We start from the raw sequence: 95,816 nt of genomic DNA on the forward strand, positions 1-95,816 counted from the left end.
AAACGCCCAGTCACGCAGCGCTGCAGCGGCTTCGGTGGCATATCCCTGGCCTTCATGGCCGGCGTACAGCAACCAGCCCAGTTCCTTCTCCGGGAAAGGCGGCCCATGGTTGATCCCCACCTGCCCGATGCACGCGCCGGTCGCGGTCAGATCGATCATCAACGCGCCATGCCCCAACAGCGGCCACTGCGCCAGGTCATGGCAGAAGAGGCCCCAGGCCGAACGTTCGTCCATCGGTCCGCCCACGCCGACCGCGCGGGATGAGGACAGGAAGGCGGCATAGGCCGGAAAATCGGCCATGACCTGTGGGCGCAAGGTCAACCGGGCAGTGGTAAGCGTGATGATGTCGTACGACGGCATGGGACGTTGCTCAGCTCAGTTCCAGCGCTGATCCAGCAGCTCGCGCTTGATGCAGGCGTAGAAGACCGGTGCGGCCACCAGCGCCGACAGCACGATCACCGAGTAGGCGCGTGCGCGCCCCGGCGGCAGCTGGCCTTCCACCGTGCAGGCCAGCAGATGGGTCAGGTGGAACACCAGCAGGCCCGACAGCAAGGTCACGATCAGGCCCGGTTTCAGGGTCAGCCGCATGCCCAACAGGATCAGCACCCAGGCCGCGATGCGGGTGGGTGGCTTGGGCAACGCGGGGATCACTATGGACATGCGGGCGCATCCTGACGGGTGGCCCATGGCAGTGGATGAGGTGCGGGCGAAGCAGTCGAGCCGCGCAACATCAAACTGAAATCCAGCGTCTGCTGAAGCGGCACATCCACCCCTTCGATGATGGCGAGCAGCAGCTTGACCGCGCGGACACCGATCTCCCGCATGGGTTGCCGGATGGTCGTCAACGGGGGCGTGAGGTAACTGGACGAGGCCAGGTCGTCGAAGCCGACGATGGACAGGTCCTCCGGCACGCGGATGCCCAGATCACGACAGGCCGCCAGGACGCCCAGCGCCATCTGGTCGCTGAAGCAGAACACCGCGGTCGGCATCGGCGCGCGGGCCAACAGCGCCATGCCGGCCGCATGGCCGGATTCCACGGAAAAGTCGCCGGGCATCACGCTCAGGTGGCGCAGGCGGCCGCGCGCCCTGCCGGCGGCCCGGGTCCCTTCGAGCCGTTGCCGGTGCAGGGGATTGTCCGGCGGCCCACCCACCACGGCGACCCGTTCGTGGCCCAGTCCATACAGGTGTTCCATCACCGCGCGCGCGGCGGCCGCGTTGTCGATGTGGACACTGGGGATTCCCAGCGCAGGGTCGAATTCGCATCCATTGACCACCGGCGCGGCGGCGCCCAGCTGCTGGACGATCGCGCGCGCGGTCGGCGGCAGGCGATGCCCGAGCACGATCAGGCCGTCGGCCTCGTTGCGCCGGAGCATCTGCGCGTAGCGCTCCTCGCGGTCGGGTTGATGCTGGGTATCACCCAGCAGCACGGCGTAGCCGACGGCCTGCGCGGCTTCCTCCGCACCCTGCAGGATCTGGGCGAAGAACGGATTGGCGATGTCCGGAACGGTGACCAGGATCTTGCCACTGCGCTGGGTCTTGAGGGTCCGCGCAACCGTGTTGGGGACATAGCCCAGCGCGGCGGCGGCCTGCTCGATGCGGGTGCGCGTGGCCGGCAGGACTTTGTCCGGCCGGGAAAGCGCCCGCGACACCGTGCCGGCGGAGACGCCGACCTGCTTTGCGATGTCGTAAATGGTTGCCATGGCGTTAGTTTTTCTTTCCGCTGTGCAGTGCACAACGGGTCCTGCGGAAGCCCCTGCTAGGATAATGCAATCGATTGCATCTAGGGCGAATCACCTTGAAGACGCTCAAGGGTCCAGCGCTGTTCCTGGCGCAGTTCATCGGCGACACCCCTCCTTTCGATCGGCTGGACACGCTGGCCAAGTGGGCCGCGGGCCTGGGGTATTCTGGCTTACAAGTACCGACCAGTGCGCCCCACCTGTTCGATCTGGCCGAGGCGGCCCGGAGCCAGGCCTACTGCGACGACGTGGCCGGCATGCTGGCCGGACATGGCCTGCAGATCACCGAACTGTCCACCCACCTGCAAGGGCAGCTGGTCGCCGTCCACCCCGCCTACGACAGCCTGTTCGACGGGTTCGCGCCACCCGACAAGCGCGGCGATCCCGCCGCCCGCCAGGCCTGGGCGGTGGAGCAGCTGCTGCTGGCCGCCAGGGCCAGCCAGCGTCTGGGGTTGACCGCGCATGCCACGTTCTCCGGCGCGCTGGCCTGGCCCTACTTCTATCCGTGGCCGCAACGCCCGCCCGGGCTGGTGGAAGAAGCCTTCGCCGAACTCGGCCGCCGCTGGCGCCCCATCCTGGATGCCTTCGACGCCTGCGGCGTGGACCTGTGCTTCGAGATCCACCCGGGCGAGGACCTGCACGACGGCGCGACCTTCGAGCGCTTCCTCGACGAAGTGGACCACCACCCCCGGGCCCGGATCCTGTACGACCCCAGCCACCTGCTGCTGCAGCAGATCGACTACCTGGGCTTCATCGACCGCTATCACGACCGCATCGGCATCTTCCACGTCAAGGACGCCGAGTACCGCCCCAGTGCGCGCAGTGGCGTCTATGGCGGCTACCAGGACTGGATCGATCGTCCGGGGCGGTTCCGCTCGCTCGGCGATGGCCAGATCGACTTCAAGGCGATCTTCTCCAAATTCGCGCAATACGACTTCCCCGGCTGGGCGGTGCTGGAATGGGAGTGCTGCCTGAAGCACCCCGAAGACGGCGCGCGGGAGGGGGCCACCTTCATCCGCGACCACATCATCCACGTGACCGAACGCGCCTTCGACGACTTTGCCGACAGCGGCACCGATCCTGGATCGCTGCGCCGCATGCTGGGGATCTGAGCCATCACTGCCTGGGAGGGCAAGCCATGACGCACACCATGTCGCGCTTGGGCGCGATGATGTTTCTGCAGTTCTTCATCTGGGGGGCGTGGTTCGTCACCCTGGGCACGTACCTGGTGCAGGGCCCGCTCCAGGCCAGCGCGAGCCAGGTGGCGACGGCCTTCCTCAGCCAATCCATCGGCGCCATCGTCGCCCCCTTCCTGGTCGGCCTGATCGCCGATCGCTACTTCGCCGCGCAGCGCATCCTGGCGGTACTGCACCTGGCCGGTGCGGCGCTGATGTGGCTGGCGTCCACGGCGACGGATTTCAGCACCTTCTCCGCCTACGTGATGGGATACATGCTGCTGTTCATGCCGACGCTGGCGCTGGCCAACAGCGTGGCGATGCGGCACATGCAATCGCCTGAGAAACAGTTCCCGCTGGTGCGGGTGGCCGGCAGCGTCGGCTGGATCGTGGCGGGCGTGCTGATCGGCTGGCTGGGCTGGGAACAGGCGCATCGGCTGGAGCTGACGTTCCAGATGGCGGCGATGGCATCGCTGGCGCTGGGCCTGTATGCGTTCACGCTGCCGCACACCCCGCCGCTGGCGCGGCAACGCGATGCCGGGCTGGGGCAGATCCTGGGGCTGGATTCGCTGCGGCTGCTGAAGTCGCGCTCGTACCTGGTGTTCTTCCTGGCATCCATCGCCATCTGTATCCCGCTGTCGTTCTACTACAACTTCACCAATCCGTATCTCAACGACCTGGGCGTGCGCGGCGCGGCCGGCCTGCAATCGTTGGGGCAGGTCTCCGAAGTCCTGCTGATGCTGGCCATGCCGTTCCTGTTCGTGCGGCTGGGGGTCAAGACGATGCTGGCGGTGGGCATGGCCGCCTGGGTGGTGCGCTACGCCATGTTCGCCTTTGGCGATGCGGGCGGCGGCTTCTCCCTGCTGGTGATCGGCATCGTGCTGCACGGCATCTGCTACGACTTCTTCTTCGTCACCGGCCAGATCTACACCGATGCGCATGCCGGCCCCGACGCGCGCAGCAGCGCGCAGGGCTTCATCACCCTGGCCACCTACGGCGTGGGCATGTTGATCGGCACGTTCCTGTCCGGCGCGGTGGTGGAGCACTACACCACCGCCGCGGGCCCGGACTGGCAACGGATCTGGCTGTTCCCGGCAGGCGTCGCGCTGGTCGTGCTGATCGCCTTCCTGTTGCTGTTCCGCGACCGGCCGGTGGTCGCGGCCGCGCCTTCCACGCCCTGAGGAACCCATCCGATGCGCAAACCAGGAATCGCCATCGTCGGCACGGGCATGATCGGCGCCGTGCATCGCCGCGCGGCATTGCTCGCCGGTGCCGAGGTGCGCGGCGTGGCCGCCTCTTCCCCGCAACGCGCACGCGAGGTGGCGCAGTCGTGGAATGTCCCGCGCGCCTATCGGGATATCGAGGAAGTGGTCGCCGATCCCCAGGTGCAGGTCGTGCACATCTGTACGCCCAATCACCTGCACCGCCCCATGGCGCAGGCCGCACTGGAAGCCGGCAAACACGTGATCTGCGAGAAACCGCTGGCGACGACCTTGGAAGACGCCGAGGCTTTGGCGGCATTGGCCGCCTCGACCGGGCTGGTCGCCACGGTGCCCTTCGTCTACCGCTACCACCCGGTGGTCCGTGAGGCACGCGCACGCATCGCGCAGGGCGAGCTGGGGCCGCTGCACCTGATCCACGGCAGCTATCTGCAGGACTGGCTGCTCGACCCGGCCAGCAACAACTGGCGCGTGGACCCGGCGCTGGGCGGCGCGTCGCGCGTGTTCGCCGACATCGGCTCGCACTGGTGCGACCTGGTGGAATGGGTCAGCGGCGAGCGTTTCGTCGACGTCAGCGCAGCGTTCGCCACCGTGATCGCCGAGCGCGGCACGCTCACCGGGCAGAGCTTCACCACAGCGGTGGCCGGTGGCGCGATGCAGGCGGTCGCCAGCGAGGACGTGGCGGCGGCGATGTTCAGGACCGGCGCGGGGACGCTGGCGTCGTTGACGGTCAGCCAGGTGTCGGCCGGACGCCACAATCGCCTCTGGTTCGAGATCGATGGCGCCAAATCCAGCGTGGCATTCAACCAGGAGGACGCCGAGCGGCTGTGGATCGGCCTGCCCGACCAGCGCGAGGAGACCTTCGTGCGTGGCCCGGGGGCCGGCAGTGCCGAACAGCGCCGGCTGTCGGTCCTGCCGGCCGGGCACGCGCAGGGCTACGGCCATTGCTTCGAGGCGTTCGTCGCCGACACCTATCGCGCCATCGACGGCGAGCGGCCGCCGGGCCTGCCCACCTTCGAAGACGGCCTGCGCTCGGCGCGGATCGTCGACCGCGTCATCGCATCGGCCAGGACGCGTGCCTGGACCGCCATCGGTTGAACCCCCGGAGGATTTCCTGATGAACACCCCTGCTCGCAGAACGGCAACGCTCGCGCTGCTGCTCCTCGTTGCCCTGCCCGCCTTCGCACGCGAAGCTGCCATCCCGCAACAGCCCATCGCGGTGCAGATGTATACGCTGCGCAACGCGGGATCGCTCGACCAGCAGTTGAAGATCGTCCACGACGCAGGCGTGGGCGCGGTGGAAACGGTCGGCACCCAGAACGTCAGCGCCGTGGAACTGAAGCAGCTGCTGGACAGGTATTCGATCAGGGCGATTTCCTCCCACGTGCAGCTGGCCGAGCTGCGCAGGGACCTGGACGGCGTGGTGGCCTTCAACCGGTCGATCGGCAACACCATGCTGGTGGTGCCTTACCTGGACGCGAAGGATCGGCCCACCGATGCCGCGGGCTGGACCGCACTGGGCCAGGAACTGGGCCGGATCGCGAAACAGGTGCGGGCCAAGGGCATGCACCTGGCCTACCACAACCATGACTTCGAGCTGGTAGCCTTCAATGGCAGGACGGGCCTGGAACTGCTGTTCGCCGCGGCCGGTCCCGATCTGCAGAGCGAGCTGGACCTGGCCTGGGTCGCGCGTGCCGGCCTGGACCCGGCGGTGATGCTGGGTAAATTCCGCGGCCGCCTGTTCGCGGTACACGCCAAGGACAATGCCCCCACCGGCCAGGCCGAAGACGAGGGCGGCTTCGCCGCCGTCGGCCAGGGCGTGCTGGACTGGCGCACGATCCTGCCTGCCGCGGCAGCTGCCGGCGTGCGGTGGTACATCGTCGAGCACGACCAGCCACGCGATCCGGCCAAGGTCATCCAGACCGGCGCGGACTACCTGCGTGAACACCTGTACCCCCATGCGCCCGCCAGTGCACCGCGATGAAGCGTGAAGGAGCCCACATGAAAACGATCCTGGCAATGGCCGTGGTTCTATGCGGCGCCGCGTCTGCGACCACGGCATGGTCCAAGGACGACCCTGCCGCCGGTGCCAAGCTCTATACAACCCACTGCACGGCCTGCCACGGCGCGAACCGCGCGGGCGTTCCACCCACGTTCCCGGCGCTCACCGACGTCGCCAAGCGGCTGCAGCCGGCGCAGATCAAGGAGAAGATCAGCAAGGGCGGCGGTTTGATGCCCCCCTTCTCCCAGCTGTCGCCACAGGAGATCGACAATCTCGCCAGTTACCTGGCGAAATAGCATTCCACTACAGCTCGCGCACCCAGATGTTGCGGTAGCTGACCCTGGAATCATGCTCCTGCAGGTAGATCGGCGCGCACGCATGCGGCGCGTACGAAGGCGCACCGATGTACTCGGTCCTGCCCGCCAGCACCGTGTCGTCCTGCACCAGCACGCCGTTGTGCAGCACGGTGATGCGCGCGGGCGAGATGAGCCCGCCGCCCTGCGAGAAGCGCGGCGCCTTCCAGAGGATGTCGTAGGCCTGCCACTGCCCCGGTGCACGCGAGGCGTTCACCAGCGGCAGGGCCTGCTTGTAGATCGAGCCCGCCTGGCCGTTGGCATAAGTCGGGTTGTTGTAGCTGTCGAGCACCTGCAGCTCATACAGCTCCTGCAGGAAGATGCCGCTGTTGCCACGGTCCTGGCCCTCGAAACCGCGGGTTTCGAGCGGCGTACGCCACTCGACGTGCAGCTGGACGTCGCAGAAGCGCTGCCTGGTGCGGATGCCCTTGCTGCCCGGCACCACAGTGAGCGCGCCATCGGCAATGAGCCAGGGCACGCGTCCGCCCTGCTCCGACTCCCAGGCCGAGACATCCTTGCCATCGAACAGCACGATCGCATCGGAGGGCGCCCTGCCCGGCGGCGTGGCCACGGCTGCAGGCACGGGCACCCACACTTCGGTCTTCGCGGGATCGCGCGCAGGGTCAGCCCCAGCCTGCGCGGACGCAGAGGCCGTGGCCCACAGGCCGGCCGCCAACAGAAGCGGCCTGGTCATCACGTTCCGATCCATCAGCTGGTCCCCCAGGCAGGCGTGCCGGGAACATAGGCCAGGTCGCCGTCGTAGCGCCCCGGCACGGCAACGTACTGCAGCACTTCGGTCGCGCCGACCTTCGAGGTGAAGAAGCCGAAGATGGTCAGCTGCTTGATCATCGTGAAGTAGTGCGGCATCGCTTCTCCTTGCTTGGCGGTGCCGGTCTCGGTCACCTCGACCGCGTGTTTCCTGGCCTGTGCATCCAGCGCGCGCAGCAGTTCGGTGCGGGCCGGCGGCGCGAGTGAAACGAAGCGGCCGCCGGCGCGTTTGTCGATATCGGCCAGGCCGGCGCGGAACGTCGCCTGCTGCCGGGCGGTATAGCAGTCGGTGACGAACTGCGCCATGAAAAGCCCTGCGCCCGCGTCTTTCGCCCCCGGCGTCTTGGTCCGCGGCAGGATGGTCTCGGCGATCTCGTCCAGCGTACCCACCTCGGCGTCGGAGAAGAGGGTCTTCGCCCCGGCGGCCGGCACCTGGCCATGGCCGCGCGCGGGCAGGCCGACCATGGCCGCGCCCGTGGCGGCGACGATCATCTTCAGCAGTTCGCGGCGATCCATCACAGGTTCCCCGCCTTCAGTTCGCGCACGGCGTGGTCGGCGGCCCGCGCGGTCAGCGCCATGTAGGTGAGCGAGGGATTCACGCAGGCGCTGGAGGTCATGCAGGCACCGTCGGTCACATAGACGTTGGGCGCATCCCAGACCTGGTTGTGCTGGTTCAGCACGGAGTTCTTGCGGTCACGCCCCATGCGCGCGGTCCCCATTTCATGGATGCCCTTGCCCGGGGCATAGTCGTTGTCGTGCATCTCCACGTCCTTGACGCCGGCGGCCTCCAGCATCTCGGCGGCATCGGCGGCCATGTCCTTGCGCATGGCCAGTTCGTTGGCGCGCATGGAAACGTCCATCGCCAACACCGGCAACCCCCACTTGTCCCTGCGGTCCGGATCCAGGCGGATCGTATTGTCGTGGTGCGGCAGCATCTCGCCGAAACCGGTCATGCCGATGCGCCAGTCGCCGGGTACGGTCAGCGCCTCCTTCAGGTCGGCACCGATGTTCAGCTCGGCGATCTCACGCGACCACCCGCTGCGGCTGGCGCCGCCCTGGTAACCGAATCCACGCATATAGCCGCGCTTTTCCTCGGCGACGTTGCGGAAACGCGGAACATAGAAGCCGCAGGGACGTCGGCCGAAGTAGTACTTGTCCTCATAGCCCTCGACCCGGCCGGAGGCACCGGCACCGAAATGGTGGTCCATCACGTTGTGCCCCAGCTCGCCGGACGAAGAGCCGAGCCCGCCTTCCCAGACATCGGTGGCCGAGTTCATCAACAGCCAGGTCGAGTTGAAGGACGATGCGTTGAGGAAGATCACCTTGGCCGTGTACTGGTAGGTCTGTCCAGTCTCGGCATCGATGACCTCCACGCCGCGCGCACGTTTGCGGTCCTTGTCGTAGAGCACTTCCTTGACGATCGAGAACGGTCGCAGCGTCAGGTTGCCGGTCTTCATCGCGGCCGGCAGGGTCGCCGACTGGGTCGAGAAATACGCGCCGAAGGGGCAGCCCAGGATGCACTTGTTGCGATACTGGCAGTTGACGCGACCCTGCTCGGGCATCGGTTTGGTGATGTTGGCGGTGCGCGAGTGGATCATGTGCCGCGTTCCACCAAAGGCCTTTTTGATCCGCGCGGCCACGTCCTTCTCGACGATGTTCAATGGGATCGGCGGCAGGAACTGGCCGTCGGGCAGCACGTCCAGCCCTTCGCGCGTGCCGGCGATGCCGGCGAACTTCTCCACGTGGTCGTACCAGGGCGCGATGTCGGCGTAACGGATCGGCCAGTCGGTGGCGATGCCGTCCTTGAGGTTCGCCTGGAAATCCAGGTCCGACAGCCGATAGCTCTGCCGCCCCCACAACAGCGAGCGCCCGCCCACGTGATAGCCGCGGAACCAGTCGAATCGCTTGGTCTCGACGTAGGGCGACTCCTTTTCATCGGCCCACATTCCCTGCAGGTTCTCGACCAGGCCGTAGTCGCGCATCAACACCGGGTAATCGGCCTTCATCGCCTGGGTTGGCCGGTTGCGGTGCGGAAAATCCCACGTCTCCTTCATCGCGTTGACGTAGTCCTTGACGTGCTCGATGTTGCGTCCGCGTTCCAGCATCAGGACCTTGAGGCCCTTCTCGGTCAGTTCCTTTGCCGCCCAACCGCCACTGATTCCCGAGCCGACGACGATGGCGTCGTAATGATTGTCTGCCATGGGTTCTACTTCACCTGGGTGGATATCGTTTCAGACGTCGCAAAGGCGGATCGCCTCGCGCAGCGAGCCGACAGGATCCGGCGCCGCAGGCATGAATTCCTGCGCCAGATAACCATCGAAACCGGTGTCGCCGATCGCGCGACAGATGGCGGGATAGTGGAGTTCCTGCTGGTCTCCGATCTCATGTCGGCCAGGCACGCCCGCGGTGTGGTAATGCTTGAAGCAGGCGTGGTGCTTGCCGATGGTGGCGATGATGTCGCCCTCCATGATCTGCATGTGGTAGATGTCGTACAGCAGGCCGAAATGCGCCGAGCCGATCCGCCGGCACAGCTCCACGCCCCATGCGGAGCGGTCGCACAGGTAGTCGGGATGATCGACCTTGGAGTTCAGCAGCTCCATCACCAGCACGACGCCGCGCTTCTCGGCATGCCCGAGGATGCGCTTGAGTCCTGCTTCGGCATGGGCCATGCCTTCCTGCGGGTCCATGCCGTTGCGGTTGCCGGAAAAACAGATGAGGTTGCGATAGCCGGCATCGGCCACCAGGTCGATATGCCGCGTATAGCGCTGCACCAGCTGATCGTGGAACTGGCGGCCGGCGAAGCCCTTGTCCAGGCCCATCTCCGCGCCGTTGCACATCGAGCTGTATACGCCATGGGCCTTCAGCGTGGGCCAATCGGCCGGGCCGACCAGATCAATGGCGGCAAAGCCAATGCCCTTCACCGTCCGGCAAAGCTGGGCGACCGACAGCTGCGGGAACGTCCAGCGGGCGACCGAGTGCTTCAGCTTGCCCTTGCGCGGCGCGGCGGCGGCAAGCGCCGGCAGCACGCCCGCCGCCCCCAGGCCAAGGCCCCCGGCAACCGCCATGCGCAGCGCGTCGCGCCGCGTGAGCCCCTGGCCCGGGGCCGGTCCGATCGAATGGGTAGGCATCCACTTCCGGCCTCCGACCGGTATCAACGCAACCAATCACCGCAATGCAATCGATTGCACCATAGGGTAGGAAATCGTTTTTTTGCAAGCCGCAGTGCACGAAAACCCATGCTGCAAGGCACAACGCCCGACGCGCCGGTTGCCGCGTGAAGGTGATGGAGGGTCGGGAAGCGGCCGGAGGCGGACTGCTGGATGTGCCGATGGGGTGGGCAATACCCTCGCCTCCGACACGGTGCAGGTCGGCAGCCGATGGCGACCGTGCGATGGAGGCCGCTGTTGCCACGTGCGACGGCGCCTGCGCGGCTACCCGGGCAATGGCGCGTTGAATGGAAGAATCATCGGGACAAAGAAAAGCCCCGTAAAACGGGGCTCTCCTTGAAACGTTCCAGCAGTTGCCGGCAAGCGTTGTTCAGAACGGGATATCGTCGTCGGCGAAATCGTCCATCGGCGGGGCCGACTGCGGGGCCTGCTGCTGCGGGCGCTGCTGGCCGTAGCCGCCGCCCTGGCCGCCCTGGCGCTGACCACCGCCGCCACCGCCACCGCCGTATTCCTGGCGCGGGGCCTGCGGACGCTGTGGGCGTTCGCCACCGCCGCCACCGCCGCCGCCTTCACCACGGCCGCCCAGCATCTGCATTTCATCGGCAATGATGTCGGTGGAGTACTTCTCCACGCCATCCTGGCCGGTGTACTTGTCGTAGCGCAGGCTGCCTTCGACGTAGACCGAGCTGCCCTTGCGCAGGTACTCGCCGGCGATCTCGCCGAGCTTGCCGAAGAACACCACGCGGTGCCATTCGGTGCGCTCCTGCTGGTTGCCGTCCTTGTCCTTGCGGACGCTGGTGGTGGCCAGGCTGATGCGGGTGATCGCCATACCGCCCTGGGTGTACTTCACGTCCGGGTCGTTGCCGAGGTTGCCGACCAGGATGACTTTATTGATGCCGCGCGCCATAGGGTTGCTCTTCCGTTGTCCGAGGGCAGGCCGCAGTGATACCACAGCCCCGGCCGGGGTGCAGGTACGCAGTGCCGCCCCCGGGAAATTGGGGGGTCCAGAATGCCCCATCTTATCATTGCCGCCGCGCTCGGCTGGGTCGGAATTCCGGCCAGAAGCGACCAGAATCGGCCTCATGCCTTGTGCGGCAAGGCCGGCCGGCGGTAGCGGCCGTGCCGCCGCCGCCCCGGTCGGGGTCTGGACGCGGTGGCCACCGCCAGGCCCGGCCAGGGCCGGGCCGCGCATGGCATGATGCGTGTCGCGCCTCCCCGTCGTCCCCAGCAATGACCATCCGCGGCAAAGCCACTTCCCTGGATATCGCGCACCTGGCCGGGGTGTCGCAACCGACCGTGTCGCGCGCCCTGCGCGGCAGCCCGATGGTCAACCCGGAAACCCGCGAGCGCATCCTGCGCATCGCCCGGGAGCTGAACTACAAGGTCGACAAGAACGCCTCCAGCCTGCGCCTGCGCAATGCCGGCACGCTGGCGCTGCTGTTCTTCGAGGACCCCACCAACGACGATTCGCTGATCAACCCGTTCTTCCACGCCATGCTGGGCGCGATCACCCGCGCCTGCGCGCTGCGCGGCTACGACCTGCTGGTGTCCTTCCAGCAGCTGTCCACCGACTGGCAGGCCGACTACGAAGACAGCAACAAGGCCGACGGCATCATCCTGCTCGGCTACGGCGACTACCACGAGTCGCGCCAGCGGCTGCAGCGGCTGGTAGAACAGGGCACCCACTTCGTGCGCTGGGGCGCGGCCCTGCCCGACCAGCCCGGGGTGTCGATCGGCAGCGACAATTTCCAGGGCGGCTTCGACATCACCGCCCACCTGCTTGACCAGGGCTGCCGGCGGATCGCCTTCATCGGCCATGCCTCCAGCCACTACCCCGAGTTCGAGGAACGCTACCGCGGCCACGTAGCGGCGATGGCCGCGCGCGGGATCCGTGCCGACCCCGGCCTGCAGCACGATGCGATCACCACCGAACAGGATGGCTTCGACGCCTGCCAGGCGCTGCTGGCGCGTGGAGAGCAGATGGACGGGGTATTCGCGGCCAGCGACCTGATCGCCATCGGCGCGATGCGCGCCCTGCGCGAGCGCGGGCTGCGCGTTCCGCAGGACGTGGCCCTGGCCGGTTTCGACGACATCCCGCTGGCCGCCTCGGTTTCGCCCACGCTCACCACCGTGCAGCAGGACACCAAGCAGGCCGGCCAGCTGCTGGTGGAAAAGCTGCTGGCGCTGATCAATGGCGAAACGGTGGACAGCCAGACCATCGCGGTGAAGCAGGTGCTGCGCGAGTCGTCACGGCACCGCTGAGCCTTCGTGCGGCGGATCGGCCGTCGGGCCACGCTCAGGCCACGCACGCCTCGTGTCCGTCGGCCAGCGCCTTGCGCACCGCGGCGCTGAACTCGTCGAGCAGGAAGGGTTTGGCAATCATCGCCATGCCCGGCTCCAGGAAGGCCGAGCGCTCCTGCGCCTTTTCGGCGTAGCCGGTCATGAACAGGATCGGCAGCACCGGGCGCGACTGCCGCGCGATCTCGGCCAGCTGGCGGCCGTTGAGCCCGGGCAGGCCGACGTCGGTGATCAACAGGTCGATCACGCGCGGGGAAGCCAGCAGCGGAATGGCCGCGTCGGCATCGCCGACCACCTCGACCTGGTAGCCCAGGTCCTCCAGCACCACGGTGACCAGCATCCGCACCTGCTCGTCGTCTTCGACCACCAGGATGGACTGCCCTGCGCCCAGCGAGACCACGGCGGCCGCGGCCGGTTCGGCCGGGGCGGCCGGTGCCTGCGCCAACGGGATGTACAGCGATACGGTGGTGCCCTGGCCAGGCGCCGAATCGATGGCGATGTGTCCGCCGGACTGCTGCATGAAGCCGTACACCATCGACATGCCCAGGCCGGTGCCCTTGCCGATCGGCTTGGTGGTGAAGAACGGCTCGAACGCGCGCTCCACCACTTCCGGCGGCATGCCGGTGCCGGTATCGGAGACCGCCACCACCGCATAGTGGCCGGCCGGAATGCTGGCGTGCTCGCCCTGCCCCATATGCACCGCGCTGGTCCGCAGCACCAGCGCGCCGCCGTGCGGCATCGCATCGCGCGCATTGATCGCCAGGTTCAACAGGGCGCTTTCGAACTGGTTGGCATCCAGCGTGGCGTGCAGCGGCGTGGGCGCGATCCGGGTATCGAGCCGTACCGTTTCGCCCAGGGTGGTACGCAGCAGGTGCAGCACCGACCCGACCAGGGCATTGAGTTCGAGCGGCTTGGCATCCAGCGATTGCCGCCGGGCGAAGGCCAGCAGGCGCTGGGTCAGGCCGGCGGCGCGCTGGCTGGAGGCGGTGGCGGTGTCCAGGAAGCGGTGCAGGTCGTCGGTGCGGCCCATTTCCAGCCGCATCCGCACGATGTCCAGCGCCGACAGGATGCCGGTGAGCATGTTGTTGAAATCGTGCGCAATGCCGCCGGTCAGTTGGCCGATGGCTTCCATCTTCTGCGCCTGGCGCAGGGCCGATTCGCTGGCTTCGCGCGCGGCCATCTGCGCTTCCAGTTCGCGGGTGCGCTCGGCCACCATCACCTCCAGCTCCTGCGCATGCTGCCGGCTGTCTTCCAGGGCCAGCTTGGACACGGTGATGTCGGTAACGAAGACATGGAAGCCGTCGGCACTGCCATCGGCGAGCAGGCGCGGCGAATAGCGCACCTCCACGTCGCGGCGGCGGCCGTCGCGGTGCGGCCAGGTGGTCTCGAACACGGTTTCGTGCCCGGCCAGCGCGCGGTTCATGGCCGGCATGCGCTGCTCCCACGCGTCGGCGCCGATCACCGCACTGACATGCTGGCCGATCACCTCGCCAACCGGCCGCTCGAACCAGGCTTCGTAGGCCTTGTTGGCGAACCGGTAATGCAGGCTGCGGTCGATGAAGGCGATCAGCACCGGCATCGCGTCGGCGATCAGCCGCAACTCCGACTCGCTGCGCACCAGCGCCACGCGGCTGTCGGCCAGGGCCTGCATCTGGTCGCGCACCAGGTACTGCTTCTGGCGCGCGCGCAACGCGCCCTGCACGGCGCTGAGCAGCGAGATGCTGCCCAGCGGGCGGTCCAGTTCCACTACGTTGAGCGAACGCGGCAGCAACCCGTCGGTCGGTGAACGGCGATGGGCGCGCGGCGAGCGCAGCAGGATGAAGGGCAGATCGGACCAGGCCGGCTGCGTGCTCAGCGCCGCCAGCAGGGCCTCGGTGCCGCCGGCAACGGCCTCTTCGGTGACCAGGACGGCCCCGGCGTGCTCGTCGATGGCCGCAGCCAGTGCCGTCAGCTGCGGCGCGGTCTGGGTGCCCAGCCCGGCGCTGCGCAGCACCGTGGCAATGCTGTCGGCATCGCGCCCGAACGGCGCGACGATATGCACCACCCCTGCCCCGCCGTGATCATCGGGCATGGGCCTGGCCCAACAATGCCGCACTGTCGCCGACGAATTCGGGGGTGCCGGTGAGGATGCCCTTGAACTCCTTCAGCGGGTCGCTGAGCGACAGCCCGCGGCCGTCGATCTTGAGCTCGCGGATGGTGTCTTCGTGCGCGCCGCCGCGGTTCTTGATCACCGAGATCGCCTTGCGGATGCGCCCCTGCGCTTCGAAGAAGCGGAAAAGGATGACCGCATCGGCGATGTAGGACACGTTCAAGTTGCCGGTGGACATGCTGCCCACCAACCCATGCTGCGGGTTGACCAGGAAGGTCACCACGCCGCGCTGGTTGAGGTAGGAAAGCAGCTCATGCAGCTGCAGCATCAGCTGCTTTTCCTGCGGCATGGCGGCGACATAGCCGTTGAGGCTGTCGATCATCAGCACGCTGCAACCGCCCAGCTCGACCGCCTTCTGGATGTTCCAGGAGAACTCGCCGGGCGAGATGTCGGCCGGGTCCATCTGGATGATCTCCAGCAGGCCCGACGCCAAGTGCTGGTGCAGGTCGATGTCCAGCGCCCTGGCGCGCGCCAGCAGCGTGCCTACGCGCTCGTCGAACTCGAAGATGCAGCACTTTTCGCCGCGCTCGCAGGCCGCCCAGATGTATTGCAGGGCCACGTTGGTCTTGCCACTGCCGGCCGGGCCGGTGAGCAGGGTGCAGGTGCCGCGCAGGGGGCCGCCGCCGAGCAGGTTGTCGATCTCGGCCACGCCGCTGCCAACGGGGGTGCCACGGAACTGCTCGTGGTGCTGGTTGGCGATCAGGCGCGGAAATACCTCCAGGCCGCCGGCGCGGATCACCATGTCGTGGTAGCCGGCCACGAAGTCCACGCCGCGCAGCTTCTGCACCTGCAGCCGGCGCCGGGCCGGGCCGAAGTCCAGGGTCAGCCGTTCCAGCGACAGCACCCCGTGGCACAGGCTGTGCAGCTGGCCGTCGCGGTCTTCGCTGGTGGAGGTCAGGTCGTCGACCAGGAACACGGTGGCCGCCTTGGGCGCGAAGAACTGCTTCAACGCCAGGATCTGGCGGCGGTAGCGCAGCGAATCCTGCGCCAGCAGGCGCAGCTCGGACAGCGAGTCGAACACGATCCGCGACGGACCGATCCGGTCCACTTCGCCCAGGATCAGGTTGACCGTTTCATCCAGTTCCACCTCCCACGAATGCAGCACCGACTGCAGGCGGCCGTTGCCCAGCGCGTCCTCGGCCGAGCCCAGCTCGAACAGGTGCAGCCCGTCCAGCGACCAGCCGTGCGCGGTAGCCACCTCGCGCAGTTCCTCGGCGGTCTCCGACAGGGTGATGTAGAGGCAGCGTTCGCCCCGGCGCAGGCCTTCGAGCAGGAACTGCAGCGACAAGGTGGTCTTGCCCGAACCGGGGGGGCCTTCCAGCAGATACAACCGCCCTTGCGGGAAGCCGCCGCGGAGGATCTGATCCAGGCCCTGGATACCGGTGGTGATGCGGGAAGTTTGTGTCTGCATAGGTTCGCCATTTTCGACGCGGCGAGTCTAGCAACGGGTCTTGTGTAGGCCTTGTGTGATCTGCGTTGCTGGCTGAAAGCACATTAAGCAACGTGTGGGCCGCGTAAAACCAGCCGGCAGCGCAGCCTAGGCAAAATCCTTGAGGATCTCGCCGATACCGGCCGGCGAAAGCTCCAACCCCAGCGCGGTGCCCGGGTTGACCACCACGCCATACCCGCCGGGCACGCGCTTGAGCACCTCGAGCATCGGCATGCGCAGCGTGTGCGGGGCCTGCTGGCTGTGGAAGCCGACCCGCGCCATGTCGGTGAACACCGCCACGTGCAGCACGCCCTGCTTGTCGAACAGCAGCGGGTCGAAGCCGCTGCCGTCGGGAGTGACCAGGCTGCCGGTCAGCAGCACCACCTCGGAAGCCACGAAGGCCTTCATGAACAGCGCGATCGGCAGCTGGCCGTCCATCGCGGACTTGAGCAGGGTTTCGATCGGGGTCTGCGGGGCAAGCTCGGTCATGGGGCCATGGGTGCGACGGTTGCGGGGGCGCCATTGTAACGGGGTGCCGTGGCGATACCGGCAACGGTGGCGCAATGCGTACCCACCGACGGTGGCGCGGTGTATCCACCAACGGTGGCGAAGCGTACCCACCAACGGTGGCGCAGTGTACCCACCAACGGTGGGTACCTACCGGGCCAGGCGCCGGGTACGGGCCTGCTGGTCGGCGACGGCGCGCTGCAGCTCGGCCTGCAGCTGCGGCTGGGCCACCGGGGCATCCAGCAGGTATACCTTGACCCCGTGCGCGGGTACGGTCGCCTTGAGGCTGCCCTTCACCTGCTGGCTGCCGCCGTCCAGCGCGTCGCGCCAGCGGCCTGCCTGCAGGTAGCGGCGCACCTGGATCGTGCGCGCAGTGTCGCCCTTGTTGAGCAGCACCAGCGCGGTCTGGGTGGTATCGCCCTGCTGCAGCACACGGAAGAACACCGCTTCGTCCCCGTGCAGGCGCTCGTTGACCTGCAGGCCGCGCTGCAGCGCCGGGGTGGCCTGGCGCAGCCGGGCAATGCGCTGCAGCGGGGCGAAGATCGGGCTCTGCGGCGCTTGGTTGACGCGCTCCTGCCCGAAGTAGGCACGATTGCCGGCATGCTCGGCGCGGCTGCGCATGAAGCCGGTTTCCGAGCCGTAGTAGATCACCGGGATGCCGCGCGCGGTGAACAGCCAGTGGTGGGCGTCGATGAAGCCGTTGTCGCTGGCGTCCAGGCGGGCCATGTCGTGGTTGTCGTAGAAGCTCATCAGCTCATACGGATTGGCGTATGGCCCGTCGAGCAGGTGCAGCGGCTCGGCCAGGGTTTCAAAGCCCTTCTGCGCTTTCCCGAACACGGACGACAACGCGCCACGCAGCGGGAAATCCAGCACGCTGACGTTCGCGTTGGCCGGCCAGGTGTGCTCGGCGATCTTGCCGGCATCGTAGTCGAAGGCCTCGCCGAACATGAACATGCCCGGATGCGCGGCGCGGATGCGGCCGACGAATTCATGCCACCACGGGTGCGGCAACCAACCGATGGTGTCGATGCGCAGCGCATCCACGCCCTGCGCGGTCCACTGCAGGTAGGCGCCGACCAGGTAATCCATCACCGCCGGACTATGCGGATTGAAATCGGACAGCTCGGCCAGGTTGCCGTCGAAGATCGAGCCGTTCTTGCTGTCGACCGGGCCGATGTTGTTATAGAACGCATGCAGCGGGTTGTGCGCCGGGTCCAGCTGCTGCGGCGGCAGGTTCTGGTGGTCGGCGACGAGCGTTCCGTGCTTGTCGAAGAGCTGCCCGAACTGCGGCTGGCGCGTTGGCATGGTCCACGCCGGCGAGCCGTGGTTGCCGACGATGTCCAGTACCACCTTCAGCCTGGCCGCGTGCAGGCCGCGGGTGAGCCCGGCAAAGTCCAGGCCGGCGCTGGGCAGGTGCTCGTCGAGTTTGTAGAAGTTGATGCCCCAGTAGCCGTGGTAGCCGGTCTTGCCGCGGTCGGTCAGGGTGCTGCTGCAGCTGATCGGCTTGCTGCCGGTGAAGGCCTGGTCGGGGTTGTCCACGATCGGAGTGATCCACACCGCGCCGAAACCCAGGTTGGCGATGTAGTCGGCGTTGTCGAGCACACCCTTGAAGTCGCCGCCGAGGTAGCCGATGTTGCCGTCGACCTTGTCCGGGCACGCCACCGGGATGTCGAAGGTGCGGTGCCTGCCGCCCTGGTCGCGGTGGTCGTTGTCCGGGTCACCGTTGACGAAGCGGTCGGTGACCACGAAGTACACCGCCTCGCTGGCGAACGGTTCGCTGGTACCCACATACTCCGGGCGCGGCGCGGCGACGGCCTGGGCCGACAGCAGTGCGAACGACAGGCCCAGCGACAACCGGGAAGAACCACGCATCAGGCAAGCTCCTGTGAGGAAGGCACGTACAGCACGCACAGCCCGGCCAGCACCAGGCTGGCCCCGCCCAGGGCGAGCACGTGCATCGGATCGCCGCCCAGCCAGGTGCGCAGCATGAAGCCCAGCGCGCTGGCGGCGACCAGCTGCGGGATGACGATGAAGAAATTGAACAGGCCCATGTAGATGCCCATCTTGGCCGCCGGCACGCTGTCGGACAGCATCGCGTAGGGCAGCGACAGGATCGAGGCCCAAGCGAAGCCCACCCCGACCATCGACAGCAGCAGCCACCTGGGGTCGTCGATGAACATCAGCGAGACCAGCCCGGCGCCGCCCAGCCACAGGTTGAGCAGGTGGCTCCAGCGCAGGCCGAACCGGCGCACCATCGGCGGGATCAGCAACGCAGCCAGCGCGGCAAAGCCGTTGTAGGCGCCAAACAATACGCCCACCCAGTTGGCGCCCTCGTTGTAGGCGGCCGAGGCGGGGTCGGTGGAGCCGAAGTGGGTGCCGGCCACCGCGGCGGTGGTGTAGATCCACATCGCAAACAACGCGAACCACGAGAAGAACTGCACCCAGGCCAGCCGCCGCATGGTCTGCGGCATGCTGCGCAGGTCATCGACGATCTGCGCCAGCATATGCGTGCCCGGCACTACCCGCGCCAGGCCCAGCAGCACGCCATAGGCCGCACACAGCCCGGCCAGCACATACAGCATCTTGTCGCCGCGCTGCCAGGCGATGGCCGCGGCCAGTACCACCCCGACCAGCAGCCACAGGGCGCCCTGCGCCCACGCCGGCGGGCCGGCCACGCGCGCAGGCAGGTGCGCGGCGGGCGGCTGCGCATCGGCGAACCCGGCCAGTTCGGCCGGCGAATACTCACGCGTACGCAGCACCGTCCAGCAGATCGCGCCCAGCAGCACCACCGCACCGAAGTAGAACGCATAGCGCACGGTATCGGGCACCTGCCCTGCCCCGGCGGTGTTGGCCACGCCGAGGTGGGCCAGGATGAAGGGCAGGAAGCTGGCCACGATCGCGCCGATGCCGATGAAGAAGCTCTGCATCGCATAGCCGGCCGGCCGCTGGCGCGGCGCCAGCTGGTCGCCGACAAAGGCACGGAACGGCTCCATCGATACGTTGATCGAGGCATCCAGCACCCACAGCGTGCCGGCCGCGATCCACAGCGTCGGCGAGTTGGGCATCACCAGCAGCGCCAGGGTGGTGAGCACCGCGCCGGCCATGAAGTACGGACGGCGCCGGCCCCAGCGGGTCCAGGTGCGGTCGGACCAGTAACCGATCACCGGCTGCACCAGCAGGCCGGTCAGCGGCGCGGCGATCCACAGCCCGGGCACCGCGTCCATCGGCGCGCCCAGGGTTTCGAAGATGCGGCTGGCATTGGCGTTCTGCAGGGCGAACCCGAACTGGATGCCGAGGAAGCCGAAGCACATGTTCCAGATCTGCCGGAACGACAGCGTGGGCTTGGCCGGGCGGCTCATCGTGCATCCCCTGCGGCAGGGGCGATCGGCGCAATCAGCAGCGCGCTGACCTGGGCCTGGTTGAGCACGCCGTCGCGGCCGCCCTTGCCGCCGTTGTACTGGGCGAAGTGGGTCAGCGCGCTCATATTGAAGCCTTGTTCCAGGGTGAAGCGGCAGCGCCCCTTGGGCAGCTCGAATTCGGCGGCGGTGGAGTCCCGCGGGCCGACGCTGTGCGGCATCACCACGGTTGCGCGCTGCGCCGGCTGGCCGGGGCACTGCGCGACCAGTTGTTTCACCGCCGCGGTGACGCCGGTGTTGATCGGGCCATTGGGATTGGCATAGCGCAGGCGGATGCGCACCCGGGTGGGGGCCGCGGCCGTCCAGGACCATTGCCTCGCGCCGGCCAGGCGCTGCTGCAGGCCGACGCAGGTCGTCGGGCTGTGCAGCGATTCCAGCGGGCCGTCGCGGCGGGTGAGGCTGAGGCAGTGCTGGTGGCCGTCGTCGCTGAGGGTGAGCGGTGAGGCGGAGGTGACCGCGCGGCCGTCCAGCCACAGCACGTGGTTGGCGGGGAACGGGATCGACCACGCCCTGCCGCGTTTGACGGGGTTGGGCGCGGTGGGCGTGGCGGGGGCGTAGGCAGCTGCAGAAGCAGAGGCAACCGAGCGTGGCTCGGCACTCCCCGGCGCCGGTGCGGCCACCAGCTGCACGGTGACGGTGTTGCCCCTGCGCGTAGTCCTGCCGGCCACCAGCAGCTGCCCGTCGAGCTTGCGCGGGAGCTTGAGCACGTAGCGGGTCTTGCCGTCGTCCAGTTCGATGCTGCTGCGCTTGCCGAACAGCTGCGGCACCAGCGCCGTCGGCAGTTTCGGCGCCACGCTGCCATCGGCTTCCACGCCGAACACGCCTTCCAGCACCATCGACAGGTAACCGGCCACCGACCACAACTGGCGCGGCGAATTGACCACCGGGCCGCTCAAGGCGCCTTCGTCGACATGCACAGCCAAGCGCCGCATCTCGTAGTTCTCCATGTTGGAGCCGGCCAGCGCCGTGCCGCGCATCAGCGACTGGATCTCCAGCTGGATGCGGGCGGCGTCATCGAGCCGGCGCGCGGCGCGCAGCGAATACGCGCTGACGAACGGCCAGACTGCGCGATTGTGGTAGATCGGCTGCTGCGCCTGCTGCGGCCATACCACCGGGCTGCCGCCCTCCACCGCCGGGTAATTGGCCAGCGCGCGGCGGGCGCGGTCGGCCGGGAACACGTCGGCCAGCACGCCCAGCGAGATCGCCAGCAGGTCGTACTTGGCATACGGCACCGGGTGCGCAGCCTCGCCGATGTAGCTCATGTACAGCCCGGCGTCCTCGCGCCAGAAGCGCGCATCGATCTGGACGGCCAGCGCGTCGGCCCAGCCGGCGTAGTCCGCCACGCGGGCATCGCCGCGCTCGCGGGCCAGCCGCTCGGCCAGCCGCAGCGCCTGGTAGTGCAGCACGTTGGTGGACAGCGCGAAGGAATCGCCGATGAAGCGTACGTCCTTGGCCGTCCAGTCCGGGTAGGTCTGCTCACGCCAGTCCAGGAACGAGGTCTCGCCGCGGTACAGGCCGATGCGCGGATCGAATACCGCCGCGCGGTCCTGCGCCAGGGTGGCCTGCAGGGCCTGCCAGGTCTGTCCGGCGAACGCCGGGTCATCGAGCAGCGCGCGCGCGGCCAGGAACCACACCACCCGATCGCTGCTGATCGGCCAGCTGCCGCCCGAGCCGGTGTCCTGGGCGACGAACAGCCCCGGGGTATGCCCGCCGCGGGCGGTGGACAGCTTGAACTGCAGCGATTGGCGGGTGCGTACCGGGTCCAGCCGCGCCAGCGCCAGGTCGGCGGCGAAACTCACGTCGCGGGTCCACACATAGGGCCAGCGTTCGCCGGTCTGGAAGCAGTTGCAGGGCACCGGCCTGCCCTGGTTGAAGGCCGGGTCGCGGATGGCGTCCACGCGGTCGGCGTCCAGCTCCTGCTGGGCCAGCGCGAACAGCGAGTCGAACATCATGCTGCCGGTCTGGCTGCGCATTGGCGCGGCGGCCACGTGCACCTCGCCCTGCGGCGTATGCAGGACGAAGCCGCCGTCGGCAGCCGGTTCGGCGCGCGCGGTGCGGCCGTCGAAGGTCAGGTCCGCCGCAGTCGCGGTCGAACCCAGCGCCAGCCCGAAGGCGGCGGTCAGGCAGATCATCTTCAGCATCGAAGCGGACGACCGGCTTGCGCCCGTCGGCCTCCCTCCCTCGTTGCACGCGTTGTGGTTACCCAGCCCCGCACCGGCCAACGGCCGGTACCTGCCGGCGGATGACTGCAGCGGTGCGGCGCTGCGCTCGCGGCCCCCTCCCAGGGTGCCTTGGCTCCATGGTAGACGGCAGGCCGCAGCGCGCGTCCCTCTGCATACGTATTCATCGCCATGCGGCCGGAGCCCCGGATCTGCGTGGCTATAGTCCAGCCATGTCCGGGCCGCCTTGGGAGGGGAAATGCCGACGACGCCGCAATATCTTCATGCGTGCAGCATGCGCCGTCGCCTGCCCTGGCTGGCGCTGTCGCTGCTGCTCGCCGCCGGCGCCTGGGCCGAACCGCTCACCGTGGCCAGCGTGGAATCGCCCGGCAGGGTGCTGCGGGTGTCGCTGCAGCTGGATGGGGGCAACCCCAGCTACCGGGTCGAACGCCTGGGTGACACCGTGGTGGCCGAATCCAGGCTGGGCTTCCAGCTGCGCGACGGGCGCCTGGACCGCGACCTGGCCGTGCTCGGGCAGACCGCGCGCAGCGTCGATGAAACCTGGGAACAACCGTGGGGCGAACGCCGCTTCGTGCGCAACCACTACAACGAGGTGGTGGTGCAGCTGGGCGAACGCAGCGGCGCCGGGCGCCGCATCGACGTGGTGCTGCGCGTGTTCGACGATGGCCTGGGCCTGCGCTACCACTTCCCGCAGCAGCCGGGCATGGACGAGGCGATCATCGACGAGGAACTGACCGAATTTGCGATCGCGCCCGCCGCCACCGCGTGGTGGATTCCGGCCGGGGAAGCGATCCACTACGAATACCTGTACCGGCGCACGCCGCTGGACCAGGTACCGCTGGTGCACACCCCGATCACCCTGCGCAGCGGCGACGGGCTGCACGTGGCCATCCATGAAGCGGCGCTGGTCGACTACGCCGGCATGTGGCTGCGCCGCACCGACGGACAGCGCCTGCGCGCGCAGTTGTCGCCGGCCGCCGAAGGCTGGAAGGTGCGTCGCAGCCTGCCTTTCGATACGCCCTGGCGCACCGTGCAGATCAGCGACCGCGCCGGCGGGCTGGTCGAATCGGACCTGATCCTCAACCTCAACGAACCCAATGCGCTGGGCGATGTGGGCTGGGTCAAACCGTCCAAGTACCTGGGCATGTGGTGGTCGATGCACCTGGACCGGGAAAGCTGGGCCACCGGGCCCAGGCATGCGGCCACCACCGCCAAGACCAGGAAGGTGATCGATTTTGCCGCCGCGCACGGCTTCCGCGGGGTACTGGTGGAGGGCTGGAACCCCGGCTGGGACGGCAACTGGGTGGGCAACGGTTACGACTTCGATTTCACCCGGCCCACCGCCGATTTCGACATCCAGGCGCTGTCGGCCTACGGCGCGAAGAAGGGCGTGCACCTGATCGGCCACCACGAAACCGGTTGCGCGGTCGAACACTACGAAGACCAGCTCGACGCCGCGCTGGACCTGTATGCGAGCCTGGGCGTGGATGCGTTCAAGAGCGGCTACGTCTGCGACGACGGCCAGGTGGACCGGCGCAATCCGGCCGGCGGCGCGCTGTGGCGCGAGTGGCACGACGGCCAGTTCATGGCCCGCCATCACCTGAAGGTGGTACAGGAAGCGGCCAGGCGGCACATCGCGGTGAATCCACACGAGCCGATCAAGGACACCGGGCTGCGCCGCACCTACCCGAACTGGATCTCGCGTGAAGGCGCGCGCGGCATGGAATACAACGCCTGGGGCCAGCCGCCGAACCCGCCCGAGCACGAGGTCAACCTGGTGTTCACCCGGCTGCTTGCCGGGCCGATGGACTACACCCCCGGCATCCTCAGCCTCAAGGGCCGTGGCGGCCAACCCATTCCCAGCACGCTGGCCCGCCAGCTGGCGCTGTACGTGGCCATCTACAGCCCGATCCAGATGGCCGCCGACCTGCCCGAACACTACCTGCAGCACCGCCAGGCGTTCCGCTTCATCGAGGATGTGGCGGTGGACTGGGACGACTCGCGCGTGCTCAACGGCGAAGTGGGCGACTACGCGACCCTGGTGCGCAAGGACCGCCACAGCCGCGACTGGTTCCTGGGCAGCATCACCGACGAGCACGGCCGCGTGCTGCCGGTATCGCTGGGCTTCCTGGAACCGGGCGTGCGCTACCGCGCCGAGATCTACCGCGATGGCGACGGCGCCGATTTCCGCAGCAACCCGTTCGCGTTCGTGCGTGAAACCCGCGAGGTCACCAGCGCCGATGCGCTCACCCTGGTGCTGGCACCCGGCGGCGGCCAGGCGATCCGTTTCGTTCCGCTGTAATTGCCCCGGCGCAATGCAACACACCGACCGTTAGCGCGTCTGGGGGAGAGCCCCCTGAGTCAGGGGGCGGTGCCGAAGGCACGGAGGTATGGGTGTTGGTGAGACAGGGGTCCGCGGTTCGCGAAGCGAATCGTGGAGCGGCAGCGCGAATGCGCCGACGCACCTGTAACCGCTTACAGCCGCTGAAACCCCATTGAATACGTATGCAGGATCGGCCGCACGGCGAATGCGCTGCCTACCATAGCCACGCAGTCAACGGCCACCGCGCCGTGATGCTCCCGGATCTCCGGGCAACCAAAAATCGATTGGCAACATTGCCTGGGAGGGGAAAATGTTGAACCGCAAGCGCAGCGCGCTGAGTCTGGCGCTGGCCGTCGCCCTGACGCCATTGATGGCGTCGGCGCAGACCGCCGAACCGAACACCACCACGCCAGCCGGCACCGCGGCCACCAACCTGGACACCGTGCAGGTCACCGGCATCCGCCGCGGCATCGAGAACGCCATTGCGATCAAGCAGGACGCCACCTCGGTGGTCGAAGCGATCTCGGCCGAGGACATCGGCAAGCTGCCCGATGTGAGCATCGCCGAATCGCTGGGCCGCCTGCCCGGCCTGGCCGCCCAGCGCGTGGCCGGGCGTGCCCAGGTGATCAGCGTGCGCGGCCTGTCGCCGGATTTCGCCACCACCCTGCTCAACGGGCGTGAAGTGGTCAGCACCGGCGACAACCGCAGCGTCGAGTTCGACCAGTACCCCTCGGAACTGGTCAACGGCGTGACCGTGTACAAGACTCCCGACGCTGCCCTGGTCGGCCAGGGCCTGTCGGGCACCATCGACATGCAGACGGTGCGCCCGCTGAGCTTTGCCGAGCGCGTGATCGCCATCAGCGGCCGCTACCAGAAGAGTTCGCTGGGCAAGGCCGCCAACGTCGACCCGTACGGCAACCGTTTCAGCGCCAGCTACATCGACCAGTTCTTCGACAGCACCCTGGGCATCGCGATCGGCTACGCGCACAGCGACATGCCGATCCAGGAAAACCAGGTGGGCTTGTACGAGCCGTGGACCACCGAGCACACCGACAACGGCGACCGCCCCGGGCTGGCCCCGGGCACGGTGTTCTCCGATGGCATCAAGGCGCTGCGCCGCACCGGCAACAACAAGCGCGACGCGGTGATGGCCACCGTGCAGTTCCGCCCGTCCAACGTGTGGACCAGCACCCTGGATGCGTTCCATACCGAAGCCGAGCAGATCGACACGGCCAACCAGTTCGAGCTCAACCTGAGCAACTACAACGGCAACTACACCCCGGGCCTGCTGATCAGCAACCCGCAGCTGAACGCCGACGGCAGCTTCGCCGGCGGCGTGGCCAGCGGCGTGTACCCGCTGGTGCGCGGCATGTACAACACGCGCAAGGACAAGATCGACGCGTTCGGCTGGAACAACGAGTTCAACTTCGAGCGGGTCAAGGTTGTGGCCGACGTGAACTACTCCAAGGCCACCCGCGATGAGCTGAACCTGGAAAACAACCTGCAGCTGACCCCGATGCCGCAGCTGGATACGGTCGGCGTGGTGGTCAAGCCGAACGGCTTCTCGCAGATCCGCCCGGGCCTGGACTATTCCAACCCCGACGCGCTGTTCCTGACCAACACCATCTACGGCTCCGGCTACGGCAAGGTCCCGCAGGTGGAAGACCGCCTGAAGGGCGCCCGCCTGCAGGCCACGTTCGCCCTGCCCGAGGCGATGCGGTGGTTCGCCGACGTGGATGTGGGCGTGAACTACGCCGACCGCCGCAAGCAGAAGACCCAGCCTGAAGGCAGCATCCTGCTCGGCGCGCAGGGCGATGCCAACATCGCCGGCGACCTGCAGTACCGTCCGGTCAATCTCGGCTTTGCCGGGCTGGGCCACATCCCGGCCTGGAACGTGCCGGCCGCGGTGGACCGCTACATGGTGTTCGCACCGACCGACGAGCTGTCCTACCTGGTGTCCAAGGCATGGACCGTACAGGAGAAGATCACCACCGCCTGGCTGCGCGCGAACATCAACACCGACATCGGCGAAGTGGGCGTGCGCGGCAATATCGGCGTGCAGATGCAGCACACCGACCAGAGTTCGCAGTCCAATTACTGGGATGGCTCGCAACCGGCCGGCAGCAATGTGCGTCCGTTCAGCGGTGGCAGGACCTACAACGACTGGCTGCCCAGCATGAACCTGGTGTTCATGTTCCCGCACCAGCAGACGCTGCGTTTCGCCGCGGCCAAGCAGGTGGCGCGCCCGAGGGTGGACCAGATGCGCTCGGCACTGGAGTTCGGCGTGGACACGGCCACCGGCAAGCCGGGCGCCAGCGGCGGCAACCCGCTGCTGGATCCATGGCGTGCCACGGCGCTGGACCTGTCCTATGAGAAGTACTTCGGCGAGAAGGCCTATGTGGCCGTCGCGCTGTTCTACAAGCAGCTGAAGACCTACATCTACACCCAGTCCCAGGACAACTACGACTTCTCGCAGTTCGTCGCCGACTATGTGCCGCCGGTAGGTTCGCCGCCGGCAGTGACCACTGGCACGTTCACCGCTCCTGAAAACGGCAAGGGTGGTTCGCTGCGCGGCCTGGAGCTCACCGCGTCGTTCCCGCTGGACATGTTTACGCCGGCATTGCGCGGTTTCGGCGTACAGGCCAGCGCCACGTTCAACGACAGCGATGTCAGCATCCGCGATCCTGAAAGCGCCTCTTCGGTCGGTGATGGGCCGATCAGCCTGCCGGGCCTGTCCAAGCGCGTATACAACTTCACCGCGTACTACGAGCGCAGCGGTTTCGAGGCCCGGGTGAGCCAGCGCCGGCGGTCGGACTTCATCGGCGAGATCGGCAACTTCAACGGCAACCGTACGCTGCGCTATGTGGTGGGCGAGAACGTTACCGATGCGCAGATCAGCTACAGCTTCGCCGACAGCAGCAGCCTGCACGGATTGACCCTGCTGCTGCAGGGAAGCAACCTGACCAATGAGCCGTACCGCACCTACGCCGGCAGCAAGGACCGCCCGCTGGAGTACATGGAATGGGGCCGCACCTACATGCTGGGCGTGAACTACAAGTTCTGATCCAGCCACGGTGGAAACCACGGAAACCCGCTGCGCGAGCAGCGGGTTTTTGCTTGCCCGGCATGCATGATCGACGAATTCCGGGTATCGCCAAGCGCGAAAAGGTTTTTCGCCAATTTTCGGGTAAGCGGCGAACTACAGACTCAGATCAAAGGCAATGACCGACATGCGCTGATTGGGCTGGCGCGGGTGGGTTGGCGGGACACGCCGTGAACCCATCCGTGGGGGCTTGGCGAAAACTTGCTCGCATGCGCTTTCCTGCGCATGCGGCAAGGCCGGGGTTGGGCGTCCTGCCCAACCCGTCCGGCGCATGCGCCGGACCCATGTTTTCGACAGTCCCGCCAACCCACCCACGCCACCCCTCCACACATGGCTGGCATGCATGGGAAAGCGTAGGTCCGAGCCACGCTCGGACAGCGTGATGCCGAGACGATGCGTGTCCGACCACGGGTCGGACCTACCTGCAATAGGTTGCCAGGAATTGGAGCAGCTGGACTGACCGCTGGTTGGACGCTGTTGCCGTTGCTGGTGATCCTGACCTTGATCTACCTCCCCCTTGGAGCGAGCCGAGCATCGCAGTGGCGGCAAGGGCGAAGAGGTGCGGGTGTCTGAGCGCAGCGAGTTCCGCACCGTCCCTTGCCGACGCGAGAAGCGCAGGGCACCGGCGGGCGTAGCCCGACGGCGAGCGGACGGGGGCGTGTTCTTTGGTTACTTTCTTGCACGAGCAAGAAAGTGACTCGCGCCCCGGAGGGGCACGAAACGCTTTTGAATTTGTCCGCGAAGCGGAAACAGCAACCGCGCCCGGACAACGGTGGCATGTTCACCCAATGCCCCAGCACTTGACGGGTTGTAGCCCCGCACACCGGCGAAGAGCCAAAAAAAGGGCGAGGCCATCGGCCCCGCCCTCTCAATACCACCGGAAATCGTTTCAGCCCTGGCGCGCGCAGTACATCGACTGCGCCGACAACACCAGCTCGGCACCCTCGGCATGGCCCACGTCCGGGCCCGGCACGTGCAGCGCCTGCCAACTGCCTTCGGGCAAGACCACGCGTACCTCCTCGGCGGACAGGTTGAACGCCAGCAGCAGCGTCTCCCCCGCATGCCGGCGCTGGAACATCAGCACCGGCTCGGCCGTGGCCAGGAACGCGATGTCACCCACCAGCAGCGTCGGCATGGTCCGCCGCCAGCCCATGAACCGACGGAATGCGTTCAACACCGAGTGCGGATCGTGTTCCTGCACCGCCACCGCAGCGGCAGCGTGCTCGGCAGGAATCGGCAGCCACGGCTGGCCGGTGGTGAACCCGGCCAGCGGCGCGTCGGTCCACGGCATCGGCGTGCGGCAGCCGTCGCGGCCCTTGAAGTTCGGCCAGAAGGTAATCCCGTACGGATCCTGCAGCGCCTCGAACGGCACCTCGGCCTCGCCCAGCCCCAGCTCTTCGCCCTGGTACAGGCAGATCGAACCACGCAGCGAGCACAGCAGCGCCACCAGCAGACGCGCCAGCCGCGGTTGCGCCGGATGCCCGCCCCAACGCGTCACCGCGCGCTCCACATCGTGGTTGGAGATCGCCCAGCACGGCCAGCCGTCGGTCATGGTCGCTTCCAGCCGCGACACCGTGTCGCGGATGTACCCGGCGCTGAAATCCTTCACCAGCAGCTCGAAGCTGTAGCCCATGTGCAGCCGGCCCGGCGCGGTGTACTCGGCCGTGGTCGCCAGCGAATCCTCGGCCGAGATCTCGCCCAGGCTGACCGTTCCCGGATACTCGTCCAGCAGCCCGCGCAGGCGCTCGATGAAGCCGATGTTCTCCGGCTGGGTATTGTTGTAGTAGTGGTACTGGTAGGCGTAGGGGTTGTCCGCGCTGAAACCGCGGCCCACCCGCTGGTCCAGCGGCTTGGCCGGGTTGTCGCGCAACTGCGCATCGTGGAAACAGAAGTTGATCGAATCCAGGCGGAAACCATCCACCCCTCGGTCCAGCCAGAAACGCACATAGTCGAGCGTGGCCTCCTGCACCGCTGGATTGTGGAAATCCAGGTCCGGCTGGTCGGCCAGGAAATTGTGCAGGAAATACTGCTCGCGGCGCGGCTCCCACTGCCAGGCCACGCCACCGAAGATCGACATCCAGTTGTTGGGCGGCGTGCCGTCCTCGCGCGGATCGGCCCACACGTACCAGTCGGCCTTGGGGTTGGTGCGGTCCTGGCGGCTTTCGCGGAACCAGGCGTGGTCGATCGAGGTATGGCTGAACACCTGGTCGATCATCACCTTCAGGCCCAGCGCATGCGCCCTGGCCAGCAGGCGGTCGAAATCGGCCAGGCTGCCGAACAGCGGATCGACATCGCGGTGGTCGGCGATGTCGTAGCCGAAATCGGCCATCGGCGAGGTGAAGAACGGCGAGATCCAGATCGCGTCCACGCCCAGCGCAGCCACGTAGTCCAGGCGGTCGATGATGCCGGGCAGGTCGCCCACCCCGTCGCCATTGGCGTCGAGGAAGCTGCGCGGGTAGATCTGGTAGATGACGGCACCACGCCACCATGGAGTCTGCGACATTCAGGGCCCCCTCCGGGCTTGCACGGCGCCTGCAAGGGCGCCACAACGTACCCGGCAAGCTTAGCGGGGCGCCTGCGCGGATGGCGCCGGGTGCATACGTATTCACCGCAGGCACCCGTGCCGGCGGGGCTGCGGCGGCCGGTGGCGGCATCCGGGCCGTGGCCCGATCCGCCCGCCGGCCCGGCCCCGGGCCGGTAAGGCCAGCGCCGCCGTATCACCCGGCGGGCGGAAGACGACGGCACCGCCTATAATTCCCGCCAAGCCTGAAAGTCAGACCGCATGACCATCACCGAAGACACCCGCCCCGCGCTGGGCCTGCCCCAGATCCAGACGCTAGCCGCGCCGGACATGGCCGCCGTCGATGCGCTGATCCGCCGCCGTCTGTCCTCCGATGTCGTGCTGATCAACCAGATAGCCGATCACATCATCTCCGCCGGCGGCAAACGCTTGCGGCCGATGCTGGTCATGCTGGCCGGCCACGCAGTCGGCCAGGCCGGCCCGGAACACCACCAGCTGGCGGCGATCATCGAGTTCATCCATACCTCGACCCTGCTGCACGACGATGTGGTCGACGAATCCAGCCTGCGGCGCGGCCGCAGCACCGCCAATGCGTTGTGGGGCAACGCCCCCAGCGTGCTGGTCGGCGATTTCCTGTACTCGCGCAGTTTCCAGCTGATGGTCGAACTGGACCGCATGCCGGTGATGCGGATCCTGGCCGATACCACCAACCGCATCGCCGAGGGCGAAGTGCTGCAGCTGCTGCACGTGCACAACCCCGACACCGACGAGGCGGCCTACCTGCGCGTGATCGAACGCAAGACCGCGGTGCTGTTCGCCGCCGGCACCCGCCTGGGCGCGCTGGCCAGCGGCGTGGACGAAGCTGCCCAGCAGGCCCTGTACGACTACGGCATGGCGCTGGGCTACGCCTTCCAGATCGCCGACGACGTGCTGGACTACTCGGCCAACGCCGAAGAGCTGGGCAAGAACCTGGGCGACGACCTGGCCGAAGGCAAGGCCACCCTGCCGCTGATCCACGCGATGGCGCACACCGATGCCACCACCCGCGAGCGCCTGCGGCAGATCGTGCGCAACGGCGACGCCGAGGCGATGCCGGAAGTACTGGCCGCCATCCACGCCACCGGCGGGCTGGAATACAGCCGCGCCCGCGCGGTGGAATACGCCGATGCGGCCGAGCGCGCGCTTGACGGCCTGGCCGACAACGATGCGGTGGCCGCCCTGCGCGGGCTGGCCCGCTACGCGGTACAGCGCTCGCATTGACGGCGGGGCGTGTCGACCAACGGTCGGCACCTACCGCAATGCTGGTCGGCACCTACCCGTATTCCGGTAGTGCCGGCCGCTGGCCGGCTCTGCACGGTGCCGGCATTGCCGGTAGGTACCGACCGCTGGTCGGTACCGTCGCCACCGGCTCAGCGCTTCTCGAACCGTTCCTCGAAGAACTCGTCCAGCGCCTTCCACGCGCGCCTGGCCGCGCGTTCGTTGTACAGGCAGCCCGGCGGGCTGTTGGCGTCGCTTTCTGCAAAGCAGTGCACCGCGCCGCTGTAGTTGGTGAACTCCCAATCGACCTTGGCCGCGTTCATTTCCTGCTCGAAGCCTGCGATGTCATCCTTGCTCACGCCCTTGTCGTCGGCGCCATTGAGCACCAGCACCGAGGGATGCGTGCCACCGGCCTTGGCCGGCAACGGCGAGCCCAGCCCGCCATGCAGGCTGACCACGCCGGCCAGCGGCGCACCGGCACGGGCCAGCTCCAGCACGGTGGTGCCACCGAAGCAGAACCCGACCGCACCGATCCGGCTGGCATCCAGCGGCGCCTTGCCTGCCTGGGCCTTGAGCACCTCCACCGCCTTCAGCGCGCGTGCCCGCAGCACCGGGCGCTGGTTGCGCAGCGCGGTGGCCACCGGGCCGGCCTCGGCATCGGTCTTGGGGCGCACGCCCTTGCCGTACACGTCGGCCACCAGCACCACGTAGTCGTCGCCAGCCAGCTGTTTGGCCTTGGCGATCGCCGAGTCGTTGACGCCCTTCCAGTTGGGCACCATCACCAGCCCAGGGCGCTTGTCGTTGTCGCCATCGTCATAGACCAGCACCCCGCTGAAGGTGGTGCCGTCCAGGGTCCACTCCACCGGCTGGGTCTTCATCGCCGCCATTGCCGGCAGCGCCGCCATGCCCAGCAACACGGCCGCACCCCACTGCCATCGCTTGTTCATGCACCTGCTCCTGCCCGAAAGAAGCCCGAGTGTATGCCCGCCGGCGTAGAGCCGGGCTCTGCCCGGCTGCCGTGGCCATTGCCGCTTTCGGCGACGCGCAGGCATGACCGCAGCCGGGCAGAGCCCGGCTCTACGGGCCAGAGCGACAACCATGGTCGCCGCGTCAGGCGATCCCGATTCCCGGGATCGCGGTGATCGCGTCCGGGTCGAACCCGGCCAGTTCGGCGAAATGGCGGCCGCGGGCCACGTAGTCGCGGTACACCCCATAGCTGGGCGCCCCGGGCGACAACAGCACCACCCCGCCCTGCCCGCCCAATGCGGCGCGGGCCAGTTGCATCGCCTGGCCCAGGTCGGCCGCCGCGTGCAGGCCGAACCGGCCGGCGTCGGCCAGCGGCTGCAGCAGCGCATGGATGCGCGGGCCATTGGCGCCCATCGTGACGATTTCCACCGGCGGCACATCGTGGGCCATATGCTGCACGAAATCGTGCCAGTCCAGGCCACGGTCATGGCCGCCGACCAGCAGCGCGATGCGCTGCCCGGCAAAACACTCCAGCGCGGCCAGGCTGGCGTGCGGGGTGGTGCTGATCGAATCGTTGACGAAGGTCAGCCCGTCGCGCGTGCCGATCGCCTGCAGGCGGTTGGGCAACGGGCGGAATTCCTGCACGGCCGGGGCCAGCGCCACCGCGTCCAGGCCCAGCGCCTCGATCGCGGCCAGCACCGCGCACAGGTTGCCGCGGTTGTGCCGGCCCGGCAGCGGCGTATGCGCGGTATCGAACACTGGCTGCCCGCCGCGATGCACCACCTCGCCACGCATATGCCAGCCCTGCGGCTGGTTGAACCAGATCACCTCGCTGCGCGGCAGCACCAGCCCGGCCAAGTGCGGATCGGCGGCATTGAGCACGGCGATGCGCGGCGCGGCGTCGGTGACCAGGCGCAGCTTGTCCTCGATGTAGCGTGTTTCGCTGCCGTGCCAGTCCAGGTGCTCGGGGAACAGGTTGAGCACGATCGCCACCTGCGGGTGGGCGCCGCTGCGCGCCACCTCGCCGGTCTGGTAGCTGGACAGTTCCACCGCCCAGTACCGCGGCGCCGGCTGCGGGTCCAGCACTTCCAGCAGCGGCAGGCCGATGTTGCCGATCAGCCCGGTGCGCGCGCCCGAGGCACGCAGCAGGTGGGCCAGCAGGGCGGTGGTGGTGCTTTTGCCCTTGGTGCCGGTCACGCACACCGTGTCGCGCACCGTACCGTCGGCATCGGCATGCTCGGCGAACCACAGCGCGCTGCCGCCGATGAACTGCGTGCCCGCCGCCGATGCGTGCAGCGCCGCCTCGCCATAGGGGCTGATGCCCGGCGACTTGATGACCACCTCGAAGCCGGCCAGCGTCTCGCCGGAGACATCGGTCCGCACGGTCAACGCACCGTCGGTTTCCTCAGCGGCCGCGGCCGCTTCAGCCTCCGGACAGAACAGGGTCAGCGCCAGCGACGGCAGCCGCTGCTGCAGCACGCGGTACGCCGCACGCCCTTCGCGCCCCCATCCCCACAGCGCAACCCGCCTGCCCTCAAGCTGCGAAATTCGCACGCAGGCGCTCCCAGATCGCCGCCGGGATGCGGTGCTCGCCTTCCAGCGCCAGCAACGGCGCGATGGTCAGTTCAGCCGCATCCAGCTGCGGCTGGATCTGCTCGGCGAAGCGCTTCACCAGCGCATCCTCGCTCCACTCCGGGCGGGCGGCCAGGGTGGCCATCGCCGCGCGCGATTCGCGGCCTTCGCCGACGCATTCGAACGGTTTGTGGTCCTGGAACTCCAGCAGCGCGTCAAAGCCGGCGGCCTGGTCGGCATCGTCGAGCAGGTTGCGGCCGAAGATGCCTACCAGGCGCGGCTTGGGCATGAACGGGGCCAGCGCCAGGAACACGAAGTGGCATTTCGGGCACACCCCGCACCAGCGGTTGACCGGGCGTTCGCCGAGGATGTGAAAGTTGCGGTTGCAGCTGGAGAAATGCGCGTCGTAGAAGTCGCTGCGGGCGAACTGGCGCGCCACCGCCAGCTCCGACAGCGGGCGCAGCAGCGAGTAGTAGTGCAGGTCGGCGGCGACATGCCGCTGCAGGTGCTCGCCGAAGGCCTGTTCGAACGCCCAGCCCTTGGACCACTGGTGGTTGACCTCGCCGGTGCCGGGAATCTGACTGCCATAGCTGGCCGAGCGCTCGTTGGAGAACACCACCTGGTCCACGCCCTGCAGCAGCGCGGCCAGCACCATGATCGCCGAGTTGATCGCGGTGACCGGAATATGCCCGTTCCAGGCGCCCTGGCGGTTCAACTCGAACAGTTCCGGGGCCAGGCTGCGGCCGATGTTGAGGATAGGCAGGCCGGTACGTTCGGCGCAGGCGCGGATCAGCTGCGAACCGCCGATCCAGGTCACCGTTTCGGCGATGCCCAGCCCGCGCAGGGCCTCGATGCTGACCAGCGAGTCCTTGCCGCCGCCAATGGCCACCAGCGCGTGTTCGCGCAGGCCCAGCGCCGGCGCGGCGAACGCCGGCGCGTCGGCCGGCAGGCGGAACCGCCCGCGCAGGTTCAGGCCGTTGCGGTAGGCGAACTCGCCCAGCCCGTTGAGGTACACCGTTTCCACCAGCGCGGCGGTGGCCGCATCGATGCTGTAGCCGTCGATGCGCACCTGGCCGGGCACGCCGGCCTTGTAATAGCTCACCCCGGCAATCAGGTGCAGCAGGCGCAACGCCCGCTGTACCGCCTCGGCGCGGGCACCGTCCAGCGCGAACGGGGCGCCGGGAATGGTTACCGTCTCGGTCATTTCCGGGCCGTCGTCGAAGGCGTAGACCAGCTGCGCCACGCCGGTATCGGCGGCGAAATCGCAGCGCACGAAGCGGAAAACGGCAACCTGGTGTTTATCGAAAGCAGTCATGGTGTATCCGGTTTACAGGGCGGCCGTGCGTTTGCACGGCGCCGCTTCAAGGTGGGGCGGCAGGTAGCGGTCAGCGCGCGTCATCGATCACGTCCTCGCGCGGCAGCTCGCGCTGGTTGTAGGTGTTGGCCATGACATAGCCGTAGGCGCCGGCATCGGCGATCAGCATCACATCGTCCGGCGCGGTCGACACCGGCAGCTTGCGGCGCTTGCCGAACACATCGCTGGATTCGCAGATCGGGCCGACCACGTCGAACGCGGCCTCGGCATAACCGCCCAGCCGGCTGAGGTTCTCGATGTCGTGCCAGGCGTCGTACAGGGCCGGGCGCATCAAGGTGTTCATGCCCGCATCCAGGCCGACCCGGCGCACGCCATCCTTCTCCACCACCTGGGTGGCGCGGGCCAGCAGCACGCCCGATTCGGCCACCAGGTAGCGGCCCGGCTCGATCGCCAGGCGGAACGCGGGGTGCACTGCCTTCACCTCGGCCAGGCCGGCGGCCCAGGCATCCAGGTCGAACGGCTCGTCCTCGGCGCTGTACGGAATCGGCAGGCCACCGCCGATGTCGATCGTTTCGATGCTGCCGATGCGGCGGGCGAAGCCGGCCAGTTCATCGCACATCAGGCGCCAGTGCTGCGCCGTTTCCACGCCGCTGCCCAGGTGGGCATGCAGCCCGACCACGCGGGTGCCCAGCTCGCCGGCGATGCGCACGAACTCGTCCACGCGCGCGATCGGCAGGCCGAACTTGGAGTCCTTGCCGCCGGTGCGCACCTTGGCATGGTGGCCTTCGCCACGGCCCAGGTCCACGCGCAGCCACAGCTCGCGGTTGCGGAACAGGTCCGGCCAGCGCTGCAGGGCTTCGACGTTGTCCACGGTGACGGTCACCCCGAGTGCGAAGGCGGCATCGTACTCGGCATGCGGGGCGAAGCTGGGGGTGAACAGCACGCGCCTGGGCGACAGCGTCGGCAGCGTGTTGAACACGTGCTTGAGCTCGCCGTGGGAGACGCATTCCAGGCCGAAGCCTTCCTGCTCCAGCACCTCCAGGATGGCCGGGTGCGAGTTGGCCTTGATCGCGTAGTAGCGCTGGTCGATGGCCTTGATCGCACCCAGCGCGCGGGCGCGGGCGCGCACCGTCGGCAGGTTGTACACATAGCGCGGGGTGCCGGCCTGGGCCAGCGCCAGCAGGTGCTCGCGCTGGCCCCGCCACCAGGCGGTTTCGCGCGGGCGCACGGTGCCGGCGATCTCGCGCCAGCGCGGGCCGAACACCTCGCCCTCTTCCACCGGCATCGCGCCGCTGTCGATCAGCTCGGCGTGCAGGATCGGCAGCAGGCCATCGGCGTCGGCCTCGTCGATGACGAAGGTCAGGTTCAGATCGTTGGACGACTGCGAAATCATGTGCACGCGCTCGCGCCCGAACGTGGCCCACACGTCCGACAGCTTGTGCAGCAGCGAACGCATGCCGCGCCCGACCAGGGTGATCGCCGCGCACGGCACGATGATCTTGACCTTGCAGATCTGCGACAGATCGGCCGACAGCGCGGCCAGCACGTCGGTGTTGACCAGGTTTTCGGACGGGTCCAGCGACACGGTCACGTTGGTTTCAGCCGACCCGATCAGGTCCACCGACAGCCCATGCTTCTTGAACAGCCCGAACACATCGGCCAGGAAGCCGACCTGCTGCCACATGCCGATGCCTTCCATGGACACCAGTACGATGCCGTTGCGGCGACTGATCGCCTTCACCCCCGGCACCGGTGCGGCGTTGCCGTCGATGCTGGTGCCCGGCAGTTCGGGGCGCTCGGTGTCCAGGATCGCCATCGGCACGCCGGCATCGCGGCACGGCTTGATCGAGCGCGGGTGCAGCACCTTGGCGCCGGTGGTGGCGATTTCCTGCGCTTCGTAATAATCCAGGCGGGTCAGCAGGCGCGCATCGGGCACGTCGCGCGGATTGGCGCTGAACATGCCCGGCACGTCGGTCCAGATCTCCACCCGGCTGGCGCCGAGCAGCGCGCCGAAGTAGGCCGCCGAGGTGTCCGAGCCGCCGCGCCCGAGGATGGCGGTGCCGCCGTCGGCGTGGCGGGAAATGAAGCCCTGGGTGATCAGCATGCGCGTGGGCTGGGCGCGGAAGCGCGCGGCCCAGTCGGCATCGGCGCGCCACTGGCAGTTCACCGACAGCCGCTGCGACCAGTCGCTCTGGTTGGGCTGCGGCGGCAGCGCGTCCAGCCACTGGCGCGCGTCCATCCAGCCGAAGTCCAGGCCGCTGGCGCGCAGGTAGGCCGCGCCCACCGTCGAGGACAGCAGTTCGCCCTGGCCCAGTACATCGGCCTGCCAGTCCAGCGTGCGGGCGGCCGCGCGCGGGTCGTCGAGCAACCCGGCCAGCGCGGCCAGGCGCACGTCCAGCGCAGCGGCATCCAGTTCCAGTTCGACCAGGAACGCGCGGTGGCGCGCCACCAGGGCCTCCACGCGGGCGCGACTGTCGGCGGCGCCATCGGCGATCGCGGTCAGTTCATTGGTGACCCCCGACAGCGCCGACACCACCACCAGCACGCGCGCACCGGTTTCTTCGGCGCGTTTTTTCGCCAGCTTCCCGATCGTGTCCCAGCGGTGACGACGCGACACGGAGGTGCCGCCGAACTTCAGTACGATCCAGCGATCGACAGGGGAGGAAGCTGACATGGAGGTAGACAGGGTTGGGTAGTGAGGGGGCTCGCCCGGCACGCCGGGCCGAACTCCCGATTCTATGCCAAGCCCGGCCCCTACAGGGCCGCCGCGCCGCGGCCGGCAGCGCGATCGGTGCCGGCGGCCCTGCCGCGACGCCGGCGTCGGCGGCAAACCGCGCGGGAATGGCCGGCCGGTCTTGTTAAGCTGCCCGCCCGTTTGACCGGACCGCCCCGCCATGAGCCCTCGCCGTTTCCTGCAGTTGGATGTGTTCTCCCCCTACCCCGGTGCCGGCAACCCGCTGGCGGTGGTGCTCGATGCACAGGGCCTGGACGATGCGGCCATGCAGGCGATCGCACGCTGGACCCGGCTGCCGGAAACCACCTTCGTGTCGGCACCGCAGGTGCCCGGCGCCAGCTACCGCATCCGCATGTTCAGCCCGCAGAAGGAAGTGCCGTTCGCCGGCCATCCCAGCGTCGGCACCGCCCATGCGGTGCTGGAGGCCGGGCTGGCCGTGCCGGTGGACGGCGTGCTGGTGCAGGACGGCATCGCCGGCGCCCTGCCGCTGCGGGTGGACGGCGACGGTGCCGCGCGCACCATCGCCATCCGCACCCCGCGCGCGGCGGTGGCCGAGGTGACCACCGCCGATGACCCGCGCCTGCAGGCCGCGCTGGCCGGCTGGGCGCTGGGCGCGCTGCCGCCGGCGCGCATGGACGGCGGGCGCAGCTGGTGGGTGGTGGAACTGGCCGACGAGGCCAGCCTGCGCGGCCTGCAGCCGGACTGGGATGCCATTGCCGCGCTGGCCGAAAGCACCGGCAGCATGGGCGTGTTCGCCTATGCGCGCAGCAGTGGCCAGCCCTGGGACCTGGCGGTGCGCGCGTTCGTCGGCAACGGCCGGCGCTTCGAGGATGCCGCCTCCGGGGCGGCCAACGCGGTACTGGCCGCCTGGCTGGACAGCCGTGGCGCATTGCCCGGGGGCGCCCGCGACTACGTGGTCAGCCAGGGCCGCGAAGTCGGCCACGATGCCCGCCTGAGCCTGCATATCGATGCCGCTGGCGATGTCTGGTCCGGTGGCCAGGTGCAGAGCGTCATCCGCGGCACGCTGGACTGGTAAGCGCGCACCCAAGGCCGCGCGAGGCAGCGCGTCAGCGCGCTGCCTCATACACCGATCGGCCATCCACCCAGGTAGAGCGCACCTGCAGGCTGGCCAACTGCTCCGGCGGCACGCGCAGCGGGTCGCGGTCGAACACCACGAAATCCGCGCGCAGCCCCGGCTGCAGGCGGCCTACCCGGCCTTGGCCATGCCCGGCCCAGGCCGCGTCGGCGGTGAACCCGCGCAGCGCCTCGGCCGCCGTCAACCGTTGCTCCGGTTGCCAGCCGCGCGGCGGTTGGCCGGCGCGGTCCTGTCGCGTCACCGCCGCGTACAGGCCCAGCCGTGGGTCCACCTGCTCCACCGGGAAATCCGAGCCCAGCGCGATATGCGCACCGGCGGCGAGCATGCGCCGCCACGCATACGCGCCGAGGATGCGTTCGGACCCCAACCGGTCCTGCGCCCAGCCCATGTCCGAGGTGGCATGGGTGGGTTGCATCGAGGCGACCACGCCGAGCTGGGCGAATCGCGGAATGTCTTCCAGCGCCACCACCTGGGCGTGTTCGATCCGCCAGCGGTGGTCGCCGCCGGCGCGCGCGCCCAGCACCCGCGCATAGGTATCCAGCGCGATGCGGTTGCCGCGGTCGCCGATGGCATGGGTGGCCACCTGCAGCCCGCAGCCATCGGCCTTGCGTACGGCGGTCTCAAAGGCTTCCGGCGAGGTCACCAGCAGCCCGCGGTTGTGCGGGTCATCGCTGTAGTCGGCCAGCAGCGCCGCGCCACGGCTGCCCAGCGCGCCGTCCATGAACAGCTTCACGCCGCGCATCTGCAGGCGCCCGCCGGGATGCTGGTAGGCACCGTGCGTGCACAGATCGGCCAGCGCCTGGCCATTGCCATCGGCGTAGGCATCGATGCGCAGCGGCAGTCGGCCGGCATCGGCAAAGCGGCGCATCAAGGCCAGGTCCTGCCGCGATACGCCCATGTCATGCACGCCGGTGAGGCCCTGGCTGACCGCCTTGTCCAGCGCGCGGGCCAGCTGCTGTTCGCGCGCGGCGTCGCCGGGCGCGGGGATCGCGCGGCGCACCAGGCCCATGGCCGCGTCGATGAACACGCCGCTGGGCTGGCCGCGCGCATCGCGCACGATGCGCCCGCCGTCGGGCTGCCAGCGACCGGCCAGCGCGCGCTGCCCCGGCGTTCGCGCCAGCGCGCGCAAGGCAGCGGTGTTGCCCCAGCCGGCATGGCCATCGACGCGGCCCAGCCATACCGGGCGATCCGGGAACGCGGCGTCCAGGTCGGCGGCGGTCGGGAAGGTGGTCTCGGGCCAGTGGTTCTGGTCCCAGCCATTGCCCAGCAGCCAGCCCTGCGGGTTGTCGGCGGCGAACCGCTGCAGCCGCGCGACGATCTCGGCCTTGCTGGCCGCACCGGTCAGGTCGGCCTGCATCAGGGTTTCGCCCAGGAACATCAGATGCGCGTGCGCGTCGATCAGCCCGGGCACCACCGTGGCATCGCCCAGGTCGGTCAGCGCCGCCGCCGGGTACCGCGCCAGCAGCGCCGCGCGCGCCCCCACGGCCAGCACCTGCCCGCTGTCGCCGTCCCAGGCCAGGGCAGTCGCCGTGGGGGCTTCGGGGGTGCCGGTGTGGATGGTGGCTGCGGTCAGCAGGCGTACATCGGCCTGAGCCTGGTGGGCGCAGCACATGGAAAACAGGACAGCCAGAAGGCGATGGCGCACGCATTACTCCCCGCAAACGGAACAGGGGCGACTATGCCGCCCCTGCGGGGATGACTCAATGTGCACCGCAACCGCGCCGGGCACGGTGCCGCCGGGCATCAGCCGCCGGCCAGCTCGGCTTCCATGCTGATCGGCACCGCGCTCAACGCCTTGGACACCGGGCAGTTCTGCTTGGCGTCCTCGGCAATCGCACGGAACTGCGCCGCCTCGATGTTCGGCACCACCGCCTTCACCTTCAGGGTGATCTGGGAGAGCTGCGGGCCGCCTTCCATCGACAGGTCCACCTTGGCCTCGGTATCCAGCGAGGTCGGCACGAAACCGGCCTCGGTGAGCTTGGCAGACAGCGCCATGGTGAAGCAGCCGGCATGCGCGGCGGCGATCAGTTCCTCCGGGTTGGTGCCCTTTTCGTCACCGAAGCGGCTGCTGAAGGCATAGCGGGTCTTGTCCAGCAGGCCGCTCTGCGGCGTGCTCAGTTGTCCCTTGCCTGTCTTGAGGTCACCTTCCCAGTGCGCGGTGGCATGACGCGAAATGCCCATCGATTGATCTCCTGTGGATGAATGGCAGGACCAGACTAGACGCTGGGGCGTTAGCACCGCGTCGGGTAACGCGGCCGGCCCGGCCCGGCGCGCGCAGAAAGCCGTCACGCTGCGCGGAAACTGCTGTTTTCAAGGAATTTTCTCCCGGATGGGAACCATCCGGCGGCGCCGGCATATGGACCCTGCGGTCGTCGCCAGCCCTGTTTTCCGGGCATGTACTGATGCACTGCGGTAACCGGGAAGCGGGAAATCGCCAATATTTATGCGATTGCCTATTGGCGGCGCCGCATAGTTGCCCTACATTTCGCTTGCCGACGGGGTTCGGCGCGACCAAACCACCAACCGATCACGGAACAGGAAACCATGGCAAAGACCGCTAAGAAGGCTGCCCCGAAGAAGGCAGTAAAGAAAGTCGCTACCAAGGCAGCCGCCAAGCCGGCCGCTCCCAAGCCGATCAAGGACGTGCTGAGCAAGTCTGGTCTGGTTGCACACATCGTTGAAGCGTCCGGCGTTGTCGCCAAGGACGTGCGCGCCGTGCTCGCCTCGCTGGAAGGCGCCGTCGCCGCTTCGGTGCACAAGAAGGGCGCGGGCAGCTTCACCCTGCCGGGCCTGCTGAAGATCACCACCGTCAGCGTGCCGGCCAAGCCGAAGCGCAAGGGCATCAACCCGTTCACCAAGGAAGAGCAGTGGTTCGCCGCCAAGCCGGCCTCCACCAAGCTGAAGGTGCGTCCGCTCAAGAAGCTCAAGGACGCTGCGCTGTAACCGGCGCGCTTCCTGCAGCACCCGGACGGGACGGCCATGGCCGTCCCGTTCTTTTTTCTGGGGCGCGGCAACGAAACACAGCGTTGCCCAGGCATCGCCGCATCCGCGCTCGCCACGTAAACCACGCTGCGCCAGCGCTGCACGCCGCGCACGGCGCAGGTGGAACGCACAAGGTGGAACACTGCGTGCGACCGCACCCGTCGTCGCCGCCGCCGCGCCGGCCTATGGTGGCCTTGTCCCCCATCGTGCAGACCGCCATGACCCGCGCATCGCAGCCCAGCGCCTCCCCGCCCGGCGCATCCCAGCGTTACCGCATTACCGTCACCCCGATCGAGAAGGACGGGTTGCCGTGCAGCCGGCGCTGCACGATAGAACTGGAGCACCGTGCGCAGCAGGACTGGATGCGGCTGCTGGAAGCGGCCCGGCGCCAGACCGGCCTGAGCGGCGACGAGCGCGCCGCGGCGATCGTGGCCACCCAGTTGCTGCACGACCTGGCCCGCCGCCACGCGCAGGATCCCACCCATCCGCTGAGCAGCCTGCAGCCGCAACTGGATGAGGTGCTCGGCGCGCTCGACCGGATCCAGCACACGCCCTGACCCGGCGCCGCCCGCCGGCTACACTGCGCGCATCGCCGGGGAGAGTCCGCCATGCGTTGCGCCGTGTTCGTGTTGCCACTGCTGTTGCTGGGCGGGTGTTCGTGCCAGCGCCATTCCAACGACGACGGCGCCGCTGCCGACGACCAGGCTGCGGCCGCGGCCGTCGCTGCGGCGCCGGCCGGGTCGGTCGCGCAGGGCCTGGCTGGCAGCAGCGCGCCGCCATCCAGTGCGGTGGCCAGCGGCGCAGCCGACGAACCGACCGTCGTGCGCCAGTACTTCAATACCCTGATGACCGGCGACCGCGCCGCCGCCGATGCGTTCTGGAGCGGCAGCCGCACCTCGGCGCGCCCGGACGACATCGCCCTGCGCGAACTGCCCGGCCTGCTGGGCCTGCGCATGGAGACCGACCCGCCGATCGCCCGCGACGATGCCCAGCCCTCGCGGCTGCGTGAAGTGCCGGTGCGGATCCGCGCCCGCACCGCCGAGGGCACCCTGCGCTACCACGGCTGGTACCGCCTGCAGCCGCGCGCCGACGGCAGCGGCTGGGAGATCCATGGCGCCTCCCTGCAGCCCACGCTGGACTGAGGCAGCCACGCGTCAAAGCTGGATTCAGCCGAAGGCGCTATCGTTGCAGTCTCTTTCCCCACGGCCTGCTGCCATGAATGCACGTCCGCCGCTATCCCGCCTTGCCGCCGCCGCCCTGCTGATCGCCGCTGCGGTGGGCGCGCAGGCCGCCCCCAGCGTTTCCGGCCGCCAGCTGTCGGTGGGCGCCGGCGACGTCCAGCAGTACCTGGACGGCAGCTTCCCGCGCACCCAGGACGCGCTCGGCGGGTTGATCGAGATGACCATGAGCCATCCGCAGCTGACGCTTCCGCAGGGCAACCGCCTGGACCTGGGCTTCGACATCGCCATGGCCACCGCCGGCAGCAGCGCGGCGCCGCTGGGCAAGGTCAAGCTCAGCAGCGGCCTGCGTTACGACGCGCAGACCCAGGGCTTCCACCTGGACCAGCCCACCGTGGACGACTTCACCCCGGCCAACAACGGCGGCCGGCTGGATTCGCGTACGCGCAGCCTGCTCAACGCCTGGCTGACCGACTACGCGCGGCGCGAACCGATCTACAAGATCGACCCGGCCGTGGCCAGCGTGCTCGGCGCCCTGCAGGTGCAGTCGGCGCAGGTGGAGAACGGCAAGCTGGTGGTCACCTTCAACCAGGACCTGGGCCAGCTGATCCCGGCCGGCGTACTGGGCCGGTAGTCACCCACCGTTGGTAGGGAGCCTGCGCTGGGGCGGTAGGTACCCCATCGTTGGCGGGGAGCCTGCGCCGGGGCGGTAGGTACCCACCGTTGGTGGGTACCTGTGCGATCACCCCGCCAGCGCCTTGCCCACCGCATCGGCGAAGGCGGGAATATCGCCCGGCTTGCGGCTGGTGATCAGCCCGCCATCGACCACCACCTCGGCATCGGTCCACTCGGCACCGGCATTGCCCAGGTCGGTTTTCAGCGACGGCCACGAAGTGACCCGGCGGCCCTTGGCCAGGCCCGACTCGACCAGCAGCCACGGGCCGTGGCAAATCGCCGCCACCGGCTTGCCGGCCGCGCCGAAGGCCTTGATGAAATCAACCGCCTGCGCATCGGTGCGCAGCGTGTCCGGATTGATCACCCCGCCGGGCAGCACCAGCGCATCGTAGTCATCGGCGCTGGAACGTTTCAGCGGCTGGTCGATGGCCACCTCGTCGCCCCAGTCCTTGTCCTTCCAGCCGCGGATGCGGCTGCCGTCGCCGGGCGCCACCACCGAGACCGTGGCGCCCCAGGATTCCAGCAGGCGCTTGGGCTCGAGCAGTTCGGACTGCTCGAAACCGTCGGTGGCCAGGATCGCGATTTGCTTGCCGTTGAGTGCGTGCGTCATGGGAGGCTCCGTCGGAAAGGAGCCTTTACTGTGCTTGCCCGCGCATTGGGCAGCGGTGACCGCAGCGTGCACGGGGCGTCGGCACAGGGGGCGGCAACGCGTGGTGGCGCAGCGTTACCGCTTGGGCTGCAGCATCGTCCCGGTGCACTTTTTGGAACCGCAACGGCATTCCCACACCTTCTTCAGGCGCGCGGTGTGGCGCTCGGCCAGCACGATGCCGTAGTTGTAGGTCAGTTCCTCACCGGGCTGGATATCGCGGATCGCCTCGATGAACACCTTGTCCCCGCGCCGGTTGTCGCCCTCGGCTTCCTCGATCACCGCCTCGCAGTTGGGATCGCAGCTATGGTTCAACCAGCGCGCATCGTTGCCCTTGTAGTTGGCATCGATCACGTAATCATCGTTGAGCGTGAACAGGAACGTATGCCCGCTCTCCACGTCGCCGGTGTCGTCGGCGTCCACGTCGGCGTGGCTGCGCAGCAGGCCTTTGTACTGGATCACCCGTTCGCCCTTCTTGAGCGGCGCCAGCGCGAACACGCCGTTGCCGTGGATGGCGGACTTGCGGGCTTGGATCTTCTTGGGCATCTGGCTGGCCGTTGCGATGGGAAGGTCCGATTCTCGCCTAATCCGGGTGATTGCCAAAGCCATGCCGCCACGCCGTCCATCACCACCAGCTTTCGGGCCGCTGAACGGGGTGGGTTGGATGCCCGGGCATAAAAGCGTACAATTTCAGTCCGCTTTATGGTCGCACCCTCCCCATGCTCCGCGTCACCAAGCTTACCGACTACGCCACCGTCGTACTGACCGTGCTCGCCGCCCGGCCGGGCGAGGTGCTCAGTGCGACCGAACTGGCCGAATTCGCCCGCCTGGAGCCGCCCACGGTCAGCAAGCTGCTCAAGCCGCTGGCCCAGGCCGGCCTGGTTGAAGGCCTGCGCGGCGTGCGCGGCGGCTACCGGCTGACCCGTTCGGCCGGGCAGATCAGCCTGTTCGAGATCGTCGAAGCCATGGAAGGGCCGCTGGGCCTGACCGAATGCAGCCACGACCACAGCCAGTGCGGCCGCGAGCTGCAATGCGGTGCGCGCAGCAGCTGGCGGATGATCAACGACGTGGTGGCCGAGGCCCTGCGCGCGGTCAGCCTGGCGCAGATCCTGCCCCCCCTCCCCCTTGTCGACGCCCCCCGCCGCAGCATCGCGGCGGATGTCGTTTCCTGATCCACAGGCAGCCCCCATGGCCACCGATATCCTTGACACCGTCGCCACCGGCGATACCCCCAATCGTGAGATCCATGAGCAGCTGGGCCGCAAGTACGCGGCCGGCTTCATCACCGAGATCGAATCGGACTCGTTGCCGCCCGGCCTGGACGAGGACACCATCCGTGCCCTGTCGGCCAAGAAGGAAGAGCCCGAGTGGATGACGCAATGGCGCCTGGACGCCTACCGTCATTTCCTGACCATGCCGATGCCGAACTGGGCCAAGCTGCAGATCGCCGCGATCGACCTGCAGGCGCTGAGTTACTACTCCGCGCCCAAGGGGCCCAAGTACGCTTCGCTGGACGACGTGCCCAAGGAGCTGCTGGATACCTACGACAAGCTCGGCGTGCCGCTGCACGAACGTGCCCGGCTGGCCGGCGTGGCGGTCGATGCGGTATTCGATTCGGTCTCGGTCGGCACCACCTTCCGCAAGGAACTGGCCGAAAAGGGCGTGATCTTCTGCTCGATGTCCGAGGCCATCAAGGAACACCCCGAACTGGTCAAGCAGTACCTGGGCAGCGTGGTGCCGGTGGGCGACAACTACTTCGCCGCGCTGAACTCGGCGGTGTTCTCCGACGGCAGCTTCGTGTTCATCCCCAGCGGCGTGCGCTGCCCGATGGAACTGAGCACCTACTTCCGCATCAACGCCGGCCATACCGGCCAGTTCGAGCGCACCCTGATCATCTGCGAGGACAAGGCCTACGTGTCCTACCTGGAAGGCTGCACCGCGCCGATGCGCGATGAGAACCAGCTGCACGCCGCGGTGGTCGAGCTGGTCGCGCTGGACGATGCCGAGATCAAGTACTCCACGGTGCAGAACTGGTACCCGGGCGACGAGAACGGCGTCGGCGGCATCTACAACTTCGTCACCAAGCGTGCCGAATGCCGTGGCGCGCGCAGCAAGGTCACCTGGACCCAGGTCGAGACTGGCTCGGCGATCACCTGGAAGTATCCGTCCTGCGTGCTGCTCGGCGACGACTCGGTGGGCGAGTTCCACTCGGTGGCGCTGACCCATCACCGCCAGCAGGCCGATACCGGCACCAAGATGATCCACATCGGCAAGCGCACCAAGAGCAAGATCGTCAGCAAGGGCATCAGCGCCGGCCGCGGCCAGAACACCTACCGCGGCCTGGTCAGGATCGACCGCAACGCCGATGGCGCGCGCAACTACACCCAGTGCGATTCGCTGCTGATCGGCAAGACCTCCGGCGCGCACACCTTCCCGTACATCGAGGTCAAGAACCCGAGCGCGACGGTGGAACACGAAGCCACCACCTCCAAGATCTCCGACGATCAGATGTTCTATTGCCGCGCCCGCGGCATCGACCAGGAAAACGCGGTGTCGATGATAGTCGACGGCTTCTGCAAGCAGGTATTCCGCGAACTGCCGATGGAGTTCGCGGTGGAAGCCAAGAAGCTGCTGGACGTGTCGCTGGAAGGCTCGGTCGGGTAACGCGCCGGGCGCGTTGCGCCTCATTTTTGCCTTCGTTTGACATTCTTGCCGCGCATGGCGTGGCACTACCGGATTCGTATCATGCTGAAGATCGACAACCTCCACGCCCGCATCGGCGAGAAAGAAATCCTCAAGGGCCTGTCGCTGGACGTGAAGCCCGGCCAGGTGCACGCCATCATGGGCCCCAACGGCGCCGGCAAGTCCACCTTGGGCAATGTGCTGGCCGGCCGCGAAGGCTATGACGTCAGCGAAGGCAGCGTGCGGTTCGAAGGCAGGGATCTGCTCGAGCTGGCCCCGGAAGAACGCGCCGCCGCCGGCCTGTTCCTGGCCTTCCAGTACCCGGTGGAAATCCCCGGGGTGAACAACACCTACTTCCTGCGCGCCGCGCTCAACGCCCAGCGCAAGGCGCGCGGCGAGGAAGAACTGGATTCGATGCAGTTCCTCAAGCTGGTCCGGCAGAAGCTGGCCGTGCTGCACCTGAAGGACGAACTGCTGCACCGTGGCGTCAACGAAGGCTTCTCCGGCGGCGAGAAGAAGCGCAACGAGATCTTCCAGCTGGCCGTGCTCGAACCGAAGCTGGCGATCCTGGATGAAACCGACTCCGGCCTGGACATCGATGCGCTCAAGAGCGTGGCCGACGGCGTCAACGCGCTGCGTTCGCCGGACCGCTCGTTCATCGTGATCACCCATTACCAGCGCCTGCTCGACTACATCAAGCCGGACGTGGTGCATGTGCTGGCCGACGGCAAAATCGTGCAGAGCGGCGGCCCGGAGCTGGCCCTGGAACTGGAAGCCCATGGCTACCACTTCCTGAAGGACCGCGTGGTGCCGGAGGCAGCGGTCTGATGAGCGCCCTGCTCGATTCCCTCGCCAGCGGCTTTGCCGGCAGCGACGCACGTCGCGCCGAACTGGATGCCGCGCTGCAGGCCGGCCTGCCCGGCCCGCGCAGCGAAGCCTGGAAGTACACCTCGCTGCGCCAGCTGGAACGCCGCAGCTTCAGCCCCGCGCCGTTGGCTGCGGCCGCTGTCGATCCCACGCTGCTGGCCGACATCCCGTCGCCGCGCCTGGTGTTCGTCAACGGTCGCCCGTCCGAGGCGCTGAGCGATGTGTCCACGCTGCCGCCCGGCGTACAGTTGCAGCGCCTGTCCGCGGCACTGGCTGCCGGCGACGATGCGCTGCGCTTCCTCGGCCGTCGCTTCGAGCGCAGCGAAGAAGTGTTCGCCCGTCTCAATGCCGCGCTGGCCGATGAAGGCGCGCTGGTGCGCGTGGACGAGGACGTGCAGGTCGAACTGCCGCTGCAGCTGGTGTTCGTCAGCGTGGCCGGCGATGCCGACCTGGCCTGGCACCACCGCCACCTGATCGAACTGCGCCGCGGCGCCACGCTGGGCGTGGTCGAACACCACCTGCATGTCGGCGATGCCGCGCACCTGGGCAACACCCTGGTCCACGTACACCTGGCCCAGGATGCGGTGCTGTCGCACGCCCGCGTCCAGGCCGACGGCGTGCGCGCCACCGCGCTGCTGCGCACCGACGCGGTGCTCGCCCGCAACGCGCAGTACCGCCGCGTCGACCTGGAACTGGGCGCCGCGCTGAGCCGCCACGAGCTCAACGTGCGCCTGGAAGGCGACAACGCCCGGCTCACCGCCAACGGCGTGCTGCTTGGCAACGGCCGCCGCCATGTCGACACCCGCCTGGGCATCGAGCACATCGCGCGCGACACCGCTTCGCAGATGCTGTGGCGCGGCGTGGCCGCCCAGCGCAGCCGGGTGGTCTTCCACGGCGGCATCCACATCCGCGCCGGCGCCGACGGCACCGATGCAAACCTGTCCAACAAGAACCTGCTGCTGTCGGCCGACGCCGAAATCGATACCCAGCCCACCCTGGTGATCGACGCCGACGATGTGAAGGCCGCGCACGGCGCCACGGTCGGCCAGCTCGACGCCAATGCGCTGTTCTACCTGCGCTCGCGCGGCCTGCCCGCCGACCAGGCGCGCCAGCTGCTCAGCGCCGCGTTCTGCCGCGAGCCGTTGAACGTGCTCGACGCGCGCCTGACCGAACAGCTCAGCCGCCAGCTCGACCTGGCGCTGGCGCGGGCGGGCATGGCATGAACCTGTCCACCCCGCGCCCGCTGGCCGATACCGCCCAGGCCCCGGACTGGGGCCGGGTGCGGCTGGATTTCCCGCTGTTGATGCGCGAAGTGCACGGCAAGCCGCTGGTGTACTTCGACAACGCCAACACCGGGCAGAAGCCGGTACAGGTGATCGGCGCGGTGGACGAGTTCTACCGCCGCTACAACGCCAACGTCAGTCGCGCCGTGCACGCGCTGGGCAGCGAAGCCACCGATGCCTACGAGGGCGCGCGCAACAAGCTGGCGCGCTTCCTCAACGTGCGCCCGGGCGAGCTGGTGCTGTGCAGCGGCACCACCTTCGCGCTCAACCTGGTGGCCTATTCGTGGGCGCTGCCACGGCTGAAGGCCGGCGACGTCATCCTGGTCTCGCGCATGGAGCACCACGCCAACATCGTGCCGTGGCAGCTGGTGGCCCAGCGCACCGGTGCCACCATCCGCGTGGCCGAAATCACCCCCGACGGCGCGCTCGACCTGGACGCGCTGCGCAAGGCCATGACCGCCGAGGTCAAGCTGCTGGCCGTGGCCCACGTCTCCAACGTGCTGGGCACGGTCAACCCGGTCCGCGAGATCTGCCGCGAAGCGCGCAAGCGCGGCATCATCACCGTGGTCGACGGTTCCCAGGCAGTGCCGCACCGCAAGGTCGACATCGCCGCGATCGGCTGCGATTTCTACGCCATCACCGGCCACAAGATGTGCGGCCCCACCGGCACCGGCGCGCTGTGGGCGCGCCGCGAGCACCTCGATGCCATGCCGCCGTTCCTCGGCGGCGGCGAGATGATCAAGGAAGTCAGCTTCGAAGGCACCGTATTCAACGATGCCCCGCACAAGTTCGAGGCCGGCACCCCCAACATCGCCGGCTTCATCGGCCTGGGCGTAGCGGTGGACTACCTGGAATCGCTGGGGCTGGACCACGTGGAAAGCCACGAGGCCGAACTGCTGGCGCACTTCAGCGAAGAACTGAACAAGATCGACGGCCTGCGCATCTTCGGCACCACCGCCGACAAGGCCGCCGTGGTCTCGTTCCTGATCGAAGGCGCGCATTCGCACGACCTGGCCACCCTGCTCGACCTGGAAGGCGTCGCGGTCCGCTCGGGACAGCACTGCGCCCACCCGTTGCTGCAGTACTACGGCGTGGCGGCCACCTGCCGGGCTTCGCTGGCGTTCTACAACACCCATGAAGAAATCGAACGCTTCATCGTGGCCTTGAACAAGGTGCGCAAGCTGTTGGGCTGAGCACGGCGACACTGCAGCACCCTTGAAACGCCGCGGCTTTCCGCGGCGTTTTCATTTCCCAGGACGCAACGCGCCACATGCGTCATGCGAATGCTGCCTTCTGCATTTGCGATCACATTATTGCAGCGTCAACCGCCGGATGATCGAACACCGTTGCAGCCCCCTGTACCGCGATGGCCCGGTCCGCAGCAGCATGGCGACTACCGCATGCTCGCCAACCCGCTGGTCGATCCGTTGTCGGTCGACCGGGTCACGGGCAACGCGCTGATGCCCGCCCCGCCACCGAGGTCGACCCGGGCTCCACTCGCTGAGGGCCGCCGGGCCGTACTGGGCGCCGCGCCCCATGCGCAAATGCAAGCACCTCTCATTTGCGCAATTGTCAATGGCGTCCCGGCCCCGTCCTGCCTCCGCCGCACCACGTACAGCTTCCGCGCGGCGCTGTTACCGACGGTGCCCGCCGGTCGCCGCTGCCGGTGAAACTGTCGTCCCCGGTGGAGTTTCACACGCTGACCGGTGCCGACCGCGATCCGTATGCACCTGGGGCCACACCAGCGGCGATCCGCATATCCGCGGTGCTGTGCGGAAGGAACCTGCGATGCATCGATACGCGGGGAACATACCCGGCCGTCTGGCGACTGTCCTATAAGCGCCGGCGATGCGGATGCAGGTGCGCACGCCAGGCAACGCGCCTTTCCAAACCACTGCCGACCGCTCCCACTGCTGCATGCCATGTTCGGCACATCACCTGGGTAAAAAGGCACTGGAAATATTCTCTTGAAACAATCTCTAGAGATTTATCCGGGAAGGGCCACTACGATTCACTCCATCGCAGGCATCAACTGCATCGTCGGGACGGTGCCAGCGGCCCCACCCAACGCGGAACCAGGCCGACGGTCCCGCCCCCATGCAACGCTACCCTTGCACTCTCGCAGCGCCCCGGTTGCAACCGACTCATTCGTACCACCCGTGGTCTGCGGACCAGGGATGCTGGAAGCACGGCATCGCCACGGTGGAACATCGTCATACCAGGCATGGAACGGCCTCCTGCCGCGAATCATTACCCATGCATCTTTCCCCACGATTCAATCGATACAGCGTACTGATTCTGGACGACCATGAAGTCGTCCTGCACGGATTGCGGCAATGCCTGTCCACCGAGGCCGACATCGAGCTGCGCGGCTTCTGCTCGACCAGCCGCGAACTGCTGAATGTACTTGCCACGCGTACGGCCGACATCCTCATCATCGACTTCATGCTGGGTCCGCAGGATGTCGATGGCATCAACCTGATCAAGGTGCTCAAACTGCGCTTCCCCAGCTGCAAGCTGCTGGTGCTGTCGGCGCAATACACCCCGGCCACTGCGGCACTGGTGCTGCATGCCGGCGCGCATGGTTTCATCGGCAAGTCTCTGCCGCTGGATGACGTGGCCAGTGCGGTGCGTGCGGTGGCGCGCGGGCAGATCTATCTGACCCGCGACATGGCAATGGAGCTGGCCGAATTCTCCGAGTCCGCGCTGCGCCCCGCGACCGTGCCGGGCAACGCCGAACACACCCCGCTGCTGGCCAGCCCGCTGCTGTCCCCGCGCGAGCGTGAAGTACTGCGCTGTTGTCTGGACGGGATGTCGGTGGCACAGATCGCCGGCAAGTTCTCGCGCAGCAGCAACACCATCAGTACCCAAAAGCAATCGGCGTTCCGCAAGATCGGCATCCGCAACGACAACGAACTGTTCAAGATGCGCAACCAGCTGGACCGGCCGTGAACGCAGCCAGCGCGCTCGAACCGCCACCGCGCGGCGGTCTGATCCTGCTGGTCGACGACCATCCGACCAGCCTGCTGGCGATGCAGCTGCAACTGCAGGCCCTGGGCCTGCAAAGCTGCGGCGCCAGCGACGGGCCTGCTGCGCTGGCGCTGCTCGCCGAACGCAAGGTGGCGCTGGTATTGATGGACTGCAGCATGCCCGGGATGAGCGGCTACACCGCCACCCGGCGCATCCGCGAACGCCAGCAGCGCGACGGCGGGCCACATCTGCCGGTCATCGCGCTGTCGATGGCCACCGACCAATCGCACCTGTTGCAGTGCCTGCGCAGCGGCATGGACGGCGTGCTGGAGAAACCGCTGCGGCCCGAGCAACTGCTGCAGCTGCTGGCGCTATGGCTGCCGGACGGCGCCGGTCCGCGCCAAAGCGCCGCGCTGCCCCCGTTGCCAGTGGACATAGACCTCGATGCGCTGTATGCCAATGCGCTGCGTGCCGACCTGGACGCCCTGCGCCAGGCGATCGCTCGCTGGGACCTGGACCAGGCCCTGCGCATGAGCCATCGTCTGGGCGGCGCGGCACGCTACGCCGGGGCCGAGGCACTGGGCGCACAGGCCGCGGCGCTGCAGATTCCCTTGAAGGCGGCAGACCGCAGCGCCGCCGGTGCGGCCAGTGAGCGCCTGCAGGCAGCGCTCGACCGCTGGCTGTTGACGCGCTGAAAAAGAAGCGACGGCACCGGGTGCCGTCGCTGCGGGGAGTGGCGATACTGCCCGCCTGCTTTTCTACCAGCTGTAACGCAGGCCCAACTGGCCGGCCACGGCGTGGAAGCCGCCCTGTCCCGACTGCACCCCGAACTCGCCCCAGCCGTTCAGGCGCGGGGTCATCTGCCATTGCGCACCGGCCTTGATTTCGACCCGCTCGGCGCCAGCGTTGTCCACCCATGGCGTGCCGCCGATGTTCAGCGCGTCGGTGGCCTGGCTGTTGCGCAACCAGTTTACGGTCAGATAGGGCTGCACCCAGGCGTGCTGCTGCACGTGTCCGCCCGGCGTGCCGCGCCGCCCGTACAGGCGTACGCCGGTACGGGTGGACAGACCGCCAGCACCGTGCACCGCGACCACGGTGCCATTGCGCTCGACGTGGTCGGCAGCTTTGTAAGCGGTGTACATCAGCTGCAGCTGTGGTTCGATATACAGCGTAGTGAAGTCACCCAGCTGCACCGGCAACGCATAGTTGAGCTCCAATGAACCGCTCGTACCGTGCGCCGTGTAGCGTTCCGCAGCGAGCCCGGCGCCCTGCACATTCTGGCGATATCGTGCCCACTGCAGCCAACTGTCCACCTGCAAGCCGCGCTGGTCCTCGCTGGGCTCAAACCACGTGGCATACACGCCCACTGCCGCCCCATTCACGCGCCCCTGCGCCAGATAGCCGGTTGCCACAGACTGTGACTGACTGCTGGCCTGGCCGTGGCCAAGCATTACCCCGAAACGGGTGCTGTCATTGCCAAACAGATCGGTACCCGCCTGCAGCAGAGAGCGCTGCGAGCGCAGCGCCAGCTGGCCGGCCTGAAGATTGTGATGCACCTGCTGCTGGCTGGTGCGTGCCCACGCGCCGCGCCGGTACTCGGCCGGGTGCGGTAGGCGCCCACCAAGCCGGTCCTGCAGCGCGTGCTGGAACATCGCCGTCGCGGCAGCCTGGTTGGCCCAGTATGCCCCGGGTTCTGGACGCAGCACCGGGTCCGGATCCGGCTGCGGGTCCTTGACCTCGTCCGGCAACTGCGACCGCAGGTACCAGTTGCCATTGTTCGGATCGTCCACGCCGCCCTGGAAAAGGAAGTACTCGTAGGCACCATGCACGGCGCGCGCGCCCAACGCGAACTGCCCGTTAGACTGGCCCTGCACGTCGATGACTTCGATGCCATCGGCCGCGGTCAAACCCGATCCACCGAGGTTGTTGACCAGCAACCAGGTGTGGCCGGACGTATCGCCATTCACCAGCAGTCGGTCGGTCGCCACGCCACTGCCATCCAGGCGCGCGTTCAACAGCAGGGTGCCGCCATCGCTGTGGTAGTTTCCCTGCACGGTAAGCGTACTGAAGTCCCCGGCGTCTGGCGCGGCGAAAGCGATCACAGCGTCGCCCAGCGAAAGGCTGTTCACTGTGGAATCGCCGGTGATGGTCCAGCGGCTGCCCTGCTTGATCTGCAAGCTGTCGACGATCCCGGTAGCGCCCGTCCAGTGCACCCTGTTGTCCAGCAGTACCTGAAGGTTGCTGTCGTGCGGGGTCACGCCGGGGTCGGCAGCGATGATATTTCCCTCGGCCTGCACGCCGTCGCGAAGATTGAAGGCGACCTGGTCCCCGGCGGTGCTTTCCAGCGACAGCAGTACACCGTTGCCACCCCGAATGCGGGTGCCCTGGCTGAAATCCAGCTGTGCCGTACCGGTCACGCCGATCGCACCATGCTGGGCGCTACCCAGTTCGCCGCCGACCATGTTGAAGCTGCCGCCACTGGCCAGCAGGCCCCAGGCCTGCGCGCCCTGGGCAAGCACCGCGCTGTCCACCAGATCAAGCGCGCTGCCGGCACCGCCCAGCGACACTGCATGCGAGCGGTTGCCACTGGTGTGCACGCGGCTGCCTTGCAGTACAACATCGGCACCAGCTTGCACGACCATTCCCATGGCGGCGTCGCCTTGGGTGCCGATATCCACGTTGTTACCCATGAAGACCGCCCCGGCGGTGTCCTCCATCCGTACCAGCACGCCGTGGGCGTTACGCCCATGGGTTTCCAGCCGTGCACTGTCGAGCTGCATCCGGCCGGCGCGCATGTCCACTGCGGCAGAGCCCGCGCCGAGAGTACGTACATTCAACCCTTGGGCGTCCACCTGTCCTGCCGACAGAAGCCACAGACCGGTAGCACCGGCACCCTCCGTCAGCACCTCTACATCCGCGAGCGCTACCCGGGGGTTGCCACGGTTGATGTTGATGCCCATCGAACCATCGCCGAGGGTATGGATGCGGCTGCCGGACAGTTCGGCAGAGGCGCCAATGAACACCACCAGGCCATGGCTGGAGTTCGCCTGTGTGCTGATCTGGCTGTTGGACAGGCGCACATGGCTGCCCAGTCCTTCCACGAACACACCATGGCCAATCCCGCTCTTGCGGATATCAAGCGCATCGCCCTCGATGCGGCCACCGGCATTGGCAAACAACCCGTTGCCGAAATTGCCATTGCTGTCCAGACGTCCGCCGAGCAGCGTGATCGTGCTGCCCGCCCCATCTGCCAGAGCAGCGTTGACACCAAAGCCGTTGGCCGTCAGGTTGACCGCGCCACCGGCAACGATCGAGCCACCGCGGCGCGCGTAGAATGCCGAACTGTCGGCGCCATTGCCGCCTGCATCGTCATAGTCACCGCCCGCAACGTGGACCTGGACACCGTCGGCGACTACCTGAGCAGCGAATGCCGGCATGCAGCTGGACGCCAGCAAGGCCGCGTGTACAGCCAGGCTCAGCATGCCTGGCCTGGAGACAGCAACTTGGATCATCGGGAAGTTCCTGGAATGGGTAAGCGGGGGAGCGAACGAGCGGTCGGTGGGTAGCCAGGGCGCTCAATCCCGATGGGATCGTCCGTGCCACCGGCCTTGTTTGAGGTGGACGGCGGCGCCGCCGAGATGCGGTTGCCCTGCACTTCCGACGCCACATGCCGGATCCGCTCACAGACCGCCTGCTCGATCACGTCCGGCAGGCCCTGCCGCGCCGGGCCGCGGTCTGGTAGCTGATAGAAGATCTCGCACTGCTCGTGGCCCTGCTTGCCCCAGCGCACGGTCACTACGCCATTGGCATCGTCACTGCGCAACTGCACGCGACTACCCTGGCCAACGCTACCCACGCTGTTGCCGTAGACGTCGAACACGCTGGCCGCAAATGGCAGCGGACTGCCATCGCTGCGCCGCGCCTTGATCAGCACCGAACGTCCGGTATCGGTGGGGTAGTCCAGGCGCACCACCGCGCCATGCCGCGGCGCCACCATCCGGGTGGTGGTCTTGAGCTGCACATCGGTGGACATGCCGCGCGGATCCAGCTCCACCCTGTTGAAGCGGTAGGGAAGCAACGAAGGTACCAACGCATAGCCGCGTGAATCCACCCGCGCGCCATCGCCGCCGTCGACCCGTGCGCCCGCCGCATCGGGCGCGCGCACCAGGCCGATGGTATCGCCGAGCCTCGGCGCAAGAGTCACGCCACCACCATGCACCGCAAGTCCACCACTGAGATCGAACGAGCTATTGCGGTTGTCCTGCCCCTGCGAGTAGCTGGCCCCCAGCTGTGCATATGGCGCCTGATACTGGACATTGCCACCCACGGTGGCACCATCCTGCGCGTGCGCAAGATTTACCCCGTACTGCAGATCGCGATATCGGCCTGCGCTACCGCTGATACCGATGTTGCCACCGATATCGTGATTGCGGTCGCTGCGTACCGTCGAATACAAGCTGGGTGCGCGTTCGGCAGTACCCAACGGCATATTGAGAGTCAGGCCTATTTCATTGTCGACATGCTGGCTGGACAGCTGCCGCGAGCGCTGTGCGCTCAAGCTGTAGCTCAGGGTCTTCCAGCGATTGCTGTAGCTGAGAGAATAGTTCAGGGTGCGGCCACTGCGGTTCCAGTAGTCCGTGCTGGACGCGTTGAAGTACAGCGCGCCACCGTCCCTTCCAAACGCCTGGCTGACGCTGCCCTCCAGCCGGCTGCGATAACGGTCCAGACTCTGCGGGTCACCCAGTGCCTCCGCCTCCGCCCGCAGGCGCAGCGCCTGGTTGAGGTCGACGTAGCCCTCGGTCGAATAGCGGTAGGCGCCGACCGAAAAATTGGTCCCGGAGCTGACCAGCTGTTTGCTGAAACGCAGTTGCACGCTCTGTCCGGAAAGATTCTCCGACGGCAGTTGCAGACGGGCCTGGGTCATATCCAGTGAGAATGCGCCCAGCGGAGTGTTCAGCGAGGCGCCCAGCTGCGCTGCGGCGTAGTGTTCGCTCTTCAGCGCACCGGTGTAGCCGGTCACCGCATTGCTCAGGCCGCGCTGCATTTGGGCCTGCAGCAGATAGGGCTGATAGCCCAACCGCACCGCATCGGCCTGACCCGCACTGACCGCATACCGGGTATAGCCGGGGCGCAGCAGCCGTGCAGAGCCGGAGTACGGAACCACGAAGGTTTTCTCGCGGCCATCAGCCTCCCGGACGACCACTTCCAGATCGCCACCGTATCCGACCGCGTACAGGTCGTCGATCTCGAACGGACCTGGTGCCACCGTAAGTTCGCGCAGCGGCACACCCCGCTGCAGCACGCGAACCAGCGCATTGCTGTCGGCAATGCCGCGTACCACCGGTGCGTAACCAACCAGCGACTGCGGCAACATGCGGTCGTCCGTCACCAGTTCAACACCGCGCATACGCACGCTACCGAACAGGTCGCCCTGCGAATACAACTGGCCCACCATCAGCTGGGACTGCAGGCTGACCACATCACGCTGTGCGAAAGTGGCGCTGGCCTGGTACCGGCTGCCGGCCGAGTTGCTCCAGGTCAAGGAGCCTTGGTGCCGCAGCAGCCAGCCGCCGGCATTGATGCCAGCCCGGATGCCCAGGTATCCGCGGGTGCTGGCAATGCCGCCGATGTGGCTGTCGTAAACGTTGGCGTTGTACTGCAGCGTTGCCGCCGTCACACCGCCATCGAGCTGTTCCGGCGAAACATAATCACGTGGTCGCTGCGACATGTATAACTGAGGCACCTGCACGAACAGTTCCTGCTCGCCCTGCTCGAACCGGACACTGGCACCGGGCACCCATTGCTCGATCGCAAGGCAGTCGTCCACCGCCGCGGCCGGCCCGGGCTCGACACCGACACCGGCACCGACGCGATCTTCATCGACACGCTGCAGATCTATCCCGAAACGGTCCAGCATCAATCGATCAACGCAAAGCTGCGCATCCTGCTGGCCGGCCGGAACCGCAAAGCGCAGCGATTCCGGCGCACCCGGCCTGCCATTCACCTGTACCGCGGCCGCATAGGTACCAGGCAGTATCACGTTGCCCTTGTTGAAACGGGACAGATCTACCCGGGTACTACCCGGGAATTGCCCGGAACGGAACTCATACACCCGCTCACCCGCTGCAACACCACCGCCGGCGGCCGCCATGACCGGTGCCGAGACGACAGCAATCACCAGCGTCACGGCCGCAGCAAGCGCATGGATCTGGAAACGCGGCAGCACCACCGACTCTATACGCGATTGAACATACATGGCTTCAGGCCCCTGTACAGGCGAACGTCGTGCAGCCAGGCACTACCGGCACCAGTGGCACCAGGTGACCATCACCGCGATTGGAAGAAGCTACCTGCTGCATTGACTCGGCAAACGCACATCGCCGCCAGGCATGCCGCAGGTGAAATTTGGCTCAGTCCGTGGCAGCTGCAGTAAATGCAGCCACGGAACCGACTCGGCCACCGAAATCGTTGACCGTCTGGAACTCGATCTTCGCCGCCGCGCCAGGGCGAGCATCCAGCCCGGGGACGTTGAACTGCTGCCGCCCGAAAGGCGCCACCATGCCTTCGTTGACATGATTGCCGCGCTTGTAGCGCAGCTGTTTTTCCCCATCGACCACCTTCAGTCCCTGCAGGGTGATGAAGTACGGCGTAGGATTGCTCACCTGCACAACGTACCCTTGCTGGTTCTTTGCCGGCTGCACCGACCATTGCAGCTGCTGCGGCGCTTCATGCGCCAACGGCTTCAGCCCCTCGGGCCTGAAGAACGTTTTCAAGCGGGTCCGGAAGGAAAACTGCAGATTCACCTCGCCCTCAGCCATCTTGTCCAGTGCCGGCGGAATCTCCAGAACGTTCAACCAGAACAGGGTTTCCCGATCGTCGGCCAATGGTTCGCCGGTATAGGAAACACGCAGCGTCTGACTGCTGCCGGGATCCATGCGGAACACTGGCGGGCTGATCACGAACGGCACATCAACGGTATCTGGAGTGGACTTTTCGTCGCCGGAGTCCAGCCACACCTGCAGTACGCTTGGCACGTCCTCGGCCATGTTGCTGAGCCGTACCAGCACTTCCCGTTCCTGCCCTGGATAGATCACCCGTGTCCCAGTGATCACGACCTTGGCCTGTACCGTGCCAGCCGCCAGCAACAGCGCCAGCACCCATCCCATACGCTTCATCATCACCATCATCCACTATTCCCATTGAGCGCAATGCGGGTCCACACCGGGCGAACCCGCACGCCAAGCGCTATGCGGCGCTCAGGCCGGCATTGCTCAGTTGTAGACGATCTGGTAACCGACTTCCGAGGCCACGTTGCCGACATCGGCGACGCCGGTCGAATACATGCGCACGATCAGCGGAATCTGGGTCTCATGGTTGACGATCTCGTACCCGGCCGAATCATCGTTGGCCAGATCGATCGCCACGCCGTCCAGGTTCGCGATTTCGATCTTGACTTCCGGAGCGGGATTGGTGGTGGCCGTATTGTTCAGGCGACCGGTAGCGAGATCGATGTTCGGGCTGGCCGGGTCGAAGCGCACATAGGCCTCATCACCATTGGTGCAGTTGGTGTCGGTCGGGCCACCGATGCGGATGGTCACCAGCTTGTCACCGCCCACCTTGCCGGCGACGTCCAGCTGTGCCTTCGGCACGCCAAGCAGGTCCACATCGTGGTTGGCCAGGCCGGAACCCGGGGCATGCCCATCAACAAGGCAGGTGGTCGCAGTAACCGTGCCGACGATCTTGATGGTGCCGTCGTTGGCGGCCTGAGCCGGATTGGTGGCCGCAACACCCAGGCCCGCGACGAGAACGGCCGAAATAGCGAAGTGCTTCATTGATTGAATCTCCATTTGATGATTTACGAGGGAGGTGCAACGCCCCGACAACGGCCGCACTGATGGCAACCACTGCAACTGCGGTATCGATTTCAGCCGATGGCATGCAGATTTGGGCAATTGATTATCTCGACCATCTCGCACGCTGTATCTGGGGCGCCCCCCAAAACACCTGGCCGGATTCCTAGCCCGGCCATCAGTGCGACGGCGGCCACGTCCAGACCTGACGCAATACCTCATCCACTTGTTGGCGATGTATCGGACCGAAGTAGCGCGCATCGAAGGAAGAAGCCGAGTAGTCGGACATCAGCAACAGTTCGTGCGCATGTAGCGCTCGCTCCTGCATGATCAACCTCGGCATCGCCCGTCCTGCAGCATCACGCTGCAACGGCGTACTGTTGGTCAGCAGATGGCCATTGACACGCACGCCGTCCGCACCGATGGAGACCCTGTCGCCGGCACCGGCAACGATCTTCTTCAGCAATGGCCGTACCCCGCCCGGGCATCGACCGCTTGGCAGGTAGTGACGTTGCCGCGCCAATGCGAACACGGGCAGCTCAACAGACGGGCAGAACGAACCATAGCGACCCGGCCGCGCAGGTTCGCTATGCACCCAGTAAACCCCATAGGGCAGACTGGGGGTGGTGTTGAAGCGTGCGCCCAACACTCCCATCGACAGCGGCAGTAGCGCTGCCAGCAGCAGGCCAGACACCGCCCGGCGGCGCTGGCCGCGGGTTGCCAACCAGCCCACGGCTAAACCTGCCGCCTGCAGGCGGGGCGGCCCGCCTGCTTAGTCATACTCGGCCTTGACGATTACATCCGTGCTTACAGGGCCATTGACCAGGTCACCAGCGAGGCGACGGAAGCGCGCACGGAACGCGTACTCACCACCCGCAGCCAGGGTTGGCATGGTCGCATCCCCGCCCGGGTCGATATCGGTACCTGCAGCGGTCTGCAGCTGCACCCCCACGCCACCACCCGGACCGGTAACCGCAAACAGCGTGGGGTCGGTCGGTTCGGCGTTGCCGTTGAAGGAGAAGGTGACGTTGTGGAACTGGGTCAGATCGCAGTTCTCAGACACCAGCTTGAAGTCCCTCCAAGGCGTTCCACCGCCGGTAAAGCTGTGCGGCGCAGCCTGCCCCAGATCCACGGTCTGGTTGATCGAGCCGCTGGTGATGTCGCAGGTGGCCAGGTTGAACTGGACATCGACCGCTTCGAGGAAGTTGATCGGACGTGACGCAGCAGAATCCAGTGCGGCCTGCGCCGCTTGGAATGGAGCCCCGCTGCCGATGCTGCCCCCCGCGAAATCACCAGCAATGCGATAGTAGCTTACGTAGTACGTCCCTTCATCGCGCAGCGTGTAGCTGCCGGGGGTGCTGTAATCAATGGAATAGGGATATGCGCGGCGGGCGCCGCCGGTGGAGGACTGGTATTCGACCTTCACCCCGACGCCTGCCAGGGTCGTCGTGTAGACATCTGGAATCCCCGATGGCACCAGCGTTCCGTTCATCCGCCGGGTGATGCGGTCGGGGCCAACGCAGTTCGCCCAACCTCCTTCCGTACCCACCACGTGACTGTACTCCTTGAGCAGATCGCCGGGTCTGGCATTCTGCTTGACCACGATCGGCAGACCGGAAGCGCCATTCACTGTTACCGTGAGCTGTTTTCCCACCGTGCACGCCGCCTGCGCGGCAGAGCATGCCAGCAGCCCGGCCCCGCCCAGGCAGCAGGCCAGGACAATCTGTTTGTGCTTCATACGTGTACCTCATCGAATGCATTGAATTCAACTGATTGCTAGCCGGCCACGACTGGCTCAGCCGGCCGCCGCCGGTGGCGTTATGCCGACCTCGTAGGTCGGAAAGTGCTGGTCAAGCCATCGCCCCCATCTGCCCGCCCTTTGAATGAGCTGCGCCCGGTAGCGGCGGTTGTACTGCGGTGTGCGCGAGTGGTAGTTTGCCGCCCGCGTCCACAGGTCGCCGCTGTCGTCGCGCAGATGACCGCGCAACCGCCATGCCGCCAGGTCATAGGGATAGCAACCCGATGCCGCTACATGCGCAGGACTGATGCCGTAACGAGCCAGCTCGCGCAGATACGCCGTGTTGAACTGCATCGCGCCGACATCCAGCGTGCCGTTGCTGTTGCGCACCACCTGGCCCGGGCGTCCGCCTTCCTGCTCGGCCACGGCCAGCACCAGGTTGGCCGGAATGTGGTATTTGATCGCCGCAGCGATCGAGCAGACCACCCGCTCCTGCTGCAGCGGCGGTAGATCAACCGGCATCGCCATCTCCATCACGCTTGCGCCAGCGCCGCAGGGCGGCCAGCAGGCGCGCGAACCAGCCGCGACCGGGCGGCTGCGGCAACACCCCCGCGGGCCGGGCTGGCGGCACGATCGCTGCAGTCGCGTCGGCGGCGCCGTCGGCCGCCGCAACTCTGGGCGAATGCGCCGATGCAGGCGCCACAGCTGCGCCTTCAGGCAGGGAAGGCGCTGCGCTGCGCGCGCCGACTCGCGCCTGCGTGGATACCGCAGCGCTCGATCGGGTCAGGTCGCGGCCATCTCGGCCCTCGCGCGCGTTCGATGCAACACCATTGGATGCCGCTGCTGCAGACGACGATGGAGCCGCGGCTGTGGCGTGCGTGTCGCCCCGCCCCACCGCGCCGGCCTTGCCGCGGCCATCGGCACTGCCGGCCGCCGGCAGGGCCGAGCCGGACAGTGGCTGTGACGCAAAACTGCTGAAGCCGGGCGCAGCCGGACCCGCGGCTTTCTTCGCCATAGCGCCAGGCCCGGAAGCTGCCGGCGCGGCATCCGCAGGTCTCCCCCGTAATCCGGTCACGGGCGACGCCGGCAGCCCAGTAGTGGTTGCCGCCAAGCCGGCAGCAGGCACGCCGGGTTCGACTTCATGGCTGCGCTGCAACGTCTGTGCATCCAGCGCAGGGATCTTCTCCGGCGCGGCCCCCGGCGTGGCCGAAGCCGCGGCTGCCAGCGACGCCGGCGTAGCGGCATTGCCATCGCCCGCAGCGTTCGCGAGCGCGCCCGCCATTGCCGCAGCAGGCGGCGCAGGCGTCGACGCCACTGCGCCGCCTGCCGCCGCCGAATTACCTGGGCCGGCTTGCTGCTGGGTACGGGCAACCTCGTGCGCCGACGGCGTAGCACCGAACACACTGCCCTGCGCCGCGCCGGCAGGTGGGGGATACATGCCGTGGACGCTCAGCGTCACCGGCGGCGGGTTCATCCCCATTCCGTCCAGATGATGCACGCTGATGATCGGCGTTGCCATCGGAGCCGAGGCGCCACCGGCCGCCGCTGGCGGCGCCTGTACCTGGATCGTCGGCATTGAAATCATCGGCGCCGGTGGCGGTGCCGCCGACGGTGCGTTGTAGGCCGAGTACAGCGCCTGGGCGCCGCTGCCGGCATGACCGACGCCAGCGGCGATTGCGGTCCCGCCCAGCGCCATCACATGCCCGCTGAAACTGGAGCCACTACCTGCCCCGAAACGCGCGCCCAGCACCATGCTGGACACCATCGCCGGAATCCGTACCAGCAGTGCCAACAGCACGATGGCCGCCACCAGCATGATCGCCAGGTTGGGCAGGGTCACATCGGCGGCCACGCCAGTACTGTAATCCTCGAGGAACTGGTTGCCGATGCCGGCCAGCAACAGCATGACGAAGTACGACATGCCCACGGCCAACACATGCTTGTAATAGTTGATGGCCACGCCCGATGTCCAGCGCGCACCACCGAAGCCGAGCAGGAACAGGCCTGCATAGCCGAGAACCCAGGTCATCAGCGTGATCAGCATCATGCTGACTGCGGCCAGCGCGATCAGCGCCATGATCACTGCGGCCATGGCCAGACCGACGATCTTGTCGGCCTCCTTCCATTCGTCGCTCTCGGATTGCTCGGCAACTGCGAAGAACAAGCGGTAGCCGCTGCGCAGCAGGCCCGACGGCTGCAGCTGACCACCGCCACCGCTGCCATCCTCGCCTAGCAACCGCATGCTCTCCAGGATCTGCTGGATCAGCACCCCGCCTTCGTTCAACAGCCACCAGAAGATGCCGGTCATCACGATGAAGCGCACCAGCTCGGCGAACAATTCGCCGAAATCGGCACGCCGGAACAGCATCATGCACATCGTCCAGGTCAGGCTGATCAGCGCCAGGCTCCAGAACAGCCGCTCGGCCGCTCCCGCCACCGTGCTTGCCCAGAGATCCTGTACGCCCTGGAACCTGTCCAGCAGATTGTCGACCGGATACAGCTCGACAGCGGCCTGTGCCGCCGAGGGCAGCAGCAGCAATGCCAGACACCAAAGTGCGGCGTACCCGTACACGGGCCTTGCGGGTGGGTCGAGCCTGATCATCACCGTCTCAGTATTCCTGTCTGCATGTCCCGGGCACCTGCCCGGGCGGTGCAAGCGCCTGCGGACCGGCAGGCCGGTCCGCAGGTGTCGCACCTACAACCCGTTACCAGTTGCCGATCGAGGCCTGTTCCAGGTTCGGAACCACCCGCAGCTTGCTCGCCGCCACCGACTCACGTGCGCCGCGCGCAGCCGCTTCCTGCTCACGCACGACCTGTGCGTTCTGGTCGGCCAGCATCAACGCACGCATCTGCATCATCTCGCCAGTCTGCGCGGCGGCGAGCTGGTTTGAGAACGCCGCCTGCATGCGGGCACCCATATTGGCAGTCGATTTGGCGGTCAGCGCCTGCAGATTCGCGCTCTGCATTTGGAATTCGCGCGTCTGCGCATCCACCGCCTGCGCCTGCAGGCTGTTGCCATCCATCACCGTGGTGAAGCGCTGGTTGTCGTTGCCAACCACCTGATCCAGCACCTTGCGGGTGTCCTGCATGTAGGCGGTGGCACTGCCCTGGCCGCCAAACGTAGCCGGACCCTGCAGGGTCGGGATGATCACTTCACCCTCGTCGATACCGCCGCAGTTCATTCCACCGTCCTCACCACCATCGGCAAAAGAACGCGGGATCGGCGGCTTGCCGCCACCTGGGCTGCAGTAGTAGTTGTTGACCTCGTTGTAGTTGTTGACCAGGCTGTTGTGTTCCTGGTTGAGCACGTCGTAGTAGTTCTGCTCCACGTAGTGGCCGTCGTCCTTGGTGCTCATGTAATCGAGGCGATCGATCACGTAGTGCATCTTGATCGCGGTGGCGGTGTTGGCGACCGCGCTGACGGTATTGGGGACCAGGTTGGCCAGGTCGAGTACCAGCTCACCGGCCTGCGCCGGGCTGGTGGCGGCCAGTGCCAGCGCGACGCCGGCGGACAGGGAAAGCAAACGTTGATTCATGGGGATACCTCGATGTTGATGATTCGCCCGGATGGGCGGGGCGATGGCGCGCAGCAGCGACGCCACCGGTTCGCGGGCTTGGCTGCACCGGCAGCCGCCACCGCGCTTTCACGACCGTCTCAGTACATGACCGGCGTGTACGGACGGTCGAAATCCAGGTCCTTGACCACCATCACGTTGAAGCGGAAGCCCGGCCGCACTTCCAGCGTCGGCGACACATTGAGGTTCCTCTGGAACAGCTGGATCATGGCCTGGCCCAGGGTCTGGCCGAGCGCCTCGCTCATCGCGCTGCCCGCGCTGGGACGGCCGTAACCGCCGCCGCTGTCGTCCTGGCTGAGCTCCACCCCGGCGATGACCGCCGACAGCAGGATCGCCTGGCCAAAGATGCGCATGAAGTGGCTGTTGACCTTGTCGCTGAAGCCGGAATACCCCGCCGCGTCGGTACCCGGCATCGCGCCGATGTCCATCGCCCGCCCGTCCGGGAACACCATCCGCTGCCAGGCCACCATCATCCGCCGCTGGCCATAGGCCACTTCGCTGTTGTAGGCGCCGACCAGGCGGGTGCCCTGCGGAATCACCTTGTGGCGGCCGGTGGCGGTGTCGTACACGTCCTGGCTGACCTGGCCGATGATCTGCCCGGGCAGGTCCGAGTTGACGCCCGAGATCAGCACTGCCGGAATCACGAAGCCGGCGCGCAGGGTGAACGGGGTACGCGGCATTTCCACCGCACTGCCCAGCCGCCAGCGATCACCGGCGCCGGCGTTGTCGAACTGGGCCAGGCTGTTGTCCGAGCGCGGCTGCTCGCCGCCCGGCCCGCCCTGCCCCGGCATGCCGCCGCCCATCGCGCGCAGCAGCTCGGCCTGCGATGCACCCTGCGGCGCGGTCGGTGCTCGTGACGGCGGCAGCCGGCCGCCTGCGGCAGCGGCAGCAGCACCAGGCGCCGGGGCACTGCGCTGCGGGGTGGCGGCCAGCACCCCGGTCTTGGCTGCCAGCGCCTGTTGCAGCTGCTGCAGGCGCAGCTGCTGCAGACGCTGCAGGTCCGGGTCGATCTCGGCGGTGGGCGGCAGCGGCGGGCCGTCGCCGGCATCGACGTGGACGACCGGTACCGCCAGCGGCGGCGGCGATGGTTCGGCAGCGGCCACTTCGGCGACGATGCCGTTGCCGGTATCCAGGCCGTTGTCGCCGACCACCTGCTGCGCCATCGCCATGGCGCTGGGGCCGCCGCTGCCCTTGGACGCGGCCGCAGCGGCGCGTTCGTCGTTGCCGCGACCGCTGATCACCACCACCATGATCACGACGAACACCAGCAGCACGCCGCCGATCAGGTACAACGGCATGTTGTTGACCCGGCGGACACCGGGGCGGGCCCTACTGGCGGTATCGGCGCCGGGCGGCGACGGGGAGTGGGTAGGCATCGTTTACTCCTTGTGCGACCAGGCGCCGGCCGGCTGCATCCGGCCATTGCCCGCGGCCATGTAGGCGCGCGACATGCTGCGCGTGCCAATCTGCAAGGTCAGCCGGTACACGCCGGCGTCGACCGGTTCGAATACGTAGTCCAGGGTCGGGCCGGCGGGCGCCGGCTGCGGCTTGCCACGCGATGCGCTGGCTTCCTGTACGGCATAGCCTTGGCGCCGCAGGGTGTCGACCAGCGCTACCCCGAACCCGTCCCTGGCCGGACGCGCCAACGTCCAGTAGGTGGCGCCCGGTGGATAGCGGCCCTGCAGCAACTGCACGGCGTCGGCAGCAACGCTGCCCACGCCATCGGGCACGCTGGCCGCGCTGGCCGTGCCGGGCACGCGCGGGGTGACCGCACAGGCCGACAGCAACCCGCCGACCAGCAGCACGCACAAGTGGGTGGTCGCGCGCATGCTCAACGCCCCCGCCGGATGGTGATCTTGGTCTGGCCGCGGCCGACCCCGGTGACCAGGATGGCGTGGTCAAGCACGGTGTCGACGATGTAGCGGTTGCCCTGCAGTCGGTAGTTGACCAGGGTGGTTTCGTCCTTGCCGCGCGGCGAACCGTTGGCACGGATCGCCAGCAGGGTCGGCGCTTCGGTCTGGGCCATTTCGCGCGGCATCTCGATGATGGTCTTGGTGCCGTCGTTGTAGACCCGCGACGGCTTCCATGGCGCGCTGCCGCTCAAGCTGTAGTTGAAGTCCAGGTTGCCCAGGTACTCACCGGTGGCCGGAATGGTGCGCGCCTGGCGCTCCTGGGTCTGCACCTGCTTGAGCGCGGCCCAGCGGGCGGCCACTTCATCGCCATAGATGAAGCCGACCCGCGGCAGGAACTCGCTGCGGTGCGAGCGCAGGTTGAGGTGATAGGTGCGCCGGTTGGTGGTGACCACCAACGAGGTATCCAGGCCCACGTCCAGCGGCTTGATGATCAGGTGCTGCAGTGCATTGGGGCCGGCGCCGGTCAGCGCCGGCTCCACCAGCCAGCGCACCGAGTCGCCCAGGTGCACCGAGTTGACCACTTCGCCCGGCTGCAGTTCGACGTCGCAGACCTGCATCACCGCGCATACCACGGTCGGCTGGCCGGCCCCGAACAGGAAGCGGATCGCGCCATCGGCCGAGGGCACCGGTTCGGCGCGGCTGGCCGGGTTGCTCTGCCACTTTTTGGCCAATGCCACTGCGGCGCGAGCCTGCTGGGACAGCGGCGGTTCCGGCGCGTCCAGCAGCTGCTGCAGGGCGGTCGGCTCGGCGGCCAGGAGGGGGGCGCCGGGCAACAGGGCCAGCGCGATCAACAGGGGAAGAAGTTTCATATCAGTTCACTCAGATCTGCTTGGACCACGAGAAGTCGGTGATGAAAATGCCCAGCGGGTTGTCGCGCAGCTGCTGTTCGCTGGCATCGGAGGGCTGGTTGGTGAGCTTTACGTTGACCACCGCGCGCATCCGGGTCGGACCGGAGATCAGCTTGCCGCTGCGGTCGTACACGCTCTCGACCCAGTCGACCTGCCACGAGTCGCCGCTCTGCGGCAGGATCGCGTCGATCTGCACGCTGACCGTTTCGGTGGCCGCGCGCTTGAACGGGTTGACGTTGCCGGCACCGTTGAACCAGTCATTGGTCTTCTGCGCGGCGGCCGCGTCGGTGTCCAGCAACGCGTAGGCGCGCAGAATGGCCTTGCGTTGCAGCGCGGCGTCCGGGGTGACCGTGCGCAGGTCGCTGATGAAGCCGGCCAGCGCCGAGCGCACCACGCGCGGATCGGCGTCGCTGGCGTGGTCGGCCACGTTCACCGCCAGCGGTTGGCCGAGCTTGTCCACTTCGACCACGTACGGCACCCACTTGGACTGGCTGCCGATATGGATCAGCCCTCCCACGCAGGCCAGCACGATCAGCAGCGCGATCAGGCCAACCATCTGCCAGATCCGCCGCGAGGCGGCAAGCGCACCGACGTGCGCGTTCCAGGCGCGGCGCGAGGCCAGGTAGGGATTGGCTGCGGCGTTGGGATCGGGCGCCGGGCTGGAGTTCTGTGTCATCGTTGCATTCCATAGTCGTGGAGGCTGAAGCCCTTGAGCTGCGCCCATTCGTGCACCCAGGCATCGCCGTGGCGCTGGCGCAGGGCCTTGATCACCGCGATCGATTCCCGGTCGCTGCTGCCGATGAAGGCCAGCGCGACCGGGCCCAGAGCGAGGTCGTACAGACGCCGGCCCAGTTCGGAAACGTAGTAGTAGTGGCGCTTGGGCACCGCGCTGGCGAGGATCTCGATCTGCCGCGGGTTCAGGCCCATGCGCCGGTACAACGCCGACGCCTCCTCGTCGCGCGCATGCACGTTGGGCAGGAAGATCTTGGTCGCGGTCGATTCCAGGATTACATCGAGGATGCCGGAGTTGACCGCATCGCTCAGGCTCTGGGTGGCCATCAGCACCAGGCAGTTGCTCTTGCGCAGCACCTTGAGCCACTCGCGGATCTTGGCCTGGAACACCGGGTGGCCGAGCATCAGCCAGGCCTCGTCGAGGATGATCGCGGTGGGCTGGCCGTGTAGCGAACGTTCGATGCGACGGAACAGGTACAGCAGCACCGGCAGCGCGAAGCGCTCGCCCATGTTGAGCAGCTCCTCGATCTCGAACACGGTGAAGCTCGACAGTGCCAGCGCATCCTCTTCGGCGTCCAGCAGATGGCCCATGGTGCCTTCGCCGGTGTACTGCTCCAGCGCTTCGCGCACCTCGCGGTCCTGGATGGTCAGGCAGAACTCGCTCAGGGTGCGCGCACCGCTATCGTTCATGCTGTTGAGCGCATTGCCGATCTCGTTGCGCTGCGCGGCGCTGCTCTGCAAGCCATTCAACGCCAGCATGGTGTCGATCCACTCCAATGCCCAGGCGCGGTCGGCCTTGGTCTGCAGGAACTGCAGCGGGCAGAACGCCAAGCAGCCCTCGTCGTCACCGATGTTGTAGTGGTCGCCGCCGCAGGCCGCGGCCAGCGCGAACATCGACATGCCCTTGTCGAAGCAGTACAGCGACATGCCTGGGTAGCGCCGCAGCTGCGCGGCGATCAGCCCCAGATGGGTCGACTTGCCGGCACCGATCGGCCCGAAGATGAAGCTGTGGCCAACATCGCGCACGTGCAGGTTGAGCCGGAACGGGGTGGCGCCCTGGGTCACGCAGCTCATCAGCGCCGGCGAATTGGCCGGGTACATCGGGCACGGCGCGTGGTTCTCGCCCGGCCAGATGGTACTGGTGGGCAACAGGTCGGCCAGGTTCATGGTATTGAGCAGCGGCCGGCGGACGTTCTCCACGCCATGCCCGGGCACGCTGCCGAGGAACGCATCCATGGTGTTGATGGTTTCGATGCGGGCCACGAAACCCAGCGCGTTGATGACCTTCTCGACCTGGCGCGCGGACTGCTCCAGGCGCTCGCGGTCTTCGTCCATCAACACCACCACGCTGGTGTAGTAGCCCTGCGCGACCATGCCGCTGTTGACCTCGGCGATCGCCGCCTCGGCGTCGGCGACCATCATCAGCGCGTCCTGGTCGACGGTGCCATTGTTGGTATTGAACACCTGCGAAAAGAAGCCGCGGACCTTCTGCCGCCACTTCTTGCGGTAGCTTTCCAGGTGCTTCACCGCCTCGTGCGGGTCCATGAAGATGAAGCGGTTGGACCAGCGGTACTGGCACTGCAGTTCGGCCAGCGCGCCGAGCATGCCCGGGCTGGACTCCATCGGGAAGCCTTCGATCGACACCACCTGGATGAAGTGGCGGCCGAGTTTGGGCACCACCCCGGTCCACAGTTCCTGGCCGCCGATCAGCGCGTCCAGGTAGATCGGCAGGTCCGGCAGGCGCAGCGGCTGGTCGATCCCGGTCACGCAGCTGTGCAGCCAGCGTAGGAAGTCGTCGTGGGTGATCTTCCTGCCGGTCTCGTCGGTGCTGACCACCGCCTTCAGCCGGCGCAGCTGCACCGCCGAGGACAGCCGCGATTCCAGCGAAGTGCATTCGCGGCGGAAGTACTCCAGCAGGCGCTCGGTGGTTTCCTTGCTGCCGGCCACCACGTTGTCGTCGTCGAACATCAGCTCGACGAACTTGCGCTGGGCCAGGGTCGGGGCGAAGTAGGTCACGGTCAGCACGAAGTAGCCTTCGTACATCACGCCAAGCCCTTCGAACAGGCGGCGGCGCTCTTCATCGATGGCCGCGCTGACCGGGTCCGGGAAATGCGAGGCGGCCTCGCTGGTATAGCCGGGCGCCTGCTGGCGCACCGCGTCGACATGGATCATCCAGCCGCTGCCCAGCCGCGAGAACGCCTGATTCAGGCGCTGCGAGAGCGCCTCGCGCTGCTGGTCGGTGCTGCTGGCGATGTCTTCGCCACGATACAGCCAGGCCGCGCACAGCGCACCGCTCTTGCAGATGATCACGCCGTCTTCGACCACGGCGGCGTGGTTGAGCAGGTCGGCCAGGCCGGCCGCGCCCGAGCGATGCCGCGACAGCCGGTCGGCCGCCTGCGCGCGCTGCGCCTGCAGGAACAGCAGCAGCACCAGCAGGCCGCCGAGGATGGCCAGCGCCGTGGTCAGCATGACGATCATGTGTATTGCTTGCCCTGTGCAGGAGTATTGATACGGAAGGGGGTGGAACGCGGCGCGTAGTACGCCTGGTAGCGGCGATTGCGCAGGTAGGTGTAACGCATGCGTGGATCGGACTTGGCCATCAGGCGCAGCAGGAACAGGGCGACGAACCACAGCGCAACCCCCACCACCGCGGCATACAGGGACATCGCGCTGAAGATCAGCACCACCGCCAGCAGGCCGGACATCATCACCAGCTCGCGATCGCCGCCCATGAACAGGTTGTGGCGATTACCGGCGCGGCGGATCGGGATGCGGCGCAGGGCCATGCTCAGCAAAGACCTTGATGCATGAGCGAGGCGGCGACACTGGATCCCGCTTCGACAACGGCGGCGCTCTTGCCAAACATTTTTTCCATGATGGCCGCTGCACTGACGATCAGACCGATCACCAGGATCAAGAAGACCATTGAGCGCATGAAGCCATTCATGTCACCACCGAAAATCAACATCGCCCCGGCCGCGACGACACCGATGACCGATATGGTAAAAGCCACCGGGCCCGTGATGGATTCCCTGAGTATGTTCAAGCCATTCTCATAGGGCATATCGGAGGAGCTACTGGCAAACGCATCCATTGGCAGTACCAGCGCTGCCATCAGGAGCACCGCCATCACCAGCCACGCACGGTTATTCGAAATCACAGACGCAATGTTCATTACAGCTCCTTAAAGGGTTTGCAGTTGGTAGTGGCCGTTCTCGTATCCCAGGACACGAATCAGCTGGTTGATGCGACGCCCATGCCCAGCGCGTTCGATATGCACGATCAGGTGCACGCAGTCGCCGATCAGCGGTTCGATCTGCGTCGGCGAATCGGGGTGCATGCTGACCAGCATCGACAGCCGGTTCAGCGCCGACAGCGCACTGTTGGCATGCAGGGTGGCGGCGCCGCCTTCATGGCCGGTGTTCCAGGCCATCAGCAGATCGAGCGCTTCCGGTCCGCGCACCTCGCCGACCAGGATCCGGTCCGGGCGCATGCGCAGCGAGGCCCGCAGCAGCCCGGTCATGCCGACCTGCGCGGTGGTGTGGTACTGCACGAAGTTCTCGGCCGAGCACTGGATCTCGCCGGTGTCTTCGATGATGAAGATGCGTTCCTCGGGATCGCACTGCACCATCTGGTGGATGATCGCGTTGACCAGCGTGGTCTTGCCCGAGCCGGTACCGCCGACCACCAGGATGTTGTGATGCGCCCGCACCGCCTCGGTGATCGCCGCATGCTGGGCCGGGCTCATCACGCCGTTGTCGACATAGTCGTCCAGATCCATCACCCGCACCGCCTTCTTGCGTAACGCGAAGGTCGGCGCGCTCACCACCGGCGGCAGCTGCGCGGCAAAGCGCGAGCCATCCAGCGGGAACTCGGCTTCCAGCATCGGCCGGTCGCGGGTGATCTCCAGCCCATGGAAACCGGCCACGGTCTTGATCACCGCCTCGGCCTGCTGCTGGCCCATCACCCCGATGCAGCGCATCGGCTCGCCCAGCCGCTCCTGCCACAGGCGGCCATCGGCGTTGAGCATTACCTCGATGGTGCACGGGTCGCTGATCGCCGCGAGCAGGCCTTCGCCGAGGTCGCGGCGCAGCTTGCCCTTGGCGCGCGATGCCATCGTTACCGTTTCGGCAAGCGCGGGCGGTGCAGTGGCGACAGTGCCGTGCATGGTATGGGGAGGGTCCTTGGGAACACGGGGGAGCCGGCGCACAACTGCCGCCAGCAAGGCCGGTGAATCCTAGGGACGGGCGGAAGGCAGGTCTTTAGGCCCACCCCGAAAGGTCATGGCGATTTTCCTAGCCGACCGCGATAGTCAAGCGGCGCAGGCCGACTGGCGCGCGGCGGAGCGGCTCAAGGGCCGCGCCGGAGCAGGCCGAACAGGTCGAAATCGCTGTGGATGTCCAGCTTGCGGAACGCGGTGCGCTTTTGCGTGCTGATCGTATGCGCACTGCGGCCCAGCTTGGCGGCGATACGGATCACCGGTAGCCCGGCCAGGGAGCAGCGCAGGACCTCGCGTTCGTGATCGGTCAGCCACGGGTGTTCCAGCACCATCAGCGGCGCGTGGATATCCCCGGGCCGATACGCCGAGGCCGGCCAGGGCTGCGCCGGATCGCGCGCGATGTGGGTCTGCCCGGCGGCAACGGCCTGGATCGCGTCGACCAGCTCATGCTGCGGCCGGGTGTCGCTGACCACCCCGTCGGCGCCGGCACGCAGCGCCATGGCAACCAGCCCGGGGCCGGCCGCCGCAGTCGATATCAGCACCCGCTGCTGTGGCCGTTCCGCGCGCAGCAGCCGGATCATCGCAATGCCATCGAGGGCGTCGTCGCCAAGCACGTAGTTGCTCAGGATCACCTGCCCCAGCTGCCCGGGATCGGCATCCAGCAGCGCGCGCACATTGCCGAACCCGGCCATGACGCGCAACCCGGGTTCCGCGGCAAGACCGGCCGCCACGCCCGCGCGGACCAGCACCCGGTGGTCGAGCAGACTCAGTGTGACGCATGCACTGCCGCGGCTGGAGGCCGGCGCGGCGGGGCGAGTGCGGACAAGCTCGACGTCAGCGACCTGATCCAACCGACTGCTCCTGTATATGAGGCGCGCCGCCCTTCCCGCCGCAGGGCGGAGAGCAGCGCGGCGGGAAGGGCTGAACATGACATACGATGCCGTGACCCGGCGCGGGCCGCAATGGGTCGGCGCGGCCGACCGACCCGGTCCACTGCCGCCGGCACCGGCCGGGATCGCCGGGCGGCTCAGTACCGTTCGGGCGTGCCACTGCGGCTGCGCGAGGCCAGCGCGACCGATTCGGTGGCCACGCAACGGCCCATCTCCGGATGGTAACGATGCATCACATAGCCGACCTTGGCCGACTCGGTTGCGTGGACACCACCGCCGCCACTCAACGGAGTCCACTGGACATCGGACAGTTCGGTCGGCGCACATTGCTCAGAGGATGCGTAGGTGGCCCGGATGGCCTGGACGACCTCGCTTTCGCTGGCATATTCCTGGCCACGGGCGCTGTAGCGCCATGCGGCGTCAATCTCGCTCTCCGGGCGCCCCTGGTAGTTGTCGATTTCATCGATGCCCGACGCATTCTGCCGCGCCAGGTAGGCCTCCATGCTGGCGCCGGCCAGCGTAGCGCTGACGAAGGCGTTCATCTCGCCCGGAGTGATTTCCGGCGCCTTGTTCTGCGGCAGGTCCGGATCGCCCAGATCGATGTCATCACCGGCGTGCACGACCGGGGCCAGGGCCAGCAGCGCCGGCAGCAGCCACTGCACGCGGCGGGATACACGGGAAGGGAAAGGCAACATTCTTGAACTCCTTTGTACGGGAAACCAGCGGATTGGCGGAGCAGCGGGCCTGCGCCATGGCGCAGGCCAAACGTCGGCAAACGGCACGACCGCCGCTTGCCAGGGCCAGCGCAACAACACCGACGCAACGGATTTACGTTCAATCGCGCGTAGTCGGTCAAGCCAGCGCAGTCGATGCAGATCACATTTTCAGGTACGCACTGGGCGATAGAAGCGCTTTTAGGAATACAGGTATTGCATTTAGTTCCCGCCCTACCTGCAGCACGCAAAACCGGCACCGTCGACAGGAATATCGTTACGCCAGCAGTTATCCATAGTGTCGAACACGACATCGCAGACCACGAAAACTCGAGCGTCATCCGCCTTTCGCCCGCCGTGCAATCCGGTTTACTGCATGCGTCCGGACATAACAGGTTTTTCGCGACATAATCATGACATGGCACTCACATCCTGCCGGCTAGCGTGATTTTCCACGACCGACCGCACACGCTATCGGCCCCTCCCCCACGTCCGCGGCAGCGCCTGCAAGCATGACCACTCCCATTCCCGTTCCGGCCGTTCCCACGCCCCCCCCTCGCCCCATCGGCCTGGCCTTGCTGGATGACCATCAGGTCGTCCTGCATGGCATGTCCATCAAGCTGCGCGAACGCGACGACATGGCCGTCGTCGGCGCGTGGACCGGCAGCCGCGCGCTGCTGGAAAGCCTGGCGACCCGCCCGGTGGACGTGCTGCTGATGGACTACTGCCTGACCAGGGATGAAATCGACGGTTGCCAGTTGATCGCCCTTCTGCGCACGCACCACCCGCAGATGCGCATCCTGGTGGTGTCGGCCCACCACAGTGCATTGATCGTCGACGCCGCCCTGCGCGCCGGCGCGCATGGCTACGTATGCAAGACCGTCGACTGGCCCGTACTGATCGAGGCGATCCTCAGGGTGGCCGGCAACCATCGCTACCTGTCCCAAGCCGACCAGGACTGGTTCGGCACGGACCGGCAGCTGAGCCCGCGCGAGCGCGATGTCCTGCGCCACAGCCTGGCCGGCGATTCAGTATCGGCGCTGGCCGAGCGTCAGGGCCTCAGCGAAAAGACCATCAGTACCCAGAAGCGCAGCGCCTATCGCAAGCTCGGCCTGCACGGCGATGCCGACCTGTTCCGGCTGGCCCCGCTGGTGTACCGGGTGCTGGGCGGGGAACCGGAATCGGGGTCGGAGCGCTAGCCGGCGCTACTGCTTCGGCTTTTTCTCCGGCGTCTTTTTCGGCTCCGGCTCCGGTTCCGGAGCCGGCAGCGGTGCATTCCGCAGTGCCAGTTCAATCTGATCGGTGAGCGATTGCGCGGTGGGATCCACCGCACTGGCGTCACGGGCCGAGGTCAGCGCGTCTTCCAGCATCTGCCGGCGCAACGCCGGCTCCGGCTCTTCCTGCGAGGCCACGAACTGCAGCGCCGCATGGTGGTACAACTCGGCCGGGTCGCCCGCCTTGCGCGCACGCTCGCGCCACGGGCCGGCGGCATTGCGCACGTCACCATTGGCTTCGAAGTGGGCGATCAAGCGCTTGATCGACGGCAGGTCGCCGGTTTTTGCCGCCGCCAGCACTGCCGCCTCCTGCTGTGGGGAGAGATACGCATCCCCGGCGGAAGGTTCGCCAGCGCAGGCGACCACCAGGACCATCACTGCGCACAGCAGAAGATGCTGTTTCATCGTGGACACCATCGGTGACAAAAAGGAAGTACTCCTCGCGCGCCGTCGCAACCTCGTCGCAGTGCCCGGGCCGTTGGCCCGCGGTTGCGATGACATCGATGGCAAATTGGAGCAGTGGCGCCAATCCTAGGATCGGCGCGCCGTCACGGCCAACACAGTGTTTGAATGACTAATGGCTGCGCGATTCACCGCGTCGTATGCAATCGTTTTCAGTTGACGTCAATCGAGATGGCGCATTCGTCGCAAGTGGGCTGATGCTCAGCCCGTTGTTGCCGTCCCAGCGCGCAATCGATGTCGCTATCGGCATCAATGAAATGCCTCCCCGATCCCAATCAGGCCGATGAAGAGTTCAAGCACGGGCCTGCCAAACAGGACAAACAACGCCTCATTCCTCTGCGCTCCGAACGGCACTGGATACGCCCCACGGCGGCACTGGACGCTCAATCAGCTGGACATCTTCACATCGAGGGGCCTGCCTTCAAGGCGATTTCCGCACGCCATGCAGCTAGGAAACACGGGATGGATCAAATGGCTTGATGCCAAGGCGCACAATTTTTCGAAGCACGCCAAGATACCGATCACCAAACAACAGCGCAATAACGAAGGCCGCATAGAAAATCAGAAGTGCAGCCGGAAAAACAACTACGCCGGGCGAGACCTCACAGTCAGCATTCCAGATCCCCACAAGCACAGCCAGCGCAGCAACAGCGGCAGAAACCGATCCGGCTATCACACGAACAGTCAACAGGCTCACGCCAAACAAGCCCACAGACATAAAGTCAATTTTTGTGTAGGCGAGCAATGCCACCAGCGCCAGGAGCCAACCCCACATGACAACTGCCGGGTAACCATTCAGCGGACAGGTCATCTCGACCATGAAACGGGCCAACCCAATGAAAATATAGACCGCACCCAGCACAAGCACGCCCTTAAAGAACCTGACAAAGATCACTTCGCCTGACATTGGCATTTGTTGAAGTTTTCCCTGTAGTTGACAAAAGCACCCAGCGGGCCAAGAAATTTCGCACCACCTCGAATGATGCCGGCTTTGCTCATGCTCGCCGCTGCCCGATTGCGCCGACCGTTGGCCACGGAATAATGAATCCCGGCCTCGGTTGCCCGTTGAAGCTGTCTTACCGCCTTGGCCTCAGCCCGAGACGCGACAGCATCAGCAGCATGACCGGCCGCGGCGAAAGGTGTTTTCACACCATATTCGCCAAACTGGACATATGGAGGCTCATAGAAGTTGAAGTCAACGCCAGCAACATCCAACGCAAATGATGCCATGGCAGTAATCGGCACTAGATCAACCAAGAGATCAGCTGCGGCCTCGCTCTCGCAACTGCTGGCAGCCACATATCCCGTAATGCTGCTCATTTCCCCATTGTTCCAGTAGCCAACCCCTTCCAAGCCAAGCGGATCGACAAACACAGTGGGGCGCCCCGCCGCGTAAGCATACGTCGAGATGCCTCCCTCAAGTCCAATCGGATCACTCTGCGAGTATCTCCCTGTAAGCGCCTCATATTCCCGCTGATAGTTGTAGAACATCCCACTGGCATCGGTCGCCTGTTGCCCCGGGAAGCGCAGCGCCAGCTCGTAATCCACGCCGTCCCGATCGGGGTCCTCGTTCGGGACCTGATTACCAAACACCTCGCTCTTGCTGCTCCACGCCCAGATCGCCACATCGCGCGCCGGATCGATCACCACGCGCGGGGTGCCCAGGTGATCCGGCTGGATGTAGGCCACTTCAGGCACGCCAGCGCTCGGCGTGTTGATCAGCGCAACCGGATGGTTGTCCAGCCAGATGGCCTGCTGCTGCTGCCCGTTAGGGCCGTAGTTTCCGACCCATCGCCCCGCCTCGTCATACACGGTGACCTGTGCATCCGCGGATGCAGGCGCACGTAGCACCCGCTCGCCCTTGTGGTTGTAGCCATAGCTTTCCATGACGGCACCGCCCTGCTTGACCGCGTCCATGCGATTGGCGTCGTTGTAGCTGAACTCCCTGTCGCCAATGCCCGTGGTGTTGCCCGCCGCGTCATGGCTGCGTGCCTGCGCATCCACAGCGGTCAGTCGATGACTGTCGGCTGGGTAGGTATAGCTGGCAGTGCCCGCCGCGGTCGTCAGTGCCGTGCGGTTGCCGGTGGCGTCGTAGGCGTAGGTTTCAATCGCGGTGCCGGTAGCCCCGTCTTTGGCGTGGGTCAGGCGGCCCAGTGTGTCGTAGCCGTACTTGACCAAGGGCGTGCTGCCATCACCGTCCTTCAGGTCGGTGATGGCGCCAACCGGATCATAGCCATAGCTCAGCCACAGCCCACCGGCGGCTGGGTCTCGAACCGCCAGCGGGCGGTAGTTGAGGTCGAGCAGCCGCTGCAACTGGCGGCCATTGCCGTAGGTCCAGCCGGTGGCAGGGCCAAATGGCGCATGGCTTACCTGGCTGAGCACGACCTGCCGGGCGTGGCCGGGGCGGGTCAAACCAATTGCACTGATCTGTCCCACATTGTTGCGGGCATAGTCGACCACACTGCCATCGGGATAGGTCATGCCAGCCAGGCGGCCTGCTGCGGTATAGGAATAGCGCAGCGTGGTGGTCACGCCATTGACGGTCTGCAGCTTGCGGGTGAGCTGGCCGAAGCGGTCGTGGCAGTACTCGGTGCTGCCACCGGCGTGCAGGACCTTGCTCAGCCGCCCCTTGGAAAACTGCTCATCCGCGGCGCATACGACCGGTGCATGGTCGTAGCTGTAGCCGACATCCAGGTTGGGGTCCGGATAGGCGATGCCGGTCAGGCGGTTGAGGGCGTCGTAGTGGTAGGTGGCGGTCACGCCACGGGCGTCGGTACGGGTGTTGCGGTTGCCTGCAGCATCAATGCCATAGGTGGTCTCACCACTGTCCGGGCTGACCTGGCCGATCAGATCGCCGAAACCATTGTACGTATAGGTGGTGGACAGGCCTTTGGGATCGGTGACCTGGGCGACCTGGTCTGTTGCCGTGTAGCGCGCCTCGATGCTGGCCGCGACACCGCTGGCATCCTCTACGCCACGAAGCTGGCGATCGAGCGGATCGTGCTGCAACGTGCTTTTGCGCTGCAGGGCATCGGTGACGCTTGCCGGGTTGCCATTGGCGTCGTAGGTGTAGGTGCTGGCGTTCTCGTCAGCGTCCTTCAGGGCGATCAGCTGGCTGAGATTGTTATGCACCCGGGACAAGGTATGCCGCAGCACACCATCACTGTCGACGATATCCTGCTTGATGCGGTTACCCGCGTTGTCCAGGGTGTAATGGAGGCTGTTGCCGGCGCTGTCGGCAACATCGGTCAGGCGCTGTGCTGCATCGTAGAGATAGGTGACACTGCCACCGTCGGATTCGGTGACACGCTGCACCTGGCCGGTAGGCCAATAGCTGATCAACGTGTTCCGGTCTGTCGCTGCGGTGGCGCCACGGACGGTAATGCGGCTCAGTCCGCCACGCGCGTGGTAGGCGTATTCGGTGAGCACGCCGTTGGGGTCGCTCACGCGCAATGCACGGCCAGCACCATCGTAGGCCAGTATTTCGGTCACCTGGCCCAGCGCGTTTTCCATCTGCCAGAGGTCACCCTTGCGATGGTCACAAGCCAATGCGGAATCCGCGCAGCCGGCGGCGTCCTGTGGGTAATAGCGGAACTGGGTCCGATCGGCGACGTCGGTACGCGGCCCATCCACGCTGAGCGGGCGACCGGTGTCGTCATAGGTGTATTGGGTAATCCGCGTTGCGGCGGGGGCGGCATCATCGATCCAGCGCTGCAGCACCATGTTGCCAGCGCCATCGTATTCGCGCTCGAGCTGGCGCCCGCCGGTATCGGCGGTAGGTAGCCAATGGATGCGGGTGGGCAGGCGCAGGCTGGGATGCCAGTCGGTGGTGATCGTGCGTTCTGCTGCTGTACCCGCTGCCTCGGTGCGGGAGGTTTCCAGCGGTCGGCCGCTATTGTTGTCGGTATGTTCGTATTGGTAGCGGGTAATACTGTCGCCAAAACCAGTGCGCTGGCTGATCGTGCCATGCTTGTCATATTCGAGGTAACGGGCGGCAGAGGGCGAGCCGGTAGTGGAGGAACGTTGTACCTCAATCAAGCGCGTGTAGCCGCGGACAGGTGAGAAGCGATACTCCTGCTGCCCTTCTAGCGCGTTGAATACTGTGGTGCCACTGTAATCCATTTCCAGATGCACAGCATCCGCACCGCCGGCATGTTCGCTGCCGAGCGCCTGGCCTGCGAAGGCATAGCGATAGGTAGCGTAGCGCGCGCCCTGCTCGTCGATGATGCCAGTCAGCGCATGCGGCATTGCCTTTCCACTTGTGAAGTCTGGCTCGTTGTAGCGATACGTCAATGTAGTGCCGTCGGCTTGGCTGACTGCTACCAAGTCCGCCTCCAAGCCCACGCCATCGATTTCGTCATACCCATAACTGACCACAGTACCTGCCGCTCCGGTCACACGTGCGACCCTGCCAGAGGCATCGTAAGCGATGCTCAATGCCCGCCCTTGCTGATCACTCACACCAATCAACAAGCCGCTATGGCCTGCCGCGACCTCCGCCGCTGTATCAGGAGTGCTATAGGCCAATCGCGTTGCATTGCCATTACGGTCTTCAATCATCAACAGGCGCCCATCCGGTGAATAGTGCTCGAGTTTCTCGTCGACATCTACGTGAATCCAACCGCCATCGGCCAGCTTACTCAATACAGTTTCATCGGCGTTCTGTGCTATATATCTGCCATCAACCTCATGGAATATGCGTATCCCACCGTCTGCGCGCACTAGCTTGATTGCCGACCGGTACGCATTGGCGTCACTCGACCAGTACTCAGTCTGAATGACCTGCAGATCGTAGCCATGCCGCCAGCGGCTTCCAATGCGCGCGAGTATTGGCGCCACCCCCCAGTCGGTGCCCCTGCGGAAACTGCCACTGTTGTAGTAGCGCACCCAGCGGAGGGCGGAGGGAGCATCAATATCTACAACTTGTGCGAACTTATTGAACGTGCCAGCGTGGATCGGATTACCGACGTATCCCGAGTCGACTGGACGTGTGCAGACTGCATCCATTGCACCACTGCCGATCAGCGGCTCTCCGAGATCGGTATCTACCGGTACAGAGTTAGAGGGCATGCAGTAGAAGTAGCTATCGCTGATCCCATCGGGGGGATAAGAGTTGTTAGCGATATCTATGCCCGAAGCAATCACTACGTACCCAGGTGAACACTGCCAAGCTTGGCGCATTCCGATGTACCAATCGAGCCCTACTCGCGGCGGCTCATCAATAGGATCAAAGCTGTAATTGAATTCTATATCCGCAGTAAGTATCCGGCTTACCCCCAACTGAGGGTGATGATCCAGCCTCTCGACGACTTTGAGTAATTTGCATTTGACGTTCTGATCGGCTTCGCAACGACGTGCAAGACCTTCGCGAGCGGCCGACTCAGCATCAGGGAATGGCATTAGCTCTCCTATCTGGGTATCGAACGACCCCGACGCAGGCGCCACCCACACTGGCCCAAGCAAAGGTGGGATGTTGGCAGCCGATGCGTCCGAGCTCCCACTCAAAAACCACAAGCTCACACACCAGCCAAACATCCTCCATACCTTCATTCCATGACCGTTCCCTTGACTGACCCTCCGCACTGGACGGTCAATGACAGAAAAATAAGCAGTAGCCACACACCCGCGATATCGATATCCACCTAGAAACCATGGTTGAATTCCCAGCTGCAACGCCGCATGCAAGACATCACGGCGCCGGCCACCACCACGGCCCGCAGGAAGCCCAGCATCAACCCTCCCCGTCTTCGCCCGCGCCGCCTAGAATGTCGCCATGAGCACCCCGACCCTGCGTACGGCCACCGCTGCCGACATCCCCGCCCTGATCGCCCTGGTTACCTCCGCCTACCGGGGCGACGCCAGTCGTGCCGGCTGGACCACCGAAGCCGACCTGCTGGACGGCGCCCGTATCGATGCCGACGGCCTGCAGGCCGACCTGGCCCGGCCGCGCTCGAGCATCCTGCTGGCCGAGCGTGATGGCCACCTGCTGGCCTGCGCGCATGTCGCCGACGACCAGGGCAAGGGCTACTTCGGCATGTTCTCGGTCGACCCGGCCCAGCAGGGCGGCGGCATCGGCAAGTGGATGATGGATGCCGCCGAGGCGCATGCCGCGCGCGAATGGGGCGTGCCGGTGATGCAGATGACGGTGATCGACGTGCGCGAGGAGCTGATCGCCTTCTACGAACGCCGTGGCTACGTGCGCACCGGCATCAAAAAGCCTTTCCCCTATGGCGATGCGCGCTTCGGCGTGCCCAAGCGCGACGACCTGCGCTTTGAAATCCTCGAAAAGCCGCTGGCGGCACAGCCGTGAGCGCGACCTGGACCTTCGTCTGCGCCAGCGCCGAACTGCTGCCCGGCGAGATGAAGAGCACCTTCGACGAGGTCACCGGCACCCCGATCGTGGTGTTCAACCTGGACGGCGAGCTGTATGCACTGGAAGACCAGTGCACCCATGAGGAGTTCGAGCTGTCCTCGGGCACCTTCGACACCGCCGAGGCCAGCATCGAGTGCGTGCTGCATGGTGCGCGCTTCGATATCCGCGATGGCCGCGCCCTGTGCGCGCCGGCCTATTCGCCGGTGGCCCGGTTCCCGGTCAAGCGCGAACACGACGGGGTGTGGACCCGCGACGACCGCGACTGAACGCCATCGGGTAGCAACCGTCCGGCGTCGCGCCCGGCTGGTTATGCGAATCATTATCGTTTCTGTTATCGTATTGCCTCCGATTGCCCGACCCTGCCCGTCTTCCGATGGCTTGCGAACGTGATGCCGCCGCTGCTGCACGACTGCCTGCGCTGCGCCTTGGCGTAGCCGCAGTGCTGTGCCTGCTCGGGCTGCTGTGCGGGGTATATCCGACCGGACCGACACGGCCGGCCGCGGCGGAATCGCCGATCACGGTGGCCGACCCGGGCCAGCGCAACGGGCTGCCGTTGCCGCCACTGCCCGAACCGGCCCTGCATGGCGCCAGCCGCGTCGAAACCGATCCCGATCCCAGCCGCGGCAGCCCCGGCGGCACCCTCCCGGGCCGCCCCGAGTACGTGGCACGGGCCGCTGCGTCGGCCGGCCATGCGTTGCCACCGGTGGGCCTGGTCTTCCGCCCCAAACCGCAACGCCTGCCGCCCTCCCAGGCACCGCCCGCCCTGGCCTGAGCCTGCCGGCGCGCTGTCCATGCGCGCGCCGCGCGGCCCGCCTGCACGCCCGCTGCTGTTTTTTCGTTGATGCCCTCGTCCGGCGTGCATGGCCGCCTGCCATTGCGCGCCGGCCCTGCCTCCGTCTTTTTTCGTTTTCCAGGTCTTTCCACCATGATCAAGAGCCGCAAACACTCCTCCCCCGCACGCAGCGCCGCCAGCCTGGCCACGGCCAGCCTGGTCACCGGCCTGGGGCTGGCCGTCCTGCCGGGCGCGGTCCTGGCCCAATCCAGCCCGCAGACGCTGGACCAGGTGCATGTGCTGGGCGTGCGCGGCTACAAGGCCGACAAGGTCGCCTCGCCGAAATTCACCCAGGCGCTGCAGGACACCCCGCAGACCGTCCAGGTGATCACCAGCGACCTGTTCAGGCAGCAGGCCGCCACCACGTTGACCGAAGCACTGCGCAACAGCCCGGGCGTGGGCACCTTCTACGCCGGCGAGAACGGCAACAGCAACACCGGCGACGCCATCTTCATGCGCGGCTTCGACACCTCCAGCAGCATCTTCGTCGATGGCGTGCGCGACATCGGCTCGATCTCGCGCGATGTGTTCAATACCGAACAGGTGGAAGTGGTCAAGGGTCCGGCCGGTACCGACAACGGCCGCTCGGCGCCGACCGGTGCGATCAACATGGTGAGCAAGCAGGCCAACCTGCACGATACGGTGTCGGCGACGGTATCGGCCGGCAGCGACAGCCAGAAGCGCGCCAGCGCCGACTGGAACCAGGCACTGGGCGCCACCAGCGCGCTGCGCCTGAACGCCATGTGGCAGGACAGCGACCAGCCCGGCCGCGACCACGTCAACAATTCGCGCTGGGGCATCGCGCCGTCGCTGGCGTTCGGGCTGGGCACCAACACACGCTACTTCCTCAACCTGCTGTACGTGGACCAGGACAACGTGCCTGACGGCGGCGTGCCGACCCTGGGCCTGCCGGGCTGGACCGCCCAGCCTACGCTGGAGCAGTTGGCCGGCCACCCGGTCAACCCGGAGAACTTCTACGGCACCCGCGCCGACCATGACGATGTCACCGCGAAGATGGCCACGTTCCGCTTCGAGCACGATTTCAACGACGCCGTGCGCCTGACCAACACCGCGCGCTGGGGCCGCACCGAGCAGGACTACCTGCTGACCGCCTTCATGGGCACCGGCGCCCGTGGCGGCAACGGCGCGCCCACCGGCAACATCCGCTACGGCAACCCGGCCGACCTGGGCAGCTACACCCTGGCGCGCAGCCTGCCCACCTTCAAGGACCAGCAGAACACCATCCTTACCGACCAGCTCAACCTGCGCGCGGATTTCAGCACCGGGCGCATCGTGCACAACCTGAGCACCGGGCTTGAATTCACCCGCGAAGAGCTCAAGAGCTTCGGCCAGGCCGCCACCGGCGGCACCACCTGGTCGCCGGCCAACCTGTATGCACCGGACTGGAACGCCACCGGCCTGACCTGGGCGCACAACGGCGCTGACAGCCACGGCAGGACCACCACCTCCTCGGTATACCTGTTCGACACGCTGCACCTGGGCCAGAGCTTCCTGCTGACCGCCGGCCTGCGCGCGGACCATTACAAGACCCAGTACCAGAGCGCGTCGGTGTGCGGCGGTCGCGGCCCGGCCTGCGGCAGCAACCCGGTCGGCACGGTGCTGCGCAATCCCTCGCTGGAACACTCGGACACCCTGCTCAACTGGAAGATCGGCGCGGTCTACAAGGTCGATGACATCGTCAGCCTGTACGCCAACTACGCCCTGTCCCAGCAGCCCCCCGGCGGCAGCAACTTCCAGCTGAGCGCTTCGGCCAGCAGCGCCGACAACCCCAGCCTGGACCCACAGAAGGCCAAGACCGTCGAAGTGGGCACCAAGTGGAGCTTCCTGGACGACAACCTGGCCTTCAACGTGGCGCTGTTCAAGACCGAGGTGAGCAACGAGATCAACACCCAGGTGCTCGACGACGCCGGCAACCCGACCCAGACCGGCAAGAAGTCGGTGCAGGGCATCGAGGTATCCACGGTGGGCCGCATCACCGACAGCTGGTCGGTATCGGCCGGCTACAGCCACCTGGATACCGAGGTGGAGGAAGGCGCCAACGTGGCCGCCGACGGCACCCGCAACCTGACCTACACTCCCGGTGACGCCTTCACCGGCTGGACCAGCTACAGCTTCCCGTTCGGCCTGACCGTGGGCGGCGGCGTGCGCTACGCCGGCCAGATGCACCGCGGCACCGATGGCGCGGTGGGCACCCCGGCGTTCACCAAGTCCTACACGGTCTACGACGCGGTGGCCTCCTATGAGATCAACCCGCACCTGGTGCTGCGCTTGAACGCCTACAACCTGTTCGACAAGCAGTACGTGGCCGCGATCAACAAGAGCGGCTATCGTTACACCCCGGGCGCCCCGCGCTCGTTCCTGCTCAGCGCGGACATCCGCTTCTGATGCAATGGCGGCGCGAGGGGCCATCCCCCGCGCCGCATGAGGATCGCCCATGTTGCTGCATGTTCCCGATGTACTCCATGCCGACCAGCTGGCCCTGCTGCAACGCCGCCTGGCTGCGGCCGACTGGACCGATGGCCGCGAAACCGTCGGTGCGCAGGGCGCGCAGGTCAAGCGCAATCAGCAGCTGCCCGACACCTCGCAGGTCAAGGCCGAGCTGGGCCGGGTAGTGCTGGCCGCACTGGAACGCCACCCGCTGTTCTTCGCAGCGGCATTGCCGCTGCGGATCCTGCCGCCACGCTTCAACCGCTACCAGGGTGGGGGCGAGTACGGCTTCCACGTCGATGGGGCGGTGATGATCACCACCGAGGACGGCCAGCGCACGCACCTGCGTTCGGATGTGTCGTGCACGCTGTTCCTGAGCCCGCCGGAGGACTACGACGGCGGCGAACTGGTGATCAGCGATACCTACGGCGAGCATGAGGTGAAGCTGCCGGCCGGCGACCTGATCGTGTACCCGTCCAGCAGCCTGCACCGCGTCAACCCGGTCACCCGTGGCGCGCGGCTGGCGTCGTTCTTCTGGGTGCAGAGCATGGTCCGCGACGACAGCGCGCGGCGCATGCTGTTGGAAATGGACACGGCGATCCAGGCCCTGCGGGCCGGCGGCGCCGACGCCGATGCGGTGCTGCAGCTGACCGGGGTGTACCACAACCTGCTGCGGCGCTGGAGCGAGGTGTAAGCGCAGCGCGCTGAGCCGTGGGCACAGCAACAGCGTTGGACCGAACACCTCACACAGTCGCAAATCATTCCCATTTGCGTTGGATAACCAATCTCACCTACAATCCCGCCGCGCCGGCTCCCCCTGGGCCACGCCCAGCAGAGGATTGTCCTTGCGCCATCCACACCGCCACCGCAGCTTCGCCCCCGCCATGCGCGGGCAGCGGCCGTTGTTGGCCGTCGTGCTGGCCTGGCTGGCGCTGCTGTCGATGCTGGTGGCCGGCCTGCCGGTGCTGGAGCGCACGCTGCCCGGCAGCACCGCGCTGGTGCTGCAGTTGCCGGTGGAAGAACGCCTGGCCGGCGGCGGTGAAGCCCCTTTGCAGGAAGAAACCCCGGCCAAGCCGCGCCGGACCGCCAGCGCGCGCCCCGCGCCGGCCACCCAGCCCCGGCCGCCGGCATTGCCGGAGGCACTGGATACGCTGATGGCCACGCTGCTGCCGTTGCCGCCGCAGACCGCCCCGGCGGTGGGCTCGGCCCCGGCCACGCCGTTGCCGGCCGCGCCCGGGCTGCGCGTACAGCGCGGCCAGGCCCCGCCGCAGGGCTGATTGCGGCCGGCGCGTGAGTACCCCGCGCCACGCCGGCTGAAAGCTCCTCCGCCCGCACGGGCATCCCACTGCTTCCTGCACCGCTGCGGCCACCGGCCGCGGCGCCAGCGTCCGTCTTTCCTTTTCGAGGTTCCCCCATGGCCCAGCGCCAGCGTGCCCGCCTGTCCGTTTCCCGCCACACCCTCTGCCTGGCCTTGCTCGGCGCCCTGAGCGGCCCGGCCCTGGCCAATGGCGCCGCCGCGCCGACCACGCTGGACAAGGTGGTGGTCACCGCCGCCGGCTTCGAGCAGAAGATCGCCGATGCCCCGGCCAGCATCAGCGTGGTCAGCCGCGAGGAACTGAGCAAGCGCCCCTACACCAGCCTGGTCGACGCGCTGCGCGACGTGGAAGGCATCGACGTGGGCATGGAACCAACCGACAAGAACGGCCGCGCCACCATCTCCATGCGCGGCATGCCCTCCGATTACACCCTGGTGCTGATCGACGGCCGCCGCCAGAGCAATGCCGGCAACCTGTACCCGAACAATTTCGGTGGCGGCCAGTTCTCCTACATGCCGCCGCTGGATGCGATCGAGCGCATCGAAGTGGTGCGCGGCCCGATGTCCACCCTGTATGGCTCCGATGCGATGGGCGGGGTGATCAACATCATCACCCGCCGCAACCAGGCCGACTGGCATGGCTCGATCACCCAGGGCTTCACCGTGCAGCAGGACGATCAGTTCGGCGATGCGCGCAGCACCGACCTCTACCTGAGCGGCCCGCTGGTCAAGGACCGGCTCGGCCTGTCGGTGCGCGGCAGCTACTACGACACCAAGGCGTCCAATCCGGAATGGGACGACCTGCCGCTGCCGGACGGCACGCTGTGGTCGCGCAGCATCGGCTTCGGTGGCGGCGGCAAGGCAGTGGCCAACACCAACTGGAACACCGGCCTGCGGCTGAACTTCACCGTCAACGACGACCACGAGCTGTGGCTGGACTACGACGTGTCGCGCCAGAAGTACGACAACAGCCAGGGCCAGACCGGCACCCTGGACAGCCTGGCCAGCCTGTGGCGGGTCGGCAGCGCGACCATCCCCAACCCGAACGGCAGCGGCACCGTCACCCGCCGGGTGGTGCAGCCGCGGGTGGGCTACACCGCCTACCAGCGCTACGAGCGCGACCAGCTGGCGCTGACCCACCAGGGCCGCTACGCGTTCGGTACCTGGCAGACCACGCTGACCCACATCACCAGCAACAACCTGGGCCGCTCGCTGCCGCTGACCCTGGACGAGCGCGCCAACCTGCAGACGCTGTGGAACGATGTCTGCCGCCGCACCGGCGCGGCGGCCAACTGCGCCGCCGGCGCGCGCAACGGGCTGGGCGCGCTCAACCCGGCCGAGATGGCCCGCCTGCAGGCCTTCCTGCCGCGCCCGCTGCGCACCATGGAACTGGAAGGCAACGTGCTGGACACGATGCTCGACCTGACCTTCGGCGCGCACAAGCTCACCGTTGGCGGCCAGTACAACGACACCGACATGGTCGACGGCGTGTTCGGCATGGATGGCGCCGGCTACAAGAACAACGTCAGGCAGCAGCACCGCATGTGGGCGCTGTTCGCCGAGGACAACTGGTCGCTGACCGACAGCCTCACCGCCACCGTCGGGGTGCGCTACGACGACCACAACATCTTCGGCAGCCATGTCAGCCCGCGCGCCTACCTGGTGTGGAACGCCAACGATGCATGGACCCTCAAGGGCGGTGTCAGCACCGGCTACAAAACCCCGCGCCCGGACCAGCTGTTCCCCGGCATCGTCGGTTTCGGCGGCCAGGGCGTGATCCCGCTGGTCGGCTCGCCGAACCTGCAGCCGGAAACCAGCACCAACTACGAAGTCGCCGCGTACTACCAGGGCGACCGCTGGGGCTTCAACGTCACCGGCTTCCTCAACAAGTTCGACGACAAGATCGCCAGCGGCGGCACGTTCGCCAACTGCGAAGTGGCGCCCAACGATGGCAGCTACTGCGTGGACATCGGCCCGGGCTGGGCGGCGCTGGGCTATGGCACCTTCAGCCAGAGCGTGAACATCGACAAGGCCGAAACCCGCGGCGTGGAAGCGGCCGCGCAGGTAGACCTGCTGGACAACCTGCAACTGCGCGGCAACTACACCTGGACCCGCAGCGAGCAAACCAGCGGCGCCGGCCGGGGCCTGCCGATCACCGGCAACCCGGCCAGGCACATGGCCAATGCCAGCCTGAACTGGCAGGTCAGCGAGGCGGTGAGCCTATCGCTGATCGGCGAAGGCCGCTACGACCGCTACCGCGACACGCTGGTCGGCAACGTCGGCGGCGTCAGCACCTCGCAGACCCGCTACTACGAGGACTACACGATCTTCCACCTCGGCGGCAGCTGGGACATCAACACCTGGCTGACGGTCAACGCGCGGGTCAACAACCTGTTCGACAAGGACTTCGTATCGCAGTCGTGCGCGCTGATCAGCGACAGCGAATACAGCTGCGTGGACGACTATTCGACCAAGGACCAGCGCCGCAGCTACTGGATTTCGCTGAACGCGAAATTCTAGGATTGGAGGGGCGCTGCTGCAGAGGCAACAGCACTCTGCGTCCTTGGTTCTGCGGGATGGGGGCGGCGGGATGGGGTTGCTCTGAAGGCAGATCAACAGCATGGAGGCACAAGCAGCCGAGCATGGCTCGGCTCTACCGGGAAGATCCATTTCCCGGTAGGTACCGACCGTTGGGCGGTGCATCTGGTAGTGCCGAGCCATGCTCGGCACCTCCCCAACAAAACTTCCCAAAGCCCGCTCTTCCATGCCTACCAGCCAACTGTCCACGGGGCGGCGGGTATGGGTTCACGGGACCCTGAGGCGCATGGATGCGCCGACGGAGCCTACACGGACGTACTTGCGGCGTGTCCCGGACGGCCCATACCCGCCGCCCCGCTTGCAACCAGCAAGCAATTCGCTATTGCTCTTGGCTCTTGGACACCCCACAAATTGCGAACCATTCTCATCAATGGTGTAATCCGCATCCAGATCCCAATGCAGTAACCGTGGCCACTTCCTCCTCCAGCGTGCAGCAACAACAAAGCCGCGGCTTCTGGCTGCGCACCCTGCACCAGTGGCACTGGATCAGCTCGGCCGTATGCCTGATCGGCATGCTGCTGTTTGCCGCCACCGGCATCACCTTGAACCACGCCGCCAGGATCGAAGCCAAGCCCCAGGTAGTCAACCGCCAGCTGGAACTGCCGGCCGACCTGCTCGGCAAGCTCGGCGACCGCGCCGACGGCAACGCCCCGCTCCCGCGCGCCACCGCCCGCTGGCTGGATGAACACCTGGCCATCTCGATCGGCCGCCGCCCGGCCGAATGGTCCGAGGGCGAAATCTACCTGTCCCTGCCCAGCCCCGGCGGCGACGCCTGGCTGAGCATCGACCGCGACAGCGGCGCGGTGGAATACGAAGCCACCTCGCGCGGCTGGGTGTCCTACTTCAACGACCTGCACAAAGGCCGCAACGCCGGCCCCGCCTGGGGCTGGTTCCTGGACGTCTTCGCCGCCGCCTGCCTGGTGTTCTGCATCACCGGCCTGTTCCTGCTGCACCTGCACGCCCGCCAGCGCCGCATGACCTGGCCGCTGGTCGGCCTGGGCCTGCTGGTCCCGCTGCTGATCGCCCTGATCCTCATCCACTGACCGTCCCCTTCCGGAGCCGCACCATGCGCGTCACCCTGACCATCGCCCTGAGCGGCCTGCTGGCCACCTCGCCGGCCTATGCCGCCACCCTGGACATCAACGTCGAGGTGCCCAAGCTCACCGTCGCCGAATACCACCGCCCCTACGTGGCCGTGTGGCTGGAAGGGGCCGACCAGAAGGTCGCCGCCAACCTGTCGGTGTGGTACCAGCAGACCGGCAACAGCGAAGGCCATGGCACCAAGTGGCTGCCCGACCTGCGCCAGTGGTGGCGCAAGAGCGGCCGCACCCTGGCCGTGCCCGTGGACGGAGTGACCGGCCCGACCCGCCCGGCCGGCAAGCACGCGCTGTCGTTCAACGACAAACAGCCGGCACTGAAAGCCCTGGCCCCGGGCAACTACACTCTGGTGGTGGAAGCCGTACGTGAAGTCGGCGGCCGCGAACTGCTCAAGATCCCCTTCACCTGGCCGGCGACCTCCGCACAGAGCGGCAAGGCGCAGGGCAGCACCGAACTGGGCCTGGTCACGCTGTCGGCCAAGCCCTGATGCTTTACTGCCCTGCCGGGCAGGTACCCACCGGGCCGTCGCCCTGCGACGGTGGCATGGCCCCCCGGCCATCCTCCCCCTCATCCCTACATGGAGTTTTTCGATGAAGCGCTCGCTTGTCCTAGCCGCCGCCCTGGCCGCCGCACTTCCGTTCTCCGCCCTGGCCCACAAGGCCTGGCTGCAGCCCTCGCAGACCGTGATCGCCGGCAACAGCCCGTGGATCACCGTCGATGCGGCGGTGTCCAACGACCTGTTCTACTTCAACCACGTGCCGCTGCGCCTGGACAGCCTGGTCATCACCGCCCCCGACGGCACCGTCGTGCAGCCGCAGAACGCGGCCACCGGCAAGTTCCGCAGCGTGTTCGACGTCGAACTGACCCAGCAGGGCACCTACCGCCTGGCCTCGGTCAACAACGGCCTGTCGGCCAGCTGGGAAGAAGACGGCAAGCCCAAGCGCTGGCGCGGTACCCCGGCCACCTTCGCCAGCGAAGTGCCGAAGAAGGCCAAGAAGCTGCAGGTGGCCCAGTCGGTCGGCCGCATCGAAACCTTCGTCACCAACGGCACCCCGAACGACACCGCGCTCAAGCCGACCAAGCAGGGCATCGAAATGATCGCGCTGGGCCATCCCAACGACCTGGTCGCCGGTGAAGCCGCGCGCTTCCGCGTGCTGGTCGACGGCAAGCCGCGCGCCGGGCTGGCCTTCGAGATCACCCGCGGTGGCACCCGTTACCGCAACGCCCAGGACGAGATCAAGGTCACCACCGACAAGAAGGGCGAGTTCTCGGTGACCTGGCCCGAAGCGGGCATGTACTGGCTGGAAACCGGCAGCGAAGACAAGAAGACCTCGCTCAAGCAGGCCAAGACCCGCCGCCTGAGCTACGTGGCCACGCTGGAAGTGCTGCCGCAGTAACCGTCGTTTGCGGTTGTTGCGCGCACCTTCCCGCTCCCCTCCGCGCCCCCTTGCACAGCAAGGGGGTGCCTACCAGACCCTTTTCGGCGCAGGGCGGCACGCCCGCCATGCCCACCCCCATGAACGACGCAGATATCGACATCGCCAGCCTCGGTGGCCACACCATGGGCACCACCTGGCAGGTAAAACTGGCCGTGGCGCGCACCCGCGACCTGCACCCGCTGCACGCCGGCATCCAGGCCCGGCTCGACGCCATCGTGGCGCAGATGAGCACCTGGGAAGCCCATAGCGACATCTCCCGGTTCAACCGCGCAGCGGCGGGAACCACCCACACCCCGCCGACGCTGTTTGCCCGCGTGCTCGACTGCGCCACCGACGTGGCCCGGCGCAGCGACGGCGCCTTCGATCCCACCGTCGGCCCGCTGGTGGCGCTGTGGGGCTTCGGCGCGCAGGCACAGGCCCGGCGCATCCCCGATCCCACCCTGCTCGCCGCCACTCGCGCCCGCTGCGGCTGGCAGCGCCTGCATTGGCAGGCCGGCCAGCTGCTGCAGCCCGGCGGCCTGGAACTGGATCTGTCGGCCATCGCCAAGGGCTTCGGCGTGGACCAGGCCAGCCAGTGGCTGCGCCAGCAGGGCGTGCCGGCCGCATTGGTGGAAGTAGGCGGCGAACTGCACGGCTACGGACGCAAGCCCGGTGGCCAGCCGTGGCGCGTGCTGGTCGAAGCCGGCCCCGAAGAAGAGGCCGACACCGATTTGCCGGCACGCGTGCTGGCGCTGGACGACCTGGCCGTGGCCACCTCCGGCGACCGCTGGCACCATTTCGAACAGGACGGCGCGCAGTTCAGTCATACCCTGGACCCGCGCACCGGCGCGCCGGTGACGCGCGCCGCCGCGGCGGTCACCGTCGCCGCGCGCGATGCGATGCACGCCGACGCCTGGGCCACCGCACTGACCGTGATGGGCCATGCGCAGGGCCTTGCCTTCGCCCAGGCCCATGGCCTGGCCGCGCGCTTCGTCTGCCGCGGCGCGCACGGCATCGAAGAACATCTCAGCCCGGCCTTCGCGCGGCTGCTCGATGCGCCCCAGGCGCAGCCGGCATGAGCCGCCCCTCGCGCGCCGCCGTTGGCAACCTGCTGGCGATCACCCTGCTGGCGGTACTGGCCTGGCTGTTGCTGCGCCTGCACCTGCAGGAAAGCTGGTGGCAGGGCGCACCGCTGGCCACGCGCTGGCGCTGGGCCGCCGGTAGCGTGGCCGGCTATGCCGCGCTGTGCGCTCTGATCTGGTGGCGGGGGCGCCCGCGCGAAGATGCCATCGCCGCCGACGGACCCGCGCCGATCCTGCTGGTCTGGGCCAGCCAGACCGGGTTCGCCCGGCAGCTATGCGAACGCAGCGCCGAAGCCCTGCGCGCGGCCGGGTTGCCGGTGCGGCTGCGCGGCCTGCACCAGATCGATGCCGGCACGCTGCAGCAGGCCTCGCGGATACTGTTCATCGCCAGCACCACCGGCGAAGGCGATGCGCCCGACCACGCGCTGCCGTTCCTGCGCAACGTCATGCCGCAGGCCCTGGCCGTGCCGCAGTTGCAGTACGCCGTGCTGGCCCTGGGCGACCGCAGCTACGGGCATTTCTGCGCCTTCGGCCATCAGCTCGATGCGTGGTTGCGCCAGCACGGTGCGCATCCGTTGTTCGACACGGTCGAGGTGGACAACGCCGACCCGGCCGCGCTGCGCCACTGGCAACAACTGCTGGGCCAGCTGGGCGGCAGCGCCACCGACCTGCCCGACTGGAACCCGGCCGAGTACCAGCACTGGCAGCTGCGCAGCCGTGCGCTGCAGAACCCGGGCAGTCCGGGTGCGCCGACCTGGCAGGTGGCGCTGGTGCCGGCCGACGGCGTGCTGCCCGCGTGGCAGGCCGGCGACGTGGTGGAGATCGGCCCGCGGCACGCGCCGGCGGCGGTGGAGGCGTGGCTGGCCGAGGCCGGAATGGACGGCGCCGCGATGATCGACGGGCAGACCCTGCGTACCCATCTGTCGCGCGCGCACCTGCCGGGCGCGGATGAGTGGCCCGCTAGCGAGTCGGCCGCGCTGGTGGCCAGCCTGCGCCCGCTGCCGCACCGCGAGTACTCCATCGCCAGCATGCCCGTGGAAGGCCAGGTGCTGTTGCTGCTGCGCCGCCAGCTGCGCCCGGACGGCACGCCCGGGCTGGGCAGCGGCTGGTTGTGCGACCACGCCGAACTGGGCGGCCGCATCGACCTGCGCTTCCGCAGCAACCCGAATTTCCATGCCCCGGCGCATGACGCACCGTTGATCCTGATCGGCAACGGCACCGGCATCGCCGGGCTGCGCGCGCATCTGCGCGCCCGCATCGATGCCGGCGCGCGACGCAACTGGCTGCTGTTCGGCGAGCGCACCCAAGCGCACGATTTCTTCTTTGGCGATGAACTCAGCGCCTGGCATCAGGCCGGAGGCATCCAGCGCCTGGATACGGTGTTCAGCCGCGACGGCGGTGAACACCGCTACGTGCAGGACCGGCTGCAGGCGCGCCTGGGCGAGCTGCGCCAGTGGGTACGCGACGGTGCCACCGTCCTGGTCTGCGGCAGCCTGCAGGGCATGGCCCCGGCGGTGGACGCGGTGATCGAACAGGCGCTGGGACGCGAGGGCAAGGAAGCATTGATCGTGGCCGGAAGATATCGGCGCGACGTGTATTGAGCAACGGCCATCGCGTATCGCCGGTAGGGTCGGTTCCCAAACGACTGCCGGTAGCAGTGACCGGCGTGACGAACGCATGACCCGTGCCGGAGCCGCCTTCGATCGAAGGTCATGCCCTTATCGAATGTTGCCCAGCGTATCGGCGGTCGATCGGGATGCGACCCTACCAGGGCTCCAATGCACCGAACACCGCCGGTAGGGTCGGTTCCCAAACGACTGCCGGTAGCAGTGACCGGCGTGACGAACGCATGACCCGTGCCGGAGCCG

78 protein-coding genes and 1 pseudogene (1 of these 79 running past the window's edge) are annotated in these 95,816 nt (G+C 67.1%); 34 read left to right on the forward strand and 45 right to left on the reverse strand.

Annotated elements, in window-relative coordinates; all coding sequences use genetic code 11:
* The 3 genes in view from IC535_RS11360 to IC535_RS11370 are tightly spaced (at most 15 nt apart) and all read right to left on the reverse strand, a layout consistent with a single transcriptional unit that may run on beyond the window.
* Positions 1-360 carry the 5' portion of a GNAT family N-acetyltransferase gene (locus IC535_RS11360; protein ID WP_228886255.1) on the reverse strand. Its footprint begins 159 nt before the window's first position, so the window shows 360 of its 519 coding nt (coding positions 1-360); the start codon lies at positions 358-360; its stop codon lies beyond the left edge, outside the window.
* A gap of 15 nt (positions 361-375) precedes the next feature.
* Positions 376-660: a hypothetical protein gene (locus tag IC535_RS11365; protein WP_228886254.1), complete on the reverse strand. Its 285-nt coding sequence runs from the start codon at positions 658-660 to the stop codon at positions 376-378.
* Positions 651-1,700, reverse strand: coding sequence for a LacI family DNA-binding transcriptional regulator (locus IC535_RS11370; RefSeq protein WP_228886306.1), 1,050 nt, complete (start codon positions 1,698-1,700; stop codon positions 651-653). Before IC535_RS11370 ends, IC535_RS11365 begins: the two co-directional genes overlap by 10 nt.
* 95 nt (positions 1,701-1,795) lie before the next feature.
* Here IC535_RS11370 and IC535_RS11375 point away from each other — a divergent pair, with 95 nt between their 5' ends.
* Genes IC535_RS11375 through IC535_RS11395 form a run of 5 tightly spaced genes read left to right on the forward strand, consistent with a single transcriptional unit; the run spans position 1,796 to position 6,429 of the window.
* Positions 1,796-2,848, forward strand: coding sequence for a sugar phosphate isomerase/epimerase family protein (locus IC535_RS11375; protein ID WP_228886253.1), 1,053 nt, complete (start codon positions 1,796-1,798; stop codon positions 2,846-2,848).
* Positions 2,849-2,874: 26 nt separating this feature from the next.
* Positions 2,875-4,092, forward strand: coding sequence for a nucleoside permease (locus IC535_RS11380; RefSeq protein WP_228886252.1), 1,218 nt, complete (start codon positions 2,875-2,877; stop codon positions 4,090-4,092).
* Positions 4,093-4,104: 12 nt separating this feature from the next.
* Positions 4,105-5,229: a Gfo/Idh/MocA family protein gene (locus IC535_RS11385; RefSeq protein ID WP_228886251.1), complete on the forward strand. Its 1,125-nt coding sequence runs from the start codon at positions 4,105-4,107 to the stop codon at positions 5,227-5,229.
* Between the two features lie 19 nt (positions 5,230-5,248).
* Entirely contained in the window at positions 5,249-6,115 is an 867-nt protein-coding gene (locus tag IC535_RS11390; protein WP_228886250.1) for a sugar phosphate isomerase/epimerase family protein, read from the forward strand.
* A gap of 17 nt (positions 6,116-6,132) precedes the next feature.
* On the forward strand, positions 6,133-6,429 hold the full coding sequence (locus IC535_RS11395) for a c-type cytochrome (protein WP_228886249.1): 297 nt from the start codon (positions 6,133-6,135) through the stop codon (positions 6,427-6,429).
* 7 nt (positions 6,430-6,436) lie between these two features.
* On the opposite strand, the gene IC535_RS11400 is transcribed toward IC535_RS11395, so the two are convergent.
* From IC535_RS11400 to IC535_RS11420, 5 genes are all read right to left on the reverse strand, one after another.
* A complete protein-coding gene (locus IC535_RS11400) occupies positions 6,437-7,180 on the reverse strand; it encodes a 3-keto-disaccharide hydrolase (RefSeq protein WP_429000381.1) in 744 nt (247 codons plus the stop codon).
* A 14-nt stretch (positions 7,181-7,194) separates the two neighbouring features.
* A complete protein-coding gene (locus IC535_RS11405) occupies positions 7,195-7,770 on the reverse strand; it encodes a gluconate 2-dehydrogenase subunit 3 family protein (protein ID WP_228886247.1) in 576 nt (191 codons plus the stop codon).
* On the reverse strand, positions 7,770-9,455 hold the full coding sequence (locus tag IC535_RS11410) for a GMC oxidoreductase (RefSeq protein ID WP_228886246.1): 1,686 nt from the start codon (positions 9,453-9,455) through the stop codon (positions 7,770-7,772). Before IC535_RS11410 ends, IC535_RS11405 begins: the two co-directional genes overlap by 1 nt.
* Before the next feature lie 30 nt (positions 9,456-9,485).
* Positions 9,486-10,382 (reverse strand): hydroxypyruvate isomerase family protein, encoded by an 897-nt coding sequence (locus IC535_RS11415; RefSeq protein ID WP_228886245.1) that lies wholly within the window; start codon positions 10,380-10,382, stop codon positions 9,486-9,488.
* A 409-nt stretch (positions 10,383-10,791) separates the two neighbouring features.
* Positions 10,792-11,328, reverse strand: coding sequence for a single-stranded DNA-binding protein (locus IC535_RS11420; RefSeq protein ID WP_228886244.1), 537 nt, complete (start codon positions 11,326-11,328; stop codon positions 10,792-10,794).
* Between the two features lie 323 nt (positions 11,329-11,651).
* Here IC535_RS11420 and IC535_RS11425 point away from each other — a divergent pair, with 323 nt between their 5' ends.
* Positions 11,652-12,683, forward strand: coding sequence for a LacI family DNA-binding transcriptional regulator (locus IC535_RS11425; protein ID WP_228886243.1), 1,032 nt, complete (start codon positions 11,652-11,654; stop codon positions 12,681-12,683).
* Positions 12,684-12,717: 34 nt separating this feature from the next.
* On the opposite strand, the gene IC535_RS11430 is transcribed toward IC535_RS11425, so the two are convergent.
* From IC535_RS11430 to IC535_RS11455, 6 genes are all read right to left on the reverse strand, one after another.
* Positions 12,718-14,790 (reverse strand): hybrid sensor histidine kinase/response regulator, encoded by a 2,073-nt coding sequence (locus tag IC535_RS11430; protein WP_228886242.1) that lies wholly within the window; start codon positions 14,788-14,790, stop codon positions 12,718-12,720.
* Complete coding sequence (locus IC535_RS11435; RefSeq protein WP_228886241.1) at positions 14,780-16,279, reverse strand: ATPase domain-containing protein; 1,500 nt, start codon at positions 16,277-16,279, stop codon at positions 14,780-14,782. The genes IC535_RS11430 and IC535_RS11435 overlap by 11 nt, the downstream gene beginning before the upstream one ends.
* 126 nt (positions 16,280-16,405) lie before the next feature.
* Complete coding sequence (locus IC535_RS11440; RefSeq protein WP_228886240.1) at positions 16,406-16,786, reverse strand: SseB family protein; 381 nt, start codon at positions 16,784-16,786, stop codon at positions 16,406-16,408.
* A gap of 168 nt (positions 16,787-16,954) precedes the next feature.
* A complete protein-coding gene (locus IC535_RS11445) occupies positions 16,955-18,676 on the reverse strand; it encodes an alpha-amylase family glycosyl hydrolase (RefSeq protein WP_228886239.1) in 1,722 nt (573 codons plus the stop codon).
* On the reverse strand, positions 18,676-20,163 hold the full coding sequence (locus IC535_RS11450; protein WP_228886238.1) for an MFS transporter: 1,488 nt from the start codon (positions 20,161-20,163) through the stop codon (positions 18,676-18,678). Before IC535_RS11450 ends, IC535_RS11445 begins: the two co-directional genes overlap by 1 nt.
* Complete coding sequence (locus tag IC535_RS11455) at positions 20,160-22,361, reverse strand: Six-hairpin glycosidase-like protein (RefSeq protein ID WP_228886237.1); 2,202 nt, start codon at positions 22,359-22,361, stop codon at positions 20,160-20,162. Before IC535_RS11455 ends, IC535_RS11450 begins: the two co-directional genes overlap by 4 nt.
* A 313-nt stretch (positions 22,362-22,674) precedes the next feature.
* Between IC535_RS11455 and IC535_RS11460 the strand changes: the two genes are divergently transcribed.
* Together IC535_RS11460 and IC535_RS11465 are read left to right on the forward strand one after the other, a co-directional pair.
* On the forward strand, positions 22,675-24,702 hold the full coding sequence (locus IC535_RS11460; RefSeq protein ID WP_228886236.1) for a glycoside hydrolase family 97 protein: 2,028 nt from the start codon (positions 22,675-22,677) through the stop codon (positions 24,700-24,702).
* Positions 24,703-25,033: 331 nt separating this feature from the next.
* Positions 25,034-27,787 carry a TonB-dependent receptor gene (locus tag IC535_RS11465; RefSeq protein WP_228886235.1) on the forward strand — a complete coding sequence of 918 codons (2,754 nt, stop codon included), beginning with the start codon at positions 25,034-25,036 and terminating at the stop codon, positions 27,785-27,787.
* Between the two features lie 928 nt (positions 27,788-28,715).
* On the opposite strand, the gene IC535_RS11470 is transcribed toward IC535_RS11465, so the two are convergent.
* Positions 28,716-30,329 carry an alpha-glucosidase gene (locus IC535_RS11470; RefSeq protein ID WP_228886234.1) on the reverse strand — a complete coding sequence of 538 codons (1,614 nt, stop codon included), beginning with the start codon at positions 30,327-30,329 and terminating at the stop codon, positions 28,716-28,718.
* 279 nt (positions 30,330-30,608) lie between these two features.
* Between IC535_RS11470 and IC535_RS11475 the strand changes: the two genes are divergently transcribed.
* Positions 30,609-31,607 (forward strand): polyprenyl synthetase family protein, encoded by a 999-nt coding sequence (locus IC535_RS11475; RefSeq protein WP_228886233.1) that lies wholly within the window; start codon positions 30,609-30,611, stop codon positions 31,605-31,607.
* Positions 31,608-31,756: 149 nt separating this feature from the next.
* On the opposite strand, the gene IC535_RS11480 is transcribed toward IC535_RS11475, so the two are convergent.
* From IC535_RS11480 to IC535_RS11495, 4 genes are all read right to left on the reverse strand, one after another.
* Positions 31,757-32,551 carry a dienelactone hydrolase family protein gene (locus tag IC535_RS11480; protein ID WP_228886232.1) on the reverse strand — a complete coding sequence of 265 codons (795 nt, stop codon included), beginning with the start codon at positions 32,549-32,551 and terminating at the stop codon, positions 31,757-31,759.
* 163 nt (positions 32,552-32,714) lie between these two features.
* Positions 32,715-34,124 (reverse strand): UDP-N-acetylmuramoyl-L-alanine--D-glutamate ligase, encoded by a 1,410-nt coding sequence (gene murD, locus IC535_RS11485; RefSeq protein ID WP_228886231.1) that lies wholly within the window; start codon positions 34,122-34,124, stop codon positions 32,715-32,717.
* The gene (murL, locus tag IC535_RS11490; RefSeq protein ID WP_228886230.1) at positions 34,105-35,457 is read right to left on the reverse strand and encodes a UDP-N-acetyl-alpha-D-muramoyl-L-alanyl-L-glutamate epimerase; all 1,353 of its coding nucleotides are present in this window, start codon (positions 35,455-35,457) and stop codon (positions 34,105-34,107) included. The genes murD and murL overlap by 20 nt, the downstream gene beginning before the upstream one ends.
* A 70-nt stretch (positions 35,458-35,527) precedes the next feature.
* The gene (locus IC535_RS11495) at positions 35,528-38,131 is read right to left on the reverse strand and encodes a bifunctional aspartate kinase/diaminopimelate decarboxylase (RefSeq protein WP_228886229.1); all 2,604 of its coding nucleotides are present in this window, start codon (positions 38,129-38,131) and stop codon (positions 35,528-35,530) included.
* 220 nt (positions 38,132-38,351) lie between these two features.
* Between IC535_RS11495 and IC535_RS11500 the strand changes: the two genes are divergently transcribed.
* Positions 38,352-39,227, forward strand: coding sequence for a PhzF family phenazine biosynthesis protein (locus IC535_RS11500; protein ID WP_228886228.1), 876 nt, complete (start codon positions 38,352-38,354; stop codon positions 39,225-39,227).
* 31 nt (positions 39,228-39,258) lie between these two features.
* Here the strand turns inward: IC535_RS11500 and IC535_RS11505 are convergent, their stop codons facing one another.
* Positions 39,259-40,932, reverse strand: coding sequence for an amidohydrolase (locus tag IC535_RS11505; protein ID WP_228886227.1), 1,674 nt, complete (start codon positions 40,930-40,932; stop codon positions 39,259-39,261).
* A gap of 98 nt (positions 40,933-41,030) precedes the next feature.
* On the reverse strand, positions 41,031-41,468 hold the full coding sequence (locus IC535_RS11510) for an OsmC family protein (protein ID WP_228886226.1): 438 nt from the start codon (positions 41,466-41,468) through the stop codon (positions 41,031-41,033).
* Between the two features lie 363 nt (positions 41,469-41,831).
* Here IC535_RS11510 and IC535_RS11515 point away from each other — a divergent pair, with 363 nt between their 5' ends.
* The 4 genes from IC535_RS11515 to IC535_RS11530 all read left to right on the forward strand — a co-directional run bounded on the left by IC535_RS11515 (position 41,832) and on the right by IC535_RS11530 (position 44,081).
* The gene (locus tag IC535_RS11515) at positions 41,832-42,230 is read left to right on the forward strand and encodes an HU family DNA-binding protein (protein ID WP_228886225.1); all 399 of its coding nucleotides are present in this window, start codon (positions 41,832-41,834) and stop codon (positions 42,228-42,230) included.
* A 257-nt stretch (positions 42,231-42,487) separates the two neighbouring features.
* Positions 42,488-42,826, forward strand: a complete 339-nt coding sequence (locus IC535_RS11520) for a DUF3861 family protein (protein ID WP_228886224.1) — start codon at positions 42,488-42,490, stop codon at positions 42,824-42,826.
* A 51-nt stretch (positions 42,827-42,877) separates the two neighbouring features.
* Positions 42,878-43,411, forward strand: a complete 534-nt coding sequence (locus IC535_RS11525) for a hypothetical protein (protein ID WP_228886223.1) — start codon at positions 42,878-42,880, stop codon at positions 43,409-43,411.
* A gap of 73 nt (positions 43,412-43,484) precedes the next feature.
* Positions 43,485-44,081, forward strand: coding sequence for a DUF1439 domain-containing protein (locus IC535_RS11530; protein WP_228886222.1), 597 nt, complete (start codon positions 43,485-43,487; stop codon positions 44,079-44,081).
* Positions 44,082-44,189: 108 nt separating this feature from the next.
* Here IC535_RS11530 and IC535_RS11535 read toward each other — a convergent pair whose 3' ends face one another.
* A complete protein-coding gene (locus IC535_RS11535) occupies positions 44,190-44,732 on the reverse strand; it encodes a type 1 glutamine amidotransferase domain-containing protein (protein WP_228886221.1) in 543 nt (180 codons plus the stop codon).
* 114 nt (positions 44,733-44,846) lie between these two features.
* On the reverse strand, positions 44,847-45,314 hold the full coding sequence (locus IC535_RS11540; RefSeq protein ID WP_228886220.1) for an SET domain-containing protein: 468 nt from the start codon (positions 45,312-45,314) through the stop codon (positions 44,847-44,849).
* Positions 45,315-45,487: 173 nt separating this feature from the next.
* Between IC535_RS11540 and IC535_RS11545 the strand changes: the two genes are divergently transcribed.
* From IC535_RS11545 to IC535_RS11575, 7 genes are all read left to right on the forward strand, one after another.
* Entirely contained in the window at positions 45,488-45,940 is a 453-nt protein-coding gene (locus IC535_RS11545; RefSeq protein WP_228886219.1) for an SUF system Fe-S cluster assembly regulator, read from the forward strand.
* A 16-nt stretch (positions 45,941-45,956) separates the two neighbouring features.
* On the forward strand, positions 45,957-47,432 hold the full coding sequence (gene sufB / locus IC535_RS11550; protein ID WP_228886218.1) for a Fe-S cluster assembly protein SufB: 1,476 nt from the start codon (positions 45,957-45,959) through the stop codon (positions 47,430-47,432).
* An 81-nt stretch (positions 47,433-47,513) separates the two neighbouring features.
* A complete protein-coding gene (sufC, locus tag IC535_RS11555; protein ID WP_228886217.1) occupies positions 47,514-48,278 on the forward strand; it encodes a Fe-S cluster assembly ATPase SufC in 765 nt (254 codons plus the stop codon).
* A complete protein-coding gene (gene sufD / locus IC535_RS11560) occupies positions 48,278-49,540 on the forward strand; it encodes a Fe-S cluster assembly protein SufD (protein ID WP_228886216.1) in 1,263 nt (420 codons plus the stop codon). Before sufC ends, sufD begins: the two co-directional genes overlap by 1 nt.
* Positions 49,537-50,793, forward strand: a complete 1,257-nt coding sequence (locus tag IC535_RS11565; protein WP_228886215.1) for a cysteine desulfurase — start codon at positions 49,537-49,539, stop codon at positions 50,791-50,793. Before sufD ends, IC535_RS11565 begins: the two co-directional genes overlap by 4 nt.
* Before the next feature lie 1,063 nt (positions 50,794-51,856).
* On the forward strand, positions 51,857-52,552 hold the full coding sequence (locus tag IC535_RS11570; RefSeq protein ID WP_228886214.1) for a response regulator transcription factor: 696 nt from the start codon (positions 51,857-51,859) through the stop codon (positions 52,550-52,552).
* Entirely contained in the window at positions 52,549-53,265 is a 717-nt protein-coding gene (locus IC535_RS11575; protein WP_228886213.1) for a response regulator, read from the forward strand. Before IC535_RS11570 ends, IC535_RS11575 begins: the two co-directional genes overlap by 4 nt.
* A gap of 63 nt (positions 53,266-53,328) precedes the next feature.
* Here the strand turns inward: IC535_RS11575 and IC535_RS11580 are convergent, their stop codons facing one another.
* The 19 genes and pseudogenes from IC535_RS11580 to IC535_RS11670 all read right to left on the reverse strand — a co-directional run bounded on the left by IC535_RS11580 (position 53,329) and on the right by IC535_RS11670 (position 75,030).
* Positions 53,329-56,082 (reverse strand): autotransporter outer membrane beta-barrel domain-containing protein, encoded by a 2,754-nt coding sequence (locus IC535_RS11580; protein ID WP_228886212.1) that lies wholly within the window; start codon positions 56,080-56,082, stop codon positions 53,329-53,331.
* Positions 56,079-58,796 (reverse strand): fimbria/pilus outer membrane usher protein, encoded by a 2,718-nt coding sequence (locus IC535_RS11585; RefSeq protein WP_228886211.1) that lies wholly within the window; start codon positions 58,794-58,796, stop codon positions 56,079-56,081. Before IC535_RS11585 ends, IC535_RS11580 begins: the two co-directional genes overlap by 4 nt.
* Positions 58,797-58,980: 184 nt before the next feature.
* On the reverse strand, positions 58,981-59,757 hold the full coding sequence (locus tag IC535_RS11590) for a fimbrial biogenesis chaperone (RefSeq protein ID WP_228886210.1): 777 nt from the start codon (positions 59,755-59,757) through the stop codon (positions 58,981-58,983).
* A gap of 84 nt (positions 59,758-59,841) precedes the next feature.
* A complete protein-coding gene (locus tag IC535_RS11595; RefSeq protein WP_228886209.1) occupies positions 59,842-60,402 on the reverse strand; it encodes a fimbrial protein in 561 nt (186 codons plus the stop codon).
* A gap of 196 nt (positions 60,403-60,598) precedes the next feature.
* Entirely contained in the window at positions 60,599-61,153 is a 555-nt protein-coding gene (gene traF, locus IC535_RS11600) for a conjugative transfer signal peptidase TraF (protein ID WP_228886208.1), read from the reverse strand.
* Between the two features lie 39 nt (positions 61,154-61,192).
* Entirely contained in the window at positions 61,193-62,158 is a 966-nt protein-coding gene (locus IC535_RS11605; protein WP_228886207.1) for a fimbrial protein, read from the reverse strand.
* A gap of 90 nt (positions 62,159-62,248) precedes the next feature.
* Positions 62,249-62,680 (reverse strand): annotated as a pseudogene (locus tag IC535_RS11610) (transglycosylase SLT domain-containing protein); the annotation flags it as partial.
* Positions 62,670-64,760: a P-type conjugative transfer protein TrbL gene (gene trbL / locus IC535_RS11615; RefSeq protein ID WP_228958681.1), complete on the reverse strand. Its 2,091-nt coding sequence runs from the start codon at positions 64,758-64,760 to the stop codon at positions 62,670-62,672. The gene trbL and the pseudogene IC535_RS11610, both read right to left, overlap by 11 nt.
* A 103-nt stretch (positions 64,761-64,863) precedes the next feature.
* A complete protein-coding gene (locus IC535_RS11620; RefSeq protein ID WP_228886205.1) occupies positions 64,864-65,760 on the reverse strand; it encodes a hypothetical protein in 897 nt (298 codons plus the stop codon).
* 53 nt (positions 65,761-65,813) lie between these two features.
* The gene (locus IC535_RS11625; protein ID WP_228886204.1) at positions 65,814-67,109 is read right to left on the reverse strand and encodes a TrbI/VirB10 family protein; all 1,296 of its coding nucleotides are present in this window, start codon (positions 67,107-67,109) and stop codon (positions 65,814-65,816) included.
* A gap of 3 nt (positions 67,110-67,112) precedes the next feature.
* A complete protein-coding gene (locus IC535_RS11630; RefSeq protein WP_228886203.1) occupies positions 67,113-67,562 on the reverse strand; it encodes a hypothetical protein in 450 nt (149 codons plus the stop codon).
* A 2-nt stretch (positions 67,563-67,564) separates the two neighbouring features.
* Positions 67,565-68,455 (reverse strand): P-type conjugative transfer protein TrbG, encoded by an 891-nt coding sequence (gene trbG, locus IC535_RS11635; protein WP_228886202.1) that lies wholly within the window; start codon positions 68,453-68,455, stop codon positions 67,565-67,567.
* A 10-nt stretch (positions 68,456-68,465) separates the two neighbouring features.
* Entirely contained in the window at positions 68,466-69,170 is a 705-nt protein-coding gene (locus tag IC535_RS11640) for a VirB8/TrbF family protein (protein ID WP_228886201.1), read from the reverse strand.
* On the reverse strand, positions 69,167-71,704 hold the full coding sequence (locus IC535_RS11645; RefSeq protein WP_228886200.1) for a VirB4 family type IV secretion/conjugal transfer ATPase: 2,538 nt from the start codon (positions 71,702-71,704) through the stop codon (positions 69,167-69,169). The genes IC535_RS11640 and IC535_RS11645 overlap by 4 nt, the downstream gene beginning before the upstream one ends.
* The gene (locus tag IC535_RS11650; protein ID WP_228886199.1) at positions 71,701-72,012 is read right to left on the reverse strand and encodes a conjugal transfer protein TrbD; all 312 of its coding nucleotides are present in this window, start codon (positions 72,010-72,012) and stop codon (positions 71,701-71,703) included. Before IC535_RS11650 ends, IC535_RS11645 begins: the two co-directional genes overlap by 4 nt.
* A gap of 2 nt (positions 72,013-72,014) precedes the next feature.
* On the reverse strand, positions 72,015-72,401 hold the full coding sequence (locus tag IC535_RS11655) for a TrbC/VirB2 family protein (RefSeq protein ID WP_228886198.1): 387 nt from the start codon (positions 72,399-72,401) through the stop codon (positions 72,015-72,017).
* A 9-nt stretch (positions 72,402-72,410) separates the two neighbouring features.
* The gene (gene trbB, locus IC535_RS11660) at positions 72,411-73,343 is read right to left on the reverse strand and encodes a P-type conjugative transfer ATPase TrbB (RefSeq protein WP_228886197.1); all 933 of its coding nucleotides are present in this window, start codon (positions 73,341-73,343) and stop codon (positions 72,411-72,413) included.
* Between the two features lie 233 nt (positions 73,344-73,576).
* Complete coding sequence (locus tag IC535_RS11665) at positions 73,577-74,296, reverse strand: response regulator transcription factor (protein ID WP_228886196.1); 720 nt, start codon at positions 74,294-74,296, stop codon at positions 73,577-73,579.
* A 176-nt stretch (positions 74,297-74,472) separates the two neighbouring features.
* Entirely contained in the window at positions 74,473-75,030 is a 558-nt protein-coding gene (locus IC535_RS11670; protein WP_228886195.1) for a hypothetical protein, read from the reverse strand.
* 530 nt (positions 75,031-75,560) lie between these two features.
* Here IC535_RS11670 and IC535_RS11675 point away from each other — a divergent pair.
* Complete coding sequence (locus IC535_RS11675) at positions 75,561-76,247, forward strand: response regulator transcription factor (protein ID WP_267472983.1); 687 nt, start codon at positions 75,561-75,563, stop codon at positions 76,245-76,247.
* A 6-nt stretch (positions 76,248-76,253) separates the two neighbouring features.
* On the opposite strand, the gene IC535_RS11680 is transcribed toward IC535_RS11675, so the two are convergent.
* The 3 genes from IC535_RS11680 to IC535_RS11690 form a co-directional block, all read right to left on the reverse strand.
* Positions 76,254-76,748, reverse strand: coding sequence for a hypothetical protein (locus IC535_RS11680; protein ID WP_228886193.1), 495 nt, complete (start codon positions 76,746-76,748; stop codon positions 76,254-76,256).
* 484 nt (positions 76,749-77,232) lie between these two features.
* A complete protein-coding gene (locus tag IC535_RS11685) occupies positions 77,233-77,691 on the reverse strand; it encodes a hypothetical protein (protein ID WP_228886192.1) in 459 nt (152 codons plus the stop codon).
* The gene (locus tag IC535_RS11690; protein ID WP_228886191.1) at positions 77,676-82,184 is read right to left on the reverse strand and encodes an RHS repeat-associated core domain-containing protein; all 4,509 of its coding nucleotides are present in this window, start codon (positions 82,182-82,184) and stop codon (positions 77,676-77,678) included. Before IC535_RS11690 ends, IC535_RS11685 begins: the two co-directional genes overlap by 16 nt.
* Before the next feature lie 373 nt (positions 82,185-82,557).
* On the opposite strand from IC535_RS11690, the gene IC535_RS11695 reads away from it, so the two are divergent.
* The 12 genes from IC535_RS11695 (at position 82,558) to IC535_RS11750 (ending at position 95,549) form a co-directional block, all read left to right on the forward strand.
* Positions 82,558-83,094 carry a GNAT family N-acetyltransferase gene (locus IC535_RS11695; RefSeq protein WP_228886190.1) on the forward strand — a complete coding sequence of 179 codons (537 nt, stop codon included), beginning with the start codon at positions 82,558-82,560 and terminating at the stop codon, positions 83,092-83,094.
* Positions 83,091-83,423 (forward strand): non-heme iron oxygenase ferredoxin subunit, encoded by a 333-nt coding sequence (locus IC535_RS11700; protein ID WP_228886189.1) that lies wholly within the window; start codon positions 83,091-83,093, stop codon positions 83,421-83,423. Before IC535_RS11695 ends, IC535_RS11700 begins: the two co-directional genes overlap by 4 nt.
* Before the next feature lie 107 nt (positions 83,424-83,530).
* Positions 83,531-83,929 (forward strand): hypothetical protein, encoded by a 399-nt coding sequence (locus tag IC535_RS11705; protein WP_228886188.1) that lies wholly within the window; start codon positions 83,531-83,533, stop codon positions 83,927-83,929.
* Positions 83,930-84,082: 153 nt separating this feature from the next.
* Positions 84,083-86,395 (forward strand): catecholate siderophore receptor Fiu, encoded by a 2,313-nt coding sequence (locus IC535_RS11710; RefSeq protein ID WP_228886187.1) that lies wholly within the window; start codon positions 84,083-84,085, stop codon positions 86,393-86,395.
* A gap of 49 nt (positions 86,396-86,444) precedes the next feature.
* Positions 86,445-87,131, forward strand: coding sequence for a Fe2+-dependent dioxygenase (locus IC535_RS11715; RefSeq protein ID WP_228886186.1), 687 nt, complete (start codon positions 86,445-86,447; stop codon positions 87,129-87,131).
* Between the two features lie 151 nt (positions 87,132-87,282).
* A complete protein-coding gene (locus IC535_RS11720; protein ID WP_228886185.1) occupies positions 87,283-87,714 on the forward strand; it encodes a hypothetical protein in 432 nt (143 codons plus the stop codon).
* A 137-nt stretch (positions 87,715-87,851) separates the two neighbouring features.
* Positions 87,852-90,272 carry a TonB-dependent receptor domain-containing protein gene (locus tag IC535_RS11725; RefSeq protein ID WP_228886184.1) on the forward strand — a complete coding sequence of 807 codons (2,421 nt, stop codon included), beginning with the start codon at positions 87,852-87,854 and terminating at the stop codon, positions 90,270-90,272.
* Positions 90,273-90,757: 485 nt separating this feature from the next.
* Complete coding sequence (locus tag IC535_RS11730) at positions 90,758-91,393, forward strand: PepSY-associated TM helix domain-containing protein (RefSeq protein ID WP_228886183.1); 636 nt, start codon at positions 90,758-90,760, stop codon at positions 91,391-91,393.
* Between the two features lie 23 nt (positions 91,394-91,416).
* On the forward strand, positions 91,417-91,935 hold the full coding sequence (locus tag IC535_RS11735) for a DUF2271 domain-containing protein (protein ID WP_228886182.1): 519 nt from the start codon (positions 91,417-91,419) through the stop codon (positions 91,933-91,935).
* A 103-nt stretch (positions 91,936-92,038) separates the two neighbouring features.
* Entirely contained in the window at positions 92,039-92,845 is an 807-nt protein-coding gene (locus IC535_RS11740) for a DUF4198 domain-containing protein (RefSeq protein ID WP_228886181.1), read from the forward strand.
* Positions 92,846-92,964: 119 nt separating this feature from the next.
* The gene (locus IC535_RS11745; protein WP_228886180.1) at positions 92,965-93,945 is read left to right on the forward strand and encodes an FAD:protein FMN transferase; all 981 of its coding nucleotides are present in this window, start codon (positions 92,965-92,967) and stop codon (positions 93,943-93,945) included.
* Positions 93,942-95,549: a sulfite reductase subunit alpha gene (locus tag IC535_RS11750; RefSeq protein ID WP_228886178.1), complete on the forward strand. Its 1,608-nt coding sequence runs from the start codon at positions 93,942-93,944 to the stop codon at positions 95,547-95,549. Before IC535_RS11745 ends, IC535_RS11750 begins: the two co-directional genes overlap by 4 nt.
* The last annotated feature ends 267 nt before the right edge of the window (positions 95,550-95,816 follow it).

The sequence above is a fragment of the Stenotrophomonas rhizophila genome, from assembly GCF_020857975.1.
Taxonomy (GTDB): Bacteria; Pseudomonadota; Gammaproteobacteria; order Xanthomonadales; family Xanthomonadaceae; genus Stenotrophomonas; species Stenotrophomonas rhizophila_C.

What these genes read in the sequence shown, in the direction of transcription:
- IC535_RS11645 (WP_228886200.1), bottom strand. Translation starts at nt 71,704, where the DNA reads ATGATCGTCATGCTGACCACGGCGCTGGCCATCCTCGGCGGCCTGCTG.
- trbB (WP_228886197.1), bottom strand. Translation starts at nt 73,343, where the DNA reads ATGGCATCGCGCGCCAAGGGCAAGCTGCGCCGCGACCTCGGCGAAGGC.
- IC535_RS11470 (WP_228886234.1), bottom strand. Translation starts at nt 30,329, where the DNA reads ATGTCGCAGACTCCATGGTGGCGTGGTGCCGTCATCTACCAGATCTAC.
- IC535_RS11475 (WP_228886233.1), top strand. Translation starts at nt 30,609, where the DNA reads ATGACCATCACCGAAGACACCCGCCCCGCGCTGGGCCTGCCCCAGATC.
- IC535_RS11715 (WP_228886186.1), top strand. Translation starts at nt 86,445, where the DNA reads ATGTTGCTGCATGTTCCCGATGTACTCCATGCCGACCAGCTGGCCCTG.
- IC535_RS11515 (WP_228886225.1), top strand. Translation starts at nt 41,832, where the DNA reads ATGGCAAAGACCGCTAAGAAGGCTGCCCCGAAGAAGGCAGTAAAGAAA.
- IC535_RS11570 (WP_228886214.1), top strand. Translation starts at nt 51,857, where the DNA reads ATGCATCTTTCCCCACGATTCAATCGATACAGCGTACTGATTCTGGAC.
- IC535_RS11605 (WP_228886207.1), bottom strand. Translation starts at nt 62,158, where the DNA reads ATGAAGCACAAACAGATTGTCCTGGCCTGCTGCCTGGGCGGGGCCGGG.
- IC535_RS11480 (WP_228886232.1), bottom strand. Translation starts at nt 32,551, where the DNA reads ATGAACAAGCGATGGCAGTGGGGTGCGGCCGTGTTGCTGGGCATGGCG.
- IC535_RS11380 (WP_228886252.1), top strand. Translation starts at nt 2,875, where the DNA reads ATGACGCACACCATGTCGCGCTTGGGCGCGATGATGTTTCTGCAGTTC.
- IC535_RS11385 (WP_228886251.1), top strand. Translation starts at nt 4,105, where the DNA reads ATGCGCAAACCAGGAATCGCCATCGTCGGCACGGGCATGATCGGCGCC.
- IC535_RS11525 (WP_228886223.1), top strand. Translation starts at nt 42,878, where the DNA reads ATGCGTTGCGCCGTGTTCGTGTTGCCACTGCTGTTGCTGGGCGGGTGT.
- IC535_RS11530 (WP_228886222.1), top strand. Translation starts at nt 43,485, where the DNA reads ATGAATGCACGTCCGCCGCTATCCCGCCTTGCCGCCGCCGCCCTGCTG.
- IC535_RS11655 (WP_228886198.1), bottom strand. Translation starts at nt 72,401, where the DNA reads ATGAACATTGCGTCTGTGATTTCGAATAACCGTGCGTGGCTGGTGATG.
- IC535_RS11445 (WP_228886239.1), bottom strand. Translation starts at nt 18,676, where the DNA reads ATGCGTGGTTCTTCCCGGTTGTCGCTGGGCCTGTCGTTCGCACTGCTG.
- IC535_RS11460 (WP_228886236.1), top strand. Translation starts at nt 22,675, where the DNA reads ATGCGCCGTCGCCTGCCCTGGCTGGCGCTGTCGCTGCTGCTCGCCGCC.
- IC535_RS11580 (WP_228886212.1), bottom strand. Translation starts at nt 56,082, where the DNA reads ATGATCCAAGTTGCTGTCTCCAGGCCAGGCATGCTGAGCCTGGCTGTA.
- IC535_RS11740 (WP_228886181.1), top strand. Translation starts at nt 92,039, where the DNA reads ATGAAGCGCTCGCTTGTCCTAGCCGCCGCCCTGGCCGCCGCACTTCCG.
- IC535_RS11425 (WP_228886243.1), top strand. Translation starts at nt 11,652, where the DNA reads ATGACCATCCGCGGCAAAGCCACTTCCCTGGATATCGCGCACCTGGCC.
- IC535_RS11650 (WP_228886199.1), bottom strand. Translation starts at nt 72,012, where the DNA reads ATGGCCCTGCGCCGCATCCCGATCCGCCGCGCCGGTAATCGCCACAAC.
- IC535_RS11495 (WP_228886229.1), bottom strand. Translation starts at nt 38,131, where the DNA reads ATGTCAGCTTCCTCCCCTGTCGATCGCTGGATCGTACTGAAGTTCGGC.
- IC535_RS11640 (WP_228886201.1), bottom strand. Translation starts at nt 69,170, where the DNA reads ATGACACAGAACTCCAGCCCGGCGCCCGATCCCAACGCCGCAGCCAAT.
- IC535_RS11670 (WP_228886195.1), bottom strand. Translation starts at nt 75,030, where the DNA reads ATGTTGCCTTTCCCTTCCCGTGTATCCCGCCGCGTGCAGTGGCTGCTG.
- IC535_RS11410 (WP_228886246.1), bottom strand. Translation starts at nt 9,455, where the DNA reads ATGGCAGACAATCATTACGACGCCATCGTCGTCGGCTCGGGAATCAGT.
- IC535_RS11465 (WP_228886235.1), top strand. Translation starts at nt 25,034, where the DNA reads ATGTTGAACCGCAAGCGCAGCGCGCTGAGTCTGGCGCTGGCCGTCGCC.
- IC535_RS11685 (WP_228886192.1), bottom strand. Translation starts at nt 77,691, where the DNA reads ATGTCAGGCGAAGTGATCTTTGTCAGGTTCTTTAAGGGCGTGCTTGTG.
- sufC (WP_228886217.1), top strand. Translation starts at nt 47,514, where the DNA reads ATGCTGAAGATCGACAACCTCCACGCCCGCATCGGCGAGAAAGAAATC.
- IC535_RS11405 (WP_228886247.1), bottom strand. Translation starts at nt 7,770, where the DNA reads ATGGATCGCCGCGAACTGCTGAAGATGATCGTCGCCGCCACGGGCGCG.
- IC535_RS11725 (WP_228886184.1), top strand. Translation starts at nt 87,852, where the DNA reads ATGGCCCAGCGCCAGCGTGCCCGCCTGTCCGTTTCCCGCCACACCCTC.
- trbL (WP_228958681.1), bottom strand. Translation starts at nt 64,760, where the DNA reads ATGATCAGGCTCGACCCACCCGCAAGGCCCGTGTACGGGTACGCCGCA.
- IC535_RS11745 (WP_228886180.1), top strand. Translation starts at nt 92,965, where the DNA reads ATGAACGACGCAGATATCGACATCGCCAGCCTCGGTGGCCACACCATG.
- IC535_RS11365 (WP_228886254.1), bottom strand. Translation starts at nt 660, where the DNA reads ATGTCCATAGTGATCCCCGCGTTGCCCAAGCCACCCACCCGCATCGCG.
- sufD (WP_228886216.1), top strand. Translation starts at nt 48,278, where the DNA reads ATGAGCGCCCTGCTCGATTCCCTCGCCAGCGGCTTTGCCGGCAGCGAC.
- IC535_RS11590 (WP_228886210.1), bottom strand. Translation starts at nt 59,757, where the DNA reads ATGATGGTGATGATGAAGCGTATGGGATGGGTGCTGGCGCTGTTGCTG.
- sufB (WP_228886218.1), top strand. Translation starts at nt 45,957, where the DNA reads ATGGCCACCGATATCCTTGACACCGTCGCCACCGGCGATACCCCCAAT.
- IC535_RS11435 (WP_228886241.1), bottom strand. Translation starts at nt 16,279, where the DNA reads ATGCAGACACAAACTTCCCGCATCACCACCGGTATCCAGGGCCTGGAT.
- IC535_RS11540 (WP_228886220.1), bottom strand. Translation starts at nt 45,314, where the DNA reads ATGCCCAAGAAGATCCAAGCCCGCAAGTCCGCCATCCACGGCAACGGC.
- IC535_RS11420 (WP_228886244.1), bottom strand. Translation starts at nt 11,328, where the DNA reads ATGGCGCGCGGCATCAATAAAGTCATCCTGGTCGGCAACCTCGGCAAC.
- IC535_RS11500 (WP_228886228.1), top strand. Translation starts at nt 38,352, where the DNA reads ATGAGCCCTCGCCGTTTCCTGCAGTTGGATGTGTTCTCCCCCTACCCC.
- IC535_RS11535 (WP_228886221.1), bottom strand. Translation starts at nt 44,732, where the DNA reads ATGACGCACGCACTCAACGGCAAGCAAATCGCGATCCTGGCCACCGAC.
- IC535_RS11705 (WP_228886188.1), top strand. Translation starts at nt 83,531, where the DNA reads ATGGCTTGCGAACGTGATGCCGCCGCTGCTGCACGACTGCCTGCGCTG.
- IC535_RS11695 (WP_228886190.1), top strand. Translation starts at nt 82,558, where the DNA reads ATGAGCACCCCGACCCTGCGTACGGCCACCGCTGCCGACATCCCCGCC.
- IC535_RS11510 (WP_228886226.1), bottom strand. Translation starts at nt 41,468, where the DNA reads ATGGGCATTTCGCGTCATGCCACCGCGCACTGGGAAGGTGACCTCAAG.
- IC535_RS11690 (WP_228886191.1), bottom strand. Translation starts at nt 82,184, where the DNA reads ATGCCATTCCCTGATGCTGAGTCGGCCGCTCGCGAAGGTCTTGCACGT.
- IC535_RS11710 (WP_228886187.1), top strand. Translation starts at nt 84,083, where the DNA reads ATGATCAAGAGCCGCAAACACTCCTCCCCCGCACGCAGCGCCGCCAGC.
- IC535_RS11595 (WP_228886209.1), bottom strand. Translation starts at nt 60,402, where the DNA reads ATGAAGCACTTCGCTATTTCGGCCGTTCTCGTCGCGGGCCTGGGTGTT.
- IC535_RS11545 (WP_228886219.1), top strand. Translation starts at nt 45,488, where the DNA reads ATGCTCCGCGTCACCAAGCTTACCGACTACGCCACCGTCGTACTGACC.
- IC535_RS11455 (WP_228886237.1), bottom strand. Translation starts at nt 22,361, where the DNA reads ATGCTGAAGATGATCTGCCTGACCGCCGCCTTCGGGCTGGCGCTGGGT.
- IC535_RS11675 (WP_267472983.1), top strand. Translation starts at nt 75,561, where the DNA reads ATGACCACTCCCATTCCCGTTCCGGCCGTTCCCACGCCCCCCCCTCGC.
- IC535_RS11450 (WP_228886238.1), bottom strand. Translation starts at nt 20,163, where the DNA reads ATGAGCCGCCCGGCCAAGCCCACGCTGTCGTTCCGGCAGATCTGGAAC.
- IC535_RS11750 (WP_228886178.1), top strand. Translation starts at nt 93,942, where the DNA reads ATGAGCCGCCCCTCGCGCGCCGCCGTTGGCAACCTGCTGGCGATCACC.
- IC535_RS11520 (WP_228886224.1), top strand. Translation starts at nt 42,488, where the DNA reads ATGACCCGCGCATCGCAGCCCAGCGCCTCCCCGCCCGGCGCATCCCAG.
- IC535_RS11370 (WP_228886306.1), bottom strand. Translation starts at nt 1,700, where the DNA reads ATGGCAACCATTTACGACATCGCAAAGCAGGTCGGCGTCTCCGCCGGC.
- IC535_RS11400 (WP_429000381.1), bottom strand. Translation starts at nt 7,180, where the DNA reads ATGACCAGGCCGCTTCTGTTGGCGGCCGGCCTGTGGGCCACGGCCTCT.
- IC535_RS11390 (WP_228886250.1), top strand. Translation starts at nt 5,249, where the DNA reads ATGAACACCCCTGCTCGCAGAACGGCAACGCTCGCGCTGCTGCTCCTC.
- IC535_RS11430 (WP_228886242.1), bottom strand. Translation starts at nt 14,790, where the DNA reads ATGCCCGATGATCACGGCGGGGCAGGGGTGGTGCATATCGTCGCGCCG.
- IC535_RS11625 (WP_228886204.1), bottom strand. Translation starts at nt 67,109, where the DNA reads ATGCCTACCCACTCCCCGTCGCCGCCCGGCGCCGATACCGCCAGTAGG.
- IC535_RS11415 (WP_228886245.1), bottom strand. Translation starts at nt 10,382, where the DNA reads ATGCCTACCCATTCGATCGGACCGGCCCCGGGCCAGGGGCTCACGCGG.
- trbG (WP_228886202.1), bottom strand. Translation starts at nt 68,455, where the DNA reads ATGAAACTTCTTCCCCTGTTGATCGCGCTGGCCCTGTTGCCCGGCGCC.
- IC535_RS11630 (WP_228886203.1), bottom strand. Translation starts at nt 67,562, where the DNA reads ATGCGCGCGACCACCCACTTGTGCGTGCTGCTGGTCGGCGGGTTGCTG.
- IC535_RS11440 (WP_228886240.1), bottom strand. Translation starts at nt 16,786, where the DNA reads ATGACCGAGCTTGCCCCGCAGACCCCGATCGAAACCCTGCTCAAGTCC.
- IC535_RS11735 (WP_228886182.1), top strand. Translation starts at nt 91,417, where the DNA reads ATGCGCGTCACCCTGACCATCGCCCTGAGCGGCCTGCTGGCCACCTCG.
- IC535_RS11565 (WP_228886215.1), top strand. Translation starts at nt 49,537, where the DNA reads ATGAACCTGTCCACCCCGCGCCCGCTGGCCGATACCGCCCAGGCCCCG.
- murL (WP_228886230.1), bottom strand. Translation starts at nt 35,457, where the DNA reads ATGACTGCTTTCGATAAACACCAGGTTGCCGTTTTCCGCTTCGTGCGC.
- IC535_RS11395 (WP_228886249.1), top strand. Translation starts at nt 6,133, where the DNA reads ATGAAAACGATCCTGGCAATGGCCGTGGTTCTATGCGGCGCCGCGTCT.